This window comes from Cohaesibacter haloalkalitolerans (genome assembly GCF_003574655.1).
GTDB lineage: Bacteria > Pseudomonadota > Alphaproteobacteria > Rhizobiales > Cohaesibacteraceae > Cohaesibacter > Cohaesibacter haloalkalitolerans.
Genome location: NZ_QNUM01000001.1, coordinates 749,415 through 862,175 on the forward strand (window position 1 = coordinate 749,415; position 112,761 = coordinate 862,175).

General features: G+C 58.6%; 106 protein-coding genes and 1 tRNA gene (2 of these 107 running past the window's edge). 49 read left to right on the top strand and 58 right to left on the bottom strand.

Annotated elements, in window-relative coordinates:
- The 5 genes from DSL70_RS03185 to gcvA form a co-directional block, all read right to left on the bottom strand.
- Positions 1-272: the beginning of an ABC transporter permease gene (locus DSL70_RS03185; protein ID WP_119306412.1), read on the bottom strand. 682 nt of this gene lie to the left of the window's left edge; only the first 272 of its 954 coding nucleotides appear in the window; it begins with the start codon at positions 270-272; the stop codon falls past the left edge of the window.
- Between the two features lie 97 nt (positions 273-369).
- On the bottom strand, positions 370-1,857 hold the full coding sequence (locus DSL70_RS03190) for an ABC transporter substrate-binding protein (RefSeq protein WP_119306413.1): 1,488 nt from the start codon (positions 1,855-1,857) through the stop codon (positions 370-372).
- Between the two features lie 304 nt (positions 1,858-2,161).
- On the bottom strand, positions 2,162-3,829 hold the full coding sequence (locus DSL70_RS03195) for a thiamine pyrophosphate-binding protein (protein WP_119306414.1): 1,668 nt from the start codon (positions 3,827-3,829) through the stop codon (positions 2,162-2,164).
- A gap of 184 nt (positions 3,830-4,013) precedes the next feature.
- Positions 4,014-5,201 carry an acyl-CoA dehydrogenase gene (locus DSL70_RS03200; RefSeq protein ID WP_119306415.1) on the bottom strand — a complete coding sequence of 396 codons (1,188 nt, stop codon included), beginning with the start codon at positions 5,199-5,201 and terminating at the stop codon, positions 4,014-4,016.
- Positions 5,202-5,381: 180 nt separating this feature from the next.
- On the bottom strand, positions 5,382-6,326 hold the full coding sequence (gcvA, locus tag DSL70_RS03205) for a transcriptional regulator GcvA (protein WP_119306416.1): 945 nt from the start codon (positions 6,324-6,326) through the stop codon (positions 5,382-5,384).
- Positions 6,327-6,575: 249 nt separating this feature from the next.
- On the opposite strand from gcvA, the gene dmpI reads away from it, so the two are divergent.
- The 5 genes from dmpI (at position 6,576) to ispG (ending at position 10,178) form a co-directional block, all read left to right on the top strand.
- On the top strand, positions 6,576-6,776 hold the full coding sequence (dmpI, locus tag DSL70_RS03210) for a 4-oxalocrotonate tautomerase DmpI (RefSeq protein ID WP_162916304.1): 201 nt from the start codon (positions 6,576-6,578) through the stop codon (positions 6,774-6,776).
- A gap of 127 nt (positions 6,777-6,903) precedes the next feature.
- Positions 6,904-7,245 carry a winged helix-turn-helix transcriptional regulator gene (locus DSL70_RS03215; protein WP_119306418.1) on the top strand — a complete coding sequence of 114 codons (342 nt, stop codon included), beginning with the start codon at positions 6,904-6,906 and terminating at the stop codon, positions 7,243-7,245.
- 197 nt (positions 7,246-7,442) lie between these two features.
- Positions 7,443-7,892, top strand: a complete 450-nt coding sequence (locus DSL70_RS03220; protein WP_119306419.1) for an Rrf2 family transcriptional regulator — start codon at positions 7,443-7,445, stop codon at positions 7,890-7,892.
- Between the two features lie 285 nt (positions 7,893-8,177).
- A complete protein-coding gene (locus DSL70_RS03225; protein WP_162916305.1) occupies positions 8,178-8,687 on the top strand; it encodes a Fur family transcriptional regulator in 510 nt (169 codons plus the stop codon).
- Positions 8,688-8,930: 243 nt separating this feature from the next.
- A complete protein-coding gene (gene ispG, locus DSL70_RS03230) occupies positions 8,931-10,178 on the top strand; it encodes a flavodoxin-dependent (E)-4-hydroxy-3-methylbut-2-enyl-diphosphate synthase (protein WP_119306606.1) in 1,248 nt (415 codons plus the stop codon).
- Positions 10,179-10,299: 121 nt separating this feature from the next.
- Here ispG and DSL70_RS03235 read toward each other — a convergent pair whose 3' ends face one another.
- From DSL70_RS03235 to DSL70_RS03245, 3 genes are all read right to left on the bottom strand, one after another.
- Positions 10,300-11,223, bottom strand: a complete 924-nt coding sequence (locus tag DSL70_RS03235; RefSeq protein ID WP_119306607.1) for a polyprenyl synthetase family protein — start codon at positions 11,221-11,223, stop codon at positions 10,300-10,302.
- A 335-nt stretch (positions 11,224-11,558) separates the two neighbouring features.
- Entirely contained in the window at positions 11,559-12,077 is a 519-nt protein-coding gene (gene ahpD, locus DSL70_RS03240) for an alkylhydroperoxidase, AhpD family (protein ID WP_119306421.1), read from the bottom strand.
- 187 nt (positions 12,078-12,264) lie between these two features.
- Complete coding sequence (locus DSL70_RS03245; protein WP_119306422.1) at positions 12,265-12,816, bottom strand: peroxiredoxin; 552 nt, start codon at positions 12,814-12,816, stop codon at positions 12,265-12,267.
- Between the two features lie 197 nt (positions 12,817-13,013).
- Between DSL70_RS03245 and DSL70_RS03250 the strand changes: the two genes are divergently transcribed.
- The 4 genes from DSL70_RS03250 to ggt all read left to right on the top strand — a co-directional run bounded on the left by DSL70_RS03250 (position 13,014) and on the right by ggt (position 16,790).
- On the top strand, positions 13,014-13,928 hold the full coding sequence (locus DSL70_RS03250) for a hydrogen peroxide-inducible genes activator (RefSeq protein ID WP_119306423.1): 915 nt from the start codon (positions 13,014-13,016) through the stop codon (positions 13,926-13,928).
- A 290-nt stretch (positions 13,929-14,218) separates the two neighbouring features.
- Positions 14,219-14,398, top strand: a complete 180-nt coding sequence (gene rpmF, locus DSL70_RS03255) for a 50S ribosomal protein L32 (RefSeq protein ID WP_119306424.1) — start codon at positions 14,219-14,221, stop codon at positions 14,396-14,398.
- Positions 14,399-14,723: 325 nt separating this feature from the next.
- Positions 14,724-15,143, top strand: coding sequence for a hypothetical protein (locus DSL70_RS03260; protein ID WP_119306425.1), 420 nt, complete (start codon positions 14,724-14,726; stop codon positions 15,141-15,143).
- 60 nt (positions 15,144-15,203) lie between these two features.
- Positions 15,204-16,790, top strand: a complete 1,587-nt coding sequence (gene ggt, locus DSL70_RS03265; RefSeq protein WP_119306426.1) for a gamma-glutamyltransferase — start codon at positions 15,204-15,206, stop codon at positions 16,788-16,790.
- 43 nt (positions 16,791-16,833) lie between these two features.
- Here the strand turns inward: ggt and DSL70_RS03270 are convergent, their stop codons facing one another.
- Positions 16,834-17,166, bottom strand: coding sequence for a hypothetical protein (locus DSL70_RS03270; protein ID WP_162916306.1), 333 nt, complete (start codon positions 17,164-17,166; stop codon positions 16,834-16,836).
- A gap of 317 nt (positions 17,167-17,483) precedes the next feature.
- Here DSL70_RS03270 and DSL70_RS03275 point away from each other — a divergent pair, with 317 nt between their 5' ends.
- Positions 17,484-19,226 carry an EAL domain-containing protein gene (locus DSL70_RS03275; RefSeq protein WP_119306428.1) on the top strand — a complete coding sequence of 581 codons (1,743 nt, stop codon included), beginning with the start codon at positions 17,484-17,486 and terminating at the stop codon, positions 19,224-19,226.
- 64 nt (positions 19,227-19,290) lie between these two features.
- Here the strand turns inward: DSL70_RS03275 and phaR are convergent, their stop codons facing one another.
- A complete protein-coding gene (gene phaR / locus DSL70_RS03280) occupies positions 19,291-19,866 on the bottom strand; it encodes a polyhydroxyalkanoate synthesis repressor PhaR (protein WP_119306429.1) in 576 nt (191 codons plus the stop codon).
- Between the two features lie 659 nt (positions 19,867-20,525).
- Here phaR and phbB point away from each other — a divergent pair.
- On the top strand, positions 20,526-21,254 hold the full coding sequence (gene phbB, locus DSL70_RS03285) for an acetoacetyl-CoA reductase (protein ID WP_119306430.1): 729 nt from the start codon (positions 20,526-20,528) through the stop codon (positions 21,252-21,254).
- A 145-nt stretch (positions 21,255-21,399) separates the two neighbouring features.
- A complete protein-coding gene (gene yddG, locus DSL70_RS03290) occupies positions 21,400-22,281 on the top strand; it encodes an aromatic amino acid exporter YddG (protein WP_119306431.1) in 882 nt (293 codons plus the stop codon).
- A gap of 32 nt (positions 22,282-22,313) precedes the next feature.
- Here yddG and DSL70_RS03295 read toward each other — a convergent pair whose 3' ends face one another.
- The 3 genes from DSL70_RS03295 to amaB all read right to left on the bottom strand — a co-directional run bounded on the left by DSL70_RS03295 (position 22,314) and on the right by amaB (position 25,630).
- Positions 22,314-23,120, bottom strand: coding sequence for a metal ABC transporter permease (locus DSL70_RS03295; protein WP_119306432.1), 807 nt, complete (start codon positions 23,118-23,120; stop codon positions 22,314-22,316).
- On the bottom strand, positions 23,110-23,943 hold the full coding sequence (locus DSL70_RS03300; protein WP_119306433.1) for an ATP-binding cassette domain-containing protein: 834 nt from the start codon (positions 23,941-23,943) through the stop codon (positions 23,110-23,112). The genes DSL70_RS03295 and DSL70_RS03300 overlap by 11 nt, the downstream gene beginning before the upstream one ends.
- Before the next feature lie 172 nt (positions 23,944-24,115).
- Positions 24,116-25,630 carry an L-piperidine-6-carboxylate dehydrogenase gene (gene amaB / locus DSL70_RS03305; RefSeq protein WP_119306434.1) on the bottom strand — a complete coding sequence of 505 codons (1,515 nt, stop codon included), beginning with the start codon at positions 25,628-25,630 and terminating at the stop codon, positions 24,116-24,118.
- A gap of 362 nt (positions 25,631-25,992) precedes the next feature.
- Between amaB and DSL70_RS03310 the strand changes: the two genes are divergently transcribed.
- Positions 25,993-26,484: an Lrp/AsnC family transcriptional regulator gene (locus DSL70_RS03310; RefSeq protein ID WP_119306608.1), complete on the top strand. Its 492-nt coding sequence runs from the start codon at positions 25,993-25,995 to the stop codon at positions 26,482-26,484.
- Positions 26,485-26,529: 45 nt separating this feature from the next.
- Here the strand turns inward: DSL70_RS03310 and gloB are convergent, their stop codons facing one another.
- On the bottom strand, positions 26,530-27,306 hold the full coding sequence (gloB, locus tag DSL70_RS03315) for a hydroxyacylglutathione hydrolase (protein WP_119306435.1): 777 nt from the start codon (positions 27,304-27,306) through the stop codon (positions 26,530-26,532).
- Positions 27,307-27,548: 242 nt separating this feature from the next.
- Between gloB and DSL70_RS03320 the strand changes: the two genes are divergently transcribed.
- The gene (locus DSL70_RS03320; RefSeq protein WP_119306609.1) at positions 27,549-28,337 is read left to right on the top strand and encodes a class I SAM-dependent methyltransferase; all 789 of its coding nucleotides are present in this window, start codon (positions 27,549-27,551) and stop codon (positions 28,335-28,337) included.
- Between the two features lie 68 nt (positions 28,338-28,405).
- On the opposite strand, the gene metW is transcribed toward DSL70_RS03320, so the two are convergent.
- Together metW and metX are read right to left on the bottom strand one after the other, a co-directional pair.
- On the bottom strand, positions 28,406-29,059 hold the full coding sequence (gene metW / locus DSL70_RS03325; RefSeq protein WP_119306436.1) for a methionine biosynthesis protein MetW: 654 nt from the start codon (positions 29,057-29,059) through the stop codon (positions 28,406-28,408).
- Entirely contained in the window at positions 29,056-30,291 is a 1,236-nt protein-coding gene (gene metX / locus DSL70_RS03330) for a homoserine O-acetyltransferase MetX (RefSeq protein WP_119306437.1), read from the bottom strand. The genes metW and metX overlap by 4 nt, the downstream gene beginning before the upstream one ends.
- Positions 30,292-30,569: 278 nt before the next feature.
- Between metX and DSL70_RS03335 the strand changes: the two genes are divergently transcribed.
- The 3 genes from DSL70_RS03335 (at position 30,570) to DSL70_RS03345 (ending at position 33,683) form a co-directional block, all read left to right on the top strand.
- On the top strand, positions 30,570-31,415 hold the full coding sequence (locus DSL70_RS03335) for a chorismate mutase (RefSeq protein WP_162916307.1): 846 nt from the start codon (positions 30,570-30,572) through the stop codon (positions 31,413-31,415).
- 178 nt (positions 31,416-31,593) lie between these two features.
- Positions 31,594-32,703: a histidinol-phosphate transaminase gene (hisC, locus tag DSL70_RS03340; RefSeq protein ID WP_119306439.1), complete on the top strand. Its 1,110-nt coding sequence runs from the start codon at positions 31,594-31,596 to the stop codon at positions 32,701-32,703.
- A 5-nt stretch (positions 32,704-32,708) separates the two neighbouring features.
- Entirely contained in the window at positions 32,709-33,683 is a 975-nt protein-coding gene (locus DSL70_RS03345) for a prephenate/arogenate dehydrogenase family protein (protein ID WP_119306440.1), read from the top strand.
- A gap of 46 nt (positions 33,684-33,729) precedes the next feature.
- Here DSL70_RS03345 and DSL70_RS03350 read toward each other — a convergent pair whose 3' ends face one another.
- The gene (locus DSL70_RS03350; protein ID WP_162916308.1) at positions 33,730-34,719 is read right to left on the bottom strand and encodes a DUF2125 domain-containing protein; all 990 of its coding nucleotides are present in this window, start codon (positions 34,717-34,719) and stop codon (positions 33,730-33,732) included.
- A 207-nt stretch (positions 34,720-34,926) separates the two neighbouring features.
- Here DSL70_RS03350 and DSL70_RS03355 point away from each other — a divergent pair, with 207 nt between their 5' ends.
- Positions 34,927-35,466 (top strand): gamma-glutamylcyclotransferase, encoded by a 540-nt coding sequence (locus DSL70_RS03355; protein WP_119306442.1) that lies wholly within the window; start codon positions 34,927-34,929, stop codon positions 35,464-35,466.
- Between the two features lie 68 nt (positions 35,467-35,534).
- On the opposite strand, the gene DSL70_RS03360 is transcribed toward DSL70_RS03355, so the two are convergent.
- From DSL70_RS03360 to ftsE, 5 genes are all read right to left on the bottom strand, one after another.
- Positions 35,535-35,897, bottom strand: coding sequence for a hypothetical protein (locus tag DSL70_RS03360; protein ID WP_119306443.1), 363 nt, complete (start codon positions 35,895-35,897; stop codon positions 35,535-35,537).
- A gap of 120 nt (positions 35,898-36,017) precedes the next feature.
- The gene (locus DSL70_RS03365) at positions 36,018-36,779 is read right to left on the bottom strand and encodes a lysophospholipid acyltransferase family protein (RefSeq protein ID WP_119306444.1); all 762 of its coding nucleotides are present in this window, start codon (positions 36,777-36,779) and stop codon (positions 36,018-36,020) included.
- A gap of 220 nt (positions 36,780-36,999) precedes the next feature.
- On the bottom strand, positions 37,000-37,617 hold the full coding sequence (locus tag DSL70_RS03370; RefSeq protein WP_162916309.1) for a YdcF family protein: 618 nt from the start codon (positions 37,615-37,617) through the stop codon (positions 37,000-37,002).
- A gap of 125 nt (positions 37,618-37,742) precedes the next feature.
- Entirely contained in the window at positions 37,743-38,951 is a 1,209-nt protein-coding gene (locus DSL70_RS03375) for a cell division protein FtsX (RefSeq protein WP_245418077.1), read from the bottom strand.
- A gap of 13 nt (positions 38,952-38,964) precedes the next feature.
- Positions 38,965-39,624: a cell division ATP-binding protein FtsE gene (gene ftsE, locus DSL70_RS03380; RefSeq protein WP_119306446.1), complete on the bottom strand. Its 660-nt coding sequence runs from the start codon at positions 39,622-39,624 to the stop codon at positions 38,965-38,967.
- 237 nt (positions 39,625-39,861) lie between these two features.
- Here ftsE and DSL70_RS03385 point away from each other — a divergent pair, with 237 nt between their 5' ends.
- From DSL70_RS03385 to DSL70_RS03395, 3 genes are all read left to right on the top strand, one after another.
- On the top strand, positions 39,862-41,199 hold the full coding sequence (locus tag DSL70_RS03385) for an MJ0042-type zinc finger domain-containing protein (RefSeq protein WP_119306447.1): 1,338 nt from the start codon (positions 39,862-39,864) through the stop codon (positions 41,197-41,199).
- A 55-nt stretch (positions 41,200-41,254) separates the two neighbouring features.
- Entirely contained in the window at positions 41,255-41,779 is a 525-nt protein-coding gene (gene hpt / locus DSL70_RS03390) for a hypoxanthine phosphoribosyltransferase (RefSeq protein ID WP_119306448.1), read from the top strand.
- A gap of 219 nt (positions 41,780-41,998) precedes the next feature.
- Positions 41,999-42,409, top strand: coding sequence for a response regulator (locus tag DSL70_RS03395; protein WP_119306449.1), 411 nt, complete (start codon positions 41,999-42,001; stop codon positions 42,407-42,409).
- 85 nt (positions 42,410-42,494) lie between these two features.
- Here DSL70_RS03395 and lysA read toward each other — a convergent pair whose 3' ends face one another.
- The 3 genes from lysA to argH all read right to left on the bottom strand — a co-directional run bounded on the left by lysA (position 42,495) and on the right by argH (position 45,647).
- Positions 42,495-43,766, bottom strand: coding sequence for a diaminopimelate decarboxylase (gene lysA, locus DSL70_RS03400; protein ID WP_119306450.1), 1,272 nt, complete (start codon positions 43,764-43,766; stop codon positions 42,495-42,497).
- Positions 43,767-43,880: 114 nt separating this feature from the next.
- Positions 43,881-44,129: an LPS translocon maturation chaperone LptM gene (lptM, locus tag DSL70_RS03405; RefSeq protein ID WP_119306451.1), complete on the bottom strand. Its 249-nt coding sequence runs from the start codon at positions 44,127-44,129 to the stop codon at positions 43,881-43,883.
- A gap of 117 nt (positions 44,130-44,246) precedes the next feature.
- Complete coding sequence (gene argH, locus DSL70_RS03410) at positions 44,247-45,647, bottom strand: argininosuccinate lyase (RefSeq protein ID WP_119306452.1); 1,401 nt, start codon at positions 45,645-45,647, stop codon at positions 44,247-44,249.
- Positions 45,648-45,806: 159 nt separating this feature from the next.
- Here argH and tlpA point away from each other — a divergent pair, with 159 nt between their 5' ends.
- Positions 45,807-46,421 carry a thiol:disulfide interchange protein TlpA gene (tlpA, locus tag DSL70_RS03415; RefSeq protein ID WP_245418078.1) on the top strand — a complete coding sequence of 205 codons (615 nt, stop codon included), beginning with the start codon at positions 45,807-45,809 and terminating at the stop codon, positions 46,419-46,421.
- Positions 46,422-46,492: 71 nt separating this feature from the next.
- Here the strand turns inward: tlpA and DSL70_RS03420 are convergent, their stop codons facing one another.
- The 12 genes from DSL70_RS03420 to DSL70_RS03475 form a co-directional block, all read right to left on the bottom strand.
- On the bottom strand, positions 46,493-46,699 hold the full coding sequence (locus tag DSL70_RS03420) for a hypothetical protein (protein WP_119306453.1): 207 nt from the start codon (positions 46,697-46,699) through the stop codon (positions 46,493-46,495).
- A gap of 219 nt (positions 46,700-46,918) precedes the next feature.
- Positions 46,919-47,797: a 3-hydroxybutyryl-CoA dehydrogenase gene (locus tag DSL70_RS03425; RefSeq protein ID WP_119306454.1), complete on the bottom strand. Its 879-nt coding sequence runs from the start codon at positions 47,795-47,797 to the stop codon at positions 46,919-46,921.
- A 349-nt stretch (positions 47,798-48,146) separates the two neighbouring features.
- On the bottom strand, positions 48,147-49,076 hold the full coding sequence (locus tag DSL70_RS03430) for an electron transfer flavoprotein subunit alpha/FixB family protein (protein ID WP_119306455.1): 930 nt from the start codon (positions 49,074-49,076) through the stop codon (positions 48,147-48,149).
- 21 nt (positions 49,077-49,097) lie between these two features.
- Positions 49,098-49,847 carry an electron transfer flavoprotein subunit beta/FixA family protein gene (locus tag DSL70_RS03435; RefSeq protein WP_119306456.1) on the bottom strand — a complete coding sequence of 250 codons (750 nt, stop codon included), beginning with the start codon at positions 49,845-49,847 and terminating at the stop codon, positions 49,098-49,100.
- A gap of 353 nt (positions 49,848-50,200) precedes the next feature.
- Positions 50,201-50,890, bottom strand: a complete 690-nt coding sequence (locus DSL70_RS03440; RefSeq protein WP_119306457.1) for a rhomboid family intramembrane serine protease — start codon at positions 50,888-50,890, stop codon at positions 50,201-50,203.
- Positions 50,891-50,944: 54 nt separating this feature from the next.
- Complete coding sequence (locus DSL70_RS03445; protein ID WP_119306458.1) at positions 50,945-51,523, bottom strand: cob(I)yrinic acid a,c-diamide adenosyltransferase; 579 nt, start codon at positions 51,521-51,523, stop codon at positions 50,945-50,947.
- A gap of 227 nt (positions 51,524-51,750) precedes the next feature.
- On the bottom strand, positions 51,751-52,326 hold the full coding sequence (locus tag DSL70_RS03450; RefSeq protein ID WP_162916310.1) for an acyloxyacyl hydrolase: 576 nt from the start codon (positions 52,324-52,326) through the stop codon (positions 51,751-51,753).
- A 157-nt stretch (positions 52,327-52,483) separates the two neighbouring features.
- Complete coding sequence (locus DSL70_RS03455) at positions 52,484-52,672, bottom strand: twin transmembrane helix small protein (protein WP_119306460.1); 189 nt, start codon at positions 52,670-52,672, stop codon at positions 52,484-52,486.
- A gap of 143 nt (positions 52,673-52,815) precedes the next feature.
- A complete protein-coding gene (locus DSL70_RS03460; RefSeq protein ID WP_119306461.1) occupies positions 52,816-53,646 on the bottom strand; it encodes an SDR family oxidoreductase in 831 nt (276 codons plus the stop codon).
- Positions 53,647-53,707: 61 nt separating this feature from the next.
- Positions 53,708-54,256: a VOC family protein gene (locus DSL70_RS03465; RefSeq protein ID WP_119306462.1), complete on the bottom strand. Its 549-nt coding sequence runs from the start codon at positions 54,254-54,256 to the stop codon at positions 53,708-53,710.
- 225 nt (positions 54,257-54,481) lie between these two features.
- Positions 54,482-56,167 (bottom strand): acyl-CoA dehydrogenase family protein, encoded by a 1,686-nt coding sequence (locus tag DSL70_RS03470; RefSeq protein ID WP_425359329.1) that lies wholly within the window; start codon positions 56,165-56,167, stop codon positions 54,482-54,484.
- 212 nt (positions 56,168-56,379) lie between these two features.
- Complete coding sequence (locus DSL70_RS03475) at positions 56,380-57,264, bottom strand: DMT family transporter (RefSeq protein WP_119306463.1); 885 nt, start codon at positions 57,262-57,264, stop codon at positions 56,380-56,382.
- Between the two features lie 265 nt (positions 57,265-57,529).
- Between DSL70_RS03475 and DSL70_RS03480 the strand changes: the two genes are divergently transcribed.
- Complete coding sequence (locus DSL70_RS03480; protein WP_119306464.1) at positions 57,530-58,441, top strand: YihY/virulence factor BrkB family protein; 912 nt, start codon at positions 57,530-57,532, stop codon at positions 58,439-58,441.
- 116 nt (positions 58,442-58,557) lie between these two features.
- Here DSL70_RS03480 and ccrA read toward each other — a convergent pair whose 3' ends face one another.
- Positions 58,558-59,844, bottom strand: a complete 1,287-nt coding sequence (gene ccrA / locus DSL70_RS03485; RefSeq protein ID WP_119306465.1) for a crotonyl-CoA carboxylase/reductase — start codon at positions 59,842-59,844, stop codon at positions 58,558-58,560.
- Between the two features lie 381 nt (positions 59,845-60,225).
- Between ccrA and DSL70_RS03490 the strand changes: the two genes are divergently transcribed.
- A complete protein-coding gene (locus DSL70_RS03490; protein ID WP_119306466.1) occupies positions 60,226-62,214 on the top strand; it encodes a protein meaA in 1,989 nt (662 codons plus the stop codon).
- Between the two features lie 57 nt (positions 62,215-62,271).
- Here DSL70_RS03490 and DSL70_RS03495 read toward each other — a convergent pair whose 3' ends face one another.
- Positions 62,272-63,312 carry a hybrid sensor histidine kinase/response regulator gene (locus DSL70_RS03495; protein ID WP_162916311.1) on the bottom strand — a complete coding sequence of 347 codons (1,041 nt, stop codon included), beginning with the start codon at positions 63,310-63,312 and terminating at the stop codon, positions 62,272-62,274.
- A gap of 280 nt (positions 63,313-63,592) precedes the next feature.
- Between DSL70_RS03495 and DSL70_RS03500 the strand changes: the two genes are divergently transcribed.
- Positions 63,593-64,549, top strand: coding sequence for an AEC family transporter (locus tag DSL70_RS03500; protein ID WP_119306468.1), 957 nt, complete (start codon positions 63,593-63,595; stop codon positions 64,547-64,549).
- Here DSL70_RS03500 and gluQRS read toward each other — a convergent pair.
- Complete coding sequence (gene gluQRS / locus DSL70_RS03505; RefSeq protein ID WP_119306469.1) at positions 64,536-65,450, bottom strand: tRNA glutamyl-Q(34) synthetase GluQRS; 915 nt, start codon at positions 65,448-65,450, stop codon at positions 64,536-64,538. The genes DSL70_RS03500 and gluQRS overlap by 14 nt on opposite strands.
- A 98-nt stretch (positions 65,451-65,548) precedes the next feature.
- On the opposite strand from gluQRS, the gene DSL70_RS03510 reads away from it, so the two are divergent.
- Entirely contained in the window at positions 65,549-66,190 is a 642-nt protein-coding gene (locus DSL70_RS03510) for a DNA-3-methyladenine glycosylase family protein (RefSeq protein WP_119306613.1), read from the top strand.
- Positions 66,191-66,227: 37 nt separating this feature from the next.
- Here DSL70_RS03510 and DSL70_RS03515 read toward each other — a convergent pair whose 3' ends face one another.
- Positions 66,228-66,812, bottom strand: coding sequence for a disulfide bond formation protein B (locus DSL70_RS03515; RefSeq protein ID WP_119306470.1), 585 nt, complete (start codon positions 66,810-66,812; stop codon positions 66,228-66,230).
- Positions 66,813-66,936: 124 nt separating this feature from the next.
- Complete coding sequence (locus tag DSL70_RS03520) at positions 66,937-67,518, bottom strand: YqaA family protein (protein WP_119306471.1); 582 nt, start codon at positions 67,516-67,518, stop codon at positions 66,937-66,939.
- 253 nt (positions 67,519-67,771) lie between these two features.
- Between DSL70_RS03520 and DSL70_RS03525 the strand changes: the two genes are divergently transcribed.
- The 5 genes from DSL70_RS03525 to DSL70_RS03540 all read left to right on the top strand — a co-directional run bounded on the left by DSL70_RS03525 (position 67,772) and on the right by DSL70_RS03540 (position 70,733).
- Positions 67,772-67,858, top strand: a tRNA-Leu gene (locus DSL70_RS03525).
- Between the two features lie 115 nt (positions 67,859-67,973).
- The gene (locus DSL70_RS03530; protein ID WP_162916312.1) at positions 67,974-68,582 is read left to right on the top strand and encodes a HutD/Ves family protein; all 609 of its coding nucleotides are present in this window, start codon (positions 67,974-67,976) and stop codon (positions 68,580-68,582) included.
- An 8-nt stretch (positions 68,583-68,590) separates the two neighbouring features.
- On the top strand, positions 68,591-68,773 hold the full coding sequence (locus tag DSL70_RS22860; RefSeq protein WP_425359335.1) for a transposase: 183 nt from the start codon (positions 68,591-68,593) through the stop codon (positions 68,771-68,773).
- Between the two features lie 276 nt (positions 68,774-69,049).
- Positions 69,050-70,321, top strand: a complete 1,272-nt coding sequence (locus tag DSL70_RS03535) for an ATP-binding response regulator (protein WP_119306473.1) — start codon at positions 69,050-69,052, stop codon at positions 70,319-70,321.
- Complete coding sequence (locus DSL70_RS03540) at positions 70,308-70,733, top strand: response regulator (RefSeq protein ID WP_119306474.1); 426 nt, start codon at positions 70,308-70,310, stop codon at positions 70,731-70,733. The genes DSL70_RS03535 and DSL70_RS03540 overlap by 14 nt, the downstream gene beginning before the upstream one ends.
- Before the next feature lie 42 nt (positions 70,734-70,775).
- Here DSL70_RS03540 and DSL70_RS03545 read toward each other — a convergent pair whose 3' ends face one another.
- Positions 70,776-75,434 carry a CheR family methyltransferase gene (locus DSL70_RS03545; RefSeq protein ID WP_119306475.1) on the bottom strand — a complete coding sequence of 1,553 codons (4,659 nt, stop codon included), beginning with the start codon at positions 75,432-75,434 and terminating at the stop codon, positions 70,776-70,778.
- Positions 75,435-75,735: 301 nt separating this feature from the next.
- Here DSL70_RS03545 and DSL70_RS03550 point away from each other — a divergent pair, with 301 nt between their 5' ends.
- Positions 75,736-76,476, top strand: a complete 741-nt coding sequence (locus DSL70_RS03550; protein ID WP_119306476.1) for a phytochrome family protein — start codon at positions 75,736-75,738, stop codon at positions 76,474-76,476.
- Positions 76,477-76,568: 92 nt separating this feature from the next.
- On the top strand, positions 76,569-77,714 hold the full coding sequence (locus tag DSL70_RS03555; protein ID WP_162916313.1) for a response regulator: 1,146 nt from the start codon (positions 76,569-76,571) through the stop codon (positions 77,712-77,714).
- A gap of 73 nt (positions 77,715-77,787) precedes the next feature.
- Here the strand turns inward: DSL70_RS03555 and DSL70_RS03560 are convergent, their stop codons facing one another.
- Positions 77,788-79,647, bottom strand: a complete 1,860-nt coding sequence (locus DSL70_RS03560; RefSeq protein WP_119306478.1) for a [FeFe] hydrogenase, group A — start codon at positions 79,645-79,647, stop codon at positions 77,788-77,790.
- A gap of 3 nt (positions 79,648-79,650) precedes the next feature.
- Positions 79,651-81,648 (bottom strand): FAD-dependent oxidoreductase, encoded by a 1,998-nt coding sequence (locus DSL70_RS03565; protein WP_119306479.1) that lies wholly within the window; start codon positions 81,646-81,648, stop codon positions 79,651-79,653.
- Positions 81,649-82,194: 546 nt separating this feature from the next.
- On the opposite strand from DSL70_RS03565, the gene DSL70_RS03570 reads away from it, so the two are divergent.
- Genes DSL70_RS03570 through DSL70_RS03580 form a run of 3 tightly spaced genes read left to right on the top strand, consistent with a single transcriptional unit; the run spans position 82,195 to position 84,740 of the window.
- Positions 82,195-83,208, top strand: coding sequence for an ABC transporter substrate-binding protein (locus DSL70_RS03570; RefSeq protein WP_245418079.1), 1,014 nt, complete (start codon positions 82,195-82,197; stop codon positions 83,206-83,208).
- Positions 83,209-83,260: 52 nt separating this feature from the next.
- Positions 83,261-84,022, top strand: a complete 762-nt coding sequence (locus DSL70_RS03575; RefSeq protein WP_119306480.1) for an ABC transporter permease — start codon at positions 83,261-83,263, stop codon at positions 84,020-84,022.
- Positions 84,009-84,740 carry an ABC transporter ATP-binding protein gene (locus tag DSL70_RS03580; RefSeq protein ID WP_162916314.1) on the top strand — a complete coding sequence of 244 codons (732 nt, stop codon included), beginning with the start codon at positions 84,009-84,011 and terminating at the stop codon, positions 84,738-84,740. The genes DSL70_RS03575 and DSL70_RS03580 overlap by 14 nt, the downstream gene beginning before the upstream one ends.
- Here the strand turns inward: DSL70_RS03580 and DSL70_RS03585 are convergent.
- Positions 84,724-85,491 (bottom strand): sulfite exporter TauE/SafE family protein, encoded by a 768-nt coding sequence (locus tag DSL70_RS03585; RefSeq protein WP_245418080.1) that lies wholly within the window; start codon positions 85,489-85,491, stop codon positions 84,724-84,726. The two genes, DSL70_RS03580 and DSL70_RS03585, sit on opposite strands and share 17 nt — an antisense overlap.
- Positions 85,492-85,604: 113 nt before the next feature.
- Positions 85,605-86,771 carry a M20 aminoacylase family protein gene (locus tag DSL70_RS03590; RefSeq protein WP_119306482.1) on the bottom strand — a complete coding sequence of 389 codons (1,167 nt, stop codon included), beginning with the start codon at positions 86,769-86,771 and terminating at the stop codon, positions 85,605-85,607.
- Between the two features lie 380 nt (positions 86,772-87,151).
- On the opposite strand from DSL70_RS03590, the gene DSL70_RS03595 reads away from it, so the two are divergent.
- Positions 87,152-88,399, top strand: coding sequence for a D-alanyl-D-alanine carboxypeptidase family protein (locus tag DSL70_RS03595; protein ID WP_162916315.1), 1,248 nt, complete (start codon positions 87,152-87,154; stop codon positions 88,397-88,399).
- Positions 88,400-88,426: 27 nt separating this feature from the next.
- Here the strand turns inward: DSL70_RS03595 and DSL70_RS03600 are convergent, their stop codons facing one another.
- Positions 88,427-88,687, bottom strand: coding sequence for a sulfurtransferase TusA family protein (locus DSL70_RS03600; RefSeq protein ID WP_245418081.1), 261 nt, complete (start codon positions 88,685-88,687; stop codon positions 88,427-88,429).
- A gap of 125 nt (positions 88,688-88,812) precedes the next feature.
- Between DSL70_RS03600 and DSL70_RS03605 the strand changes: the two genes are divergently transcribed.
- On the top strand, positions 88,813-89,358 hold the full coding sequence (locus DSL70_RS03605) for a DUF924 family protein (RefSeq protein ID WP_119306485.1): 546 nt from the start codon (positions 88,813-88,815) through the stop codon (positions 89,356-89,358).
- A 271-nt stretch (positions 89,359-89,629) separates the two neighbouring features.
- Complete coding sequence (locus DSL70_RS03610) at positions 89,630-90,697, top strand: GNAT family N-acetyltransferase (RefSeq protein ID WP_162916316.1); 1,068 nt, start codon at positions 89,630-89,632, stop codon at positions 90,695-90,697.
- Here DSL70_RS03610 and DSL70_RS03615 read toward each other — a convergent pair.
- The gene (locus DSL70_RS03615; protein ID WP_162916317.1) at positions 90,664-91,239 is read right to left on the bottom strand and encodes a CAP domain-containing protein; all 576 of its coding nucleotides are present in this window, start codon (positions 91,237-91,239) and stop codon (positions 90,664-90,666) included. The genes DSL70_RS03610 and DSL70_RS03615 overlap by 34 nt on opposite strands.
- Positions 91,223-93,766 (bottom strand): DUF3772 domain-containing protein, encoded by a 2,544-nt coding sequence (locus DSL70_RS03620; protein ID WP_162916318.1) that lies wholly within the window; start codon positions 93,764-93,766, stop codon positions 91,223-91,225. Before DSL70_RS03620 ends, DSL70_RS03615 begins: the two co-directional genes overlap by 17 nt.
- Before the next feature lie 214 nt (positions 93,767-93,980).
- Between DSL70_RS03620 and ppk2 the strand changes: the two genes are divergently transcribed.
- Entirely contained in the window at positions 93,981-94,832 is an 852-nt protein-coding gene (gene ppk2 / locus DSL70_RS03630) for a polyphosphate kinase 2 (protein WP_119306490.1), read from the top strand.
- Between the two features lie 84 nt (positions 94,833-94,916).
- Here ppk2 and DSL70_RS03635 read toward each other — a convergent pair whose 3' ends face one another.
- A complete protein-coding gene (locus DSL70_RS03635; RefSeq protein WP_119306491.1) occupies positions 94,917-95,924 on the bottom strand; it encodes a zinc ABC transporter substrate-binding protein in 1,008 nt (335 codons plus the stop codon).
- Positions 95,925-96,343: 419 nt separating this feature from the next.
- Here DSL70_RS03635 and DSL70_RS03640 point away from each other — a divergent pair, with 419 nt between their 5' ends.
- Positions 96,344-97,807, top strand: a complete 1,464-nt coding sequence (locus tag DSL70_RS03640; RefSeq protein ID WP_162916319.1) for a methyl-accepting chemotaxis protein — start codon at positions 96,344-96,346, stop codon at positions 97,805-97,807.
- A 170-nt stretch (positions 97,808-97,977) separates the two neighbouring features.
- Here DSL70_RS03640 and DSL70_RS03645 read toward each other — a convergent pair whose 3' ends face one another.
- The 4 genes from DSL70_RS03645 to DSL70_RS03660 form a co-directional block, all read right to left on the bottom strand.
- On the bottom strand, positions 97,978-99,168 hold the full coding sequence (locus tag DSL70_RS03645; RefSeq protein WP_119306493.1) for a L,D-transpeptidase family protein: 1,191 nt from the start codon (positions 99,166-99,168) through the stop codon (positions 97,978-97,980).
- Positions 99,169-99,604: 436 nt separating this feature from the next.
- A complete protein-coding gene (locus DSL70_RS03650; protein ID WP_119306494.1) occupies positions 99,605-100,558 on the bottom strand; it encodes an acetyl-CoA carboxylase carboxyltransferase subunit alpha in 954 nt (317 codons plus the stop codon).
- Positions 100,559-100,833: 275 nt separating this feature from the next.
- Positions 100,834-101,787, bottom strand: a complete 954-nt coding sequence (locus tag DSL70_RS03655; protein WP_119306495.1) for a site-specific tyrosine recombinase XerD — start codon at positions 101,785-101,787, stop codon at positions 100,834-100,836.
- Positions 101,788-101,847: 60 nt separating this feature from the next.
- Entirely contained in the window at positions 101,848-101,988 is a 141-nt protein-coding gene (locus DSL70_RS03660; protein ID WP_119306496.1) for a histidine kinase, read from the bottom strand.
- A 229-nt stretch (positions 101,989-102,217) separates the two neighbouring features.
- On the opposite strand from DSL70_RS03660, the gene DSL70_RS03665 reads away from it, so the two are divergent.
- The 3 genes from DSL70_RS03665 (at position 102,218) to DSL70_RS03675 (ending at position 105,293) form a co-directional block, all read left to right on the top strand.
- Positions 102,218-102,808, top strand: coding sequence for a shikimate kinase (locus tag DSL70_RS03665; RefSeq protein WP_119306497.1), 591 nt, complete (start codon positions 102,218-102,220; stop codon positions 102,806-102,808).
- Positions 102,809-102,915: 107 nt separating this feature from the next.
- Complete coding sequence (gene aroB / locus DSL70_RS03670) at positions 102,916-104,031, top strand: 3-dehydroquinate synthase (protein ID WP_119306498.1); 1,116 nt, start codon at positions 102,916-102,918, stop codon at positions 104,029-104,031.
- Complete coding sequence (locus DSL70_RS03675) at positions 104,031-105,293, top strand: HlyC/CorC family transporter (RefSeq protein ID WP_119306499.1); 1,263 nt, start codon at positions 104,031-104,033, stop codon at positions 105,291-105,293. The genes aroB and DSL70_RS03675 overlap by 1 nt, the downstream gene beginning before the upstream one ends.
- Positions 105,294-105,377: 84 nt before the next feature.
- Here the strand turns inward: DSL70_RS03675 and DSL70_RS03680 are convergent, their stop codons facing one another.
- The gene (locus DSL70_RS03680; RefSeq protein ID WP_119306500.1) at positions 105,378-105,638 is read right to left on the bottom strand and encodes a BolA family protein; all 261 of its coding nucleotides are present in this window, start codon (positions 105,636-105,638) and stop codon (positions 105,378-105,380) included.
- Between the two features lie 297 nt (positions 105,639-105,935).
- Between DSL70_RS03680 and DSL70_RS03685 the strand changes: the two genes are divergently transcribed.
- The 4 genes from DSL70_RS03685 to DSL70_RS03705 all read left to right on the top strand — a co-directional run bounded on the left by DSL70_RS03685 (position 105,936) and on the right by DSL70_RS03705 (position 110,819).
- Positions 105,936-106,565, top strand: a complete 630-nt coding sequence (locus DSL70_RS03685) for a J domain-containing protein (protein ID WP_119306501.1) — start codon at positions 105,936-105,938, stop codon at positions 106,563-106,565.
- A gap of 264 nt (positions 106,566-106,829) precedes the next feature.
- Complete coding sequence (gene cobS / locus DSL70_RS03695) at positions 106,830-107,816, top strand: cobaltochelatase subunit CobS (protein WP_119306503.1); 987 nt, start codon at positions 106,830-106,832, stop codon at positions 107,814-107,816.
- A 48-nt stretch (positions 107,817-107,864) separates the two neighbouring features.
- Positions 107,865-109,757: a cobaltochelatase subunit CobT gene (gene cobT / locus DSL70_RS03700; protein WP_119306504.1), complete on the top strand. Its 1,893-nt coding sequence runs from the start codon at positions 107,865-107,867 to the stop codon at positions 109,755-109,757.
- A 93-nt stretch (positions 109,758-109,850) separates the two neighbouring features.
- Positions 109,851-110,819: an esterase-like activity of phytase family protein gene (locus tag DSL70_RS03705; protein WP_162916320.1), complete on the top strand. Its 969-nt coding sequence runs from the start codon at positions 109,851-109,853 to the stop codon at positions 110,817-110,819.
- A gap of 137 nt (positions 110,820-110,956) precedes the next feature.
- Here the strand turns inward: DSL70_RS03705 and DSL70_RS03710 are convergent, their stop codons facing one another.
- On the bottom strand, positions 110,957-111,592 hold the full coding sequence (locus DSL70_RS03710; protein ID WP_119306506.1) for a queuosine precursor transporter: 636 nt from the start codon (positions 111,590-111,592) through the stop codon (positions 110,957-110,959).
- Positions 111,593-111,720: 128 nt separating this feature from the next.
- Positions 111,721-112,011, bottom strand: coding sequence for a 50S ribosomal protein L28 (rpmB, locus tag DSL70_RS03715; protein WP_119306507.1), 291 nt, complete (start codon positions 112,009-112,011; stop codon positions 111,721-111,723).
- A 529-nt stretch (positions 112,012-112,540) separates the two neighbouring features.
- Here rpmB and DSL70_RS03720 point away from each other — a divergent pair.
- Positions 112,541-112,761, top strand: the start of a protein-coding gene (locus DSL70_RS03720; protein WP_162916321.1) for a DUF3108 domain-containing protein. Its footprint extends 625 nt past the window's final position; the window shows 221 of its 846 coding nt (coding positions 1-221); its start codon is at positions 112,541-112,543; the stop codon falls past the right edge of the window.

Genomic DNA, 112,761 nt, shown 5'->3' on the forward strand with positions numbered 1-112,761 from the left:
ATCAGTTCGGTCACCGGCACCGAATAGGTGTAGCTGACCCCGAAATCGCCCTGCAGCATGCCGACGATCCAGTGCCAATAACGGGTGACGAGGGGTAGATTGAGGCCCAGCTGTTCACGCAGGGCGGCCAGCGTGTCTGTCTGTGCATTGATGCCGAGGATCAGTTGAGCCGGATCACCGGGCAGGATCTCCATGACCGAAAAGATGAAAAGCGAAGCAGCCGCAAGCGTTACACAAAGGGAAGCAAAGCGGCGCAGGGAGTAGATGATCATGGCAATGGGCTGCTATCTGCCGGGCATGGTAATGCGAAAAAGGGTATGGCAGAGAGCATCTGCCATACCCGCAGGTCTTTTAAACCGAATTCACCGGTTAGTCCATCCATTCTACGGCAGTCAGGTCATTGGCCTGAATGGGGGCATTTGCCCACAGGCCCTTGATCTTGGCGTTCCAGACGCCGGTCTTGGCGAGCTGGAACAGGAAGCCGTTGACCGCATCGCCATTGAGCTTCTTCTGGGCCTGATGCAGCAGTTCCGTGCGTTCGGCATCATCTGCCGTCGCGTTGAGCTTTGCGATGATGGCGTTGAACTCTTCGTTCTTGTAGTTAAAGTAATAATCGTCGCGGGCATAGATGCCGATGTCCATCGGCTCGGTGTGCGAAATGATGGTCAGATCATAGTCCTTGCCCTTGAAGACATTGCTCAGCCACTGGGCCCATTCGACGTTGATCAGTTCAAGCTCGATGCCAACCTTCTTCAGGTCCGAGGCGATGATCAGGCCCGAGCGACGGGCATAGTCGGTTGGTGGCAGAAACAGGCGGGCCTTGAAGCCGTTTTCCAGCCCGGCTTCCTTGAGCAGCGCCTTGGCCTTTTCCGGATTGTAGTCATAGACATGGGACAGGTCGAGATAGGCCGGATTGTGGGGCGCGAAGTGGGAGCCGATGAGGGTGCCGTAGCCGAACATGGCGCCATCGATCAGCGACTGGCGGTCGATGGCATAGGCCAGCGCCTTGCGGACGCGGATGTCGTCAAACGGTTTGACGCCATTGTTGGTGGCCAGAATGGTTTCCCCTTCGGTGGTGCCGATGACAACCTTGAAGCGCGGGTCATTCTCGAACTGGGGCAGCATTTCCGGTGCCGGGAAGATCGGGAAGGCGTCCACATCGCCAGCCATCAGGGCGGCAAGGCTGGCTGCCGCGTCGGCAACGATCTTGAAGGTCGCCTTTTCCAGTTTTGCAGGGGTTCCCCAATAGTCCGGGTTCCTCACGAGGGTGATGGAATCGCCCTTGACCCACTTGTCGAGCTTGAACGGGCCGGTGCCGACCGGTTTGCTCTTGTTGGTGTCTGCGCTCTCGGGGGCAACCATGACGGCGTCGCCCCAACCAAGATTGAACAGCATGGCACCGGTCGGGCGCTTCAGCGTCATCTCGACGGTGTATTTGTCCTTGGCGGTGACGCTATCGATCGGCTCGAACAGGGCCTTCTGGGCGTTGACGGAGTTTTCGCCACGGGCGCGGTCGAGCGAGAAGACCACGTCCTCCGCATCAAAATCGCTGCCATCGTGGAACTTGACGCCCTGATGCAGCTTGAAGTCATAGGTCAGGCCGTCGGCCGAGATGGTCCAGCTTTCCGCCAGCGCGGGCTGAACCGAGCCATTTTCGTCGATGCGCGTCAGGCCTTCGAAAATGTTGGCGTAGGTGATCTCGTCAATGGCCGCAGCGGCACCTGCCGTCGGGTCCAGATGCGGGGGTTCGAGGCGAACACCCAGAATGATGTCGTTGCGTGCAGCTTGTGCGCCTGCCGTCATGAGCGTTGCCGCCATCGACAGGGCCAGAGCCCATTTGGTTGCTGATTTCATCATGTTTGATTATCTCCGACCGTCTTCTTCTCTGGTCCGGTTGGCTCTGTTGGCCGTTCCGGCTGGCTTCTTTACGGATCGTCGAGCCATCGGCTGAAAGCTCGCTGATCGCTCCCCCCTTTTGTTGCGGCGCTTTATGGCACAGCATGCGGCCAGAGGCAGCCATGACTTCCGTCGCATTCGGTTGTTCCGAAATGTCGTCAGAGACTGATAGCACAAAAAAGGGGACACAGTGGCCCCCTTTTTCGCAAAAATCGTGTCTTGTGGCCTCTCACAGGTCTGCGATGGGCCAACACCTGACCAAAAGTCAGCTTTTGGTGCGGAAATCCGTGATGGTTTTCACCGGCGTCAAAGCCTCGGGATCGGTGATGATCTCGATGAGCGCCGGACCGTTATGCGCCATCATGCGGGCAAAGGCTGCCGGGAACTCATCCGTCTTGAGGACCTTTTCCGCGTGGCCGCCCATTGCCGCCGCCATGGCCGCAAAGTCCGGGTTGCGAAGGGCCGTGCCAGAGATGCGGGTCGGATATTCGCGTTCCTGATGCATGCGGATGGTGCCATACATGGAGTTGTTGACGACAATCACCTTGATGGGCGCGCCTTCCTGTGCGGCGGTGGCAAATTCCTGACAGGTCATCTGGAAACAGCCGTCACCGGCAAAACAGATGGCGGGGCGGGCAGGATCCTGAATGGCTGCTGCCACCACGGCAGGCATGCCATAGCCCATGGAGCCGGAGGTGGGGGCCAGTTGGGTGCGCCAGCCACGATATTTGATGAAGCGGTGCAGCCAGATGGCATAGTTGCCTGCGCCGTTGGTGAAGACCGTATTGTCCGGCGTGTTGGCCTCCACATGCTTCATGATTTCGGCCATCTGGACGTCACCGGGCAACTTGCGCGCCGGAATGGCGCTGAAGGCCTGATAGCCCGCGTTGGCCTCCTTCACCCACGCACTGTCGCCGGTCTTGCGGATCCTGCCGAGAGCGCCGAGCATCAGGGCCATGGTTTCATGGCGGGCCGCAATGGCAAGGGCAGGCTGGTAGACGCGTCCCAGCTCTTCCGGATCGGCGTGGATGTGGATCAGCGTCTGGCTGGGAACAGGGGTCTTGATGAGGGTGTAGCCGGAGGTGGTCATTTCGCCAAGGCGAGCCCCCAGAACGATGAGGACGTCGCTCTGCTTGATCCGGGCCGCGAGGGCCGGGTCGATGCCGATGCCCACGTGACCGGCAAAGTTCGGGTGGGTGTTGGGGAAATAGTCCTGACAGCGGAAGGAGGTGCCGACGGGTATGCCATTCTGTTCGGCAAACAGGGTCACGGCCTGCCTGGCCTTCTCAGACCATCCGCCACCGCCGATGATCATGAACGGGCGCTCGGCTTCCGAGACCAAATCCTCCAGCTCGCGCATGGCTTCGGCTGACGGGGCGCTGTCCGCCGGTTTTGCCTTTGCAGGCAGAACCGCAGGCTTTTCAATCTCGGTGACCAGCATGTCTTCCGGCAGGGCCAGAACGACCGGGCCGGGTCGGCCGGAGAGGGCCGTGCGATAGGCGCGGGCGACATATTCGGGGATGCGGGCGGCGTCATCAATCTGGGCGACCCATTTGGCCATCTGGCCGAACATGCGGCGATAGTCGATCTCCTGAAAGGCCTCGCGTTCGATCTGGTCGCTGGCGACCTGACCGATGAACAAGATCATCGGGGTGGAATCCTGAAAGGCCACATGCACACCGGAGCTGGCGTTGGTGGCGCCAGGACCTCGGGTGACCATGCACAGGCCGACCTCGCCGGTCAGCTTGGCCCAGGCATCGGCCATCATCGAGGCGCCGCCTTCCTGACGGGCGTTGACGTAGCGAAGGGTCGGAGCGTCGTAGATGGCGTCAAGGACTGAAAGATAGCTTTCCCCCGGTACGCCGAAAATGGTTGAGGCACCCTGTTCTACGAGGCAGTCCACCAGAAGGGTTGCGCCTGTTGTCAGCGTCATGTCGCTGTCCTTTTCTCTTGATGAAACCGCCTTTGTGGCTCGATCGGATGGGAGCGGCGGTTATTGAAGGCTGTTGGTTGTTCTTGCAAAGCTGGCGTTAGATGTGTGGTCCGGCTGTCGCTGTGGCTGCCGGACCGTTGTTGTTTGAAGGATGCCTCTTGTCGGTCTCTCTGGCTTCTGAGGTCTAGAAAAAGGCCTGCAGGCCGGTCTGGGCGCGCCCGAGGATCAGGGCGTGAATGTCATGGGTTCCCTCATAGGTGTTCACGCTTTCCAGATTGACCATGTGGCGCATGATGTGAAACTCGTCGGAAATACCGTTGCCGCCATGCATGTCGCGAGCGGTGCGGGCGATGGCCAGCGCCTTGCCGGCGTTGTTGCGCTTGATCAGCGAGACATTCTCGACCGGGCAGTTGCCCTCATCCATCAGCCGCCCGACGCGCAGAGCCGCCTGCAAGCCAAGGGTGATCTCGGTCTGCATGTCGGCGAGCTTGAGCTGGACGAGCTGGGTCTGGGCCAGCGGGCGGCCGAACTGCTTGCGGTCGAGGGTATATTGGCGGGCTGCATGCCAACAGAATTCAGCCGCACCCAACACGCCCCAGGCGATGCCGTAGCGGGCCTTGTTGAGACAGCCGAACGGACCGGCAAGTCCCTCGGCATCGGGCAGCAGGTGGTCTTCGGGCACAAAGACATTGTCGAGCACGATTTCGCCGGTGGCCGAGCCCCTCAGGCTCATCTTGCCCTCGATCTTGGGGGCCGAAAAGCCCTTGGCGCTGGCGGAAACGATAAAGCCCTTGATCTTGCCGTCGTGGGCGTCTGACTTGGCCCAGACGATGGCGATGTCGGCGATCGGGGAATTGGTGATCCACATTTTGGCGCCAGTCAGCACATAGCCGCCGTCGACGCTCGTTGCGCGGGTGATCATCGAGCCGGGGTCGGAACCGTGGTCCGGTTCGGTGAGGCCGAAGCAGCCGATCAGCTCGCCGGTTGCCAGTTTGGGCAGATAGGTCTGTTTCTGCTCCTTCGTGCCATAGGCATGGATCGGGTGCATGACCAGCGAGGATTGTACCGACATGGCCGAGCGGTAGCCTGAATCGACGCGCTCGATTTCTCGCGCGATCAGACCGTAGGCGACATGGTTGACACCGGCGCAGCCATAGTCTTCCGAGATGGTGGGGCCGAGAAAGCCCTGTTCGCCCATTTCCTGCATGATGGCGATATCGAAGCGCTCATGCCGGTTGGCCTCAAGCACACGCGGCATCAGCCGGTCATCGCAAAAGGCGCGTGCCGCATCCATGATCATGCGTTCTTCGTCGCTCAGTTGCTGGCGAAAAAGAAAGGGATCATCCCAGGTAAAAGCCGGTTTCGCGCCCATGGGCCATTGCTCCTCTGCTGTCTGTCAGACGGAAAGTGTGTCCGTCGTCAAGGCAGGCGTCAATTGCAGCAATAGTAGTTGTGGCCGGGGGGCGCTGGAAGCGATGATATTTCAAACGGTCATGAGATTTGTTTATAGGCGGGGAGGGTGGCAAGCCCTCCGCTTCACGGGGGAATCAGCCTAGTCCGGCTGTTTGGCGGCGGCTGCCAGCAGCTGGTTATTCATCTTCTTCTTGGTGCTCAGGGCCTCGCGCATCACCCATGTGCGGAAGGTTTGCAAGTTGGGGCTGGCGCGCTTGGACTGCGGATAGACGAAATAGTAGTCGCCGTTGGACGGGGTCAACTGATCATCAAGCTGGACCAGTTCGCCGCTTGCCAGCTCTTCCTCGGCCAGAAGCCGTGGCAGCACTGCAATGCCCATCTTGGAGGCAGCGGCACGGATGACCATGTGAAAATGCTCAAAGCGTGGTCCGACATGGGGATTGGGGTGGTGCAGGCCCTTCTGGCTGAACCAGTGCGACCAGAGCGACGGACGGGAGGTGGCCTGCAACAGCGGATGGCGCAACAGCAGTTCCTGCAGCCCGACTTCCTTCAGCTCGCCCAGAAGATTGGGGTGGGCCATGGGCACCACATATTCGGGCATCATCTCGTCAGTCAGCGCGTTGGGCCAGGCGCCTTCGCCGAAATGGAAGGCTGCGTCGATATCCAGACCGGCGAATTCGAACGGCTCGAGCTTGGTGACGATCTGGATGAGAATTTCGGGATGGGCCGTGGTGAATTTGGTCAGGCGCGGCACCAGCCAGCGGGCGCCAAGTGTTGGCAGACAGGCGATGGTCAACTCGCCGCCCTGGCCACGATAGGCCAGCAGCTCCAGCGTTGCCGTCTCGATATCCTGCAGCTTGGTGCGGATCTTGTGGGCATAGACGGCTCCGGCCTCGGTCAGCACGAGGCCCGTGCCGGTGCGTTCGAACAGACGCAGGCCGAGCAGATCCTCCATCGAGCGCATCTGGCGGGAGATGGCGCTCTGGGTGACCCCCAGCTCGCTGGCCGCCTTGGTGAAGCTGAGATGGCGGGCTGCAGCCTCGAAGGCGCGCAGAGCGGAAAGGGAGGGAAGATAATTCAGCATGGCATGCGGTTTGATTATGGTGTGATTGCAGTTTTTGTTGTTTCAAAAAGAGCTTTCCACCATTCCAGCGGAAAATCAAAGGAAAAATAGACTTTAGTCGCTGGGGTGTTTCCGGGTTCGGCTTTTCTGGCATGAAAAAATATCATGGTGGATTTTTCTTGCTACAGATTTGGTAGCGGTATATGGTGTGTTTGCTACAAAAAATGTAGCAAACACACCATATACCGCAATTTGACATTGGAGCTTGTCATGCCAGTCATCACCATGACGCTGGGTGCCGACCAGATCGACCAGAAGCAGAAAAATGAATTCATCAGCAGCGTGACCCAGTCCGCCGCCCGGATCACCAATATCCCCGAGCAATCCTTTATCGTCTTCATCGAACAGCTTGATCCGGACAATGTCGGCGTTGGCGGGCTCTCGCTCACTGAAAAGCGCAAGCTGGCCTAGGGCCGCAGGTTGACTTGCCACCCAAGCTATAGGGCGGGCAGAGTGCGGGCGTGGTGAGGAATGGGTTTTTCTTTTTGCCGCTTTGCTTTAGTGTTGGGCAACTGACAAGGCAAACAATGAGAGAACCATGGTAATACCACGCCCCGGAAAACCGGTTCGGGGCTCCCACAGCGGGGCCCCGGTCATGGCCGCATTCGATCTCCTTGGTCGCCGCTGGGCCATGGGGATCATCTGGCACCTCAATGAGGGGCCTGCGACCTTCAGGGCCTTGCAGGAGCAGTGCGAGACCATCTCTCCCTCCATCCTCAACAGTCGCATCAAGGATCTCTTCGAGGCAGGTCTCATTGACAAGACCCCGCAGGGCTATGCCCTGACGGCGCTCGGTGAGGATCTCTTCATGCTACTCAAGCCTCTTGCCGACTGGTCGTTCCGCTGGGCCGAAACGCTTTCGGACGAGGGCGAGGCGTGACTTTGGGGAGGGCGGATGAAGAAAATTGGTGCCGATGCATGATAAAGCCTGCATGGGTTCCTATATATCCTTCATCGGAAAGAGAATTGTGCGATTGTTTCCGGCGGTCGGGATTGAAGGCCGTAAGGAAAAGGGCTAGAAGTTTCCCTTAGACAAGCGGTACACTTCATGTGTGCCAACAGACAGGTGGTGAAATTATGAGACTGACCCAGCAGGCCAATTATTCTGTGCGCATCCTGATGTATTGCGCTGCAAAGAAAGATGAATTTGCCAAGGTCAGCGAAATCGCCCAGGTCTATGGGATTTCTGAATATCACCTGTTCAAGATCCTGCCGATTCTGGTGTCCAACGGTTTCATCACCACGCACCGTGGCCGCAACGGTGGTTTGAAGCTGGCCAAGGAGCCTGCTGAAATCACGCTGGGCCAGATCATTCGTGCCGCCGAAGAGAATTTTCATCTGGCAGACTGCTTTGATGAAGGCAGCTATGATTGTCCCCTGTTGTCGATGTGCGATTTCAATCAGGCACTGAATGATGCGCTGGAATCTTTCCTCAAGGCGCTCGACAAATATACGCTGGCAGACCTGACCGCCAAGGAAGGGGACATGCGCAGCCTGCTCAACATCGCCGAGATCCAGACCGCCTGACGGGTTTCTGCTGCTGTCCGATCACTCCCTCTTTGCCTGCCCTCCCGATGTGGTTGAGATGCCTTGCTGGCCAGTTGGGTCTTCGACGCCGGGTTTGCGATGAACTGCACAGGTCTTTCCCAAAGAGGGGTCGGTTCCGGGATTTCCGCACTTTTGGTGTGGCTTGGGGCATGGTACAGAAGATATGGCCACCGGTTCTCTCGAATCGAGGCAGGGCGGTGGTCAAATGAGCCCGGTGTTTGGTGGGAGAAGCTTTCACCTGCGGGACGAGACGAGGGAACCGCTATGATCGAACTGAGTGCGCATGACCACAGCTTCTGCATTGAACGTGTCCTCAGTGATGCCAAGGCCATCTGTGCGGAAAAGGGTGTGCGTCTGACCGATCAGCGTCAGTCTGTGCTGCGTATTCTGGCGGCAAGCCACGTACCGGCCAGCGCCTATGACATTCTCAATCAGCTCAACAAGGAGCGCAAGGAGAAGGGCGAGGCGATGCTGGCGCCTGTTTCCATCTACCGGGCGCTGGATTTTCTCCTGCAGCACGGCATCATCCACCGGATCGAGAGCCGCAACGCCTATGTTGCCTGTAACGAAAGCCCCAATGGTCACCACAGCCACGATGAGGCGACAATTTTCCTGCTCTGTGACCAGTGTGGCCGGGCGGCTGAGTTTCAGTCGAAAAGCCTTGGCGGGCTGATCGAGACCATCGCGAGCAAGGCCCGCTTCAGCCCCAATGCACCGGTCATGGAAATCCGTGGCCTTTGTGAAGAATGCCAGAAATTGCAAAATGATGCCTGACGGCGGCCGAGGACATGTGAAGGGCTGCCGGTGCTGTCTCACAGCTGCCTGATGCTTGAACTGGTTGGTCGTTGCCGGGTTTGCAATGTGTGCCGTCACCATTCCTTATCTTTGCCATCTTGCGCGCCATAGTGCAATTTGCCATATAAAAGTCAGCTTATCTGTCCCGCCGGTACCAGAGGCCCAGTCGTGGCCCGTCTGGCTCATCCGGAAAAGAGAGGATCCATGTCTCTTCTGTCGCCGATGTCTGTTCAAACGTCTCCGTTTCTGACCGCGCCACTGCCGCGCCGCATGACCCATGCGGTCAAGGTCGGGTCCGTCATCGTTGGTGGCGGACAACCGATCGTGGTGCAGTCCATGACCAATACGGATACGGCCGACGTGGACAGCACGGTGGCCCAGGTGGCCGCCCTTCACCGGGCAGGCTCCGAGCTGGTACGCATCACGGTGGACCGGGACGAGGCGGCAAAGGCCGTGCCCCATATCAAGGAACGCCTGTTGCGGCTTGGCATTGATGTACCACTGGTGGGAGACTTCCACTATATCGGCCACAAGCTGCTGAGCGAAAACCCGGCCTGTGCTGAAGCGCTCGACAAATATCGCATCAATCCGGGCAATGTGGGCTTCAAGGACAAGCGCGACAAGCAGTTTTCGACCCTTATCGAGCTGGCCAACCGCTATGACAAGCCGGTGCGGATCGGGGTCAACTGGGGCTCGCTGGATCAGGAGCTGTTGACCCGTCTGATGGATGAAAACTCGGTGAGCGCAACGCCGCTGCCCGCCCAGCAGGTCATGCATGAGGCGATCATCCAGTCCGCCCTTTTGTCTGCCGAACGGGCCGAAGAGCTGGGCATGGGGGCTGACAAGATCATTCTCTCGGCCAAGGTTTCGCAGGTGCAGGACCTGATTGCCGTCAACACCGAGTTGTCGCGCCGTTCCGATTATGCCTTGCATCTGGGGCTGACCGAGGCGGGCATGGGCACCAAGGGTATCGTGGCCTCGGCTGCGTCCATGGGGTTGGTGTTGCAGCAGGGCATTGGTGATACCATCCGTGTCTCGCTGACGCCGGAGCCGGGCGGCGACCGCACCCGCGAGGTGCAGGTGGCGCAAGAGCTGCTGCAATGCATGGGCTTCCGTTCGTTCATTCCCATCGTCGCTGCCTGCCCGGGTTGTGGCCGCACCACATCGACGGTGTTCCAGGAGCTGGCTCAGGCGATCCAGAATGACATTCGGGAAAATATGCCGGTCTGGCGTGAGAAATACCCCGGCGTCGAGGCGCTCAATGTTGCCGTGATGGGCTGTATCGTCAACGGGCCGGGCGAATCCAAACATGCCGATATTGGCATTTCCCTGCCCGGGACCGGTGAGTCGCCTTCAGCGCCGGTATTTGTGGACGGTGAAAAGGTGGCGACCCTGCGCGGAGCCAATATCGCCGAGGATTTCCACCAGATGGTGCTCGACTATATCGAGAAGCGCTTCGGTCAAGCCTAGGGGGTGAGGCGCTGGCCCCAGTCGCTGGCCCCAGTTGCTGGGCCAAGTTGCTGGTCGAGCCTTTGATCCGGTTTTCACTCTGTTTCTGGTTTCACGCCGAGGCCTGACCCTGTGCGTCTGATCAGCTCTTGCGTTCAGCGATAAAGCGGGCGGTTGCGGCGAGCGTTGCGGCCCGGTGGCCGAACGGGGCGAGCAGGGATTCGGCTTCCTCGATGAGGGTCTTCAGTTCAGCGCGGGTGGCCTCGATGCCGTGCAGGCTGACGAGTGTGGCTTTCTCTGCCTTCTGGTCCTTGCCCGCGGTCTTGCCCAACTGGGCTGAGGTGGCGGTTACATCCAGAAGATCATCTGCCAGCTGGAAGGCAAGGCCGATGATGGTGCCAAAGCGGGTGACCGCTGCGCGTTCCTTGGGGCTGGCCTCGGCCAGCATGGCCCCCGCCTCGCAGGCGAAGCGCAGAAGGGCCCCTGTTTTCATCTGTTCAAGCTGGCGGATTTCTCCCTCGGTGATGCTTTTGCCTTCAGAGGCGATGTCGAGGCACTGGCCTCCGGCCATGCCGCCGATACCGGCATTCTGGGCGAGGCCCCGGACGAGCTCTGCACGAACCTCAGCCTTGTAGTGGGTTTTCTCGTCGGCCATGATGTCGAAGGCGATGGTCAACAGGCTGTCGCCAGCCAGAATGGCCGTCGCTTCGTCAAAGGCCACATGCACCGTCGGCTTGCCGCGACGCAGGTCGTCGTCGTCCATGGCCGGAAGATCGTCATGGATCAGGCTGTAGCTGTGCACGCATTCCAGTGCGCAGGCGGCCCGCAGTACGCCGGGGTGTTCATAACTCAGCAATTTTGCCGTCTCGATCATCAGGAAGGGGCGAATGCGCTTGCCACCGTTCAGCACGCCATGACGCATGGCCGCAAGCAGCCGTGGCGGGCGATATTGCTCGGCACCTCTGGGGTCGTCGGACAGTAGCCGCTCCAGCTTCTGCGCCACCTCTTCGGCACAGGCCTTCAGACGTGTCTCGATCGTTTGCGGCTGTGCTGATGGTGACGACATCATGTGCTGAACCTTCTTGACCCTGTTGAACCACGCCGTCTCGCAGAAGCGAGCACAGGCGGCGGTCTTCTCATGCTATTGAAGCGGTTTTACCCGCTGCGCCATGCGAAAACAATAGTGGTACTGTGTCAACTTCTGTTGAGCTGGCGGAATGGCGTGACAGCCCGCCTGACGAGCCGTCTGGGAGAGCATAGCCCCATATGGCGAGGGCTGAAGGTCGTGCGCGCGGCTGTGCACAGTCAAAATGGTCTAGACATGAACCAGACATGAAAAAGCCCCGACAACGGGCGCGGTTTTCCGTTGTCGGGGCTGCTTGTCTGAGTGCCGATTGGAGATCAGGCGGCTTCCAGAGCAATGGCTGCAGACTGGATGATGGCAGCAAAGCGAATCGCAGTCTGGATCTGTTCGGAGGTCATGCCACCCTGACGCAGCACGGCTTCGTGGGAGTCGATGCACATGCCGCAGCCGTTGATGGCGGAAACGGCGAGGCTCCAGAGCTCGAAGTCGACCTTGTCAACGCCCGGACGGCCGATGAAATTCATGCGCAGCTTGGCCTGCAGGGAGGCATATTCCTTGTTGGAAGCCAGATGAACGAAACGGTAGTAGACGTTGTTCATGCCCATCATGGTGGCCGCGCCCTTGGCTGCTGTCATGGCTTCGGCGGAAAGCTTGTCGGCGGCTTCCGCGATGAAGGCTTCGCGGATGACCGGGTTGCGTGTGGCAATGGCGCAGGCGACCATCAGGCCGTATTTCTGCTGTTCGGAGAGGCTTTCGTCACCAGCGATGTTGGACAGGTTCAGTTTCACGTCCTTGGCAAATTCTGGCATCTGGGATTTGAGGCTGTCGATGGTCATTGCAATTGTCTTTCTGACTGAGGGTCGCTGTGGTCAGTTATCGGATCAGACAGCTTCGTCCCCGCGCCAGGTGCCATCGTCCAATGGCCGTCGCTGGTGGCTGTCTGTGGGCTGTGAAAGTGAGAGGGCCTGTCGGCAGGAAAGGGTGGGAGGGCCCGAAGGCCCGCCCGGAAATGCGTCCGGCCAATTAGCCGACCAGTGTTGCACCGCCGATTTCGCGGTTGCATGGGCACAGTTCGTCTGTCTGCAGTGCATCGAGAACACGCAGGGTGTCTTTCGGGTTGCGGCCAACGTTGAGGTTGGTTGCATAGACGTGCTGGATGGTGTTGTCCGGATCGACAACATAGGTGTAGCGGTAGGCTACGCCGTCCGGATGGCGGATGCCAAGGCCGTCGACCAGATCACCGCGGGTGTCGGCAAAGCTCCAGATCGGCAGCTTGTTGAGATCCGGATGATCGCGGCGCCATGCGAGCTTGACGAATTCGTTGTCGGTGGAACCGCCCATGACGACAGCGTCACGGTCTTCGAATTCTCCGTTCAGACGAGCGAATTCAGCGATTTCGGTCGGGCAGACAAAGGTGAAGTCTTTCGGGTAGAAGAAGATCACCTTCCATTTGCCTTCAAAGCTCTTTTCGGTAAGGGTTTCGAAGGCTTCCACGCCGTCTTCTACGATTTCGTTAAAGCCGGGCTTTACGCCGGTTACGGAAAATTCAGGAAGTTTATCACCAATGCCAAGCATGTTGTCTCTCCAATGTTTGGACCTCATGGGAGGAAGCCCAGTTTAGAATTATTCAAATTTCGTGAGCCCTTTGAACCATATTTTGGATAGAGGTGCAAACATCAAATTTCGAATTTGCCAATCGATTTTTTCGATCATAGTATATAAACGTATGCAATTTTCTCGAACTGGGGAACCGTCCTGCGCGGCCTGACACAATGACCATCCGGCCAACTCTTAGACAACTGCAGTATCTGTGCACTCTGGCTGAAAAGAAGTCCTTCCGTGAGGCGGCAAAGGCCTGCCTTGTTTCCCAATCCACGTTGAGTGCAGGGATCCGGCAACTGGAAGAGATTCTTCAGGTGACTGTTGTGGACAGGGAGAGCGACCGCTTTCGCCTGACCGTGCTCGGAAGCGAAATTCTTGAACGGGCGCAAGGACTTCTCAGGGACACCGATGACCTGATGGCTGTCGCCCAGCGCCACAACAGTCCGCTGGCTGGCCGTTTGCGCCTTGGGGTGATACCCTCGATCGGTCCCTTTCTTTTGCCCCGTGCCCTGCCGGGGCTGCGCAAGGATTTCCCCGAGCTCAAGCTCTATCTGCGCGAGGCATTGTCCCGCCAGTTGCTGGAGGATGTGAGGGCCGGTCGTCTGGATGCGGCGGTGCTGGCTCTGCCTTATCCGATCGAGGATTTTTCCAGCCTGAGCCTTGGCTATGATGGCTTTCGCGTCGCTTTGCCGCAGGACCATCCACTGGCTGCCCATGAAACTGTCTCGTCAGCGGCACTGCAGGATGAGGCGCTCATTCTGCTTGAAGACGGTCACTGCATTCGGGACCACATCCTCTCCTGTCTGGATCTGAGCAATGCAGCCCGGCGGTCGCGTGAGAGCGGGGCGGAGCATATCGAGGCAACCAGCCTCATTACCATCGTACAGATGGTCGCGAATGGCCTTGGTGTGACGCTGTTGCCCGAGATCGCCCTGCAGACCGGGCTTGTCGACGGGCTCGACATTGCTCTCCGTCCGTTGGCGGAACAGCCCGCCGAGCGGGAACTGGCCATCATCTGGCGCAAGAAGTCTGCCTTCGAACCCAACATCCGCCTGCTGGCCGCCCATCTGGCTGGTTTTGTGTGAAAGGAGGGGGGCGTTTTTACCAGCTCGCTTATCTGCACCTGATGGTGGCTGAGTGATGGTTGAGAGCGATTCTCGTGAAAAGGGGGTTGAATTTTCAACCGGTTGGGATAAGAAAAGTGGCAAGTGACGCAGTTTGATCAAAGAATCTCGTAAAAGCGGTCTTTTTTTGAAAGATTGCTCTGGTCAAGTGCGTTCCGGTTCTGTATAAGGCCCCCAATCTCTTACAGTAGAGTTGTACCCGCGAACGGGGCTTCCCCGATCTGCGGTTTATTGACGACGGAGTTTTGACCATGGCTGTGCCAAAAAGTAAAGTGACCCGTATGAAGCGTGGCTTCCGCCGCTCTGCGGACGCGCTCAAGCAGTCGGTCTATGTCGAAGACAAGGATTCTGGCGAACTGCGCCGTCCTCATCATATCGACCTGAAGACCGGCATGTATCGTGGTCGTCAGATTCTGGAGCCGAAAGACTAAGCCTTCACGGGCTGGTTTCTTCGCTTCATGACGATGAAATTTAAGAAAAGGTCGGACTTCGTCCGGCCTTTTTTTATGCGCATTTTCTGTGAAGGAGACGGGTTTTTTGCGTTGGCAAATCGGCACGCATGTCCGAAGATGACCCCGTTTCAAAATCTGGTCACAAGCCAAATCTATTGTCTGTCCGGCTACCTGAAGCCTGATCTGCTCACTTGATATTCAAAAGGCGACTGTCGGGCGGGCCTTGCTGTGGTCTTTGAGACCGGCGGCCTCTAGCCAGGTGAAATGTCTGCGCACCAAGCGCCTAGCCGCAGGGAGAACCGAAATGCTGTTCAATATTCCGCTCTTGATTGCGCCTCTGGCTGTCTACAATTTCTTTGCCTTCGGGCTGCTTGGTGGCTCGCTTGGTGACCCGTGGAGCGTGCCGATCATTACCATCGAGATGATATCGTCGGCCCGCTGGACCCTGACGCTGGGGGATGTGATGATTGTTGCAGCGCTGGTGCTGCTGTTCATCGAGATTCTCAAGGCGACCCGGACCGGGATCAACTCGATTGTCGATCACATCCTCTCCACCTTGCTGTTTATCGTCTATCTGGTCGAGTTCCTCTTGGTGCGGGAGACGGCGACGTCTGTGTTCTTCATCCTGATGGTCATTTCGCTGGTGGACGTGATTGCCGGATATTCGGTGACCATCAGCGGCGCGCGCCGCGACGTGACCTTCGGGCCGGGCACTCACGTCTGATCTTCCTGAACGCGGCAGCGCCATTCCATCATGGGCAAACAAACGGCAAGGAGACGTTCCATGCGCAATTTCCAGTTTCCGGGACGCTCTCCGGTCTATGCTGAACAGGGCGCTTGCGCCACGTCTCATCCGATTGCCAGCGCGGTGGCGCTTTCCATCCTCAAGCAGGGGGGCAATGCGGTCGATGCTGCGGTGGCCGCCAGCGCTGTGCTCGGTGTCGTCGAGCCGCACATGACCGGGATCGGCGGAGACTGTTTTACCATTGTCGCCGAGGCGGATGGACAGATCTTTGGCTACAACGGCTCCGGGCGGGCGGCGGCCGCCGCCAGGACCGAGTGGTTTCTTGAGCGTGGCATCACCCAAATTGCCGATGACAGCATCCATGCGGTGACGGTGCCGGGGGCTCTCAAATGCTGGGAGCATCTGGTCAGCACTCATGGACGGCTGGGGTTCGATGCGGTTCTGGCACCGGCTATCGATTATGCCCGACGTGGCGTGCTGACGACGCCGCGTGTGGCAACGGACTGGGCCGAACTCGCGGCGGATCTGCTGAAGGATCCGGGGGCCTGCCGTCACTATCTCATCGATGGCAGGGCACCCCGGGTTGGCGAGCGCTATTCCCTGCCGGCGCTGGGCGAGACCCTGCGCAAGGTTGCCGAAGGGGGGACGGATGCTTTCTACAAGGGAGAGATCGCGGCTGAAATTGCCAGTCTTGTCCAGAGTTATGGTGGTTTGCTGACCGAGGCGGATCTGGCTGGTGTCAGTTGTGATCCGGTAACGCCGGTGTTTGCATCCTATCGCGGGGTCAAGGTGGCGGAGCTGCCGCCAAACGGACAAGGGATCACGGCGCTTACGCTGTTGAAGATCCTCGAGCAATTCGACATGGCGGCGCTCGATCCGCATGGGGCCGAACGCCATCACCTGCAACTGGAGGCCGGGCGGCTGGCCTATGCCATGCGCGATGCCCATATTGCCTCGCCGGAGCATATGCAGGTCGACGTGGAGACCCTGGTGTCGGCGGCCTATGCCAGAAATCTGGCCGGCAGCATCTCGCCGGACAGGCGCAATGCGGCGTTGCCATCGGTTGTTCCGTCCCAATCTGACACAGTTTACTTAACAGTTGCCGACAGCGAAGGGCGGGCTGTTTCCTTTATCAACTCGGTCTATTGCGGCTTTGGTGCCCAGATCTGCACCGATAGGAGCGGGGTCTTGTTGCAGAACCGTGGAGCCTGTTTTGTGGTCGATCCTAGCCATCCCAACTGCATTGATGGCGGCAAGCGACCGCTGCACACCATCATTCCTGCCATGGCCATGAAGGATGGCAAGGTGTGGCTGTCGTTCGGCGTGATGGGAGGGGCCTATCAGGCGCAGGGCCACGCGCAGGTCATCGTCAACATGGTTGACTATGGCATGGACCCACAGGAGGCGCTCGATTGCGAGCGGCTGTTCTGGAATGAGGACGGGCAGATCGCTGCCGAACTGGGGCTGTCGGATCAGGCCTATGCGTCGCTGGCTGCCAAAGGGCATGTCATGCAACGGGCAAGAATGCCGCATGGCGGTGGTCAAGTGATTGAAATCATACGGGATGGCGGGGGCTATTGCGCGGCTTCCGATTCGCGCAAGGACGGGCTGGCTATCGGCTATTGAGCCTGCGCCAGCTGTGCCATTTCTACACAGGCCTTGATGAGCCTCATACCACGCTTCTCTGAACCGGCATGTCGGCAACGGCCTGTGGGCGACGGCGGGCCTGCCCATAGGCACGGGCTGCTTCGCGTGCGTTGCGCACGGCGCTGTAGCGACGCGGTATGCGATTGAACTCGCTGCTCAGGATCTGGGCCTGAATGTAGGCCTGCTGACTGGCTGCATATTGCAGGGCAGCGGGAACCGGGGCTGCGACGACTTGTGTTTCTGGCACATTTTCTATCCGCTGGGCCTGATCGCGCCCGTCGGTCAAAAGCAACTGGAAACGTGGCGTGGAACCCGCGGGACTGTAGTGTGCCGGTACGACTTTCAAGCCAGACATGATCGATGCCTTCCCTGTAATTGTCTCGTTTTGAGACAAAATTTTTGTTTTTTCTGTCTTACAGGGGAATTTTTGCAAGAAGCGGGCCAGTCGTTAAGACTCTGTTAAGAATTTGGGCGCGGTGGATGGCTTGCTTTGATGGCGTCAAGTTTGGCAAAAATTAACCATGTTGGCGCCAAACTGCGTCTGGGGCTTTCTGTTCGATTCCCGATGTGCTTGTCTCAGGCCGGGATGGACGGAACTGGTGGGATTCACTTACGAAGCAATGGCATGTCTGACGCGCTGTCAGTCATGAACAGGCAGAGAGGCTGTGCGGGTTGGAAACGTCATCTTCCCGATCGAAACCGGACATCAAGGCACGGGACATTCTGACGTCCATCGGCGAGGTGGTGTATGAATGGCAGGCGGCGACAGACCGTTTGCGCTGGAGCAACAATGCGTTTGACGTCCTCAAGACCGATATCCTCTCCGTTTTCCCCAATGGCAAGTCCTATACAGATCTGATCACCCCGGACACGTTGACCGGGCGCTACAAGGCCATTTTCGGCTCGGGCAAGAGCGACGACGGGCAGGGGGTGCCATTCGAGTGCATTTATTGTCTGGCGCCTCTGGGCTTTGAAAATGAGCTGCGCCTGTGGGTTGAGGAAAGCGGGCGCTGGTTTTCCGACGCCATGGGGCGGGCCGAACGGGTGCATGGCATCATCCGGGTGGTCGATGAACAGCAGCTCCGGGAGCAGCGGCTGCGCTTTCTTTCGCAGTTCGATGCCCTGACAGGGCTGTTCAACCGCTCGGTCTTTCTGGATCAGCTGTTGCAGACGATCGAGCAATGCCGGGATAAGGGCAAGGACGCCTGTTTCCTGATTGCCCATATCGACAATTTCCGTGTCGTCAACGAGGCCTATGGCTTCGAGGTGGCCGATCAGGTGATCTGCGAAGTGGCGCGGCGGATTTCGCGGCGCCTGCGCGATGGCGATCTGGTGGGGCGGATCTCCGGCACCAAGTTCGGCATTCTGATCAACCATTGCACCGAAAAGGAAATGACGGCGGCCGCGGAGCGTTTTCTCGATGCGGCGCGCGAGGAACTGATCATCACCGACGCAGGACCGGTGCATGTGACCCTGACGATGGGTGGTGTGCATCTGGGTGAGGCTGTTTCGGATCTGAGGCAGGCTGAGATCTGTGCGCTGGACGCGCTCGACCGGGCCAAGAGCCATTGCCGAGGCACCTTCCGGTCTTTCCACGCCAAGCCGTTTGCACTGGAAGAACGCCAGAAGAAAATCCAGATGGCCGATGAGGTGATCACGGCGCTCAACGAGCGACGGATCGAGCTGGCCTTCCAGCCGGTTGTCGAGGCCAAGACAGGTGCTGTTGCCTTCCATGAGGCGCTGGTGCGGGTGGAAGGGCGCGACGGTGAGACCATTCCTGCCAACAGTTTTGTTGAATTTGCCGAAACGCTCGGGCTTGCGGGGATGTTGGATCATCGGGTGCTGGAAATGGCGCTTGATCTGCTGTTTACCCATGAGCAGGCCCGGCTGTCGATCAATGTGTCCCCTGATGTCGGAGCCGACCGGGAATGGATCAACTATCTGACCGCCCGGCTGGTCAGCAACCCGGATGTGGCACGGCGGCTGGTCGTCGAGATTTCCGAGCGGGCCACCCTCGACAATCAGGAAACCGCAGAGCAGTTCGTCAGGGCGGTCAAGGAACTCGGCGTCAAGGTTGCCATTGATGACTTCGGCGCGGGATATACTTCATTCCAAAATCTGCAGAAGCTGGGGGCCGACATGGTCAAAATCGCCGGCTCGCTGATGCATGACATTGCTGAGAATGCCCAGAATCGTGCCATCGTGCGGATGTTTGCCGAGCTGGCGGACGAGCTGGGTTTCGAGGTGGTGGCCAAATGGGTGGTCAGCGCCGAGGTTGCCGATCTGTTGAAACCCCTGAAGATTTCCTATCTACAGGGCTTCCATTTTGGCGAACCGGTCAAGGACTTGCCCTGGCTACACGACGGATCACAGGCCAACAGCAAGAGAAAACCTGATTTTCCCACCAGCAACTAGATTGGCGTGACATTCGGACCGGGCAGGGCATTGTTGCCAGCCCTGTCCCCGAAAGCTTGTGTCTTCAGTTGCCGTTGCTGCGGTTGACCAGCTCGGAAATGGCTTTCTGCATGTCGGCAATCTGGTCTTTCAGCACTTCCAGTTCGCTCGGCTTGGCCGGTTCCGGCTCCTTCTTGCGCTTGGGGGGAGGCGAGCCGAAGGGCATGAACATCTTCATGGCGTTTTCAAAGATTTCGGAGTTGCGCCGGACCTGTTCTTCCATGGCTTCCATGGCCGAATCACCGAAGGACTCGGCCATCTTCTTGCGCAGGTTTTCCTGATCCTTGGCGAGATTCTGCATGGTGAAGTCAAGGTAGCTCGGCACCAGATTCTGCATGGAATCGCCATAGAAACGGATGAGCTGTCTGAGGAAGGCGATGGGCAGCAGGTTCTGCCCCTTGTTCTCATGTTCGAAAATGATTTGCGTCAGGACGGAGCGGGTGATGTCCTCGCCGCTCTTGGCGTCATAGACCACGAAATCCTCTTCTGCCTTGACCATCTCCGAGAGGTCTTCCAGCGTCACATAGGTGCTGGTGCCGGTGTTGTACAATCTGCGGTTCGCATATTTCTTGATGACAGTTTGATCCGCTTGTTTTGTCATGGTTACAAGGCCTCGTATAAATGAGCATAGTTGCAGTCGGGCCAGAGCTGTTGCTGCTGGAACGCTGTTTGCTGTTGGCTATAACTTACTGGGTTCATGCTGCATTGCCAAGAGCTTGCTACCTATCCTTTTAGCAAGTGCAAAAGATTGCTCTGGCTAGTAATAAGGCCAGTATTAAGGCAAGTCTAATTTATAGGTCTTTCAGATTAGGCCCATGGCTTAATTGACTCCCTGCCTATTTCTAAACGATTTTCAGTGAACCAAATTCTTGTCGGGATCTGGCTTCAATAGCAATTTTGTTGCGCTGCAATAAGGGCCGGGGCGCCAATTCCGGTTCTGCGCTGCAAAATAGTTGGCGGGTGATACGGTCCGGGGGCAGAAGGCAAACGAGACCTTCCCCGCTCCGTCTGTTCGCAAGAAATTGACATCGTTGCAACGGGGTTTGTGCCGGCACGTGGATAACCATGCTGCCGAGGTGGACCAGAATGGACAGTAGAATGGCCGGGCAGCTTTCTGTGACCACAGAAGAACAACATGGGACAGACCTGCTGCTCTGCTCAGGGTGACATCTGGTCACCGGCAAATGAGATCCGAGGTGGAGGAACCGGTCCGATCCAGAGAGGGGGACGGACATCGGTTTTATAGAGGGGAGAGAGAGCATGTCCAAGGTTGCAGTCGTAACGGGCGGGACAAGAGGAATAGGCGAGGCAATCTGCATCGCCCTGAAGGAGGCTGGTTTCTTTGTTGCTGCCAACTATGGTGGCAATGACGAAAGTGCGCGGGCTTTCACCGAACGCACCGGCATCAAGGCCTACAAGTGGGATGTCGGCAATTTCGAGGCCTGTCAGGCTGGCCTCAAGCAGGTCGAGCAGGATCTGGGGATCATCGACATCGTGGTCAACAACGCCGGTATCACGCGGGACAGCATGCTGCACAAGATGGAGCTGGACCAGTGGCACGAGGTCATCAATGTCAACCTCAACTCGATGTATTACATGACCAAGCCAATCATCGACGAGATGCGGGCACGGGGCCATGGGCGGATCATCAATATCTCGTCGATCAATGGTCAGAAGGGGCAGATGGGCCAGACCAACTATTCGGCGGCCAAGGCCGGGGTCATCGGCTTCACCAAGGCGCTGGCCCAGGAAGTGGCCCGCAAGGGGATTACGGTCAACTGCATCTGCCCGGGCTACATCGATACGGACATGGTGTCTGCGGTGCCGGAAAAGGTGCTGGAGAGCATTGTGGCCAACATCCCGGTCGGTCGGCTGGGGCAGGCTGAAGAAATTGCAGCCATGGTTGCCTTCCTGGCATCCGAGCAGGCGGCCTTCATTACCGGCTCGGTGATGACGATCAACGGCGGTCAGTATATCGCGAATGGCTAAATTTTAGCCATTGCCTAAAAATCGTTTGATAACAAGCTGCAGGAGCTTTTCTTCTGCAGCATTTTTGTTTTTGCTGTGGCGTTCGCCAAGGGAACAAGCCAAAACGGCGTCTCGCCAACACGACTTCAAGCATATCGGAGCTTTCATGTCCCCCCGCCTCATTGCAACGTTGATCGGCTTTTCCGCCATCCTGATGTGGTCGCTTCTTGCTGTCTTCACGGTGTGGAGCGGAACGGTGCCGCCGTTCCAGCTGACCGCCCTGTCGTTTGTGGTCGGCGGACTGGTGGGGCTTTTGAGCTGGATCCGTCGCCCCGGAGCTATCCGGGCGCTGCGGCAGCCGTGGCCGGTCTGGTGCCTGGGGGTGCTGGGTATTTTCGGCTACCATGCCGCCTATTACTTTGCCCTGCGCATGGCACCGCCAGTGGAGGCGGGTCTGGTGAACTATCTCTGGCCGCTGCTGATTGTGGTCTTTTCATCATTCCTGCCCGGGGAGCGGCTGCGCTGGTTCCACGCCGGGGGCGCGCTGCTCGGTCTGGCCGGTGCAGTGCTGGTGGTCTCCAAGGGGCGGTCGATTTCGATTGAGCCGCAATACCTCACCGGCTATGCCGCCGCGCTGTTTGCCGCGCTGGTGTGGTCGAGCTATTCGGTGCTGTCGCGGCGCTTTGCCAATGTGCCGACCGACATTGTCGTCGGCTTCTGCTTTGTCGCTGCGGCTTTGAGTGGTGTGGCGCATCTGCTGTTCGAGACGACGGTCTGGCCGGATACGCCGCTGCAATGGCTGGCGACCATCGGGTTGGGGCTTGGGCCAGCGGGCGGAGCCTTCTATGTCTGGGACTATGGTGTCAAGCATGGTGACATTCAGGTGCTGGGGGCGTCAGCCTATGCTGCTCCGCTGCTCTCCACGGGGCTGCTGATCCTTGCCGGTATCTCCGATTTCACCGTGATCATCGGCGCGGCAGCGCTGCTGATCACCTGTGGTGCCGTGCTGGCCTCCAAGGACATGCTGTTCGGCGGCAAGAAAGGCTGATCGGCTCCCCGGCTGACCGGGGAGCGCATGGCTCATCGCGTGCGCAGGGCGCGTGCCAGTGGGGCCACTGCCAGCGACAGCAGGAACAGCAGAAATGCCCCCAGAACGATGGACGGGCCAGGGTTTGAATCCCACAGCAGCGACATGTTCAGCCCCAGAATGGCCGCAAGACAGGCCATGAAGGCCGCCAGAATGGCCATAGCTTCCGGGCTGCGGGCAAACTGTCTGGCGCTGGCGGCCGGGATGATCAGCAGCGATGTGATGAGCAGGGCGCCAATCAGCTTCATGGCCACTGCGATGACCAGTGCAATCAAGAGGATGAACACCAGATTGGCCCGCCGTGTCGGCAGGCCCTCGGCCGATGCAATGTCGTTGCTGACGGTGGCGGCCAGCAGGCTCTGCCAGTGCAGCAGCAACAGGCCAAGCACGACAACGCCGCCGCCCCAGATAAGCGCCAGATCGCCGCGGGTGATTGACAGGATGTCGCCGAACAGCAGGGTCATGACATCGACCCGCAGCCATGCCATGAAGCCGAGTGAAATGAGACCGATGGACAGGGAGGCGTGGGAAAGGATGCCGAGCAGGGTATCGCTTGACAGCCGGTCCAGCTTTTCAAGGCCGTAGAGCGCCAGCGCAATGGCGATGGAAATGGCAAATACCCCCCAGAAGGGCAGCAGGTCCATCATCAGGCTGAGCGCGATGCCAAGCAGAGCTGCGTGAGACATGGTTTCGCCGAAATAGGCCATGCGGCGCCAGACGATGAAGCAGCCAAGCGGGCCTGACACCAGGGCAATGCCGATGCCGCCGAGCAGGGCGCGCATGAAAAAGTCATCGAGCATGGTGGTGTCCTTCGTGATCTTCGTGATGGTGATGATCAGCGGTGCAGCTATGGGGCTCCCCGCCTGCAGTGGCTGCGAGAGGCGCTGACTCTTCTTGGTCGACATCATGGAAATGGCCGTGCCGGTGGCCGTAAGGAGCCATCGTCTGCAGGCCGCGCGTGCCGAACAGGCGCTGATAGTCAGGGCTTTGCTCGACGACGGTCGGCTGTCCGGAGCAGCACACATGGGTGTTGAGGCAGATGACCCGGTTGGAGGCGCGCATCACCATATGCAGGTCATGGGAGACCAGCAGGATGCCGCAGTTGTATTTGTTGCGGATGGTTTCGATGAGCTGGTAGAGGGCGATCTCGCCCAGATAGTCCACGCCCTGCACCGGTTCGTCGAGCACCATCAGCTCGGGTTTGCGGATGATGGCGCGGGCCAGCAGCACGCGCTGCATCTCGCCGCCGGAAAGGGAGTGGATATTGTCGTTGATCTTGTGCGCCACACCGGTTTCACCGAGAGCGGCGATGATCCGGTCGTGGGAATAGCGGCCGGTCAGTTGCATCAGCCGCTTGACTGTCAGGGGCAGGGTCCTGTCGATGACCAGCTTTTGCGGCACATAGCCCAGATTGAGCTTTTTCTTGCGCTTGACGGTTCCGGAGGCGATCGGCAGCAGCCCCAGAAGGGCCTTCAGCAGGGTCGTCTTGCCACCGCCGTTGGGGCCGATGATCGTTACAATTTCATTTGCACTCACCGAAACGGAGACGTTGTCCAGCAAGGTCTTGCCGTCAGCGCGGACCGATATGTCGGTTCCAGCGAGTAGGGGGTCGGAATGAGTCACGAGCGTTCAATCTTGACTGATAATGGGTCGATGCGGGGATGTTACATTATAACATATAATGCAAAGTGCAAGCGTTGCGAGACACATAACACAAAAAAGGGCCGCGAGCGGCCCTTTTCTGGTATTCCTGATATTGGCTTGCGGCAATGGGGTAGCCGCAGGTTTTCAACGATCAGACGTCGAAGGAAACACCCTGTGCCAGCGGCAGCGCCGTGGAGTAGTTGACGGTGTTGGTTGCACGACGCATATAGCCTTTCCATGCGTCGGAGCCGGATTCGCGGCCACCGCCGGTTTCCTTTTCGCCGCCGAAGGCGCCGCCGATTTCAGCGCCGGACGGCCCGATGTTGACGTTGCAGATGCCGCAATCGGATCCAGCTGCGCTCATGAACAGTTCGGCTTCGCGCATATTCAGTGTGAAGATGCAGGAAGACAGGCCTTGCGGCACTTCGTTGTGCAGCTTGATGGCTTCCTCGAAGGTCTTGTAGGTCATGACATAGAGGATCGGGGCAAAGGTTTCGGTCTTGACCACATCGCTCTGACCCGGCATTTCGGCAATGGCCGGACGGACATAGAAGCCGCCATCAAAGCCGTCGACTGCTACGCGTTCGCCGCCGGTGACGGAGCCGCCCTGTGCCTTGGCCTTGGAGAGGGCATCCTGCATCATCGTGAAGGCGGCTTCATCAATCAACGGACCAACCAGCGTGCCAGCTTCCAGCGGGGTGCCGACTGGCAGGGTGCCATAGGCCTTTTTCAACTGCGGGACCAGCTTGTCGACAATGCTCTCATGGACGATGAGACGGCGCAGCGAGGTGCAGCGCTGACCGGCGGTGCCAACAGCAGAGAAGCAGATGGCGCGAACGGCCATGTCAAGGTCGGCGCTTGGTGCCACGACCATGGCATTGTTGCCGCCCAGTTCCAGAATGGAGCGACCGAAACGGGCTGCAACGCGCGGGCCCACTGCCTTGCCCATGCGGGTGGAGCCGGTGGCCGAGATGATCGGTACGAGCGGATTGTCGACCAGCGCCTCACCGGTGGCCGGGCCGCCAATGATAACCTGGCTGAGGTTGGCCGGAGCGGCCTCGAAGCTGTCGGTGACGCTCTTCAGGATCGCTTCGCAGGCAAGGGCCGTCAGCGGGGTTTTCTCGGATGGTTTCCAGATCACGCTGTCGCCGCAGACAAGGGCCAGACATGTGTTCCAGGACCAGACGGCTACCGGGAAGTTGAAGGCGGAGATGACGCCGCAGACGCCCATCGGGTGCCAGGTTTCCATCATCCGGTGGCCGGGGCGTTCAGACGCGATGGTCTTGCCATAGAGCATACGGGACTGACCAACGGCGAAATCGCAGATGTCGATCATTTCCTGCACTTCGCCAAGGCCCTCGGAGAGGATCTTGCCAGCTTCGATGGAAACCAGACGGCCAAGGGCTTCCTTGTGCTTGCGCAGCTCGACACCCAACAGGCGCACCAGTTCGCCGCGGACCGGAGCCGGAACCGTGCGCCATGTGAGGAAAGCCGCATGGGCGGCGTCAACGGCCTTGTTCATGTCTTCGGCGGTCTGCTCGGCAACGGAGCCGATGACCGACCCGTCAATCGGGCTGGTGACCGTGATGGAACCGGCGAGTTTGGCGGTATCGACGCCCATGGCGTCAAGCAGGGTTTTTGCTTCTGCAGCAAGAGATGAGCTCATCTAGGGATCTCCGGGAGGTAGGGGTTCAGGTGGTTCAGCGGTGGGAGGAAAACTGTCCACCTTTAAAATGTTGATTTTGTTGATGAAAATTTGTATGTCGGCTATGAGTATAATGAGCCAGATGCTATAGAAACAGAGGGGTATCAGGGCTGTTGTGGCAAATTGACAGTTTTGTCGGGCAAGTTGCTGGAAATTTTGGGGAATGTGTCAATTTAACGGTGGCCCCTGAGGGAAAATCATGAATAAGTGAGCATATGATATATGGCTGGATGACAGCCTGTTCACAAGTGACTTTCGACAAGGCCGGACATTGGCCTGAAGACATGGTCCTCAAGATAGGGGCCTACTGGCAGGAGAGAGCGATGCGGCGTGCGCTAGATGATCTGGACAGAAAACTCATTCGCCTGCTGCAGGCTGATGCGCGTCTTTCCACGTCCGAGATTGGCCGCAAGCTCGATGTCGCCCGCTCAACTGTGCATGAGCGGATCGAACGGCTGAAGCGCGAAGGGGTGATTGATGGCTTCACGGTGTTGCTCAACAGCGATCCGATGGAAGCGCTCAACCGGGCCATCGTCTTTGTCGAGATCGACCCGAAACTGCAGGGGCCGATTGTCAAGAAGCTGGAAGACTATCCCGAGATCTCGTCCTGCTTCACAGTCAATGGGGCGTTCGATCTGTCGCTGATCGTCGAGATGCCGCAGCTGGAAGACCTCGATGCCCTGCTGGACGAGATTGGCGAAATCCAGGGGGTGGTGCGGACGATGACCAACATCATTCTGGCCAAGAAATTCGATCGCCGTCACACCCTGATCAACGAGACCGCCAAGAAGCTGTTTGGCAGCGAGCCTTTCTAGTCCAGTCTCGTGCGGGCGATGGGCCTGCACCGTGTCACTCCAAGGTCAGGCATTGTCCTTGCGGGTGCGGATTTCGGCGAAAACCTCCCAATCTTCGGCGCCAGACATGCCCAGCGAGGCCTTGACGTCCTCGTCGTTGGCTCGCAGGAAGCAGTTGGTGCTCAGTTCGTCCAGAATGCTGGTCGGTACGGTCGGCAGGCCCTTGGCGCGCAACTCCCCGATTTCCTCGACCCGCTGCCTGAGTACTTCATTGTCCGGCTCGATGGTGAGGCAGAAATTGCCATTGGCCTCGGTGTATTCATGGCCGCAGAAGACCGTGGTCTCGGGTGGCAGCTTGGCCAGCTTGTCGACGGAGAACCACATGTCTCTAAGCGTGCCCTCGAACACCCGGCCGCAGCCCATGGCAAACAGCGTGTCGCCGGTAAAGGCCAGCTGAGCGTTCGGCAGCCAGTAGCAGATATGATCGAGCGTGTGGCCCGGCGTGCCAAGCACGAAGACTTTCTGGGAGCCGAACTTGAAGCTGTCGCCATCGGACAGGGCCTCGTCGATATGGCCGATCTTTTCGACGCTTTCTGCTGGGCCGTAGACTTTGGCGCCCGTTTCGGCCTTGATGGTCGAGAGGCCTTCCACATGGTCATAATGGTGGTGGGTGATCAGGATATGCGTGAGGGTCCAGCCGGTTTCCTTCAGAGCTGATCTGATGGCGTTGGCTTCAGGTACGTCCACAAGAAACGTCAGATTGGCTTCGCTGTCATGGGCCAGTACAGCGTAATTGTCGGAACGGCAGGCAATGAGTTTTGTTTCAAGGGGTTGCTGCGGCATTGCTGAAGTCTCCGGTGATCGCATTCGCTGATATCATTGGCATTATTTACATGTTTTAAGCATGATTCCCAGAATTTAATCTCTATATAGGGGTCGGGGCTGCGGTCTCAACCGAACTGCGAACAGTTTGTGGCTTTTGTCGCTTGGAATTGGCGGGGCAAGATGCCACATTAGGGCCGCAAGGGTCTGCAAACCGGAGACCAACGATGGGAGCCCGCCCTTGGCGGGAGTGTCTGCTTTTCATGTTTCTTGATGTTCTAGACCTGAGAAATTTCTACGCCCAGCCGTTGGGGCGCGTCACTGCGCATCACGTCAACCAGCGGATCCGGGCGCTCTGGCCGAATGTCAAGGGACTGAGCGTGCTCGGGGTCGGCTATGCGCCACCCTATATCCGCAGCATGCGCACCAGCGCCGAGCGGACATTGGCCTTCATGCCTTCTCGTCAGGGGGCTGTCTACTGGCCCTCCACCGGGGCGTCACTGACGGCGCTGGTGGAAAGCAATGAACTGCCGCTGCCGGATGCCAGCATCGACCGGATCGTTCTGGTGCATATGCTGGAGCTGGTGGACAATCCGGCCGAGCATCTGCGCGAGATCTGGCGGGTGTTGACGCCCGGAGGCCGGCTGATGATCGTGGTGCCCAATCGCCGCGGGGTCTGGGCCCGGATGGAGCATTCGCCGTTCGCCTATGGGCGTCCCTTCTCCAAGCGACAGTTGACCCATCTGTTGCGCGATACCATGTTCACACCAACACAGTGGAATGACGGGCTCTATTTCGCGCCCTTCAAGCGTCAGCGCTTTCTGGGGTCGGCTCAGCTCTGGGAACGGATCGGTGCCCAATGCTGGCCAGCCTTTTCCGGTGTGCTGATTGTCGAGGCGACAAAGCTTCTGGCGCAGGGGCTGGTGAGCAAGGAGGTCAATATGGCCAAGACCAGCTTCCGGCCGGTTTTTCTGCCGGTGCCAAACCTGCCAGCGGCAGGGGGGCATTTCCCCACGCTCAATGCCTTTTCATCCCCTGAGGCCGATACCTGAGGGCCCGATATCTAAGGGATAGGGTTTTCCGTTGCGTCTATGGTCTTGCGCAGTTCCTTGGGCTTGCCTCAGTGCTTGCGGCTCAACAGAAAGATGGCCTGTTCGGCGAACAGGTTCCAGAACCACCATGGGGCGGAGAAGGAAATGCGCTCGCCGTTGCCCTGCAGCCCGTGGGCCTTTTCGATGTCGGCATCGACCTCCCGGCACAGATTGACGAAATCCCGAACCGTGCAGAAATGGATGTTCGGCGTGTCGTACCATGTGTAGGGCAGGTAGTCGTTGACCGGCATCGTGCCGTGCAGCAGGAGGTCGGTGCGGACCCGCCAGTGGCCGAAATTGGGGAAGGAGACGATTGCCTTGCGGCCGATGCGCAACAGGTGCTCCAGCACCAGCTTGGGGTTGCGGGTGGCCTGAATGGTCTGGCTGAGGATCACATAGTCGAAGCTGTCGTCGGGGTAATAGATCAGGTCTTCGTCGGCGTCGCCCTGAATGACCGAGAGCCCACGCGCGACGCCTTTGTTGACGCCCTTCTGGGACAGCTCGATCCCGCGGCCTTCCACTTGGCGGCTGTCGCGCAGCAGCTCAAGCAGAGCGCCATCGTCACTGCCCACGTCGAGGATCTTGGTGCCCGGCTCGATGAGATCGGCAACCAGCTCGAAGTCAATGCGGGTGTTGTCGGCGCGGCCGCCGACAATGAGCGGCTTCTTTTCTGATCTGCTCATGAGCGCTCGTCCTTTTTGGTATCCTGTGTCTCGGGCAGTCCGGCGCTGCGGTCGGCGGCATGCAGGAAGCCGTTGATCGCATCGAAGAATTCCGGTTCCTCAAGCAGGAAGGCATCATGGCCCTTGTCGCTGTCAATCTCGACAAAGCTCACTGAAGCGCCCGCTGCGTTGAGGGCATGGACGATGGTGCGGCTGGCTGTGGTGGGGAAGTGCCAGTCGGAGGTGAATGAGACCACGCAGAAGCGGGTCTTCGTCCCCATGAAGGCCTTGGCCAGCTGTCCGTCATAGTCTGCGGCCAGATCGAAATAGTCCATGGCCCGCGTGACATAGAGATAGGAGTTGGCGTCGAACCGGTCGACGAAGGTCATGCCCTGATGGTGCAGATAGCTCTCGATCTCGAACTCGGCATCGAAGGAAAAGGCCTTGTGGTCGCTGTTTTGCAGATTGCGCCCGAATTTGCTCTGCAGCGACTGTTCGGACATGTAGGTGACATGGGCCGCCATCCGCGCAACCGCGAGGCCCTTGCGCGGGGTGACGCCAAAATCGTGATAGCGCCCGCCATGCCAGTCCAGGTCTGCCATCACGGCCTGACGGCCCACTTCGTAGAAGGCGATATTCTGGGAGGAATGGTGCGAGGCGGTGGCAATCAGGATGGCCGATTTGACCCGCTCGGGATAGGCCGCTGCCCATTGCATGGCCTGCATGCCGCCCATGGAGCCGCCAATGACACTGAACAGCGTGTCGATGCCCAGATAATCCACCAGCATTGTCTGGGCGCGGACCATGTCGGCCACGGTAATCAGGGGCAGATCAAGGCCATAGCATTTGCCGGTGGCGGGGTTGATGGACGCCGGACCAGTGGAGCCGGAACAGCCGCCCAGCACATTCGAGCAGATGACATAGTAGCGGTCGGTATCGATCGGCTTGCCCGGACCAATCATCGTTGACCACCAGCCGGGCTTGCCCGTCACTGGGGACGGGGAGGCGGCATACTGGTCGCCGGTCAGCGCATGGAAGACGAGAATGGCGTTGGAGCGCTCTTCATTGAGGCTGCCATAGGTCTCGTAGGCGAGCGTGAAGGGGGTCAGTTCGCCGCCAGCATCCAGCTTGAGCGGCTTGTCCGGACCGAAGGTCACACTGCGACTGGAAGGCGTCAGCGCTTCCTCGGCTGCGCGCTCTTCCCGACTTTTCGCACCGGCATCCGGTTTGTTGCTGTCGGTCGGACTGTTCATGGGGCATTTTCTCCAAAGACGGACTGGTTTTTTAGTCTTGTGCAAAGTAGCTAGGGAGCATGGGGGTACAAGTCAAATCTTTTCTTTGCTTTTGTGGTGCCTCCCTTTTAAGGATACTATCCAGCCCATTGGCCAGCCCATTGGCCAGCCAATTGGATTTTATCCGATCAAGAGCGGCAAAAGCGCTGAATTCAGCCTGCTTTTACCGCCTCACGTTTCGCACCAGCCCGCCGTTTTTGTGCGCCTCGCAACGACAGAAAAATGAAGACAGGACGATCATGACCAAAGCCCCGATTGAGAGCAAGGAGAAGGACGAACCGACCCTGGACGAACTGCGGCAGCGCATTGACCGCATCGACGAGTCCATCCACCGGCATCTCATCGAGCGGAGCGAGATCGTTCAGGCTCTTATCGCCGTCAAACGGACGCACAAGCCCGGGGCTGCCTTTCGGCCCGGACGGGAAATGGACATGATGCGGCGGCTGGTCGGGCGCCATCGTGGCATTCTGCCGATCACCACCGTGGAGCATCTCTGGCGCGAGATCATTGCGACCTTCACCCATATGCAGGCCCCCTATGACGTGATCGTCGAGCCGGGCGTCGAGCTGCGCGATGTGGCCCGTTTCTATTTCGGTTTCACGGTCGGATTCAAGGATGCCAGCGATAGCGCCGGTGTTATCGAGCAGGTCCGACAGGCGGATGGTTCGGCGCTCGGGCTCATTCATAACCATGCGGAAGCCAAGAGTGCCTGGTGGGTCAATCTGTCCGAGGACGGGGTGCAGGTCATCGGGCGGCTGCCAGTGATCAAGCAACCGGGGCGTCCGGTCGATCTGGATGCGTTCGTGCTGTCAATGCCGCTGATGGACACCACGGTTCCGGACATGCGCCTTGTCGCCATCTGCGCTCCGCATGAAGAGGGCGTCGATGCGGCGGTTGCCGCGATGGGTGGTCAGATGATCTCAACGATCATGCAGGAGGGGCATTGTGAATGCCTCATCGCGGTTCCTTTCTCGGTGGCCGACGTCGAAGTCGAAAAGCTGACCCGTCTGCCGCACAACCCGATGGTCATTCGCGGCATTGTCGGGGGCTACTGGTCGCCCATTTCCCTGGTACCTGCCAAGTAGCCTGCCCGGAGGAATGGCGAATTCTTCTTGTTTGCCAAGATTCTCCGTTAAAACGCATGATTCTTCATGAATCTGGGCCTTTGCCGCAGTTGCCGGAGCTTTTTGCTTGAATGGGGTTCTGCCTTGGCTGTAAGACAGGCCCAGTGTAAAACCAGACTAATTTTTCAGGAGTGGTCAAATGTCCTCTTCCGGACAGCCTAAACGGCCTCAACCGCGTGATGGGCTTCTCGATATCCCGCTTTACGTTCCCGGCAAGGCCGAGATCGATGGCGCAGCGCCCATCCACAAATTGTCGTCCAACGAATCCCCTTTCGGCGCCAGCTCGAAGGCGATGGACGCTTTCCGTCAGATGACCGGCAATCTGGAGCTTTATCCGGATGGTGGCAGTGTCGTTCTGCGCGGTGTGATCGGTGAGGTCTATGGTCTCCATCCGGACCGCATCCTGTGTGGTGCCGGGTCGGACGAGGTGATCAGCCTATTGTGCTACACCTTCCTTGAGAAGGGCGACGAGGCGATCTACAGCGAATATGGTTTTGCTGTCTACCCGATTGCCATGCGGGCTGCCGGTGGCGTTCCTGTCATCGCCAAGGAACAGGACATGACGACGGATGTCGACGCCATTCTGGCTGCGGTGACCGACAAGACCAAGATGGTCTTTCTTGCCAACCCGAACAATCCGACCGGCACCTATATTCCGTCTTCGGAAGTGCGCCGCCTGCATGCAGGCCTGCCGCCGCACGTTCTGCTGGTGCTGGATGCCGCCTATTCGGAATTCGTCACCCGCAGCGATTACGAGGCTGGCGTCGAGCTGGCGTCGACCAGCGAGAATGTGGTCATGACGCGCACCTTCTCTAAGGTCTATGGCCTTGCCTCCCTGCGCCTTGGCTGGTGCTACGGACCGCAGGCCGTGATTGATGCGATGAACCGCATCCGTCCGCCGTTCAATATTTCCGGGGCGGCCCAGGCCGCCGGTGTTGCTGCGCTGCGCGATCAGGACTTCATCCGCAAGGCCGTCAAGCATAATGAAGAATGGCTGCCCAAGACCTCCGCCGCGCTGGAAGCGCTGGGGCTGAAGGTCACGCCGAGCGTGGGCAACTTCATTCTCATTCACTTCCCCGACACTCCGGGCAAGAGTGCCGTTGAGGCCGATGCCTATCTGCTGTCCAAGGGCTGCGTTCTGCGTCAGGTCGGGTCCTATGCCCTGCCGAATGCCTTGCGCATGACCATCGGCACGGCGGAAGCATGTGAAGCCGTGATCGGCCATCTAGCGGACTTCCTCAAAGGGTAAATTGGATGACAGAGTTTCTTTTCAAGCGCATGACCCTGATCGGGATCGGTCTTCTGGGGTCTTCCATTTCTTTGGCAGCGCGACAGAAGGGTCTGGTCGAGCATATCGCGGTCCATACGCGGTCTGCCGCTACCCTGGCGAGGGCGGAAGAGCTGGGCTTGGGAGACAGTTATCACAGCGATATGGCTGAGAGCGTCAAGGATGCCGATTTCGTGGTGGTCTGCACCCCGGTTGGCGTCTGCGAAACCGTGGCCAAGGTAATCGCTCCGCATCTCAAGGAAGGTGCCATCGTCACCGACGTTGGCTCTGTCAAGATGTCGATCATCCGTCAGATGCAGCCACATCTGCCCAAGACCGTGCATTTTGTTCCCGGTCATCCGATTGCCGGTACTGAAGAATCCGGCCCGGATGCCGGCTTTGCCGAGCTGTTCATCAACCGCTGGTGCATTCTGACCCCACCGGAAGGAACGGACCCAGCGGCGATCGAAAAGGTCAAGACCTTCTGGACGACGGTTGGCTCAAACGTGGAGCTGATGGATGCCCATCATCATGACAATGTGCTGGCCATCACCTCGCATCTGCCGCATCTGATCGCCTATAATATCGTCGGTACCGCATCGGATCTGGAAATGGTGACCAATTCCGAGGTCATCAAATATTCCGCCGGTGGTTTCCGTGACTTTACCCGTATTGCGGCGTCTGACCCGACCATGTGGCGGGACGTTTTCCTGCACAACAAGGAAGCGGCGCTGGAAATGCTGGGGCGCTTCACTGAAGATCTGACGGCATTGCAGCGGGCCATTCGCTGGGGGGACGGGGACGCGTTGTTCGATCTGTTCTCACGCACTCGCTCGATCCGCCGCAGCATCATTGATGCCGGTCAGGAAATTGCCGCATCGGACTTCGGTCGTCATCTCAAGGATGGCGAAACCCATGCGCCGGCACTCAACAGCGACGATCACGAACATACGGCCGGGTGAGCTGGCTGAGGCTGGCCCGTTGCGGGCGGACTTTCAAAATCGCTATCTAACGAATTGGAGGCAGGGTTCCCAGAGGCAGGAATCCTGCCTTTATCGCACCATTGGTCAGGGTGATCTTGACTTCTGAGCCGACCATATCTCCGTCTTTCACCGGTTTGCCCATGAGCTGGAGACCGGTCAGCGGGCCGTTGAAGCCATCACGTTTGGCCGTCAGCTCGCTCTTGATGCGGGCGGTATCGATGGTGGGGTTGAGAATGCGCAGCATGAGGGTGCCGTTGGCAAGGCCAGCCTGACTGAAGGCGATGTCGCCTCTCAGCCTGAGGGTCTTCTGGCCGATCTTCATCCAGCCGTCGATGTCCCTGATCCTGCCCGACTGCTGCAGCCACAGCCCGGTCGGGTTGCGGCGATCACGCATCAGGGCGTTGAGCCCGTCAACGGCGGTGAATGTCATTTCGCCATTGAGGATGGGAATCTGGTCGATCGATAGCTCACTGGCCTTCAAGGTCATGTCCAGATCGCCGCCAGCTTCAGGATTTGGGCTGGCATCCACAGACAGGGCGTCGGCCCGGATGGCGCCGAAGGATGGGCCGAATGCGGTGTTGCTGGCACTGAGTGTGGCATCTTCTGCGCTGAAGGAAACGGCCCTGACAATGTCGGGCGGGGTGAGCATCACCGATCCGAGGATGCGACTGCCGGTTACTTCGATGCTCTGTCCGAGCATGGCCTGCTCGATATGCAATGGTGCGCTGGTTTCCACCGATGCCCGATCCGGCGCGTTGAGTTGCCAGTAGACCTGCACGGGGCCACCGCTGATCTGCCAGCCGGAGTCCGGGTCCCTGATGGCATAGGACGAGCAGTCAAGGGCGAGCCGGACCGGATAGCCGCCCAGTGCCCGGTCGCCACAGGTCATCACGCGTTGGCCATTGACCTCGCGGGCGACGATGCGATCGACCAGCTGTTGCGTGGTGGTATAGCTGAAATACCAGAAGGCAGACCAGCCTGCGAACAGCAGGGCACAGATGAGTACTAGCCCCAAGAGCAACCGTCTGGAGCCGCTTTTCGTCTTTGGCCTGTCCGTTCTCTGAGATGACATTGCTGGCATTTGGCGCTCGTTCTGTTGCAAATCACGACCGGGATTGATATTCCCTTTCCCTTGTTGCGTCATCTTATGGCGCAATCATGGCGTTTGAAACCACTGATGCGCCTTTTATGCGTTTTGGACAATAGGATGGAGGCAAACCGGATGCGGGATCTGTGGGTCTTTGGATATGGGTCACTGATGTGGCGCCCGGGGTTCGACTTCGAGGAATCCTATATCGGAACCCTTGATGGCTATCATCGCGCCCTGTGTGTCTATTCCCATGTCCACAGGGGTACGCCGGAGAGGCCCGGGCTGGTGATGGGGCTGAGCGAAGGCGGGCACTGTCAGGGCATGGTGTTCCGGGTCGCTGCAGAACAGCGCGATAACGTGATCGCCTATCTGCGCGAGCGCGAGCAGGTCACCTCGGTTTATCTGGAGGAATTCGTGCCGGTTGTCATCGCCTCGGTGATGGCCGGTGGCCAGTCGCGGACGGTTGAGGCTATCACCTATGTTGCCGACACGACGCATCGGCAATATGCGGGCATGCTTTCCATTGAGGAACAGGTGCGCATTGTCTCGCAAGGCCATGGTCAGGCCGGGCCCAATATCGACTATGTGCTCAACACGGTGGATCACCTGCGCGACATTCACATCGAAGACAGGGCATTGTTCGATCTGGCGGATCAATTGCGGCAGGGCTGATGGTCGGCCGCGCCTTCACCCGCTGTCGTCTGACGCTTCGGGGGCGGGCATGATATGGTGAGCAAGGCTCAGGCTCTCAGAAGACAGGTTTCCTTGCCTGCATCCCGCGACAGGTCGGTAATGACCTGTTGCCGCTCCCGCTTACTGCCAGCCAGCAGATGCACATAGACCGTCAGATTCTCGATCTCGGCAGGGGCGATATCCTTGAAGGCGTTGGGAGACAGATCAGAAATCTCGCCGATCCATTTCAACTGGGTCGGCGTGTCGCCATTGGCTTCCGTTGCCAGAAGCAGGATGCATTGTTCGAAGCTGGAGATGTCATCCGGGGCAATCTGGCTGAAAATATAGCGCGCGCCGCTCTCGCTCTGCCAGTAGCAGAAACGGTTGCGCAGACTGTCGTCAGCAAATTTTCCAAAGGCGCCCAGTGGCATTGCCAATCCCCAATTGTCGAGTCTTGATAGGAACAAAACTAGAACATTTTCATTTGAAATGCAACTTGTTCCTTAACCACATTATGTAGTGCGATTCTTGGAAAATACAATATTTAGAATCTAGATCTTGATATCTGCCGGGGGAGGGAGCGTGTCGCTGGCAGCGCGTGCTTCGGAAATCAGCCGATTTGAATTGGATTCGATCGTTTCACTAAGTTGTTCGAAAAACGCTCTCATTTCCATTCCGGGCTCAATTGGCGGCAGAATCTCGATGATGATCTTGCCGGAGCGGCGAATCACGCTGCCCTTGGGCCAGAACAGGCCGGTGTTGAGCGCCACCGGATAGCAGGGCACCTTGAGGGCGTGGTAGATGTGGCTGATACCGAATTTGTAGGCCGGTTCCGTGTCGGGCCGTCGGCGGGTGCCTTCGGGAAAGATGATCAGCTGGCGATTGTTGTTGGTCATCTTCTTGCGGGCTTCCTTGAGCATGTCGCGCAGGGCCTTGAGCCCGGCACTGCGGTCAATGGGAATCATGTCGGTCTTCAGAAGAGCCCAGCCAAACAGCGGATAGCGCAGCAGCTCGCGCTTCAGGATGAACAGCGGGTCGTCTACCAGTGGCACGAGGGCAAAGGTTTCAAACGCGCTCATATGCTTGGCAGCAAGAATGATGCTCTGTCCCTTCGGCAGTAGGTCCAACCCACGGACTTCGTAGCTTCCGCCGACGATCACGGTGAACAGCCGGGCGCAGACATGAGCCCAGACGCCGGCGAGCCGGACGAGATAGCGACGGGGCAACGGATAGGTGGCGATGGAAAGGATCAGCATGAGTGCTGTCGCCAGATAGAAGGCGATGTTGAAGAGCATGGAGCGGATAATCAGCATCTTGGTCTTGTTTCGCGTCTCGAAGTGCCGGGCCGGTCTTTCCAGTTGCAGAGATCGGCTGGCACGCAGTTGCCATCAGTAACATGGGCGCCCGGCGGGGTATCGCGAGGGCGGCCATTCTGGGTCATTTATCAATGAATTCCCCGGTACTGTCCAGTGGCATCATTGGCGCGGGCGGGAGAGGGAAGATGCACCTTCGGCTAGACTGTTCTGTGCAGCCTCATGTTTCCGGCCCTGTCGGGACGGGCGCAGGGGCGCGGCGGTGACTCAGGAGGCGTTCCGTGGTGCCATGCAGCACCGAGGCGAGCAGCTTGAAATATTCCTTGGTCAGCAGATGCAGCGTGTTCCAGTTGGACAGGCGCGAGAGCAGGGGCTTGTCCGCTGGCCCGGCGACCAGATCGCTCTGGAAGTCCACCTCGGGGGCAGCCCTGCGCATTTCCAGCAGAGTGCGGGGCATGTGATAGGCGCTGGTGACGATGATCAGGCTCTTGAAGGCATTTTCCCTTGCCCAGAGTGCCGTCTGGGTGGCGTTGGCAACGGTGTTGAGCGCTTCCCGGTCGAGATCGACACAGCAATTGATGACGTCATCGGGCAGGTCGAAGCGGGCGAACATCGTCCGGTCGGTGTTCCTGTAGTGGACGCCGGAAATCAGCAGCTTGTGCCCCTTGCCTTCCTTGAGAAGCTGGATGGCCCGTTCCAGCCGACCAGCCCCGCCAGTAACCACCACGATGGCATCGGCATTGCGCGGTGTGGTCTCGTGGGCGGTCAGGGAATAGCCCACGAAGAAGACCCAGCCTGCTGTCAGAACACACAGACCCAGAAGGGTCGCTAGGACCACAGCAAACAGCGCTCTTCCGAGAGCTGATCCTGGGGTGGTGTTACGAAGAGGCATTCCGGGTCCGCACAGTTTCTGTTTATTGGTCTTATCGACATTCGGGCGCCTGCTGTCGAGGCAAATTGCTCTTACGACAGCTTTTTCAACGTATTCATAACGGTCAATCTTGTCGTGATTGCGGTGAATACGGCAATCAGCACAATGAGGGCGAAGGTGCCAAGGTAGGCGTTGGTGCCCAGTTGTACGACGCCGAGCAGGGCCTGCATCTGGTCGAGAGCGGCCGAGCCTTCCTGTGCCCGCAACAACAGCTGGATGATGAGGAAGGAGATCACCGCCACGCCGCCACCGGCCAGAGCACCCTGAAAGCCGAGCGTGAAGAATTTGCGCTGGAACTCACCGGCAATGAACTTGTTGCTGGCGCCGACGAAATGCAGCACCTCGATGGTTTCCTTGTTGCCCGCCATCGCCGACCGGGTCGCGAAGACGACTGTCAGGACCGTTGCCGTGATCACCAGCAGCATGATGGTGAAGCCAATGAAGATCGCCGTCTCGGCCATCGATCGCAGCCGTTCCACCCAGAAGCGGTGGTTGTCGAGGATGGCGCCGGGCACCTGCTCCTGCAATGCCTTGCTGAGACTGTCGAAATCGACATTGGACGGATCATCGATGGTCAATTCGATGAGACGGGGCACCGGCAGATCGTCAAAGGTGATGTCGAGGCCAAGCCACGGTTCGAGCAATGCGTTGGATTCGCTGGAGGTGAGAGCGGTGGCGCTGGAAATGCCCCGGGTCTGGCGGGCGATGCCGATGGCCTTTGCCAGTTCCCCCTCCATGTCGACACCTTCGATCTGGCGGATCTGGATGGTCGCACCGCGGCTGATGTCCGATTGCCAGTCGCGCGTGGCATCGGAAATGATCGAAACGGCAGCCACAGTTAGGGCGGCAAGGAAGCTCATGATGGCGATCACCAGCACAAGGGCATGACCGGCGATGGTGCCCTTGGGCACGATCGGGCCGGGCTTCTTGTCGGAAAAGCTGAATTGCGGGGTCAGGCGACGAGGCGGTTTCAGTTTCTGGAACCGGCGGGACCGCGGCTTTTTCTTCTTGCCCTGCGGACTATCCGGCCTCATGGGCCGGGGGCCATCATTGGCACTCTCGGAGCCGTCTTGAGACATGGCAGTGAAGTCGGGGTCGGAGGCCCTGTTTCCGGCGTTCTGCTGCGGCTCGAAGGGTTCCTTGCCTACGGGGGAGAGATTGGGCCCGATGCGAGGCATGCCGGAAGGCATCGGAGCATGGATGCCATCGCTTCCATCGCGGTCTGTCGGATGTCTGGCCATGATCTTCTCCTTCCTAGTCGTAAATATAGAGGGCGCCATCGTTCAACACGATGCGGCGAGCCTCGATCTGGTCCATCAGGCCAGTATCGTGGGTGGCGATGACGATGGACGTGCCGGATCTGTGCAGCTCGACGAACAGGCGCAGCAGGCGGCGGGCAAGGATCGGGTCGACGTTACCGGTCGGCTCGTCCGCCAGCAGCAGCTTGGGGCGCGAAATCAGGGCACGGGCAATGGCGGCGCGCTGCTTCTCCCCGCCGGACATGACGGGGGGATAGACATGCATGCGATGGCCAAGGCCGACCCATTGCAACAGCTCGGCAACGTCTGTGCGATAGTTCTGTTCCGACAGGCCCTTGACCCGTAGCGGCAACGCCACATTCTCGAAGGTTGTCAGATGGTTGAGCAGGCGGAATTCCTGAAAGACAAAGCCGATCTGCCGGCGCAGTCGGGACAGTTCATCATGGTCGAGCCGGGCGGTATCCTTGCCGAAAACCTTGATCAGGCCGCGGTTCGGCTTGAGCGAAAGAAACATCAGCTTGAGCAGAGAAGTCTTGCCTGCCCCCGAAGGACCGGAGAGAAACTGGAAAGAGTTTGGCGGGATGTGAAAAGACACATCGCGCAACACTTCCTGCCCCATTCCGTAACGCAGACCAACATTCTCAAAGCGAATCAATGGTATCTTCCTTCCGGTCGTTCGTTTGCAGCTTGCATGATTTGGTGCCCCGATTCACCCGATTTATGAACAGTATGATTGATCTTTGAGCGGGGCTTGGCAAAGCCTTAATGGCTGATATCCTATGTTGTGGATGATTCGATGACTTTCAATGCCTGACCCGGTGTCGGGCTGCGCGTGACGCATGTCTTCGCGGGGTCCCCTTTTACAGCATTCTTTTGCAGCAATGAAGCGCCGATGAAGATAACCTGCCCAAACTGTGCGACAAGCTATCAGGTCCCCGATGATTATATCGGCGCCGAAGGGCGGTCTGTGCGCTGCTCCAGTTGCGGCAAGACCTGGCATGCGGAACCCCAGCCTGAACCGGAACCCCAGCGAAAACCGGAGCCAAAACCGGAGCCTGCAGCAGCTGAGCCTGATGCTGGCAAGGAACAGAGTCAGGATGACATCGACGCGCTGTTCGACAGTCCTTCCGGTGGTGGCAAGGAACAGAGTCAGGATGACATTGACGCGCTGTTCGACAGCCCTTCCGGCGGTGGCAAGGAACAGAGCCAGGATGATATCGACGCGCTGTTCGATAGCCCTTCCGGTGGTGGCAAGGAGCAGAGCCAGGACGATATCGACGCGCTGTTCGACAGTCCTTCCGGCGGTGGCAAGGAGCAGAGCCAGGACGATATCGACGCGCTGTTCGATAGCCCCTCCAGCGGTGGCAAGGAGCAGAGCCAGGACGATATTGACGCGCTGTTCGACAGCCCTTCCGGTGGTGGTGAGGAACAGAGTCAGGACGATATCGACGCCCTGTTTGATGCGCCAGCTCCGAAGTCAGACAGAAAGCCTGACAAGAAGGCGGATGCGCCGGACGCCGCTCCAAAACCAACATCAGACCCCGCATCGGACACTGCGTCAGGGGCGGGTGCCGCTGACATGGAGGCCGACAGCACAAAGGGCAATGCCTCCAGCCCCTTCGTCGTTACGGGCGATGGTGGAGAAGATTTCAAGTCGCCGGTCGTAGATCTTATTGACGCGGCTGCCTTTGAAGCGCAGAAGCAGGCTGCGCGGAGTTCCGACATCGAGACGAGTGCGCGCCGCAGGCAGCGCCGGAAGCGTTCTGGTGCGAAGAAGGGCAGCAGCGGGCCACGGCAGGGGTCTCTCAACAAGGAATGGATGATCGGTGGTGGCGCGCTGGCGGCGAGCCTGCTGATTATCGCCGGGCTGTTCAGCTCACCACACTACTGGGTCAAGCGCATACCGGATCTGGCGTCGCTCTATTCCCTGTTCGGGACAACAGTGAACACGGTCGGCGTTGATATCGACATGGTCGACGTCCGGCTTGAGCAGAAGGCGGGTTCGCCGGTGCTGTCCATCGAGACCGAACTGGTCAATTCGGGGACTGAACCTGTGATTCTTCCGTCTGTGGAGTTTTCCGTTCTTGGCAAGGAGCGTCTGGCGCTTTATTCATGGACCATCGGCCCGGATCATGTGGGTCTGGGGCCGGGAGAACGCAAGCAGATCACGACGTCGGTTGCTGCACCAGCACAGGCAAGATATCTCAAGCTTCGCGTGTTCAACGAATAGTCAGACCGGGCAAGGCTGCCAAGCGCCTTCGACCCGAAGGGAAGCCGGAAAATTCATGACTGATACCATCGAAGTCCTCTATGACGAGGCGACACTCGCCAGCCGCAATCAGGAACTGGCCAACGCCATCGCCAAAGCGGACTACAAGAATCTGCTCGTCATTGCAGTCTTGAAGGGGAGTTTCGTTTTCGCGGCAGATCTGTTGCGGGCGCTCTACCGGGCCGGGGTGCCGCTTGAGGTGGAATTCATGTCCTTGTCGAGCTATGGCTCCGGCACCAAGTCCTCCGGCAATGTGAAGGTGGTGCGTGACATCGAGGTGATCGTCAAGGGGCGCGATGTGCTGCTGGTTGACGACATTCTGGAGTCCGGACGCACGCTGGCCTTCGCCAAGAGCCTGTTGCAGGAGCGGGGCGCCAACCGCACCGATATCGCTGTTCTGCTTGATAAACCGGGCAAGCGGGTGGTCGATCTGAAGGCTGAATATGTCGGGTTTGAGTGCCCGGACAAGTTCGTCGTCGGCTATGGCATGGACAAGGCGCACTCCTATCGCGAGGTGCCATTTGTAGGCTATCTTGAATAAAATTTTACGTTTATATTTCAGCTGGTTAACGGTGCCCTACAAAACACAGGCATTTTTTGGCGACCCCGTTTTTGTCATCAAACTGATGTGAAAATTCGCCTTCCTGCTCAATTTTCATGCCCGCTTTCGCTTTTGGTAAACCTTTTGGCTGTCAAATGGGAGCTGCAAGATCGGCAAAAGATCTTGGTGTGATTAAAAAGAGTATCTGGGGGTAGGGTTATGGCCCGAATTCTTCTGACCGAAGATGACGACGGGGTCCGTATGTTTGTGCAACGGGCATTGATGATGGACGGACATGACGTCAAAACGGCCGAAGACGGTACGGATGCGCTGGACCTTCTGGTCGAGCATAAAGGGTCCTTTGATTTGCTCCTGACTGATATCCGCATGCCAGAGATGGATGGGATAGAACTGGCCAAGTCGGCCGCGGGCAGTTGGCCCGAAATGACAATTCTGATGATGACCGGTTATGCGGATCAGCGCGAACGTGGCGAGGGCCTTGCTACCATCGTGCATGATGTTGTCTCCAAACCGTTCTCGCTGGCCGAGATCCGCCGCGCTGTCAGGGAAGCCCTGTCTGGTGATGTTGCGCTCGGTCCCGTGTCGATGACACATGCGATGTATGGATAGGCCGGTTCGTCTGACAAGATGACCAAAGCAAAAGGGATGGCAATTGCCATCCCTTTGTTTTTGTGCGGTGGTTGCCGTGGAAGGCTCAGTCTTCCAGCCAGTCGGGCACGGTGTCCAGAGCGATGAGATCGTCATAGCTCTTGCGGGCGCGGATCACCTGCCACTTGTCGCCGCTGACCAGAACTTCTGGCACGAGCAGGCGGCTGTTGTAGGTGCAGGACTGCACGGCACCGTAGGCACCAGCCGACATGATGGCGATGAGGTCGCCGGAGTCCATTTTCGGCAACGGACGATCCTGGGCCAGAAAGTCGCCGGTTTCGCAAACCGGACCGACGATATCGACGGTGGAAACCGGGGTGTCGTAGGACGGTTCCCGAACGGGCAGGGCGTCATGCCAGGCTTCATAGAGGGTTGGCCGGATGAGGTCGTTCATGGCACCGTCAACGATGACGAAGGTCTTGCCCTCGCCTTCCTTGCGATAGATGACCTCGGTTACCAGCACACCGGCGTTGCCTGCAATCAGGCGGCCGGGCTCGTAATAGACCTTGCAGTCAAGATTTTTGACGTGCTTCTTGACCATCTCGGCATAGTCGCGCGGCAGCGGCGGCGGGGTTTGCGTCGTCTGGTAGGGAATGCCCAGACCGCCACCCAGATCCACATGGTCGATGGCGATGCCGTCTTCGCGCAGCTGGGTGACCAGCTCCTCAAGACGGGCAAAGGCCATATCGAATGGCTCAAGATGGGTGATCTGGCTGCCGATATGCATGTCGATGCCGGTCACCTTGATGCCCGGAAGGCTCTGGGCATGCTTGTAGACTGCGCGGGCGCGCTTCCATGGAATGCCGAACTTGTTCTCCGACTTGCCAGTGGCGATCTTGGCGTGGGTCTTGGCGTCGACGTCCGGGTTGATCCGGAGGGAAATCCGCGCTTCCTTGCCGAGCTCGGTGGCGATGCGGCTCAGATGCTCCAGTTCCGGTTCGGATTCGACGTTGAAGCAGAGAATGTCCTGTTCCAGAGCAAAGGTCAACTCGTGGCGGGTCTTGCCAACGCCGGAGAAAAGGATCTTCGAGGCAGGAATGCCAGCGGCCAGCGCCCGGCGCATTTCACCTTCGGAGACAACGTCAGCACCAGCCCCAAGACGGGCCAGAACCTTCAGTACCGCCTGATTGGAGTTGGCCTTCATGGCATAGCAAAGCAGGGAATCGACATCACCGAATGCCTGGGAGAACACCTTGTAGTGACGCTCCAGTGTTGCCGTGGAGTAGACATAGAACGGGGTGCCGACCTCTTTGGCGATCTCCGTGAGGGGAACGCCTTCAGCATGCATGACGCCGTCGACATAATCGAAATAGTGCATGACGATCTCTTCTATTCGGCCTCAGACGCTCCGACAGCGGTGACGGATGGGGCCGAGGAATGGGGGCAGGGCCTCTAAGGCCTGTCAATCGGGAAAGAGCTTCAGAGCATTGCTTCAGAGCAGGGGATCAAGGATGAAGCCGTCATCGGGTTTCTTGGTCGGCGTCGCTTCTTTGGTCGCGCCGTCCATGGTGCCTTCACCGGCAACTGGATCGTTGATCTCTGTCTGAGCATTGGTGTTGGGTGAGGGAGGTTTGAGCGGGCCGCGCACGCCGCAGGCGCTGAGACTCGCCATCATGGCCAGTGCGATAAGGCCTGTCGCGGTGGTTTTGACGACGGATTTTGAAAACATGTCATGAGCCATCGCTGGATATCCCTTTTCTTCGCATGGTACAGATGGTGGCACCAACAACAGCGCCATCGGGCTCGTCATCGGGCTGGCCGGTTCAGGTTTTGGACCGGCCTTGTGCCCTTTTGTTGACTATTGCTTGGCTGCTTTTTCTTTTTCAAGCTTTTTCAGCCAGCTCTTTGCCTGTTTTTTGACATTGACCGGTGCCGTGCCGCCATAACAGGTGCGGCTGCGGACCGATTTGTCAACTGACAGCACCGAGAAGACGTCCTCGGTGATGGTCGGCTCGACCGTCTGCATGTCTTCAAGGCTCAGCTTGTGCAGCTCGATGCTGCGCTCGGCGGCCATGGCGACGAGGCTGCCGGTGACATGGTGGGCGTTGCGGAACGGCATGCCCAGCGTGCGCACGAGCCAGTCGGCCAGATCGGTGGCGGTGGAATAGCCCGAGCCTGCGGCCTTCTTCAGTTCCTTGAGGTTCGGCTCGAGGTCCTTGACCATGCCGGTCATGGCCGCGATGCAGAGCGACAGGTTCTGCAGGGCGTCAAACACCTGCTCCTTGTCTTCCTGCATGTCCTTGGAATAGGCCAGCGGCAGACCCTTCATGACGATCAGCAGGGCATTGAGATCGCCGATGATGCGGCCTGATTTTGCGCGCACCAGCTCGGCGGCATCGGGGTTGCGCTTTTGCGGCATGATCGACGAGCCGGTGGAGAATTTGTCGGAAAGCTTGACGAAGCGGAACTGGGCCGAGGACCAGATGACCAGCTCTTCGGCAAAGCGGGACAGATGCATGGCGCAGATGGAGGCCGACGACAGGGCTTCCAGCGCGAAGTCGCGGTCAGAGACGCCATCGAGCGAGTTGGCCGTCGGGCGGTCGAAGCCGAGCGCCTTGGCTGTCATGTGACGATCGATCGGGAAGGAGGTGCCGGCAAGAGCGGCTGAGCCGAGCGGGCACTCGTTCATGCGCTGACGGGCATCCTGAACCCGGCCACGGTCGCGGGCGAGCATTTCCACATAAGCCATCATGTGATGACCGAAGGTTACCGGCTGGGCACTCTGCAAATGGGTGAAGCCGGGCATGACGGCGCTGGCGAACTCGTCTGCCTTGGCGACAAAGGCAAGCTGCAGTTCGAGAAGCTGGACGTCGAGGGTGTCGAGGGTGTCGCGCACCCAGAGGCGGAAATCGGTGGCCACCTGGTCATTGCGCGAACGGGCCGTGTGCAGGCGACCGGCCTTCGGGCCGATGAGATCGGCAAGGCGGCTTTCCACATTCATATGAATGTCTTCCAGCGCACGCGAAAAAGTGAAGCTGCCCGCCTCAATTTCTCCCTTGATTGTGTCTAGACCATCTTCGATGGCTTTGGCATCATCAGCAGCAACAATGCCCTGGGCGGCGAGCATGCGCACATGCGCCTTGGATCCGGCAATGTCCTGGGAATAGAGTTTTTGGTCGAAACCGATGGAAGCATTGATTTCTTCCATAATGGCGTCCGGTCCTTCGGAGAAGCGGCCGCCCCACATTTTATTGCTCATGATGCTTAGTCCATTGATCAGATCGGTAAGTCGTGCTGCTTTATGCCATAACAAGTCTGGGCTGTCAGCGCCTTTACTTAGAAAATGCCGACCACTCCCGATCAGGAGTGATGATTTATCGCACCTGTAGGACAAATGACATCGGAAGGGAAAAGATTTATGTCGTCGTTCACTGCCTCTTTCAGGGTTTTCAGCTCTGCTCTGTCGCTTCTGATGCTTGGCCTTGCCGCTTTGCCTGCGGTTGCAGCAGAAGCCTGCCCAGAGGCCAGTGATAAGATCACGGCCATCGATCCGCTGATCAAGGGGAATGTGGCGGCGTTGCAGACCAAGGGCCATCCGGTGGACTTCAACGCTCTCGCCTTCAAGCGCGAGGATGGCAGCGCGGTGTCGCTTTCAGATTTCAAGGGCAAGACGCTGCTTCTCAACATCTGGGCGACCTGGTGCGCGCCCTGCCGTCAGGAAATGCCGGACCTGGATGAACTGCAGGCGACCCTCGGCGGCGATGACTTCGAGGTGGTAACTGTCAATCTTGACCGCAAGGCACCGGGCAAGCCGCGCGCTTTCTTCGACGAGATCGGCATCAAGCATCTGACGCTCTATTACGATGAAAAGATGGAAATCTTCCCGGCCCTGCGCTCAAAGGGCATGGCGTTCGGCATGCCGTCTACCGTGCTGATCGACAAGGATGGCTGTTCGCTGGCGCATATGGCAGGTCCTGCAGCCTGGGCGTCTGACGAGGCGAAGGCACTCGTGAGTGCGGCGATCGGGGATTAACCCCTCTGATGCAGGCGCGGAAAACATCCTGCGCCGGATGCTGCGAGCATGACTGTGGTTGTGTGGTGGAATTAGGCCTTGATGTCGACGGACTGGCCCATTCCAGCCGGAGCTGCGCCGTCATTCTGCATGCTTTTCTGGACAAGTGTGTCAAGCATGTTGGCCATGTTGCTGTCGGCGTTATGGGCCATTTTCATCAGGGTCGAGCCCAGATCCATGCTTGTCTGGGCAGCATTGGTGTAGGCCACGGCGGCACCAAGTGAAGCGACGTTGGACATGGATGCTTTCTCCCCACAACAGGTTCTGGTTTCCCAAAGATCCGTTCATTGTGCAGCCGTTTGTTTAAGGCAGGGTTAAGCTGGCGTTAAAAACATGTCTCCTGATATTTTATTGTGTCTCCGTGTGTCTGTTTTGCCGGATGCATCGGGCCAAAGAAAAAGCCGATCCCATGGTGTGATCGGCTTTCTGAATGGTGGTCGCGGTTGCTATCTGCCTGATCAGCGGGTCGGGATCGGAACCTCGCCGCGATAATCGTAGAAGCCGCGATGGGTCTTGCGACCGAGCCAGCCAGCTTCGACATATTTGACCAGCAAGGGGCAGGGGCGGTATTTGCTGTCCGCCAGACCATCGTAGAGCACCTGCATGATGGAGAGGCAGGTATCCAGCCCGATGAAATCGGCCAGTTCCAGCGGCCCCATCGGATGGTTGGCCCCAAGGCGCATGGCGGTGTCGATGGCATCCACGGTGCCGACCCCTTCATAAAGGGTGTAGATGGCCTCGTTGATCATTGGCAGCAGAATGCGGTTGACCATGAAGGCCGGAAAGTCCTCGGAGACGGCAACCGTTTTGCCAAGGCTCTCGACAAATCGCTCCGATTCCCGAAAGGTCTTCTCGTCCGTCGCAATGCCCCGTACCAGCTCGATCAGCTTCATGACCGGTACCGGCCGCATGAAATGCATGCCGATGAACTGTTCGGCCCTGTCGGTGGCGGCGGCCAGACGGGTGATCGAATAGGAGGAGCTGTTGGAAGCGATCAACGCTTCGGGCTTCAGGAAGGGCGTGACGGCGGACAGGACCTTGCGTTTGGTCTCCTCATGTTCCGTGACGGCTTCGATGACCAGATCGACATCGGACATGGTCTGCAGATCAAGGGTTGGTGTAATTCTCGACAGGGCGGCCTGTTTCTGCCCCTCGGAAATCCGCCCCTTGGCGATCTGGCGGTCCAGATTACCTGCAATTTCGGCGATGGCCAGATCCAGTCTTTCCTGATTGATATCGTTCAGAAGCACATCATAACCGGACAGGCCGCAGACATGGGCGATACCACTGCCCATCTGTCCTGCCCCAATAATCCCGACCTTCTTGATTTCAGACATTTCCCTGTTCACCGACTGCTTTGGTATGGTCCCTGCTCAAAGGCCTTGTGGCGGATGATTTTACCACAGAGCAGCCTTTTTTGTATCCATGGAAGTTTGGCAGATTGTTGAATGCTTCGCAAATGCAAATAAACGGGAAGAATGGGCGCAGGAAGATCAGAACACACCTCTATTGGTAAAGTTCGATCAAAGTCTGAGGCGAGGGCCTGTCAGATGGGGATAAATGGGCATCTGACCCCGGCGGCAGAGATGGTGCGGGCTGCTGCAAAGAAAAATCCCGCACCGGGTGGCGCGGGATTGGATGGTTCAGGCAAGCGGGAGCTCTCCGCTTGAAATTGGGCAGGGTGGCTCAGAGCGCCTTTTCCAGCTCGGGCAGGATGTCGAACAGATCGCCGACGATGCCATAGTCGGCAACCTGGAAGATCGGGGCTTCCTCATCCTTGTTGATGGCAACGATGACCTTGGAGTCCTTCATGCCAGCCAGATGCTGAATGGCACCGGAAATGCCAGCCGCAATATAGAGTTCCGGGGCGACGACCTTGCCGGTCTGGCCGACCTGGAGGTCGTTCGGGGCATAGCCTGCGTCAACGGCGGCACGGGAGGCTCCGATGGCTGCGCTCAGCTTGTCGGCAACCGGGGTCAGCATGGCGTTGAATTGCTCTTCGGAGGCGAGGCCTCGGCCACCGGCGATGATCACGCGGGCGCTGGCCAGTTCCGGACGATTGGAGGTGGACAGTTCTTCGCTGACATAGGTGGTCGTTGCCGGGGCATCCGCTGCCGCAATGGTTTCGATGGCGGCGGAGCCGTCAGCGCCTGCTGCTGCGAAGTTGGCGGTGCGCACCGTCAGAACCTTCTTGCTGTCGGCGGTCTTGACCGTCTGGATAGCGTTGCCAGCGTAGGTCGGGCGCTCGAAGGTATCGGCGGCGATGATCTTGGTCACTTCGGACAGCTGCATGACGTCGAGCAGGGCGGCCACGCGTGGCATGAAGTTTTTGCCGACGGATGTGGCCGGGGCAACGATGGCGTCATAGCCGCCTGCGATGGCAACAACCTGCGCAGACAGGGCTTCGGCAATGTTGTGGCCGAGGGCGTCGCTCTCGGCAACCAGAACCTTGGCAACGCCGCTCAGCTTTGCAGCTTCCTCGGCAGCCTTGGCGCAGTCCTTGCCAGCAACGAGAATGTCCACGGCACCACCCAGCTCGAGGGCTGCGGTCAGGGCCTTGGCGGTTGCATCATTCAGGGCCGCATTGTTGTGTTCGGCAATCAGTAGGGTTGTCATAGTCTATCTCCTCACTCTGCCTTACAGCACACCGGCTTCGTTTTTCAGTTTGTCGACCAGTTCGGCGACGCTTTCAACCTTGATGCCTGCCTTGCGGGCTTCCGGTTCAGCGGTTGAGAGCACCTGAAGGCGTGGTGCGATGTCAACGCCAAAATCTGCGGCTTCCCTTGTGTCCAGCGGCTTTTTCTTGGCCTTCATGATGTTCGGCAGGGAGGCGTAGCGTGGCTCGTTGAGGCGCAGGTCGGCGGTCATCACGGCAGGCAGCTTGACGTCGACATTCTGCAGGCCGCCGTCGATTTCGCGGGTGACCCTGGCGACATCGCCCTCGACCTTGATGCAGGAGGCAAAGGCGCCCTGACCCCAACCGAGCAGGGCAGACAGCATCTGGCCGGTCTGGTTGGCGTCGTCATCGATGGCCTGTTTGCCAAGGATTACCATGCCGGGCTTTTCTTCCTCGACAATGGCCTTGAGCAGCTTGGCCACGCCAAGTGGTTCGACGGTTTCGTCGGTCTTGACCAGGATGGCGCGGTCGGCCCCCATGGCGAGGCCCGTGCGCAGGGTTTCCTGCGCCTGCTGCACGCCGATCGACACAACAACGATCTCGCTGGCAACGCCTGCTTCCTTGAGGCGGACTGCCTCCTCAACCGCGATTTCATCAAACGGGTTCATGGACATTTTGACATTGGCCAGATCAACACCGGAACCATCGGCCTTGACGCGGATCTTGACGTTGTAATCTACAACCCGTTTGACGGGTACGAGGATCTTCATGGATTGATTCTCCCATGTGAACCGGCTTTGCCGGCTCAATTGACTTGAGCGTTGTGCAGGGGAGCCGGCTTTGGCTCATTCGAGCATCTGAAGTCTTCATGCCCCGTTTGCCGCCCCTGCTGTTGAAGGCCCGCCCGATCATCACCCGTCTCCTCAACCACGAGGAAATGCCAGGGTCTGATCACAGCTGTTCTGCAACTGACTGGATTTGGAAAAGACCATCCAATATCAGTTGCCTAAGTGAAGTTGTTCCTGATCGGGGAGGACGGTAATGGCAGCTTTTGGGCCTGTCAACAATCCGTCCGTCTGAGAAGCATGAGTTTCTGTCATGGCTCTGCTACGTTTGGGTAATTTCACGTAGCGCGCTGGAAAAGAGGTACCGATTTTCGCTTCATGAAGGGGATAAGAATGGCCCCGGTCACTGCCCCGCCGACATGGGCCCACCAGGCGACGGTGACCTCTGTGCTGGTGAGGGAATTGAAAAGCTGCAACAGCAGCCACGCCCCGAGGCAATAGATGGCCGGGATCGGCAGGGGAATACGGCCGAGAATCAGAATCCACACCCGGACATCCGGATGCAGCAGAAGATAGGCGGCGATAATGCCTGCCGTTGCGCCGGACGCGCCGATCAGCGGGACGGGAGAGCCCCAGTTGGCCAGCGCATGAGCCAGCGCGGCCCCGGCGGCGCAGAGGCAATAGAACAGCAGATAGCGGACATGTCCCATAGCATCCTCGATATTGTCGCCGAACACCCACAGGAAGGCCATGTTGCCGATGAGATGCATCCAGCCGCCATGCAGGAAGGCATAGGTGATCAGATCGGTCCATTCGAAGGCATCCGTGGTGGCGACCAGACCGGACGTGGAGGGCAGCAACTGGCTGGGGATAAGGCCGTAGGTCATGGCAAAGCCCATGAACACCGGTCCCTCTTCGCCGCCGCCCGATATCAGAAAGGTCAGCAGGTTGAGGAGGATAAGTCCGAGCGTGACATATTGCCAGCGCACATAGTGAAGCTCGTTCCTGTCATGGAGTGGTATGAACATTGCCCCTCGGTCTCCCCGCTACTGATCGCTTGCTGATAACCCCTCGGTGGCTGCCTACCGGTTCTGTCCGGGAACCCAGAGAACGTCCGCGGTCCCCTTGTCGTTCGTCCAGCGGGCGGCGACAAAGAAGAAGTCGGACAGGCGGTTGAGATACTGGATGGCTTCCGGCGTCACCGGCTCGTTGTCGCTGGCGGCGAGGGCCGTCACCAGCCGTTCGGCACGACGGGAAACCGTGCGGGCATAATGCAGATAGGCCGAAGCGCGGGAGCCGCCGGGCAGGATGAAACTCCTGAGGGGCTGAAGGTCGGCATTCAGCTGGTCGATCTGCTGCTCAAGGCGTTTCACCTGGCTTTCGATGATGCGCAAGGGTTCATACTCAAGCGGTTCGCCCGAATCTGGGGTGCAAAGGTCCGCTCCCAGATCGAACAGGTCGTTCTGGATCTGGGACAGCATCTGGTCAAGCTCCGGGCAACCGGCCATTTCAAGGCGGGCAAGGCCGACAATGGAGTTGGTTTCATCCACCGTGCCATAGGCTTCCACACGCAAATCGTGCTTGGGGCGGCGTTCGCCGGTTCCCAGTGCTGTTGTGCCCTTGTCGCCGGTGCGGGTGTAGATCTTGTTGAGACGAACCATTGAAAAGTTTCCATTCTGGTCATGCCGCAGATGGCGATTCGGTCAATCGCCCTCATACGGTGAGCCGTTTCCGATGTCGGGGCATCCTTGAAAGCGTGCCGTCTGCTTATGTTATGCTGACTGGGCACAAAAAAATGCGCCTGATGTGATGTCAGACGCACTTTAAATGGTTCCTGATCAGATACAAGATGTCTGATTGTCCGCAGGGACAGACAGACGGCTGATCGTCAGAATTTGTAACCGACGCGGGCACCGACGTTGGTCAGGCCGTGGTTCCAGTTGCCAAGACCGGCATTGGAGCTGTGCTCGACGGTGACCATGAAGCGCATGCGATCATAATCGAAGCCGAGAGATGCGGTTTCGCGGAACAGGGCGCGAGTGCCGAGCGGCTCATGATCCGGGCTGGAGTTGCCCAGTTTGCCATCGTGAACCATGCCGCCGAAGCTGGCTTCGATGAACACAGGGCCGTAGACCGGGAACAGCCAGCTGAAGCCGCCGTAACCGTAGGAGGTCTTGCCATCGGTGTTAACAGAGGCACCAAGGTGCGGGCGCGGGGTAATGATGCGCTGCCAGAAGGTGGCGTCGTCGGAAAGATCACCAAACGCGTTGAACAGAACTTCAGCCTGCAGATCAACGCTGCCTTCCTCACGACGCGCAACGTCATGAGACATGACGCCCATGCGCAGTTCGCTCAGGAAGCCGAGGCTTCCGGGGGAGGAAAATCCGCTGTTATAATCGGCAGCGACAGCCGCGCCTGCGGAAACGGAAAGCAACAATGCGGAAACAAGAGCTGCATTTTTCATGCGAAACATCCAATACATAGGTATGGTTTCCCTATCTTTAGCTCAACCCTGCGGTCGATGCTATACGAAATTCCTTAATTTTTCCGCGAGATCCCGGTTCTCCTATGGCCGTGCCTTTTTAGTCACAGCCATAGCAGCAGGTTGTACCTAGTAGGTTCTATCGCATGACATAGAGCGCCAGCATGATCAGCAGGATGGCGACAAATTGCGCGATGATCCGCCAGCGCATCAGCGTCTGGGAGCGATTCGGGTTCTTGCCGCGCATCATGTTGACGAGGCCGAAGACAAGAACCAGTGCAACGATGATCAGGGCGATCGGTATGGCAAATTGCAATATGGCGGCCATGTGCTCCTCCCGGCAACGAGGCCTGCGGCAGAATGGCGCAGGTAGCCTGCGCCGAGACTATCAGCGCATGTGCTGCAGGGAAATGGCGAGAGTGCTGAACTTTGGTCGGGAGCACCTGCGGGATGTTGGCCGGGGTTGCCAGCTTAATCGCCATAGGAGCGCAGGAAGGCATCAAGCGCTCTGGTGGGCAGGAACCGGCGCATGGCATTCATGATGTAGGTCGGCACCGTGACCATGTAGCGCGGTTTGGGGTTGGCGGAATTCAGCGCTCTGTCGAGCTTCTTGTAGACCGCTTCAGGTGGCAGTTCGAACTGACCCGGGGCATCCGATTCCATCGCCTTGAGGCGTATTTTGTAGCGATCGCGGTAGACCGAGTTTTCGGTGTCGATGGTCTTGATGAAGTTGAGGCGGGCATTTTCCCGGAACTGACTGGTAATCGGGCCGGGCTCGATCATCGAGATGAAGATGTTGCTGCCGTGCATTTCCAGACGCATGGTATCTGTCAGGCCTTCCAGCGCATATTTGGAGGCGACATAGGCACCGCGGAACGCCAGTCCGGTGAGAGCCAGCACCGAGGAGCAATGGATGATGCGGCCATAGCCCTGTTTGCGCATCACAGGAATGATGTGACAGGTCAGATCGTGCCAGCCGAACAGGTTGGCTTCAAACTGGGCGCGCAGAATATCGGTTGGCAGGTCTTCCACCGCGCCAGCCTGACCATAGGCGCCGTTGTTGAACAGCGCATCCAGCGTGCCGCCGGTGTGGTTCAGCACCGCTTCAACGCAGGCCTTGATGGACTGCGGCTCGGTATAGTCCATGTAGATGGCTGTAACGCCTTCTGCTCTCAGCGCCTCCAGATCTTCCGTCTTGCGCGCTGTGGCAAAAACCTGCCAGCCCTCGGCATGGAGGCGGAGGGCGCAGTGGCGACCGATGCCTGATGAGCAGCCGGTGATGAGAATGGAGCGCTGGGTCATGGTGTCTTTCGCATTGAAATGTCAAAAATCGCTGATGATGTCGGGAAGCCCCGGCAGGTGGTTATCGTTTGCGTTGCGGCAACTGGCGGACCGATTCCGTTGCGAAGGGATGCTTCCAGTCCGGGTGCTTCTGTTCTTCCGCCTTCAGGGCCTGACGCCAGTTGCGAATGGCCCGGAGGGATGGAAGGCGCGGGATGTGGGCCAGCTCCCAATGGATGCCATTCAGCGGATCATTGAAGAAGGTCGCGTAATAGCCGGGCGCGTAGACGGGATATTCTGCCGGAGCTTCGGTCACGGGAATGGCGTTTGGAACGAGCACTTCCTTATGGAAGTCGTCAACCTCACGACGATTTTTGGCCCAGAGCGCAATGTGGTGAATACCCACGGGCCGGGCAGGGAAATCAACCTTGTCGCCGGTTTTGGCCGGTTGAATGCCGATATAGCTGTGCGGCATCGGGAAGCGCGCCATGTAATAGGTCGAGCGGTAGCCGACGTCCAGCGTCCAGAAGCTTTTATAGCCGAGCCAGCCAAATATTTGATCATAGAAGGCGATCGATTTTTCATAGTCGAGAACCGACAGTTCCACGTGATTGATGCCGCGCCAACGCATGCTCTTCTCCTTTTGGCTTAGTGCTGCGAGTTAAGCGCGCATGGGCCTTCATGATCAAGATCTTTCATCAGTTTGACCGTGTAGGCGTGACATGGATGTGAAAAAGGCAAGGCAGGAGGCGTGAAGAGGCGGACCAGCCGGATCGCAAATCAGTTATTTTGACAAGAAAGAGGGGAGGCGCGTGCCTCCCCTCTCCAGTCTTGGAAATTAGTGACGTCGCTCGCGTTATGTGCGGCTGTCAAGCAGGCGGCGGGCGATCACCTGAGCCTGAATCTCGCCTGCCCCTTCAAAGATGTTGAGCACGCGGGCGTCACACAGCACGCGGGAGATGGCATATTCCAGAGCAAAACCATTGCCGCCATGGATCTGCAGAGCATTGTCGGCAGCTGCCCATGCCACCCGGGCGCCCAACAGCTTGGCCATGCCAGCTTCCAGATCGCAGCGCTTGTCGTGATCCTTCTGGCGGGCGGAATAATAGGTGAGCTGGCGGGCGACCATGATTTCGGCGGCCATCATGGCCAGCTTGTCAATGACACGCGGGAAGTTGATCAGCGACTTGCCGAACTGCACTCGCTCCTGAGCGTAGCGCAACCCCAGATCCAGCGCGTTCTGGGCAACGCCGATGGCGCGGGCGGCGGTCTGGATGCGGGCAGCCTCGAAGGTCTGCATCAACTGCTTGAAGCCCTGTCCCTCTTCGCCACCAAGCAGATTTTCCTTGCCGACTGTAAAATTGTCGAAGGCGATGTCATATTCCTTCATGCCGCGATAGCCGAGAACCTCGATTTCGCCGCCGTCCATGCCTTCGGCCGGGAACGGGGTGTCGTCGTCACCGCGCGGCTTTTCAGCCAGCAGCATGGACAGGCCCTTGTAGCCTGGTTCCTTGGGATTGGTGCGCACCAGCAGGGTCATCAGGTCGGCTCGCACCGGATGGGTGATCCAGGTCTTGTTGCCGGTCACCTTGTAGGTGTCGCCGTCAAGAGTGGCGCGGGTCTTGAGGCTGGCAAGGTCGGAGCCTGTGTTCGGTTCGGTGAAGACGGCAGTGGGCAGAATTTCGCCGGAGGCGATAAGCGGTAGCCATTTTTCCTTCTGCTCCTCGGTGCCGCCGCACAGGATCAGTTCGGCTGCGATCTCGGAGCGAGTGCCCAGAGAGCCGACGCCAATGAAGGCGCGGGAGAGGGCTTCGGAGACGACGCACATGCTTTCCTTGCCAAGGCCCAACCCGCCGTATTCTTCCGGAATGGTCAGCCCGAAAACACCCATCTCTGCCATCTTGTCGATTACGTCCATCGGAATGTAGGCATCCTTGAGGTGCCATTCATGGGCGTAGGGCGTGACTTCGCTTTCGGCAAAGCGGCTCATTTCGTCGCGGAAGGCTTCCATGGTTTCGTCAAGGCCGGCGTCGCCAAAGGAAGCAGCCCCCTCGGCGGCTTCCATCAGCGCGACGAGGCGAGTGCGGATTTCCTTGGTGTTGCCTTCCGCCATCAGTCGGGTGACGGCCTCGCTGCGAGCCTGTTCGATGGCCCCGGCAGGCAGGGCGAAGGTGTCGAGACGAACAATCTCGCCCTGGGTCATCGGGATGCCTCCGAAGATCTGGGCCAGATATTCGGCAAAGGCAATGCGGGTGACGAGGGATTCCATTTCACCAAAGCGGCCCTCGGCGAACAGGCTTGTGCTGTAGCCGCTCATTTCCTTAAGCGCCTCGACATAGGTGGCAAACCAGGCAAGGCCGTGAGTCAGGCGCTGTTCGGCCTCGACAAGATCAGCCTTGACGCGCCCGTCGACAGACACCTTCTCAAAGACGCTTTCGACCATGCTCCCGAGCAGGGTTTCACATTGGGCGACGGCGGCATCCATGTCGGACATCAATGTGTCAGGGATGGCGATCGGTTGGGTCTCGATGATCAAGGACATGGTTTTCCCCCCTTTGATGGCAAGTTCAGAACCCGCCGGAGGCTGCCATTGTCCGGAGCACGGCGGGGGTGCTGGTGCTATCAGATTGTCTTCTATGTTGCAGTGCACAGTGAAGGGCAACCGCTCTCTTTGCAATAAGCCAAAGGAGTAAGGTGTGGGGGACGTTAGTCGGATATGTTGCAGTGCACAGGACTTTTGTCGCAAGCCTTGCGTCAGGCTTTGCGGCGACTGGCGAGGATGACGCCGAGAGCTGTGACAATCATGCCGAGCACCTGCAAAAGCGTGATCGGTTCGCCGAACAGCAGGTAGGAGATGGTCGCTGTCACCGCTGGTACAAGGTAGAACAGCGAAGCGGTGTTTGAGACGGCGCCCTTCTCGATTAGCCAGAGCAACAGGAAGATGGCGCCAATGGAGAGCACCAGCACCAGCCAGACCAGCGCGAAGATGAAATCCGGGCTCCAGATGATGGTCTGGGTTTCCGTGAACAGGCTGAGCCCGCCGCAGAAGAGGAGTGCGGCACAATATTGCCAGATGGTGGCGGTGCGCATGTCCAGATTGGCGGCAAAGCGCTTCTGGTAGACGGTGCCGAACGAAATGCTGATCACGGCAACAAGAGAAACAAGGATCTGGATCGGGGTCACGGAGAAGGTGCCGCCGGAGAGGCGTGGTAGCAGCACCATGCAGATGCCAACAAGGCCCAGCACAAAGCCGATGACATGGTTGCGCGTGATGCGTTCGCTGAGCAGAAGATGGGCAAAGAAGGCGGTCAGCACCGGCTGCAGGCCGGTCATCAGCGCAAACAGGCCCGCAGGCATGCCATCATCGATTGCCCAGAACACCCCTGTCAGATAGAGGCCGTGGATCATGAAACCTGAAACGAAGGCGTGGGCGCTCTGGCGGGGGTTTGGCCAGCGCACCTTCTGGATGAAGGTGATCGCCAGCAGCAGCGCCAGCACGGCGCCAAAGCGCATGCTGAGGAAGGTGAGTGGCTCCGAATAAGGCGCTCCCATGCGCGAGCCGACAAAGCCGGTTGACCAGAGAACGACGAACAGCAGCGGGGCCAGTCTTGAAAGGAGGTTGGCAGATCGGGAAAACATGGCGTTTCTCTGAAGGCTTTGGGCGGTCGCAAGGACCAGTTGGTGGGAGGAAGGTGTTAGGGCAGGACAATATGCTTTATCCTGTTGTTGCCAGAATGTCCATCGGTGGTCGTTCGTCGGGTTCCGGGGTTGCGCTGCTAGCCATGCCCGACTGAACGGGCTGACTGTTTCCCGGACACTGGCTTGATTGCATTTTTGCTTCAGTGGCCTATAAAGAGGACATGCGGCCTCGGGGCAGATCTTTGGACCTTTCGGAAAGCTGGAAATGACGCGTCTTTGGGAATGGGTATTGGTGCCGATCCGGATTTTCTGGCGGTTTTCAGACAATCACGGTTTTGCATTGGCCAGCAATATTGCCTTCTCGATGCTGCTCTCCATCTTTCCCTTCCTGTTGCTGCTGACCGGGGTTTCTGTCTGGATCGGTGGCGATGCTCTGGGTAAGGTCCTGCAGGATCTTCTGGTGCTGCTGTTGCCCGATTCGATTGCCGATATTCTGCAACCGGATGTCGATGCGGTGATTGCCGAGCGCGCCAGCAGCCTTTTGTCCATTTCCCTTGTGATCTTCCTCGTCACCCTCACATCGCTGGTAGAAAGCCTGCGTGAAGGGCTCAACCGCGCCTATGGCTATTATGAGCGGCGTTCGATCCTGTCGCGGCGGGCGATGGGGCTGCTGGCCATTCTCGGCGCCATGGTGGTGATGATCGTCGTGGCGGCGGCGCTGTTCTTTGCGCCGCTGGCGTGGAATGTACTCAAACCGCACTTTTTGTGGTTCGAGGATTTTCAGGCCACCTTCAACGTTGTCCGCTTTGGGGTGGCTATCCCCATTCTGATGTTGTTTCTGGTAGCCAGCCATCGCTGGTTGCCGATGCGGATGACCGAATGGGCGGATCTGTGGCCTGGCGCACTGGCGACGCTGCTGCTCTGGTGGATCACTGCCGAGGCCTATTCCTACTATCTCTCCCACTTTGCCCAATATGCCCGCGTCTATGCGGGTCTGGCCGGTGTCGTGGCGACCCTCATCTTCCTACAAATCATCTCGATGATCTATCTCTACGGGGCGGAGGTGAATGCCTGGATCATCCGCCTCAGACGGATGCAACGCAGCCAGATGACGAGGCCCTGCCCGGACGACAAAACGGCGATGCCGTCATCGGATGAGCCGACCAACGACCGCTGAGCCCCTGCTGTCAGGGTGAGGGAGCGGACCTGAGGCGGCATGAAAAAGCCGGGTTGTCCCGGCTTTTGTCTTTTTTTCCAACCTGTGTTCGATCTGATACGATTTTTCTGCGCGGCCTATTCGCCACGGCTTGCCAGAATGGCCTCTTCCAGCGTCCTCAGCCCGGTTCGGCTGGTGTTGACGAGGCAGGACATGTTGCCCGGCTGGTGCTTGTTGCCCAGCATCAGCTCGTGTGCATGCGGGATCTGGTCCCAGCTGAAGACATCGGACATGCACGGGTCGACCTGACGGTTGATGACCATCTGGTTGGCGGCCATGGCCTGCTTGAGGTGGGCAAAGTGAGAGCCCTGCACACGCTTCTGGTGCATCCAGAGATAACGGGCGTCCATGGTCAGGTTGAAGCCCGACGTGCCAGCGCAGATGACCACCATGCCGCCGCGCTTGACGACGAAGGTCGAGACAGGGATGGTCGCTTCGCCGGGATGCTCGAACACCATGTCGACATTCTTGCCCTTGCCCGTGATGTCCCAGATGGCCTTGCCGAACCTGCGCACTTCGTTGAACCATGTGGCATATTCGGGGGAGTTGACCTTGGGCAACTGGCCCCAACAGCTGAAGTCCTTGCGGTTGATGACGCCCTTGGCGCCCAGATTCATGACGAAATCGCGCTTGCTCTCATCGGAGATGACGCCGATGGCATTGGCTCCGGCTGCGGCGGCAATCTGCACACCGAACACGCCAAGGCCTCCCGAGGCTCCCCAGATCAGGACATTCTGACCCGGTTTCAGCTCGTGTGGCATGTGGCCGAACATCATGCGGTAGGCCGTGGCGAGGGTCAGCACGTAGCAGGCGCTTTCTTCCCACGTCAGATGTCTGGGGCGCGGCATCAACTGTTGGGCCTGCACCTTGGAAAACTGGGCAAAGGAGCCGTCCGGCGTCTCGTAGCCCCAGATGCGCTGGGTGGGCGAGAACATCGGGTCGCCGCCATTGCATTCCTCGTCGTCGCCGTCGTCCTGATTGCAATGGATGACAACCTCGTCGCCAACCTTCCAGTTGCGGACCTTCGACCCGACGGCCCAGACGATGCCGGAGGCGTCGGATCCGGCGATGTGGTAGGGTTGCTTGTGCACATCGAACACCGAGACCGGCTCACCAAGACCGGCCCAGATGCCGTTGTAGTTGACACCGGCGGCCATGTTCAGCACCAGCACCTCGTGGCTGTCCAGTTTCCAGGTGGGGACGACCTCGACCTGAAAGGATTTCGTCGGTGGGCCGTGGCGTTCGCGGCGGATCGTCCAGGCAACCATTTCCTTTGGCACATGGCCCAGAGGCGGTATCTCGCCAATCTCGTACAGATCCTTTTTCTCGCCGGTCGTGCCCTGGGCAAGCAGTTCATCGGTCATTGATGCTCCTCCCGATCTCATCAGTTGTATGGCCAATGCTGCGGTGCAGCAAAATGGGTGGGAACTGTCGCATTCTATGGTGCGTATGCGAAACTATCCGAAATTATTTGGTCGGAAGATATAAGTCTTATTGCCAATTTGCATTTTGCGTGTGCGAAGAGAAACTCAGCCGCCAAGAGAGATACTCTCTCCCGGCGGCGGTTTGAGCAGGGCCGGTTGCGGGAGGCGAGAGGGAAAAAGCCGTAACACCTTGTCTCTATTGCGCTGTCCGGAGTGCTTGGACAGCCGGGAACAGGGGGAAGCTCCCTTGAGGGAAGGGAGCGGGAACGGCCTTTGCGGGAGGAGCGCAAGATGACGAGCGAAACAGCTGTAAACCAAAGTATGGAAGCTGCCGGTGTGAAAAAGTCTCCCTCCGGCAAGCCAAAGGATAGGCCGTGGATCTTTCGCACCTATGCGGGCCATTCCACGGCGCGGGCATCGAATGAGCTCTATAAGATGAATCTGGCCAAGGGGCAGACAGGCCTTTCGGTGGCCTTCGATCTGCCAACCCAGACCGGCTATGATCCGGACCATCCGTTGGCGCGGGGCGAGGTGGGCAAGGTCGGTGTGCCGATCGCCAACATCGGCGATATGCGCGAGCTGTTCGACCAGATTCCGCTTGAGCAGATGAACACCTCGATGACGATCAATGCGACGGCGGCTTGGCTCTTGGCACTCTACATCGCGGTGGCCGACGAGCAGGGCGCGGACCGGACCAAACTGGCCGGGACGACGCAGAATGACCTCATCAAGGAATATCTGTCGCGCGGCACCTATGTGTTCCCGCCCAAGCCGTCGCTGAAGCTGACCACCGATATCATCGGCTTCACCTACAGCCACATGCCGAAATTCAACCCGATGAATGTCTGCTCCTACCATTTGCAGGAAGCGGGTGCGACACCGGTGCAGGAACTGGCCTACGCGCTGTCGACGGCAATTGCCGTGCTCGATGCTGTCAAGGCCAGCAGTGTGCTGAGCGAGGAAGATTTCCCCGAGGCCGTGGGACGTATTTCCTTCTTTGTCAACGCCGGCATGCGCTTTGTGACCGAGATCTGCAAGATGCGCGCCTTTGCGGAGTTGTGGGACGAAATCTGTCATGAACGCTATGGCGTGGAAGAGGAGAAGTACCGCCGCTTCCGCTATGGAGTTCAGGTCAACTCGCTGGGACTCACCGAGCAGCAGCCGGAAAACAATGTCTATCGCATCCTCATCGAGATGCTGGCGGTGGTCCTGTCCAAGAATGCCCGTGCCCGTGCGGTGCAGCTGCCTGCATGGAATGAGGCGCTTGGCCTGCCACGTCCGTGGGATCAGCAGTGGTCCCTGCGCATGCAGCAGGTCATGGCGTTCGAGACCGACCTTCTGGAATATGGCGATCTGTTCGATGGCTCGTCGGTGATCGATGCCAAGGTGCGAGCACTGAAGGCCGAGGCGCGCGAGGAAATGGTGCGGATCGAGGAAATGGGCGGGGCGATCTCGGCCATTGAATCAAGCTACATGAAGCAGAAGCTGGTGGAATCCAACGCCAGACGCCTTGAGGGGATCGAGAGCGGCGAGCAGATCCTTGTCGGCGTCAACAAATATCAGGAAAGCGAGCCGTCGCCCCTATCCTCGGGCGAAGACAGTGGCATCCTGACCGTCGATCCGGCAGTAGAAGAGGAAGCCATCGCCAAGATCAAGGCATGGCGCGAGTCCCGTGATGCGCTGGCCGTCGAGGATGCCCTGACTGCCCTCAGCGAGGCCGCCAAGGCCGGGGCCAACATCATGGAACCATCGATTGCCTGCGCCAAGGCCGGGGTGACCACCGGTGAGTGGGCGGCGGTATTGCGCGAAGTGTTTGGCGAATACCGTGCCCCAACCGGGGTCGGCAAGGCGGCGCGTATCGATAGCGATGATCTCACCGATGTCCGCGCGGCGGTCAATGCTGCGTCCGAAAAGCTGGGGCGGCGGCTGAAGATTCTTGTCGGCAAGCCTGGTCTTGATGGTCACTCCAATGGGGCCGAACAGATCGCCGTCAGGGCGCGGGATGCGGGCATGGAGGTGGTCTATCAGGGTATCCGCCTGACGCCTGAGCAGATTGTCAACACTGCGCTGGAAGAGGGCGTCCATGTGGTGGGCCTGTCGATCCTTTCCGGATCGCATCTGGCGCTGGTGGGTGACGTGATGAAGCTGATGAAGGAAGCCGAGCTGGACGATGTGCCGGTGGTCGTCGGTGGCATCATTCCGCCCGCTGATGAAGCGCAACTCAAAGGGTATGGCGTTGCGGCGGTCTATACGCCGAAGAATTTCCAGATCAACGAGATCATGAAGAATATCGCCGAACTCGTGGCGTGATGGCGTTTGATGGTTGACGAAAGAGCAGGGCCCGACGGGATCGGGCCCTTTTCGCGTTCAGGCGGGCAATTCTTCCGCAAGGGCCCCTTCGATGAGCGTATAAAGCTCTTTGGGCTGGATCGGTCTGCGGATCCAGTCGCGGAACGGAGCGATGTCCTTCGGGGGCTCGTCGGCGGAAATGGCAAAGACCGGCAGGGCTGCAAACCCCGGTATTGCCTTGACGCGGTCCAGCAGGTCCCAGCCGCTCATGTCTTCCATATGGATGTCGAAAATGGCGAGGTCCAGAGGCGTTTCGGCCAGCAGAGCCAGCGCTTCAGCCCCCGTCTGGGCCGCGACCGGCAGATAGCCCAGCGCCTTGAGCAATTCACCAAGGATCAGCAGATTGGTCCTGTTGTCATCAACGATCAGGATCGTTGCGCCATCATGGTGTGGGTGCTCTTCCTCCGGCTGACCGATGCTCCCGGTAGGGAGGCCCTTTTTCTCGTTACGGCTCTCGATCGGTAGCCGGATGTCAAAGCGGGCACCGTGCGGATGGTTGGCTGTCGCGGTTATGTTGCCGCCGAGACCGGAGAGAATGTGGCGGGCGCTCCAGAGGCCCAACCCCTTGCCGTCGACTGCGTCGTGGCCTGCACCGCGATGGTAGGGTTCAAACAGCAGGTCGGGGGTGTCGCTGCCAAAGCCCGGCCCGGTATCGCACAGGCTGAGGAGCAGCATGGAGGGTTCGGAGCCGTGTCGCTCCATGGCGGTGTTGAGCGTTATCTCCGCTCCGGGCGCATATTTGAGTGCGTTGTCGAGCAGCAGCATCAATGTCCGGTGTAGATAGACCGGTGCCGGGGCTGGCGGGTTCGTCGCTTCAAGCGCCGGATCAACTGACAGCGAAAACCGGGTTCCATGGGCGTTGGCAAGCACACCTGCCAGACCTTCGAATTCGGAAAGCCAACGAACAAGGCTGATCTCATCCTGCTGCGAAGGCTTGTGAATCTCCGAGCCGCCCTCGACCATGGCCATGGCATTGCTGGCCGCGAAATGCAGTGCATCAATGAGCGCGGCCGTCTTGTCCGGATCCGATGAGGCTCTGATCAGGTCGGTCAGAGACACGATCGCGCTCAGATGTGTGCGCAAATCGTGACGAAAGCTGTCCGTTTTTTGATTTTTTGTATCGGTATTCAGGCTGTTTCTTGTCATAATCTATGCTATAGGCACACACTGTTGTTCATTAGAGTGCGGGCATGTGTCTTATGATGCCCTGTATTCTATACAGGTTCCAACACTATTTTCCTCAACCCGCTTGTCATTTCGGTCTAGGCCCGTTTGTCGCGGGGCTTTCTGTTCGTCCCGGACATCATCTCTTCTGATCCCTTCCTTCCGGAGCTTCTATATGCTCGATATTTTTAATATTGTCTTTCCCATCTTTGCCCTGATTGCCATCGGCTATGGCCTGATCTTCTCCGGGCTTATCCCGCGGGAGGCGGGTGCGGCCCTTTCGAAGTTCGTCTTCACCGTGCCATTGCCGTTGACCATGTTCCGGTCTCTGGCAACCGCCAATCTTTCAGAGCAGGCCCCCTGGTCCCTGTGGGGTGCCTTTTTCCTTTGCCTGTTTGTCATGTTCGGTCTTGGCATGCTGGTCACACGCATCCTTTTTGGGAGGGAAGGGAGCGTGTTGGCCGTTGCGGGGATTTCGGCGGGCTTTTCCAATCTGGTGCTGCTGGGCATTCCGGTCATTTCCTCGGTGTTCGGGCAGGACAAGCTCGTGCCACTGGTCATGCTGCTGACAATCCATCTGCCGATCATGACGCTGCTCAGCTCGATCATGGTCGAGATCTACGCCCGCGAACCGGGGCAGGCGCTCGATTTCGGTGCCATCCTGCTGAAGGTTGGCAAGGGGCTGATGCGCAACGCGATCATCATCGGCATTCTGGCCGGTGGGGTCTGGGGCTTCCTTGGCCTGCCGATCCCGCATCTGGCGTCTGCGGTCATCGACCGGATTGTGCCGATCACCGTGCCTCTGGCGCTGATGGCCATGGGCATGAGCATGCGGGAATACGGGTTGCAGGGCGACATCCTCAATGGTCTGGCGCTGGCGATCATCAAGACGATGGCCTTTCCGGCGATGTTCTATCTCGTCACGGCCACCATTCTGCCGCTGCCCAATGAGTGGATCGCCGTGATCCTTCTGGGTGCTGCCAGCCCGACGGGCGTCAATGCCTATCTGCTGGCCAGCCATTTCGGCGTCGGGCACCGGCTGTCAGCCAACGCGATTTCCCTGTCGGTGCTGGTCTCGCTGGCGACCCTGCCGTTCTGGATCTCGGTGGCCCATTCGATCATGGGGCAATAGCGGCCGGTTCTTTCGATGTGAAGGCTTCAAGATCGGCGTCGCTCCAGCGGATCAGGCTTCTGATCTGGTTCGGGGTGACGCCGTCTTGCCTCAGTGCCTTCAGGCTGAGGCTCTGGCGGGATTTGGACAGCTTCTGCCCGCCAATATCGGTCAGCAGCCGGTGATGATGATAGACCGGCGCGGGCAGGCCCAACATGGTCTGCAGCAGACGGTGCAGGCTGGTCGCCGCGTAAAGATCCTGACCACGAACAATGTGCGTGATCCCTTGGGTGGCATCATCGATTACCACCGACAGATGGTAGCTGGTCGGGCAGTCCTTGCGCGCCAGAATGACATCGCCCCAGACTGCTGGCATGGCGTCGATGCTGGCGCAACGCGGATAAAACGGCGAGAGCGGGCCGTTCTCCTGCCAGATGAGGGGGGCGGTGTGCTGTTGTCGGGCTTTCTGCATGTCAACCCGCCATGCCACATCTCCCTTGTCGCTTTCCTTTTCCGACAGCATTGCGCGCGGATAGAGAAATGCGCCGTCCGGATCGCGGGGCCAGTCCTTGCCGGTTTTGTTCTGCCAGTTGGTAACGGCGGTTTGGATGTCCTTGCGGCTCGCAGTTGAAGGATAGACGAACCCCTGCTGCTTCAGGGCTTCAAGCTGTCCGGCATAAACGGCAAAGCGGCCTGATTGCCGCATGACCGGTTCTTCCCAGCGGATGCCGAGCCAGTCAAGATCATCCAGCATCTGCGCAATTTTATCGTCGGTGCAGCGGATCGTGTCGATATCCTCGATGCGCAGCAGGAAGCTGCCTCCGATCCGTCTTGCCGCCTCGAAATTGAGGAGGGCTGACAGGGCATGACCCAGATGCAGGGCGCCGTTGGGGCTAGGGGCAAAGCGGAAGGTCGGTTGCATGGGGCAGTAAGAGGTCCGGCTGGTGTTGCGCCCTGCATTGATAGCCTCTAGATGTGAGGTTCGTCCAGCAATTTGGCTGGAGGAAAGGGAGAGCCTTGTTGACCTGTTTGCATAGTCAGAAAGACCTTGATGCCTCGCTCGCGCGGCTCGTTGCGCTCGACCCGCGCCTTGCCGGGCTGGTGGCCCCCTGCGGGGCGATTGCCTTGCGGCGGCAGCCGGCAGGGCTTGAGGGGTTGTTGCAGATCATTCTGGCGCAGCAGGTTTCCGTGGCGTCGGCGCGAGCCATCTGGCAAAAATTTACCGACCGGTTCCCTCGCTGCGATACCCGTCTGCTGATGGAGGCCAGCGAAGAGGATTTGCGTGCCTGCACCCTTTCCCGCCCGAAGATCCGCACAGTGATGCGGATCATGGCTACGATCAGGGACGGATTTGACCTTGATGGTCTGGCTGACGAAGAGCCGGAGGCTATCCGCCGCGCCCTCATTGCGCTCCATGGTGTTGGTCCGTGGACTGCGGATGTCTATTTGCTGTTCTGCCTTGGGCGGGCCGATGTGTTTCCTGCTGGCGATCTTGCCCTGCAGGTGGCTGTTGCCGATGCTTTGGGGCTTGATGGTCGTCCTTCAGAAAAGCAGCTGGCTGCTATGGCTGAGGAGCATTGGGCGCCGGAGCGCGGCGCGGCGGCGCATTTGTTCTGGGCGCACTATCGGGTCATGAAAAAAGGGCGCGAAGGCATTCTCTAGCCTTCACGCCCGAAAGGATCATTGTGGCCGGTTGGGGTCAGTCGCGGTCCTTGTGGATGGCCTGCATCCAGGTGCCGAGGAAAGGCAGACGGGAGAACAGTGGGGCCAGCGCGTTTTTGGACAGGAAGGCACCGCAGAGCGCAATGATGACCTCGATGGAGGACAGAACCGCATTCCAGCCGCCGAACGACAGGCCGAGGATACGCAGCTGGGCTACATCGCAGCTTACGAGCTTGGTGGTGCGCAATTGTGCCAGAAGGTTGGAGGCATCCTTGGTGATCGGCACGGTGTTGGCACAATCATTCGGGCCAAGCCAGAATTCCCATTCCGCGCCAGCCTGATAGACCCCCACGCTCGCGCCATAGAGCAGAACCCCTGCCAGCACGATGAAGGCCACGCGAATGACAACCGGCGGCAGATTGCGCCAGACCAGCAGCAGGGTGGCCAGTGTGAGCGGGATCAGCGAATAATGCACGTGGCGCTGGATGTAGCACAGCTGGCAGGGCTGATAGCCGCCGATATGCTCAAAGCCCAGCGAGCAGGCAGAAATGAAGAGGGCTCCCAGAACAAGAAGTGTTGCTGCCAGAGCTTGCGGTTTGCCGATCGGGGCTGTCAGTTTCATGGATTTGGTCTTTCGGATAGGATCTTGTTCTGTGTCGTTATAGACGAACCATGACCAAATTTTGTCAATGGCCCTGCATGCTGCAAATCGTCCCAATTCCGAGCGGGAAGGATCTGTGGCACGCCTACAACAGATATTTGACTGCGGCAAACCCGCCGACCAGTAGAAGCATCATCAGGGTGAATACGAGGCCAAGGCGCCTTTCGATGAAATCGCGAATGGGAGGGCCAAGCCAGTAGAGCAGGGCGGCCAACACGAAGAAGCGCAGACCACGGGCCACAATGGACGCGGCCATGAAGACCGGCAGCGACAGGCCCGTTGCGCCAGAGGCGATGGTGATCACCTTGTAAGGGAACGGAGTCAGGCCCGCGATGAGGACGATCCAGACGCCCCAGTCGTTGTAGCGCTCGGTGAACGAGGCGAACTTGTCGGCATAGCCGTAGAAGGCAAGGATGGGCTCGGCGACTTGTGTGAACAGCAGCGCGCCAATGGTGTAGCCCAACAACCCGCCAACCACCGAGGCAATGGTGCAGATGGCGCCATAGAACCAGGCCTTTTCCTTTTTGGCGATGACCATCGGCACCAGCAGGGTATCTGGCGGGATCGGGAAAACCGAGCTTTCGACGAAGGAAACACCGGCCAGTGCCCAGGTGGCGCGACGGCTGCTGGCCAGCCCCATTGTCCAGTCATAGAGTTTGCGAAGCATGGGATTTCCCTTGCGCTGGTTGAAGATGCGAACCGGTCTTGTTTGTGGTCCAACACGCTTGCATGCGGATCTTGCCGTTGTTTTGCGAATACCTTGCGTGTTCGGCCTATATATGGGGGCAGATGGCTCCCTTTTTCCAGACCGGTCTATATCGGAAGCACGGAATGGCTGTCAATTCGTGTTGAATATGGAAGTTTTATGGCGGTTATGAGTTGACGGGGAAGATTTCTCTTCTATATTCGGCCCACACGATGCCCCTGTGGCGGAACTGGTAGACGCGACGGATTCAAAATCCGTTTCCTTCACCGGAGTGCCCGTTCGAGTCGGGCCAGGGGCACCACTTTTCCTTTTTTCGCAGACGCTGAGGAATGATCCGGACACGGATGTCATTTTCCTCGCCGATGCGCTCTTCTAGAGCGCGATCTGCGTCTGCATGGCATTCTGGGGAACTGAGCATGAAGCTGCTTTCTGCCGCAGGGCATCGGTGCATGCCTTGGAAGAACGGCAAGGGAGAGACGGTGGAAATCGCCATCTCACCGGAAGGTGCCGCGCTTTCCGAGTTCGACTGGCGGCTTTCCATGGCATCCGTCACGGAGCCAGGGCCCTTTTCACCCTTTCCGGGCATCGCGCGTGTGCTTGCCATCGTATCGGGTGGTGGTTTGCAGCTCACCCTGTCCGGGCGAGACGTCCGGGTGGAGCGGCATGGTCAGGCCATTGCCTTCTCGGGGACAGAGACGGTTACCAGCGTTCCTTTCGACGGGCCTGTCCGTGATCTGAACCTGATGGTGCGCGAAGGCCGCTATCTGGCCGGTATCGAGCGCTTGCCGGGAGAGGGTAGCCAGACTCTGGCAGTTGCTGAAGGTGTCACCTTCATTGTCGCCCTCTCATCCTGCCGTGTCATCCATGAAAACACGGTCTTGCCACTTGAGCCCCTTGATGCCCTGCGTCTGGACCCCGGCGATCCGCAAGTGAGGCTCGAGGGGGACGGGGGGCACTACGAGGTCCTTGTGGCCCGGGTCAGTGAGGCTTCTTTGCCAATGACGGATTTGCCAGAGGCAAACTGAAGCGTGCCATTGCCGGGCATGGCAACGGGAAAACCCAGATCATCAAGCCTCCCGACACCGCAGAAGGATTTCAGCGGTTCCCAAGCCGATGGGTGGTTGAACGGACATTTGCATGGCTGGCCGACCTGCGGCTGTCCGCGTGTAACAGGCCTGACCAGTTATATATTGGCGCCGGTCATCTGAGCGTTTGATTCCTCAGGATGATGAAGCCAGCTCCAGCGAATGGCGAATTGTGGGGCCGGTTGCGCCTGTTTGCAATCATGGGTGGATTTTCTGGGCTCGGTTTGTGGCTGCTTCTGGTCGATTCTGTTCAATAATCTCTTTAGATTCAAGTCGATACAGCCATAATGAGTATTTGATTGCAAATTCTGATTGTGTTAATTTTTGGTTAATTTCTAGAATGATTCGAAAACTTGTCTTTTCTTTTGTTTCTCGTGGTGGGCAGTGCTGCAAGCAGGAGCCGAGCTATGCACCTAGACGGATTGGAGCGGGGAAGCGAAACATCGCCTGAAAGCCTGCCGGAAGACTTTTCACTGGAGCTATTGCACGAACAGTCCCTGCCGCCGGAGAGACATCTTCAGGTCCTGGTCATCGAGGATGACGAAGCCGATTTCCTCATCACCCGAAAATCTCTTAATTATCTGGACAGCTATAATGTCGACATAGATTGGGCCACTTCGGTGTCCGATGCGGTCATCAAGGCCAGAAGCAAGCATTATGACTTGGTTCTGGTGGATTTCTGGCTTGGCATGGAAACCGGCGTGCCGGCGATCAATGCCTTCGGGGGTGGGGCGCCCGGTACCATCGTCATACTGCTGACAGGGATGCCCGGGGAGGACGTGCAGAAGATTGCCCTCAAGGCGGGGGCTCGCCATTGCATCAACAAGAGCCAACTGACGCCCGTCCTGCTGGAAGCGACCATAAGAAGTGCCCGCCATACCCAGCGGCTGGAACAGCAGTTGCAGCAGACGATAGCCAATCTCAAGAAGGCCAATGAAGCCAAGGATCGCTTCTATGCGCATATGGGACACGATCTCAGGACACCGCTCAATGCCATTCTGGGCTATTCGGAAATGATCCTGGGCAACAGTCTCGGCCTTGATGTGCCGGACCAGTATCAGGTCTTTGCCAGCAAGATCCACGCCGGTGGTCTGCATCTTCTCGAGGTCATCAACAATCTGATGCTGCAGAATGGCAACGCACTGGAGTCCATCAGGAAACAGGTTGAAGAGATCCGGTTGGACGATGTGGTGGGCAAGGCGCTGGAGCTGGTGCAGTTCTTCGCCGCCGACAAGGGCATCGAATTGGCCGTGCATGGGGCTGGCCGTCCGGTCCATGCGCGATGCCATCGCTCGTTGATGACGCAGGCGCTTGTCAATCTCCTGTCCAACGCCATCAAATACACGCCGACAGGCGGCAGGGTGGAGGTATCGCTTTCAGGCAACGCGCAGCAAAGCGTCATCACCGTCAGCGACAACGGAGTGGGGATGGCGGCGGCGGACATCGAGCTTGCCCGCAAGCCTTACGGGCGTGTCGATCTGCCACCCGAACTGGCTCAGGAAGGCACCGGGCTGGGACTGCCGATTGTGGAACGCATCCTTTCGGGACATGGTGGCCATGTCGAGATTGACAGCGAGCCCGGCAAGGGAACGCGCGTCAGTCTGCATCTGCCCGGATTGTCGTCACCGGGTGCCGCCAGCACCATGAATAGAGAAGTGACCAGATTTGAAAGCCAATGAAGAGAGCGAAACCACGCTGTTGCTGGTGGAAGATGATCAGGCCGATGTGTTTCTGGTCAAGCGGGCGCTGTCCAAGCATGGGGGAGCGATCCGGGTTCAGGTGGCGCGCGATGGCATGGAGGCGTTGGAGATGCTGCGCGGGGGGGAGGTGCCGCGGCCTTATGTGATCTTGTCCGATCTCAACATGCCGGGCATGTCCGGCTATGAATTTCTCGATGAAATCCGCTCTGACAAGGACCTCAGTGACAGCATCATCTTTGTCATCTCCAGCTCCGATCTGCCCGAAGACGTGACCCTCGCCTATCAGCATTTCGCCTCTGGCTATATCGTCAAGGAAATGGACCCTCCCAGGATGATGCGCTCCATGAACCTGCTGTTCGATTTTTGTGAAATCATCCGGCTGCCCGGTTAGGGCAGTGATCAGCAAGGACGGTGTGTGCCCTTGCTGGCGGGGTCAACTGACCGCCGATTTCTTCGGCCAGGTGAAGCAGAAGGTGGTGCCGGGCTGCCTTGCCGGGTCAGAGATGATGGTGAAGGTCCCGCCGAGGGATTCGATTGCCTTCTTGACCAGCGCCAGCCCCATGCCGTTGCCGGGAATCTTGTCCTTGCGTTCCAGCTTTCTGAACGGCAACAGGATCTTGCTGTGATGTCGTGGGTCAATTCCAGGGCCGTCGTCGATCACCGCAAAGCGCCATGTCTTTCCGAGATCCTCCTGGGTGATCCGGACCGTGCCCTGATCCTTGTCGTGGTATTTGATCGCGTTTTCGACCAGATTACGGAACACCAGCATCAGGGGCGCCCGGAAGGTATGGATGGTGTCGACCAGCAGATCAACCTCCATCTGGATATCCCGGTTCTTGTCGATGATGGCGAACATGTTTCGGAGGCTGGTTGCCAGATCGAGCTCTTCGGCCTCCTGCAGATTGGATCCGGCCTTGGAATAATCGGACAAGTCGGATATCAGGCTGCCAAGATGCGATATCTGGAATTTCAGCCGATCGATATGCTCCTGAATCTCGTCCTTGGCGCTGACCTCCAGATCTTCCTCGATCCATGTCGCCGTGTGCTGGATGGCCCGCAAGGGGCCGGCCAGATCATGGCTGATGATATGGGTGAACTGGTTGAGATTGTCGTTGATGATCTTCAGTTCCTGATTGTGGGCTTCCAGCTCCTTTTCCGCCCTGATCCTGCCGGACACATCGGCCAGAACGGTGCGCGTCTGCTCGATACCCTTGTTGTCGGCAACGATGACGGTCGACATTTCGACATCGATGACGTCGCCGTTCTTCTTGCGCATCTGGAACAGGATATTGTCAGCCTGCTTGGTCCGGGTCGCCTCGGGAATGACGACCTCATAGGCGTAGCGGGTTGAGGCTTCGGTCATGAATTCTTCCCAGTGATGGCCGATGACTTCCTCGCGCTCGTAGCCAAGCGAGGTCAGCCACTTCTGATTGGCCTCCACGATGGTGCCGTCCTTGTCGAGGGAATGCATGATGACCGGGGTCTCCATGTAAAGCTTGCGGAAGCGTTCTTCCTCCTCCATGAACAGATTATTGAGCAGCTCGAGCTTTTCCTGCTGATCCCTGCGAAACAGTTCATAGCCGATCCAGTCGGAAATCCTGTCAACGATGGGCTGATAGGTCTCCAGATGGAACCTGCTGACCGGATATTTGGAGGCAAACATGATCGCGCCGATGGTGGCATTGTTGCTGATGATCGGGGAGCCGATGATTGATACAAAGCCATAGGCGCGCAGGATCTGGGCGTTGTCCTTGACGCAGTCCATCATGTTGCCGCTGCAGGACATCACCCCACCCTCGCCAAGCAGATTGCCACATTCATCGCAAGGGGTGCCGAAGGCCTGGCGCAGGGCAATGTCGGTATCGTCGAGCCCGATCATCTGCTTGACGATGAACCGCTGGTTCGCAAAGCTCAGCTTCAGGGCGGCCGGCAGATGGGAAACCTCGCAGACGCGTTTCAGAATGAGCCTTATCTTGTCATCGAGATCAAGGCTGCTGTCGGCGGCGATATGGTTGAAGTCAACCATCATCTTTTCGCGTTCGACGCTTTCGGTCACGTTGTGAATGACGGTCTGGATCTCGATGGTGTGGTCTGCTTCATCCCTGACCAGACTGAACTGGCACAACAGCCACCTGTTGGTGCTGCCGGGCAGCTCGCAGGACCACTCGGTCTTGCCTTCCTTCTGCAGATCCCGAATGGCATGCAAAAGGCCTTCTCTCTGTGAGCCGATGAACAGGTCATGAAAGAAGGTCCGGGTGATCGTTCCCGGCTCGATGTTGAAGAAGGACATGAAGGCGGTGTTGGCGAAGGTGATGGCATAATCGGGCTTGAAACGGCAGACCAGATCGCTTTGCAGGTCGACGACCGCCTTGTAGAATTCCCGCTCCTTGTTTGCTTGCTCCTTTGCCCGCTTGAGGGCGTCGATCTCGAAAATGGTGATCACCGCGCCACTGACCTGCTCCTGCTCTGTCCTGTAAGGGAGCACGGTGATGAGATGGGCTACGCCGTCGCACTCCACTTCGAGACTGCGCTGTCTGCCGCTCTTGATCGTGTCCACAATGTCATCGTAAAAGCCTTCGCCATTGAAGCGGCAGGTGACATGACTTATCGGGCGGCCAATGTCGTGCGGAACCAGATTGAAGGCTTTGGTCGAGGCCGGAGTAAAGCGTCTGATTTTGGCGGTCTTGTCGAGGAAGATCGTGCCGATTTCGGTGCTGAGCAGCAGGTTTTCCATGTCGTCGGTCAATTCGGTCAGTTCAACGATCTTGCGCTGATGCTCGGCGCTGACGGTATAGAGCTCCTCGTTGACCGAATGGAGTTCCTCGTTGGTGCTCTGAAGCTCTTCGTTGGAGGCGGTCAGTTCCTCGTTTGTGGCCTGAAGCTCCTCGTTGCTGGTTTCCAGCTCCTCAATGGTCGTCTGAAGGCTTTCCTCGGTGGATTTCAACTCGTTTTCCAGCTCACGGATCCGCTGGGCATAGACCGTGTCGGCTTCGGGCGCTGGCGAGATGTAGGACAGGATTTCCTGATCCGGAAATTTCTCTTCTCGCTCTTCGAGGATGATGAGCAGGAAGGTGCTGCGGATTTCGATATCCACGATCTTGGAAATACGGACGGTCAGGCGGATCTTGTCGCCACTGAGGTCTTCGATCCGCACGGCCCGTTCGAATTCCACCTCATGGCCGATGGACAGGGCGCGTTCGATCCCGGCATTGATCACCAGCCTCAGGTCCTTGACGACCATGTCGGAAAGGCGATTGCTGAACAGGCCCTTGCGCACGTGAAGGAATTTCTCGGCATGTCCGAATACATGAACCAGTTCCCCGTTTTCGCTGATCAGGAAGCCCGTCGGAGCATAGCGTTCCAGAAGCCGGTCGTAGGCGCCATAAAGCGCCTGCCGGGCGAGGCGTTCCTTCCGCGTTGCCTCAAGGCTTTGGGATCGGGTGTCCCTGAGGGACAGCCCTTCTGCGGCATCATCCCGGACGCGGGAAGAGGACGGCAGCAGAAAGGCCTGCTCATGCAGGCGTGTGTTGCGTTTTTTCTGGAAGATCCGCCAGCGCTTGTCCAGAGTGATGAATTCCATGTCGAGATTGCCCACCGTCTCGCTTGACCCGAGAAACAGATAGCCGTTCTTTCGCAAGGAGAAATGGAACAACGAGAGGACCTTGCGCTGCGCCTGATCGTTGAAATAGATCAGCAGATTGCGACAGGAGATGATGTCGATCTTGGTGAAGGGCGGGTCCTTGAGCAGGTTCTGCGTTGAAAAGACGACGTGTCTTCTAAGACTCTTTCTGACCTTGTAGCGACCGTCGGAGACCTCGAAATAGGTGGCAAGGATCTTTTCCGGAATCTGGCTGACGCTTTCGGCGCTGTAGCTGCCAGCGGCTGCGAACTCAAGTGAGCGGAAGTGGATGTCCGTTGCGAATATCTTCAGATTGGGAGCGACGCCCATTTCCTTTGCCAGCTCACAAATGAGGATTGCGATCGAATAGGCTTCCTCGCCTGTTGCGCACCCCGGCACCCAGAGCCTGAGTTGCCGGTCCGGGGCCATCAGCCCGACGAGGTCGGGCAGCACCTTGGTCTTGAGAATTTCGAAGGCACCCTTGTCGCGGAAGAATTCGGTCACTCCGATCAGCAGATCGCAATAGAGCGTGTCCATCTCTTCCTTGTCGGAACCCAGAGTGTCGCAATAGTCATCAAGGCTTGAGAGGCGTTTGAGCAGGGCTCGTCGCTGGATCCGGCGGTGGATGGTGGCCTGTTTGTATTGGCTGAAATCGGTGCCATATGCCTTTTGCAGGATGGTCAGGATACGGGCTTCGGGGTCGCTTTCCTCAACGATATCCCTCTCCTGCAGCGGCATGCCGGTGCCGGCAAGGATTGCCTCTAGAATGTCGGGCATATCGGCGACCTTTGCAGAGAAGGCAGAGGCGATCGTTTCAATGACCTTGCGCGGCATGGAATCGAACTTGGCGGTGGCCGGGTCCTGTGCAATGACGACGCCGCCATGGTGGATGATCTGCTGGCTGCCGCGGGTGCCGTCCGAACCGGTGCCGGACAGAACGATCCCGATGGCCTGTTCTCCCTCCTCATGGGCCAGAGAAGAGAAGAAGGCATCAATCGGCAGGCTCAGCATGTCGTTGTCCGGATAGGCGGTCGCCTTCAGTCGTCCATCCTTTATCGAAAGCTCCGTGCGGGGCGGGTTGAGATAGATGACATTGGGCTCGATGGTCATCTCGTCTTCAGCATGGACGATGCGCATTTTCGTGTGGCGCGCGATCAGCTGGTCCATCATCGACTGGAAGTTGGGAGAAAGATGTTGGATGATGACAAAGGCCAGACCGGGGGGGATCGGCATCGCTTCGAACAATTGTTCGATGGGCTCCAGACTGCCGGCAGATGCGCCAATGGCAACAATGCGGACAGAGGTCTCTGCGGTCTTTTGTGTTGCAGCTACCGTTGATCTGTCAGGCTTTTGCCCCTTTGGTCGCGACGCCTTGGCGGAAGGCTTGCCTGTGCGCTTTGCCACCCGCCGGGACCTGGCCGGTTTTGCTGCTCCCGATGGAGAGGAGACTGAGCGTTCAGCATCCTTACTCATGGTCAATCCTCCCCCAAGGAATGAAAGCGGTTGGAACCGTTCTGTTGTGCCCGGACAATAAATGAAGCTGCGTCGAAATTGTTCTGGACGAGTTCTAATTGTTTGGTTTTATATATTGTTATCCGAAACTTAGGGTAGAGATTAACATTTTATTCATTCTGGGGAAACGGTCTTTGCGTTGGGCGAAGCTGCCATGTTGACAAGATGCCGTAGCGCGGCGTCAGGTGTTCTTTTGACTGTGGTTCGTTCTTGACGAAGGCGTGTTTTGCCCTCCATCCTGCTTTGGGGATGAGGGGGAGACATGAGCGAAAACAATGAGGGCGATCTGGCGCCCGATGCCGAGAGCAAAGGGGTGGCGTGCCCCGAGGCTGGAGATCTGGGGGCAGGGGGACTGCGCCGCAAATCGGCCTATGAGATCAGCCGCAGGGTGGCGCATGATGTCAAGGCACCGATCCGGCAAATCGCGCAGCTGTTGGATATTCTGGCAACGGAGCAGGCCGATCGGCTTGATGACGACGCCATCACCATGCTGGATCTGGTCCGCAGTCGCGCCCGGCATCTGGGGGATGTCACGGATGCGGTGCGGGCCTATTCCGATGCCATCTGCAAGCCGATGTCCATGCAATCCGTTGATCTTGGAGCTCTTCTGCGGCGGCAGATAGAATCACTCCAATGTGGAAGCGGCCGGTTCGAAAGCGCCGAGCCGGTGGCTGTCATGGCTGACGAGCCGCTTCTGGCGCAGTTTTTCAAGAGGTTTTTTTCTCTCAAGCCATTTGCCTTTACAGACAACAGGCAGGTCGACCTCATCATTTCGATCATCTGCGGTCAGAGTGATTGCCGGAAGCTGGTAATTGAAATTTCGCCTTGCCAGTTTGAACTTACGACAAAACTGGATCTGTTCGAGCTTGAACAGTTCAACGGCGATACGCTCTATGGTCTTCTTGCCAGCCATGAATGTTTCGAGATCGCCCGGCGATTCGCATGGCAGGTTCATCTTGAACCCGGCACCGGGGGCAGTGCCCGCCTTACTATTTGTTTGTGATTTACGCATTTTTAACTATCCTTTTCTGACGCAGAATAACTGATCGTGGGGGCTTTCAGATGTGCGCTGCCTGGATGAACCATTCTGATGGAATGGCAAATGAGCTCAAGCGGGTGACACAGGTCGCCGCGCCGGACATTCATCTTTCCTGCCTGCTTCTTGATGATGACCCGATCGACCGCCGCTATGTGCAATGGTTGTTGGGGCGGCTCAGTGGCTTTCAGCTTGATGTCGAGATCGCTTCCACCCTCAAGGAGGCCGCCGCCCTTTGCGCCCAAAAGCAGTATGACCTCTATCTTCTGGATTTCTGGATGGGGGAGGAAACCTCCCTCTCACTGGTCTCGTCCTTGAGAGCGGACGGGCCGGACGGCAGGACCATCGTTGTCATGTCGTCGCTTGACGACAGCACGTTTCAGGACATCAGCATGAAAGCGGGGGCTGATCTGTTCCTGGCCAAGCAGGACCTCTCCTCCGGAACGCTTGAGCGGATGCTGCCGACCATCGCCCAGATTGCTTCCAAGACCCGGCTGGAGCATCGCCAGAAACAGCTGGATGCGGACATGATCAGCCGGTGGCTCCGGCATATCAGCGGGCGGCTGGACAGCTCGCACGGCTTTGCCGTGCTTGCCCTGTCGGCCCTCAGGGGGCAAAGGGGCGGGGAGGCCGAAAGCCTGATCGCCGATGCGCTTGAGCAGATTTCAGCCCTCAGGAACGAGATCAATTTCATCGGGGTCGGCCTGTCTGTGCTAAAGAAGGAAAGCGAGATTGATCTGAGACCGTTTGATGTCAGCGCCCTGTTGACGGATGTGGTCGATGAATGTCGCTTCGAAGCGGAGCAATTCGGCAAGAGGCTCAGCTTTTGCGAACATGTGGCCGACTCGATCATCCTGAGCGATGAGGGATTGCTGAGGGAACTGGTCTTCGTGCTGTTGCGCGGTGCGCTGCGCTACTCGGACGTCAATTCCGATATTGCCGTCAGCTATGAGCTGGGGGTGGAGTTTCTCGAGATCTTCATTTCCGAATTCGGATCAGACGAGGAAGCCGATTTCGAGACCAAGGCTCTGGACGCGCCCGGCGCCATCAATCTGGCTGACCTGTTCGGGGCTGAACGCGCTGGCAATCTGCTGGTGGCCGAGCATCTGCTTCAACATCTGGGGGGCAGCTGGAAGGTCGGCCATTGCGGCTCGAATCTCGAGATTACCTGCAGCATTCCGCTCAATTACGACCTGATGCACTAGGCGGACGATCGGATGGAAGAAGGCCTCCGGATGTTGCCATCCGGAGGCCTTCTGTTCTGTCTGCTGCCCCTTGCTAGTAGAGTACTGAGCTCATCGACAGGCTGTCCCAGATCTCCTTGACCGTGTGCTTGAGTTCGCGGCGGCGGTCCTCATAATGGGTGTGCAGCAGATGATGGGCCTTCTCCGAGTTGGGCGCTTCGAGGAAATCCCGATAGAGGGCCTGAACCTGCTCGTTCTTGTGAGACTGGCGCACGTTGGTCTTGCGGTCCACATTGTAGATTGTCTCGCGCCGTGCCATGGCAAGAGGCAGATAAGCCTTCTTGGAGCGTAGCGAGCCGCCGCCATCGACGCAGCCACCGGGGCAGGCCATGACCTCGATGAAGTCGTAGTCGGCTTCTCCCGACCGGATCATCTCGACCAGCTTGCGCGTGTCGCCAAGGCCATGGACCATGGCCACTTTCACTTCGCCGATCGGGTCGCCCAGATCGACTGTTGCTTCACGGATGCCTTCGAAACCGCGCAACTGGGTCAGCTCGATCCTGTCAAGCTCCTTGCCGTTGACCACTGCATAGATGGTGCGCACGGCGGCCTCCATGACGCCGCCCGTGGTGCCGAAAATGGCAGCTGCGCCGGAATATTCGCTCATGTAGGGATTGTCAAAGCTCGATGGCTTGATGGTCTTGAGATCGATCCCCTCCCGCCGGAGCAGGCGGGCGAACTCCCGCGTGGTGAGCACCACATCCGTATCCCGCTCGCCGAGCGTTGCCAGCTGGGGCCGGGCGGCCTCGTCCTTCTTGGCGATGCACGGCATGATCGAGATGACGCGAATGCGGTCTGCCGCGATATCCTGTTTCTCCGGCAGATAGGTCTTGGCAATCGTCGAAAGCACCTGCTGGGGTGACTTGGTCGAGGACAACAGCGGCAGGATATCGGGATAGTGGGTTTCGGCAAAGTTGATCCAGGCCGGGCAGCAGGAGGTGAAGGTCGGTTTGCGGCCTTCCTTGAGGCGCCCGAGCAGCTCGGTGCCCTCCTCCATGATCACCACATCGGCAGCGAAATTGGTGTCGAGCACGATGTCGACGCCGATCTTGCGGCAGGCGGCGATCACATGGCCCTCGACATTGGTGCCGGCGGGCATGCCGAATTCCTCGCCAAAGGCAACGCGCACGGCGGGAGCAAACTGCACCACGGTGATGATGTCCGGATCGCAGATATAATCAAGCGCCCGGTCGGTTTCATCCCGTTCTCCCAGCGCTCCTGTCGGGCAGACCAGAACACACTGTCCGCAGGAAACACAGATGTTGCTCAGTGGGTCATGGCCATCGCGCAGGGCGACAACGCGGTTGTTGCCGGTGCCTTCGATGACGAGGGCATCGATGCCCTGATGATCGCGGCAGATGGCAACGCAACGCTGGCAGCGGATGCAGCGGCGCATGTCGCGGACCATGGCGGTCGAGGCCTCATCCACCGGTCGGCTTTCTGCCAGAGCCCGGTCAAAGAAACGGTTCTCCTTGAGGCCGACATATTGGGCGACATCCTGCAGTTCGCAGTCGCCGTGGCGAATGCACGTGGCGCAGTCCTGCAGATGGTCGGCCATCAGCAGCTCGACCTGCAGCCGCTGCATGTTGCGGGCCTTCTTGCTGCGGGTCTCGACCGTCATGCCCTCCCGCACCGGTGTGTTGCAGGAGGTGACGATCTGGGCTCCGTCGTGGCCCGAATGGGTGATTTCGACCAGACAGACACGGCAGGTGCCCGGGGTGTGGTCGATGTCGTCCAGCTCGCACAGGGTCGGGATGTAGATGTCGTAACGACGGGCACAGGACAGGATGGTCTCGTTCGGGAAGGCCATGCAGGTCTTGTTGTTGATCTGGAGCTTGATGGTTGCCTCGGCAGGGTCGCGTCCGGCGTGGCTGATCGGCTCAATGGTGCACATGGCTCAGGCCGCTCCTTCGGGGATGGAATGCTTGGTGATCACGGAATAGAGGCGATAGCAGCGCATGCAGCGTTGGGCCTCCTTATAGGCATCTGCCAGACTGATGGTCTGTTCCACCTCTCCGAACATCGTCTTGCGCAATTCCGGGTCAAGCGCCGGATTGTGCACCCGGTAGCCGTTGCGCACCGGGGTTTCGACCGCATCGCTGGCGAGAAAGGCGTTTTCGTTGATCAGCTCGCGCATGCGGGAGCGCTTGAAGAAGCGCGGTGTGCCGAACTGGATCCAGTCGTCGATGCTGCGCGCCGCCTTGAGCCCTGCCGACATGGCATAGATGAGGGTCGAGGGGCCGGTGACGCAGTCACCACCGGCAAAGACGCCGGGGCGGGAGGTTGTGAGGGACTTGTCCGCTTCCACGCATTTCCACTTGTTGAAGTCAATGCCTTCCTCGGCGATGGTTTCCTGATTTTCCACCTGCTGGCCGATGGCAGCTATGACTGTCGAGCAGGGCATGATGTGTTCAGTGCCGTGGATCGGGCGGACGCTGCGGCGGCCGCTTTCGTCCGGCTCGGTTTCTTCCATCTCGACAAGCTCGACCCCGGTGATCCTGCCATTCTCGGAGATGATCCGGATCGGGGTGCAGAGGGTGTGGAAGTCGATGTCTTCCTTCTCGGCCTCTTCCACCTCTTCGGTGTCGGCGGGCATGGCCTCGCGGGTGCGGCGATAGATGAGATGGGCCTTGGTCGCCCCGAGGCGCACGGCAGAGCGGACACAGTCCATGGCGACGTTGCCGCCGCCGACAACCACGACGTCGCCCTTCAGCTGGAAGGTGTCGATGCCGTCGACATGGTCGTGGACCTTGAGCAGGAAGTCGATGCCGGTGAAATAACCCTCGCGGACCTTCTCCTCATCACGGACGCCGAGCATGGTGCCTTCCTGGCAGCCGAGCCCGAGGAAGATGGCCTTGTAGCCGCGCTGGAACAGATCGTCGATGGTAAAGTCGGTGCCGAGCTGCTGGCCAAACAGGAAGCGGCCGCCGAGGTCGACGATGATGTCGGTTTCCATCGCCAGAGTATCCTTTGGCAGGCGATAGTTCGGGATGCCGATCTGGGCCATGCCGCCCGCCTTGTCCTGCTTCTCGAAGACATCGACGTGATAGCCGTGCAGCAACAGGTGATAAGCGCAGGAGATACCTGCCGGTCCGGCACCGATGACCGCGACCTTCATGCCATCGGCGAGGGGCTTCTGGATCATTTCGCGGGTGAACTTGAGGGCATGAGGCCCCTTCTGCTGGTCGGCAACAAAGCGCTTGAGGGTCTTGATGCCCACCGCTTCATCAACGAACTTGCGGCGGCAGGCCTGTTCGCAATAGCGCACGCAAACCCGACCACAGGTCGCCGCCATGGGATATTTCTGCAGCAGAACGCCGAGCGAATTCTCTGGCTTGCCGTCGCGGATATAGTCGATGTAGCGCGGCACATTGACCTTCGACGGACAGGCCTCGATGCAGGGGGCAGTCATGTAGGCCATGCCGTGCTGGGCGCGGATGGGCAAATGGTTGGCCACCTCCTTCTCGATCTGCTCACGGAAATTGCGAATGACTTCCAGCAGGGCGACACAGCAGGTCTGCCCCAGACCGCAAAGGGAAGTCTCCTTCATCTGCTCGCCCAGCATCTCGATGTCGTCAAAGTCGAGTGGCGTGTCGAGACCCCGGCGCATCTTGTCAAGCGCATCGCGGATCAACACTGTGCCCATGCGGCAGGGGGTGCAGGCCCCACAGGACTGCTCAGCGGCCTTGCTCATGTAGTGAAACAGGCCGTCAACCAGACTGACGGTTTCATCGAAGACGAAGAACCCCCTGTCGGCAAAGAAGGCCCGCACGGCGTTGCCTTCATCGAATTCGTCGAAATTTCTGAGTGCGGACAGAGGGGTGTCTTTGCCAGGCAGATTGCGCCTCGCATCATGAACAACCCCGTCCCAAACGCCATACACCACGTGTGCCACAGTGACCCCCGTCGCTTGAATAAACCAACGTTAACTGCAAGGCGCCGTTTCAGGTCGCGGGTCGATTGTCTTCAGATTGTCCCGATACTGACTTGGAGCCTTCCTCTAAGATCCACCCATTTGGACAATGCCTGTTGTTGTTTTGCTTCATGTTCAGGCAGGAGCGGAGAAAAATCTTGCGGCAAATCAAACTGGTGCATGGTTTGCGTATAATCGGAAAATGCGCGTGAATTAATTCATTTCGCAAATTTTACGACACGGTTTTGTTGTAATTTCTGGAAGTATTAAAATGTGGTGAAACTTAAACAGGTTAGAGTGCTGTTGAGAGCTCTTCAAAACTGATAATGCTCAAGAATAGAAGCAGGAAATGGACTTTCCTGCTTGAGTTGGCTTGTGATTAATACTTTAGTATTGCTCGTCGTTTGATGTGTTGACTATGGTCCTTTGGGCTCAGTTTTTATAATTTTCCTCGAAAGATATTCAGCTGCCGCGAAAATGATGGTGTTGTTAAGCGGAGTTGTCATGCGTCAATCGGAAGGTCGTAAGATGTCCCATTCATCACAGTCATCTTTGGATCGTCGTGCCATGCTGCGGTGGGGTGCCGGGGCGGCGCTGGCCGGTGCATTCGGAGGGCTTGGCGGTATCGGGGCTAGTGCCAGCGACAGCGGGCTTGTCCTCTGGGGTATTCCAGCTTCGCCGTCTGCGGTCTTTGCCCGTGCGGCGCTGTCTTCAACCCTAGCAAAGGCTGCGCCGGGTGTCCGCTTCGACGTCTGGAAGAGCACCGACCAGATGCGGGCCGGGATCGCATCCGGTGACTTCAAGATGTTTGCCACGTCCACCTATGCGGCTGCCAACTTCTTCAATCGCGGGGCGGGAACCGTGATGGTCAACGTGGTCACATGGGGTGTGCTCTATGTGATGGCGCGAGACGAGAGTATCCATAGGATTGAGGATCTGGCAGGCAAACGGGTGTTGCTGTCGAACAAGAATGAAGCGCCCGATCTGCTGTTTCGTCTGGTACTCAAATGGTCTGGACTGGACCCGGACAAGGATGTGACGCTCGACTATGTCGGCTCGCCGGGGGAAGCCGTGCCGCTTTATCTGGCCGGGCGAGGGGATGTGGCGGTGTTGCATGAACCCTCGTCCACCGCAGCCCTGTTTCGTGCAAAGAAGGCGGGCGTGCCGCTTTATCGGGCGATCGACATCACCGAGGTCTATGGTGCCCATACCGGCCGAGGCCCGCGCATTCCGCAGGTCGGGCTGGCGGTCAATCCTGCCTTTCTGGAAGAAAAGCCGGAGGTTGTCCGGGCTGTGCACGAAGCCTGCGTTGAGGCCGGGCAATGGACGATGGCCAACTGGGACGAAGCTGGCAAGCTGGCCGCCCAGTCACTACCGTTGCCCGCGCCGGTTATTGCCAAGTCCCTGCCTTTCGTGCATCTCGATGTGCTATCGGCCAAAGAGGCGCAGGCTGACATTGAGCTGTATTTCGAGCATCTGATGAGCCTTGATCCGGGGATTGTCGGCGGGCGGAAACCGACTTCAGACTTTTACTGGGGGTAGTGTGGGCAAGACCGATCAGCGCAGAACACAACGGGGAAAAAGGGGCAGGGGGATGCGTCGCGCCCTGCTGTTTGCGGCCGGGGTCGGGCTGATGCTGGTGCTCTGGCAGGCGGGCCATGTTGCCTATGGCTCTCTTGTTCTGCCCGGTGTTGGCGAAACTCTTGTCAAGCTTCAGCGGCTAATCGGGAGCGGTGAGGTTGGGGATGCGCTTCAGGCCACGGCCTTCAATGCGCTGACGGGCTGGTGCCTCAGCGTGCTGATTGGCGTTGTTGCCGGTGGGCTTGCGGGTCGGTTCGAGGAACTGCGCTTTCTGTTGCAGCCAGTGGCGATCATTCTTCTGGGCGTTCCGGCGATTGCATGGGTGGTGCTGGCGCTGTTGTGGTTCGGAGGCCGGTGGGCGGTGGTGTTCACTGTGGCGGTTGCCACGGCGCCGATGGTTTTTGCCGCCGCTGTTCAGGCTGTGCGAAGCCTTGACAGTGATCTGGCCAGAATGGCGCGGGCCTTCCGTGCTCCGCCCCGGGCGATGCTGTTCGATGTCTATGCCCCGCATATGCTGGGCTATCTCTATCCGGCCCTTGCGACCACGCTGGCGATGTCGTGGAAGGTGTCTATTATGGCTGAGCTGCTTTCCGGCTCCGGCGGCATTGGCGACGGGATCGCGGCTGCGCGGGCACGAGTCGATACGGCCGAGCTGCTGGCCTGGGTCGTGGTGGTGGTGGCTATCCTGATCATGCTGGACCAGCTGTTGTTGCGGCTGGTGCGTGAGCGGATGCATGTCTGGCGGCAAGAGGAGGAGGGCCATGGCGATGGATGACGCCCTGCTTGCGCTTTCCGGCGTTGGGTTTGCTTATGGCGAGCGAGTGGTGCTGTCGGGCATCGATCTCGCCTGTCGGCGCGGACAGGTGGTTGCCCTCATGGGGCCTTCCGGGGCTGGCAAGACAACGCTGCTGTCGCTGGTGCTTGGAGGCAATCAGCCCGCAGAGGGGAAGCTTGCCTGTCGGGCAGAGCGATTGTCCGAGATGTTTCAGGAACCGCGTCTGTTGCCATGGCGCAACGCTTTGGACAATGTTGCCTTCGCGCTCAAGGCACAACCCGTCTCGGGGCGCGAACGGGTGGCGAGGGCAGAGGCGATGCTGGATGCGGTGGGCCTGCCGAGGGCCAGTCACCGGCAGTTTCCCCATCAGCTCTCAGGCGGCATGCGGCAGCGGGTGTCACTGGCGCGGGCGCTGGTCATCGAGCCGGACCTGTTGCTGCTCGACGAACCGTTTGATGGTCTTGATGTTGCGCTGGTCAGGCAGATGCAAACCCTGCTGCTTTCCCGTGTCGCTGATCGGGGCATGGGCATCGTGATGGTGACCCACGATGCCCGACACGCCGCCGCGATGGCTGACCGGATTTGGGTGCTGTCAGAAGCCCCGGCTCGCATCGTGGCCTGCTTCGATGGGGCGAAAGACCGCTCCGGCCCATCCTGTCTGGCGCTGGCCGATCGGATCGAGCAGGCATTGCTCTCCGCTTCTAGAGGAAGCCCTTGAGGCCGCCAGCGAGCATGAGCAGGGCGAGGGCCGTGATGACGACCCGGAAGGCTTTGCGAAACAGCCCCTCATCCATGATGTGCAGCAGCTTGCTGCCGGTAAGAGTGCCCAGATAGCCGGACAGGATCATCGCACCAATGAGACCCAGCCAGTCGGTATAGACAAAGCCGATGAAGCCGAAGGCGATGATCTTCAGGCCGTGCGACAGGGTCATTGCAGTGGCGTGGGTGGCCACGACCTGTTTACGATCTGCAACCCGGCTGGATATCAGGGCTGCAATCAGCGGCCCTGTTGCGCCCACGAACATATTGGCAATCGCCGCTATCAACGCCCCGACGGTGACGATGCTGTCGCCTCTGGCGGCGAGCCGCGGGGTTGGCAGCCATGTGATGGTCAGCACGAACAGGGCAAGAATGATTTTCAGCACGGCATCAGGCAAGGCAACGACGATCTGCGAACCGATGATGGTTCCGACAACCGAGCCGACGAGCAATAGCCCGATCAGCCGCCATCTTATGTGGCTGCGCAAATGCCAGGCGCGTCCGGCGTTGGATCCCATCTGCACCGTTCCGTGCAGGGGAATGAGCGTGGTGACGGGGATGACCATGCCGAGTATGGCCAGAAGTGCCACCCCGCCGCCGATGCCGAAGGCCGCTGTGAAGGCCGATGTGCAATAACTGGCAAAGATCAGACCCCAGAGGGTGATCTCGTCGAGTTGGGTGTTGGCAAACAGGGGCAGGGCTTCGAGCAACGGCTATTGTCTCGTCTGTTGAGGGCACATGTTGATACGTCTTGATACGTCTCGATACGTCGGGGAGGGGCAAAAAAAGAGCCGGGCTTTGACCCGGCTCTCTGTGACTGTCATCAGGCGGGCAGCAACTCTTCAACCAGCTTGGCCCAGTAGGAGGCTCCGATCGGAATGATCTCGTCGTTGAAATCATACTCCGGATGGTGCAGTGGGGCCGAGTCGCCGTTGCCGATGAAGATGAAGGCACCCGGGCGCTCCTGCAGCATGAAGGAGAAGTCCTCTGCGCCCATGGTGGCGACGATATTGTCCTCGACCTTGTCCGCGCCCGAGATGGATTTGGCCACCTTGACTGCGATTTCTGTCTGGGCCGGATGGTTGACGGTCACCGGGTAGTCGCGCTTGTAGTCGAGGGTTGCCTTGGCGCCATAGACGGCCGCCGTGCCCTCGATGATTTCTCTGAGGCGCTTTTCGGCCATGTTGCGGGTTTCCGGATTGAGCGTGCGCACAGTGCCCTCGATGAGACCGGTTTGCGGGATCACGTTGTCGGTAAAGCCGGCTTCGACGTGGCACAGGGAAATGACGATGGAATCCTGTGGGTCGACATTGCGGCTTGCGATGGACTGCACCGCCTGAATGATGGCCGCGATCACCAACACCGTGTCGATGCACTCATGCGGTTTGGCAGCATGGCCGCCACTGCCTTCGACATTGATGTAAATGCGGTCGGCTGATGCCATCAAGGATCCCGGACGGGTGTGGAACGCGCCCAGTGGCACGTTTGGCCAGTTGTGCATGCCATAGACCTGCTCGATGTTCCAGCGATCCATCAGGCCGTCCTCGACCATGGCGCGGGCGCCGCCGCCACCTTCCTCGGCCGGCTGGAAGATGAGAACGACTTCACCATCAAAATTGCGGGTTTCCTGCAGATATTTGGCGGCTGCGAGCAGCATCGAGGTGTGGCCGTCATGGCCGCAGGCGTGCATTTTGCCCTCGACCTTGGAGGCATAGGGCTTGCCGGTTGCTTCGTGCAGCGGCAGGGCATCCATGTCCGCGCGCAGGCCGATGGTACGGCCCGATTTGTTGCTCTTGCCCTGAATGACGGCGACAACGCCCGATTTGCCAACACCTGAGGTGATGTTGGTGATGCCGTAGGATTTCAGTTCGGCAATGACTCGGGTGGTCGTCTTGTGGACGTCATACTGTAGCTCCGGATATTGGTGAAGGTCCTGGCGAACTTTCTGGATCTCGTTCTGAAATTCGGCAATTCGATTGATAATGGGCATTGGGTTGACCTTTGTCTTTCCGGAAGGCTTGTTCGGGCTTTGTCAATCAGTGATGATTTTGGTTTTGTGTCCGTGTGCGGCGCTATGAAGGACAGCTTCGCGCACAAGACTGACTGGGATGGGCACGGCTCTCGGGGGTGCCATGCAATGGGGCCAGATTAGTCAGATGGCCGGAGCGGGGCAAGGGCTTTTGTTGGAAATGGTGGCCTTCTTCGCAGGCTTTCTAAGGAAATGCACTGATCCTTTCCTGCATAGTGATTTGAGGTGTTTTTGGGGCTTTTGCTCTGGCCTTGTCTTGTTCGTGCCTTTATCTTGCGATAGAGATGAAACGCAGCCGCCCGTCCTATCATTGCCATTTCCTTTGGGAGTTTCAGTTCTTCATGAGTGACCTTATCGTCATCAGACGCCGGTATTCGCTTGCCCGACGTGCTGTTTTTCGGCCCCTTGTCACCACATTCCTGCTGGTGCTGGCCGTTGTTCAGGCGCAGGTCGCATGGGCCAATGCAAGCGGTGCGAAAGCGGCCTCCGGTCAGGCTCCGAAGCCAGAGCTGGAGCTTTCGCAGAATCCGATGCTGCTGATGGATGTGGCAACGGGCAATGTGCTCTATCAGAAGAACGCGAACCAGAAATGGTATCCGGCCTCGCTGACAAAGCTGATGACCGCCTATGTGATTTTCAGGGCAATTGAAACGGGCGAGATTTCCGAGGACAGCGTGCTCACCGTGTCCGAGCATGCGCTGTCCTATCCGCCTGCCAAGATGGGCCTGCCGGTTGGCACCAAGCTGACCGTTGGCAATGCGCTGCGCATGATGCTGGTCAAGTCGGCCAATGATATTGCCGCTGCGCTTGCCGAGCGGGTCGGTGGCAGCGAAGCGGGCTTTGCCGAGCGGATGAATGCGGAAGCCCAGCGGCTTGGCATGCATGCCTCGCATTTTGTCAACGCCAATGGCCTCTACGCCTCCGGCCACGTGTCCTCGGCTCGGGACATGGCTGTTGTGGCCCGGCAGATCCTGATCGAGTTTCCGCAATATAGGACCCTGTTCCAGATCCCGGCCATTCGTCATGGCAAGCGGGTTCTGCGCTCGTACAACACGCTGCTGGAGCATTTCCGTGGCGCCAATGGCATGAAGACCGGCTTTGTCTGTGCGTCCGGCTACAACATCGTCGGCGCTGCGACCCGCAACGGGCGGCAGTTGATGGCGGTGGTCATGGGGGCTCCAACCTCACAGATCCGGGCCGAGACGGCAGCCTTCCTGCTGACCGAGGGCTTTGAGCGTCAGGACATGCGGTCAGGTTCTGGTGTTCCGATCACGCAGGAAACAGCCTTCGGCCCCATCAGGTCGGTGGGGGACATGCGGTCTCAGGTTTGCCCCAACGGGCAGGTCAAGTGGACCCCGGAGGTCAAGTATAACGTCAGCTATCTGTCGCCGCGCTTCACGCTGATGGATCCAGTGCGAGTCTATGCCGGTGTTCGCTCCGTGGAGCAGCCGGTCATTCTGCCGCCATCGCTGCCGCATCTGCCGCAGTTTGCGCCGAAGGAAAAGGTTGCGGCCCAGCCAGTCCAGCCAGCCCAGCCGCAGAAGGGTGACGTCATCCGGCTTGCTCAGTTGCCGCGACCCAAGCCCTGACGTCCGCGCTTCGGGACGGGCGCGGGGTTAATCCTGCCCACTTCCCTTTTCAAGGATGAAGGACAGCCGGTCGCCGCACTGGCTGGCCTCGATCAGTCGATGCCCCTTCTGAGTGCAGAAGTGGGGAATGTCGATGGCGGCCATCGGATCAGTCGCCAGCACATGCAGTCGCGATCCCTCTGCCATGTTTGCCAATGCCTTTTGTGTGTGCAGCACCGGCAAGGGACATTTGAGGTCTGACAAATCCAGTTCCTGCATCGCGCCGCCTTTCCTGCCGCCCTGTGACATACCGCTCTCTTTTACCATTGAATGTGGCCCCCGAACGGGGTTCCTTGCTGGCGACTATATTTGTCTTCTGTTTTTCATTCAAATCAGCAAGGATGCTACAACGTGTTTTTACATAGAATTGCGAGATGATGATGATTGCACCAAATGATGTTCTGGATTTCTGGTTTTCCGCTGACCCCAAACTCTGGTTTGCCAAGAACAATGCCTTTGACATGCGAATCCGGGTCGGGTTTGGCATGGCGCTGGAAGAGGCCCGGCAGGGGCGTCTTGATGACTGGCGCGAAACCTTCCGTGGCAAGCAGGCTCTGATCATTGTGCTCGATCAGTTCTCCCGCAATCTCTATCGCGGTATTCCTGATGCTTTCTCGCAGGATGCGGTTGCCCTTGCGCTGGCCCACGAGATGGTCCGGCAGCCCGAATGGGACAGCCTTTCTGGGCCCGAGCAGCAGTTTGCCGTCATGCCGATGATGCATTCCGAAGATCTGGCCGATCAGCAGAGCTGCCTCAGATGGATGGAGCAGACTGGCATAGAGGGGGCGATCAAGGCGGCACGGGAGCATCTCGACATCATCTACCGCTTTGGGCGCTTTCCGCATCGCAATGGGGTTCTGGGGCGGGAGTCCAGCGCCGAGGAACGGCAATTCCTGGCCGACGGTGGCTTTGCGGGGTGATCAATCCGGCAGGGTTGCGCCAGGTGCAGTTAACCATTTGTAGATGATTTTGTTTCGCATAGTGTATTTTTCGTATATGAAACTACTTAAATTGAGTGGGCCTGCGGGCTTGTCGCGGTGACGTTCCATGGTTCGGGATGTTTGCCTTTCGGAAACGGATTTATGCGAGACTGTCATTTCCCATTGGGCAACCGATTGCGCGAATGACATCTGCTTGCAGGGAACTGATCAGATGCTCCAGCAAACAAGGTTCATTCAGGAAAAGACCTGCTTGACTGATCGTTTTGATAATCCGTTTGTCGATGAACTGTTCATGCGCGCTGGCGAAGGTCGGATTTCCGCGTCAGGGCTCAAGGTTGTTCAGTCTGGCGGCTATCGGTTCCCTTATGAAAATCTCAGGGGCGCCAGTACGCTGGGTGCGCGCTCTGCCCGCTTCTGGGCGCATGGCTATGGTCCGGTTGGCGGCGCCTTCTGGGATCCGGATGGCTACCACCTGCGCAGTGAGGCCGACTTCCACGTCGGGCTCGACAAGCTGGCCGAGGCCTCTGACGCCCAGGTTCTGATCTGGCCCTATTTCCCGATGCAGGCCCGCGAATATGGCTGGCTGGAAAACTGGGTATCGTTGAGGCTGGGACGCAACACAGCCAAGGGCTTGATTCCGCGGACGCGCGAGCACACCAGAGCCTTTCTCAATTGCGAAAGCAGTGCAGTGGGCGAGGACGATGGTGGCTTGCAGCTCAGCCGCAACAAGCGAAAGACCACCGGACGGCAATGGCGTCGGCTGGAGGAATTGGGAAGCTTGCAATTTGAGTCAACGCGGGACGGGCTCGACCATAACGAGGCCATAGAGGCCTTTCTGCGCGTCGAGGCTTCCGGCTGGAAGGCCAACAGGGGAACGGCGCTGGCGGTCAATGCCGAACTCAATGCCTTTGCCCATGCGTTCCTGCCGGGCATGCTGGCCAATGGGCGGGCGCAGATCGACCTGATGGTGCTGGACGGCCGTTGCCTTTCGGGGCTGGTGACCTTCCATTGCGGACGGGGACTGTTCACCTGGAAGACCGGGATGGATGACGTCTACAAACGCTATTCGCCCGGAGTGCAGATCCTGCTTGAGGTCAGCCGTCAGGCGGTTTCCGACCCCGGTGTCGACTATATCGACAGCCTTGCCGACAGTGGCCATCCGGTGGCCGAACATATCTGGGCGGGCCGTCGCCAACTGGCAACGCTGTTTGTGCCGCTCACCGGATTGGGTCGGGTCGCGGCACAAGGGTTGTGTTCGGCCTATAGCACCAGAGATACGGCGCGCTACTGGGCGAAAAGGGCGCTTGGCCGGGTCTGAGACACGGGCTGCTGGAACTTCTGCTCGTCCGGCTTGGCCAGAATGAGCGACCAGAAGACCTTGTATTTCGCATCACCCCGGAACTGGGTGGCAATGCCCATCTGGGTTACCCCTTCCTTGAGCATGTTGGCATTGTGGCGACTGGAATCGCGCCAGCCGGAAAAGGCTTCGGCCAGCGTATAGTAACCGGCGCCGATATTCTCGGTGGCCAGTACCGGATCATAACCCGCCCGCTCGAGACGCTTGATGAGCGTGAGGTCCGGGGTCAGCGCATGGCTGACCTGAGCGGCCTTGGCCATGGCGTTCGCTTCTTCCTGTGCCGCGGCATTGAGCTTTGCATCAAGGGTCAGGGTCGAAAGACCGTGGCGCTTGCGATAGACGTTGAGCATGTTGAGCGCTTCCTGCGGATCAACACTCACGTTGCCCTTGCCAAGATTGGCATACATGGACGGGCTTCCGGGCCCCGGCCCCTCGGCGCAGCTTGCCAGCGCAGCGGCAAGAATCAGCGCGGCTATCGGGTAGAGACTAATTTTCGGCAGCATCGGCATCCCCATCAGATGAATTGTCAGAGGCGCTGTCTTCCACCTCGACTTCGTCCGCTTTAGGGCGCGATCTGGTTTTCCGCAGCTTTTTTCGCGGCTCCTCGGCGACTGGCTTGAATTCTTCAGGCACCGTGACCGAACGCACATGCACGTCCTGCTGCGGGAAGGGAATTTCGATCCTAGCATCCTTGAGCGCCTTGAATATGGCAAAGCGCAGATCGCTTTTGGCCGTCATCGAGTTGTTGACGTCCTGAACAAAACAGCGCAGCTCGAAGTCGAGCGATGATGCTCCGAAATCCATGAAATAGACCACCGGTGCCGGATAGCTGGTGACATAGCCATTGGCATCGGCCACGTCGAGCAGGATCTGGCGTACCTGTTCCGGATCTGCGTCATAGGACACTCCGACAGGAACGATGATCCGGCCCATGGAGCCGTTGTGCATCCAGTTCATGACCCGGTTGGAGATCAGCTCGGAGTTGGGCACGACAACCGTCGCCCGATCGAATGTCTCGATCTTGGTGGCGCGAACGGAGATCTTCTTGATATAGCCCTGATCGCTGCCAACAACCACCCAGTCGCCGGTCTTGATGGGGCGTTCCACCAGCAGGATGAGGCCGGAGACGAAGTTGTTGACGATGCTCTGGAGACCAAAGCCGATGCCGACCGAGAGGGCACCGGCAACGAGGGCGATATTCGACAGGTCAAGGCCCATGTAGGAAAAGGCGATCATCGCCGCGATGATCACACCCAGATAGCCAAGGCTGGTCTGGATGGAACTCTTGAGGCCCGAATCGAGGTTGGTGGCTGGCAGCCATCGCTGTTCGATCCAGCGTTCAACGCTCTTGAGCAGGACGATGGCGATGATGAACACCAGCAGCGCGCCAAGGATATTGACCGGCGAGATAGTGAGGTCACCCAGCTTGACGTTGAAGATCGCATTCTTGAGCGAGGACAGGAAGTCGGTCGATTCAACGCCCCATGGGGAGAAGATCAGCAGGGCGGCGCTGAGATAGAGCAACACACGGACGATGCCGTTCAACAGCACGCCAAGCTGGTTGACGGCGCTCGTCGAGACACCCATGGCCTTGGAAATGCGCTGCTTGGGGCCATCGGTCGAGCCCAGATATTCCAGCAGGAAGTTGTCGATCAGCGCGGACAGGATGCCCAACAGGCCCAGAATGACAAACAGGCGTCCCATCTGCTCGGCGACGAAGGCACCAAGCGAGACAAAGCCGAGGATGGGGGCGGCGCCAACAATCAGGCAGACGAGCCAGACGAGTGGTTGCAGGAGACGGATGAAGCGGGGCAGGGAGAAGCCGTTCTGAACCTCCTCGCTTTCCACCGGCGCTACCGACTGGTCGGGCTGAGCGGCGATCAGCAGGCGCAGGCCGATGAAGACGAGAACTGCGATCAGCACAGCCGCCACGCCATTGAGGAAGATGGTCGTTTCCAGCGGTGCGAACAGCAGTTCATCAACCTGATTGACCAGAGTTTCAACCATGAAAGTGACGATCAGGGCCAGGGCGACACTGAAGATCTTGCGGGCATCGCCGGTTTCAAGCTTGAGCAGCCGGTAGCTTGGCCGCCCCGGCGCCAGCAATACGCGGGCCAGCCCATAGGACAGGGAGCCGCTGAAAACAACGAACGACAGGTGGTCGAGCAACAGTTCGATGCGGCCGGGCAGCAGGTTGGCATTGCTCAGGATCAGCGTGATGGCCCAGAGGATGGCAACCGGAAAGATGGTGTAGACGAGGACGGCCCAACTGGCAAAATAGCTGCGTTGCAGGGCGGTGGGCGATTCCAGGCTTGCGAGCCGTGACAGGCCGACGAACAACAGGATGCGCAACGGGCCGAAAATCAAGAGGATGACAAACAGCAGCATCGCCAGCATCGACCAGATCTGGTCCGCCGCCTTGGTCGAGAGATAGCTCGCCCAGTCCGAGAGCAGGGTGAGGGTTACCTGCCATGTGGTGATCAGCCCTGCAAGACCCTTTACCCAGAGGGTCGGGTCGAGAATGGTGTTGCTGCGTTCGAGCAACTGGCTGGTGAAACGTTGCTGACGAGCGACCGTGATCCTGTTGCTGAGCTGTTCGGTGCGGACGATTGCGGAGGAGACGAGCTTGATCTGGGCATCCAGCTCGGAAAGCTGGGCCTGTAGTTCCTGACGCCGTTTGGCCAGTTCCTCGGTTTCCGGGTTGGCCTCTGTACCATCCTTCTGGTCTGCGGGCTTGAGCGTGTTGGCGCGGGCCTGGGTTTCCTGCAATTGCGGTTGCAGTTTGTCTTGCAGGTCCTTGGCCTCGGTGCCGATCTGTGTCAGGTCTGCCCTGAGGCTGGTATAGGTCTGGTCAGACAGGGTTTCCCGGTTCAGCGTCGCCTCGATCTGGTCGAGGCGAGCGATCATGGAATCGGTCTGATCTTTGGCGTCGCCGTTCTGGGCGTTGGCCATCGACAGGCCGCCAAGCAACAGGCAGAACACCAGATTGACGATGAAAAACAAATGGCGGACAGGTGTGAAGTGGGCCAAGGAGGCTTCCTCTCGCAAAAACGATTCAGTCAAGACCTGCAGAGCGATATGTCTTTTTGTCTAAAGGAAATCGAAGGTGAACTCAATCGCTTCGATCGTCCCCCAAACCATAGGCTAAATATGAAGGAAATATGGCGTTTTGGAACTTCATGGCTGGCGTCGGGGTTGTCTTGGCAGTAGGCTCGAGGGAATTGTGCATTTCAGAAGAGGTGGAATGAGTAGGATGACTTTGGAATTTGAACTGGATAACCCCGAGTTTCCCGAAAAACTCGCAAAGAAGGCGATGAAAAGCGGTGGGTATCCCTACAAGGACAAACTCAAGCGCAGCACCTATGAAGAAGAACTGGAAGCGCTGCAGGTCGAACTGGTCAAGGCTCAGGAATGGGTCAAGGAAACCGGTGAGCGTGTCGTCTGCCTGTTCGAGGGGCGCGATGCGGCTGGCAAGGGGGGCTGCATCAAGGTTCTCACGCAATATACCAATCCACGCAACGTGCGCTCCGTGGCTCTATCCAAACCCAGCGACGTGGAGCGCGGGCAATGGTACTTCCAGCGCTACGCCCAGCAGTTGCCGACCCGGGGCGAGATCGTGCTGTTCGACCGCTCGTGGTACAACCGCGCCGGGGTGGAACCCGTCATGGGCTTCAGCACGCCGGAGCAGACCGAGAAATTCCTCGTTGATGCGCCGCGGTTCGAGAAGATGGTGCGGGACAGCGGCACGCGGTTGTTCAAGTTCTGGCTCAATATCGGCCGGGAGATGCAGTGGAAGCGGTTCCATGATCGGCGTCACAGCCCGCTCAAGCACTGGAAGCTGTCGCCGATCGATCTGGAGGCGTTGGATAAATGGGATGCCTATACCGAGGCTCGCAATCGCATGCTGAAGGAAACGCACCAGCCGCATTCGCCCTGGATCGTCATCCGTTCCAATGACAAGCGCCGCGCCCGGATCAACATGATGCGCTATCTGCTCAATGAGCTGCCCTATCCCAAGAAGGATCAGTCGCTGCTTGAGCATATCGATCCGGAAATTCTCGGCTTCGGCTATGATTTCCTCAAGCATGAGGAATAGGCCGGGGTCAGGCCTGACAAAAGAAAAGCGGGTTCCAACACCCGCTTTTTTTGTCTGCTGTGGCTATCCGATGGCGTGCTGCCTCTATTGCAGGCACTCACGGATCTTGTCGGCATTGTAATGCATCAGGGCGTCATAGAGATCCGGTCCGAGCTGGAGATTGGTGCCCATAGGATCCATCTGGCCAATTTTGGTGTCCGTGTCTTCGATAAGGGTATCAAGAATCTTGTCGGAAAACTGCGGCTCAGCCATGATGCAGACCACGTTGAGGTCCTTAAGCTTGGCCCGGATCTCGCGGACACGGGCGACACCTGGTGAAACGCCCGGCTGCAGCATGACTGAACCGACAGCGGAGATACCAAAGCGGTTTTCGAAATAGTGATAGGCATCATGGAAAACGATGTAGGGCTTGTTCTTTATCGGTTCCAGATCCTTTTTGATGGTGTCCATCGAGGCGGTGAGCCTTGTTTGGAAGGTCTCGGCATTGGCCTGATATCTGGATGCGTTTTCCGGATCGATCGCGCTCAGATTTTCCGCAATGGCCTTGGCCATGGCGATGCCGTTGAGTGGGTCCAGCCAGATATGCGGATCGTGGCCCTCATGGCCCTCATGGTCATGATCGTCGTGCTCTTCATGATCCCCGTCTTGGTGGCCAGCGTCATGGTTTTCGTCATGGTCTTCGTCATGGTCATCATCGGCATGAACATGCTTTTCCCAGTTGCCGCCGGTTCTGACCGCTAGCTCTGTCAATCCTTCGATCTGGCTCAGGGTCAGGATGCGGGCCTTCGCGGGCAGTGTTTCAATCGGCTTTTCTAGACTTGGGGTCAGTGCTGCGCCAATCCAGACGATCAGATCCGCTTCCTGCAGGGCCTTTGCGTCGGAGGGCTGCAGCTTGGCAGTGTGTGGCGAGGTCGCCTGATCGATCAGCAGGCTCGGAGTGCCAACATCTTGCATGATGGCTGCCGTGATTGAATAGACCGGCGCGATGGAGGTTGCGACCTTTGGGGCTGCCTGTGCAGTCAGGCTGACGGACGCTGACAAGAGAGCGGCTGTTGATGCGATCTTGATGGCGCGGATGGTGCAATTGGACATGATGGAATTTTCGTGCCTTTTGGGGTGGGCTCATTGAGTGCATTCACGGCAGAACCATGAATATGTAATGTTATAACGTTACGATTAAGCCGCTTTCCCTGATGTGTCAAGCGGCAATTAGCCCTCATTTGTGGCATATTTAGGATAATTGTCAGTGAATTGAAGACCTTGCGGGTTAATAGACTATTTTGATCTTCCCTGTTTAATTTTCATTCAATGTAATATCTGATTATCAATGAGTAAAGAGGAGAGAAGTAAAGTCGAATAATTTTCGCCGTTAACCAGCAATTTTTACCAATGATTGGTGTTTTCTTACTTTGATTAAAATGTGAAATGAAATGTTCGATTTTCGAAAGGGGCGAGAGTTGTTTAATTTCGCGAGAGCCAGAATTACAACAGATGAAAAACAGGCAAACGCGGTGCTGCAGGAGGCAGCGCACAACCCGGATGACCTTGGCGAGGGTATGGGATCTGAGCCGGGACGCGGGCACACTGCCCGGCAATCGTCGGATCATGCAAATCTCGTCAGTATGGTCGGAGACCTCAACAATCTGGGGCAGGACATGGCCGATGTGGCGGGCGAGGTTGAGCTGATCAACGCGGAAACGGAAGCGTGTTTCCAGTCACTATCGCAGCTAGTTGCCGCGTCTGAAGAGGTGCAGGCGACCAACAACCAGATCCTGAAATCGGCCAGCCAGTCCTTTGCCATCGCCGAAAAGACCTCGGTCAATGTCGGGCGCAGCCGTCAGATGTCGGAAATGACTCTGGCACGGGTTGATGAACTGATGCAGGCGGTTTTGGGCATCAACAAACAGCTTCAGGGGTTGCAGGAGGCCTTTTCGTCGGTGCGGGATGTCGCCGGGGCGATTGATGCGATTGCCCGGCAGACCAACCTGCTGGCGCTCAATGCGACCATCGAGGCTGCTCGTGCAGGCGAAGCCGGCAAGGGCTTTGCGGTCGTTGCCTCCGAGGTGAAGGCGCTGGCCGGTCAGACGAGCAAGGCAACGGAGACCATCGGCGCAACGCTGAGCGATCTTGATAGCGAGGCCGAAGCCCTGATCCGCCTCAGCGATCAGGCCAGCAGTTTCATGGGAGAGGTCGAGCACAGCACCGCCGCCATGCAGGACGTGATTCAGGATCTGGATCAGGCCTTCGAGGCGATCCGCGAGGCATCGGCATCGATCGAAACGCAGGTCTCCGAAAACAACAGCTCTCTTGCCTCGCTCGTGGGGGATGTTGACGCCGTTCACAAGGCGTTTGACCTGACGCACACCGGCCTCGACAAGGCCAGTAAGCGTTTGCTGACGTCCGTTGGCAAGTCGGACAAGATGATCGCGTCTTCCTCGCTGGCTGGTGTTGAAACGGAAAACACCTTCTGCATTCAGTCGATCCAGCGGCTGGCTGGTGAAATCGGGCAGGCTTTTGAGGAGGAGGTGAGGGCCGGTCGCATTTCGCTGCGAGACCTGTTCGATTACAGCTACACGCCGGTTCCTGGTTCGAATCCGGAACAGGTGTTGGCCCCCTTCACTGACATGACCGACCGGGTGATGCCGCAGTTTCAGGAGCCGATTGTCGCTGAGAATGACATGGTGGTATTTGTCGCCGCCGTTGACAAGAATGGCTATCTGCCGACCCACAACAAGGCCTTTTCCAAACCACAGGGCAGTGACCCTGCCTGGAATGCTGCCAACTGCCGCAACCGCCGCATTTTCAATGACAGGGTCGGGTTGGTGGCCGGGCAGAATACCGAGCCGTTTTTGCTGCAGACCTATCGCCGCGACATGGGCGGTGGCAAATATGTGCTGATGAAGGATGTGTCGGCACCGATCTATGTGCAGGGGCGCCACTGGGGCGGCGTGCGCATGGGCTATCGGGTGGCGTGAGCGCAGGGGCATGGCCTTGCGGGCTTGTGGGCCGGTGCGCCAGTGGGGCCAAGTCGCATCAGATAATACATTCAGTAACAACAAAGGGTGAGCTGCGGCTCACCCTTTGTTCATTCCATGGGGTAATTCCCGATGGCGCATTTCCCATGCGGCTTGTAGCTGCTGACTGGCTACTGGCGCGCTTCTGGCAAGGTGGTCAGGGTGGTTTCATCGCTGGTGACGCTGGCCTGTTCTTGCTTCAACAGTGGCTTGAAGGGAGAGCTGATTGCGGAGCCCAGTTTGGAAAAGAAGCTGTTGGAGGCGGGAGCTCCGGCATTTTGAACCGGTGCCTGTGCGGCCTCCACAGGTGTTGCCGTCGGTGTTGGAGCTATTGCCTGTGCGGGAGCCGGTGTCTGGCGCGTGGTGGTTGGCGTGCCTTTCAGCAGTCCTGCGAGGAAGCCATCGGGATTCTTGCCCTCGGCGATGCGATCCTTGCGCTGCAGGATTTCCAGCTGCGCTTCAACCATGGTGTCGTTGGCTTTGGCGTCTGCCTTGGCCTTGGCCTGTTGCTGCTTGGTCAGGGCTTCGTTGAAGCGGACATTTTCCGTCGCACGCAGTTTCTCCAGAGACGCCATCAGGGTCGGGTCGAGCGTGTAGCTCGGGCAGGCCGCCGTGGCGTTGAAACTGCTGGCGCCCTGAGCGTCAAAGACATAGGTCCGGTTGCAGACGTCAACCTTGGGCGGAATGTGGGTGATCTGGAAATGGTCATAGCCATTCTTGAGATTCTGCCAGAAGGCGAAATCCTCTTTGCCACTTACCCGCGCCATGTTCTCCGGTGTCATCCGGAACGGAAAGGCGTGAACGGGAAAGGCGCGCTGTCCGCCGTCAAAGGCCTCGCGCCCAAGGGCATAGATCTCTGCGATCTGCTCGTCTTCCATGGCATAGCAGCCGCGGGAGGAGCAGGATCCGTGCACCATCAGGTGAGCCCCCGTCCGGCCATAGGAGCGATCGAACTTGTTGGGGTAGCCGATGTTGAAGGAGAGATAATAGCTCGAGTTCGGGTTCATCTGACCCGGCGTGATATCATAGAAGCCCTCGGGCGCCTGTCGGTCACCCTCTCTCTTCTTGGGGCCGATCTCGCCCGAGTAGGCGCAGATCGGATAGGTCTTGAGCAGGGCGTAGGTGCCGTCCTTGGTCTGCTTCCATGCTTCCAGAACCGACTCTTCCTTGAAGATCCGGATATAGAGCGGAGCCTTTTCAGTGGAACCGATTTTCTGGATCTGGTGCTTGAGCTTGATCGGAATCGGCTGGGATGCCTTGCCATCCTCGATCAGTTCCGGGTTGCACCCGGCAAGGGCCAGGCTGCCCAGGAGGGCGGCCATCAGAGCGACTTTACGGACTATGTGCTTGTTGTCTTCTCTCACGCAGAAACCCAGTTTCACTCTCAATTGCTCCATACTTGGCCGTTTTGCCATGTTGTCTGGCGTCACGCAAGGATCCGGGCGGTCACATGATCGGGAGCAGAGGGGATGGCCGCTTGATGGCGCGCCTTGGGGGCAGTGCCACAAACGGCTGCTCTCGACGATAAGGCACCTGATCCAGTCTCCCGCTTTTGCCCATCTTGCGGGCGTGTCAGCGGGGCGGCCCTCACTAAAAATTAACCAAAACAGATTGATAGATCGTTACCATCCCATGAAGCGTCAATCAGGCCAGAGTATGGCGTAGCGACAGGCCTTGCGCTTTTGTGAAGGTTGCAAACAGAAAAGGCGGCAGAGTCTCTGCCGCCGGAGCGTGTTTCGGGCCTTCAGGGCGCTTGCCTTACAGCTTGGAGCCGATGGCCAGGAATTTCTCGCGGCGCAGTTTGCGCACTTCGTCCTTGCTCATGCCATCAAATTCGGAAAGGCAGTCGGCAATCATGTTGCCGGCGCGCTTGATGACCTTGGCCTTGTCGCGGTGGGCTCCGCCGACAGGCTCGGAAATAATGCGGTCGATGATCTTGAAGTCCATCAGGTCCTGAGCGGTGATCTTCATGGTGGTGGCAGCATCTTCGGCGCGGGTGGAATCGCGCCACAGGATGGAGGCTGCCCCTTCCGGTGAAATCACGCTGTAAATGGAATGTTCCAGCATCAGCACGCGGTTTGCTGTGGCAATCGCGATGGCACCGCCCGAGCCGCCTTCACCAATGATGGTGGCAACATTTGGTGTGCCCAGCGCAAGGCAGGCGTCGGTCGAGCGGGCGATGGCTTCGGACTGGCCGCGCTCTTCTGCGCCGATGCCCGGATAGGCCCCGGCAGTATCGACAAAGGTGATGAGGGGTATGTTGAAGCGGTCTGCCAGCTCCATGATGCGGACGGCCTTGCGATAGCCTTCAGGCCGGGCCATGCCGAAGTTGTGGCGCAGGCGGCTTTCGGTGTCGCTGCCCTTTTCCTGTCCAATGACAGCCACGGGGCGGCCGTGGAAGCGACCGAAACCGGCTTGAATGGCTTCGTCTTCAGCAAATTTGCGGTCACCGGCCAGTGGGGTGAATTCCTCGATCAGGCCCGCAACATAATCCTTGAAATGGGGGCGGTCCGGGTGGCGGGCGATCTGCGTCTTGTGCCACGGGGTCAGGTTGGCATAGAGATCCTTGAGAGCGTTGTCCGCTTTGGTCTGCAAGCGTTTGATCTCGTCGCCCACATCGACGGCCTCGCCAGTCTGCTGCAGAACAAGCAGTTCCTGCACTTTGCCTTCAAGGTCGGCGACGGGTTTCTCGAATTCCAGATAACTATGCATAGCGGGTTTGATCCAACTTCTTTCCTATTGGTATCCACGGCACCTGACACTCCCTCTGTCTCCCGGCGCGAAAGCGCATTCGGGTGAGACAAGATCCGGCGGAGCGGGGCCATTTTTCATGCTTTCTTCAATGGAGAAAGCCCTGAACGATATGTCGCGGCCACGTTGGCCTTTTTTCGGTCCGGCTGTCAAGCAACAGACCGCCGTCGGTCTTTGCTTTGGGCCATTAACAACAACTATGATTAAGACAATGGCGGAAATAGGTCATGCCCATTTTAATCCGCATCGGGTTCGAAATCATCCGAGAGCGGATGGTGATGCTGGACCAGCTCGATCAGCCGCTCATCGAGAATGTGGGTATAGATCTGGGTTGTCGAAATGTCGCTATGGCCGAGCAGCTTCTGCACGGCGCGCAGGTTCGCGCCATTCTGCAACAGATGGCTGGCAAAGGCGTGGCGCAGCACGTGGGGGGAAACGGAACCGGCATCAAGTCCGACACCTGCAGCCAGTGCCTTCATTTCGCGGGCAAAGGCCTGACGGGTGTAATGCCCGTCCTCACCCGAAGAGGGGAACAGCCACGGCTGGGCGTTGAGCCCTTGCGGTAGCCCTGTGGCTTTCAGCATGGCGCGATAGCTGCGCATGGCTTCCTTGGCCCTGTCGGAAAGCGGCACCAGCCGCTCCTTGTTGCCCTTGCCGACAACGGACAGGAATTGCCCGTCCATATGGGCCGCAGAGGCGGGCAGGGTGACCAGTTCGGAGACGCGCAGGCCGGTTGCATAGAGCAGCTCCAGCAACACATAGAGCCGCATGGCCCGCACCTGGCGTTTCGGCGTCGGGCCTTCCAGCGAGGCATTGAAACGGGCGGCCTCGATCAGGCGGTCCACCTCCTGCACGGTCAGGATCTTGGGGAGCGGTCGCGCGCGCTTGGGGGCCTTGAGCGCTGTCGAGGGGTCGTCGGTGCGGTAGCCGTCGCGATAGAGGAAGCGGAACAGCTGGCGGATCGACGAAATCTTGCGGGCCACGCTGGAGGCGGCAAGTCCGCGTTCGGACAACTCGCCGATATAGGTGCGCAGATCCTCGGTGGCGCATGTCTCGAATTTCTCCGGCATGGTCTCGTTGAGATCTTCCAGATCCCGCTGATAGGCATCAAGCGTGTTGCCCGAGGCGCCTTTTTCGGCGCTCAGTGAATCCAGAAACAGATGAATGGCCTGATGGTTTGCCAGTGTCACGGTTGCAGCTCAATCCCTGTCGCAGGTCTTCCGATCGGTTAGGCTATCGGGTTTGGCGTGTCAGTTGATGGTTTTTGCCGGGATGCGGACGACCATCTCGCGCTGGGTCGGTTCGACGAAATTGGCCAGGGCAAATATCCCGCCCGCGACCAGTCCGCCAAGAACAAGAAGAAACACCAGCGCTTTGATCAGACTAGGCATTGAAGAATCCTTGATTGGGGTTTTCGGCAACGATCATCTGCCAACCTAGCATCAATATATTGTTAATGTCATTTGTTTGGCATCGCTTTCCAATTCATTTTGGCTCAATTGGGGACTGCGGCGGTCTGAACACATTGAATTTGAAATGGTTGCTTGACAGCTTTAACCTTTCCGGCGCAAACCTGACCCCGATTATCATCGGCACAGGATGGCAGGTTTCAGGATACACATGGCGGATACGGATACAGCTGAGAACAAGGAACGGGAAGCGCGGGTCGTGGCCGCCCTGGCGGGGCGCCCGATTGTGCTGGTCGGTCTTATGGGGGCTGGAAAGACAACCATCGGGCGGCGCCTTGCCAAGCGCCTGTCGATTCCGTTTCGTGATGCTGACCAAGAGATTGAAGCTGCCGCCAACATGACCATAGCGGAAATTTTCGAGCAACATGGGGAAGCGCATTTTCGCGATGGCGAGAAGCGCGTGATTGCCCGTCTGCTCGACGAGGGCGATCAGGTGATCGCCACCGGTGGAGGTGCCTGGATGAATGCCGAGACCCGCGAGTTGGTGGCTGAACGCGGCGTGTCTGTATGGCTGAAGGCCGAATTCGATGTGCTGATGGAGCGGGTCAGGCGCAGGTCTCACCGCCCCTTGCTGCGCGACCCTGATCCTGAAGGGGTGATGCGCCGGCTGATGGATGAGCGCTATCCCGTCTATGAAACCGCCGATGTCATGGTCCTCTCCAAGGAAGCGCCGCATGATCAGATTGTCACCTCGGTCATCGAGGCGATTGAGCAGTTCACCGGCATTGAAGGCGACAGCTGAGCGGAGGTCTGTGCATCTGTGCGCTGTGGCCGGTCGGGGTTTCTTTATTCGTGATGCGGGACTGTCCCTGTGATGCGACGGTCCTTGTGAGTCTTGGGAGCAAAATAATGAACAGTGTCAGTCATACGGTGCGCGTCGAGCTTGGAGACCGCAGCTACGATATCCTGATCGGGCGATCGATCCTGCCGGGTCTCGGTGACTATTTCAAGGAGCTGTTCCCGACCTCCCGGGCGATCATCATCACCGACAGCAATGTGGCGCGGCTGCATCTGGATACCGCTGAAACGTCGCTGGCCGAGGCGGGCATTGAATATCATGTCGTGGTCATGGAGCCGGGAGAGAAGAGCAAGAGCTACAAGGGGCTCATGAAGGCCTGTGATGCGGTGCTCGACAGCAAGCTGGAACGTGGCGATATCGTCGTCGCGCTTGGCGGTGGTGTCATCGGGGATCTGGCCGGATTTGTCGCCGGTATCATCCGCCGCGGCATGCGGTTCATTCAGGTGCCGACAACCCTGCTCTCGCAGGTGGACAGCTCGGTGGGTGGCAAGACCGGAATAAACACCAGCCACGGCAAGAATCTGGTCGGCCTGTTTAACCAGCCCCATCTGGTGCTTGCCGATACGGCGGTGCTGGATACCCTGACGCCGCGCGACTTCAAGGCCGGCTATGCGGAAGTGGCCAAATACGGGCTCATCAACCAGCCTGATTTCTTCGAATGGCTGGAAGCGCACTGGCAGGGCATTTTCGATGGTGGCCCGGAACGGGAGGAGGCGATTGCCCGCTCCTGTCAGGCCAAGGCTGATGTGGTGGCCGCCGACGAGAAGGAAGCCAACCAGCGGGCGCTGCTCAATCTGGGCCATACCTTCGGTCATGCACTGGAAGGCATGGCGGAATATGACGCAGCCCGGATCGTACACGGCGAAGGCGTGGCCATCGGCATGGTGCTGGCGCACGAGTTTTCAGCCCGGCTCGGTCTTTGCGATCCTGCCGTGACGGAGCGCGTTGTTGCCCACTTGCAAGCAGTGGGGTTGCCTACCCATATAAAGGACATTCCCGGGCAACTGCCGAAGGTCGATCTGCTGATGGACTATATCGCACAGGACAAGAAGGTGTCCCGGGGCAGTCTGAATTTTATTCTGACGCGCGGTCTGGGGCAATCCTTCGTGGAGAAGGGCGTTGAACCAGCCACCGTGCGGGCATTCCTTGAGGAGAAACTTGTCTGATGGCTACCGGTCTCTGGCTGATTGCGCTGGCTATATTGATTCTGATCCTGCTGTCGGGCTTCTTTTCCGGCTCCGAAACGGCGCTGACCGCGGCGTCCCGTGCACGCATGCACCAGAAGGAGAAGAACGGCGAGCCGGGAGCGCAGGCGGTCAACCAACTGCTGCAGATCAAGGAGCGGATGATCGGTTCGCTGTTGCTGGGCAACAATCTGGTCAATATTCTGGCGTCCGCGCTTGCCACAAGCCTGTTCATCCATCTGTTCGGGCAGACCGGTGTTGTCTATGCAACGCTGGTGATGACTGTTGTCGTGCTGGTCTTCGCCGAGGTCTTCCCCAAGACATGGGCGATTTCCGATCCGGACAATTTTGCCCTGCGGGTGGGGCCTTATGTTCATGTGCTCACCAAGGTGTTCGGACCGGCGATGGCCGCTGTGGAATGGCTGGTCAACCGGCTGATTTCCCTTCTTGGTATCAGCGCCAAGGACAATCCGGCCCAATCCGGACAGGATGAATTGCGCGGTGCCGTCGACCTTCTGCACATGGAAGGCAGCGTGGTGAAGGCGGACAGGGACCGGTTTGGCGGTCTGCTCGACCTTGCCGATCTGGACGTGTCGGACGTTATGGTCCACCGGACCAACGTCATGTCGATCAATCTGGACGACGGCCCGGAGTCAATTGTCGATCAGGTGCTGAAGAGCCCCTATACCCGCATTCCGCTCTGGCAGGGCGAGCAGGACAATTTCATCGGCATCCTGCATGCCAAGGATGTGTTGCGGGCGCTGGCCGAGGTGCGGGGTGAGGCCAAGGATCTGGACGTGGTGGCCGTTGCTTCCGAGCCGTGGTACATCCCCGATACGACAAGCCTCAAGGCCCAGCTCAATGCCTTCCTGAAGCGCAAGAGCCATTTTGCCCTCGTCGTGGACGAGTATGGCGAAGTGATGGGGTTGGTGACGCTGGAAGACATCATCGAAGAGATTGTGGGCGATATTGCCGACGAGCATGACATCGACGTCAAGGGCGTCCGCAAGGAGCCGGATGGTTCGGTGCTGGTGGATGGGGCCGTGCCGATCCGTGACCTCAACCGGGCGCTGGACTGGGAGCTGCCGGATGAAGAGGCAACGACGATTGCCGGCCTTGTCATTCATGAGGCACGCCAGATCCCCGAGCCGGGACAGGGCTTTACCTTCTACAATTTCCGCTTCCGGGTTCTGCGCAAGGAGCGCAACCGGATCACCTCGCTGAGGATAACGCCGGTGCAATAGGGTCCCTGGAGGGATCACTTTTGGTGATACCGATGCGGACGGATGCTGATGCTGGCAGGCCCCGGGTGGGGCCTTTCGGTTTCTTCAGGGCCTGATGGTTTCCAGTGCCAAAGCATGGATTGGACCTGCGAGCTCTTCTTTGATAATATCATGCACCATTCTGTGGGCCTGGACCCGGGAGAGATTGGCAAAGAGCGGGCTGGCAACGCGAACCCTGAAGTGGCTTTCCCCTTCAGGACGAGCATGCTCGTGGCCTATGTGAAGGTCTGATTCATCTATCACCTCTAACATTGTGGGCTGAAGGTGGATGTTCAATTTTTTCTCAATGTTCTGCTTGACGGTCATGGCTGGGAATGGTGAACTGTTGCACTTCCTGATTATGGGGTGATTTGGGTCTCTTTGTCTGATCTTATGCAAATGGGGTTCTTTTCCCGTTTCGCAATAGAATTCTGATTCAAATTATAGGTCTCACAGTTTGAGATCCTGTCATCCTTGACGGTTTCCTGAACGGCCCTCTGGTCGTTCACTCCCGGTTGCCTGTCAAAACAACGCCTTGGAGCGTTTCAGCGAGGGTCCGCCAGCGCAGATTGCTCCATAGATCATACACAAGATAAAACTAGCGTCCGGAGACAAGCTGAGTTCATGAACCTTGACTCGAAACTGTTCGACTCTATCCGTATCAAACCTGATGCAGACCGTCGCAAAAAGCAACAGCAAGAAGAAACTTGCGAATGGCCTGGGTGTGAAAGCAAGGGCGGCTGCAAGGCGCCCAAGCGCGGTTCGGGTGGTCGAGAATTCCATAATTTCTGTGAAACGCATGCTCGCGAGTTCAACAGAAACTACAACTATTTTACCGGCATGGACGACGAAACCGCCGATGCCGCCAAGGCCAGCACGGCCACCGGTGACCGTCCGACCTGGAAGATGGGCGTCAACGCATGGGGCAATGCAACCGATCAGGCCGGGGAGTCCATGGGCAAGAGCTGGGAGACCACCGGTTTCTCCGACGGCCGTGCCCAGCGTGCCGCCGAGCGGATGAAGCGCCGGTCCCGTCATCAGGGCCAGACCCGCAAGCTGCGCCCGCTTGAGGCAAAGGCCTTTGACACGCTCGGGCTGACGCTGCCTGCGTCGGCAGATGATGTCAAACGCGCCTACAAGCGGCTGCTGAAAGAGAACCACCCCGACCTCAACAAGGGGGATCGGGCGTGTGAGGAACGACTTCAGGACGTGATTGCCGCCTACAATACTCTCCGCGCTGGCGGCTATTGCTGATCGCCTTTTGCCGTCTGGCCCGGGTGGCCGGACGGTGCTCGCCCGTTTGCGGCCCATTTGCCGCTGCTGTCCTCTTTTTTTGGCAAGGTGGGCGCAAAGTGGCAATCTTTCCTTTCCTTTTCGGTCGTGTTTGTTCTAAGTTGCCCAACTGAACAGCTAGGCATTTCAAGAAGGTCCTCTGCGGGGTTTATCTCGACCTGTTTCGATCTCAACCCCTCCAGGTAAGACACCTCAGTCCAGAGTGGCCTCATCCAGAGCAGTGTTATGAATGATATGAGCAACGAGATTTCCAATTTGCCGGATACCGAGGTGTCTGTGCGTGACGTGTTTGGCATCGATATCGATCTGAAGGTTCCTGCCTACAGTGAAAGAAGCGATCATGTGCCTGATTTTGATCCCGATTATCTGTTTGACCGGGAGACCACGCTGGCGATTCTTGCAGGCTTTGCCCATAACCGCCGCGTGATGATTTCCGGCTATCACGGCACGGGCAAGTCGTCCCACATCGAGCAGGTCGCCGCACGCCTCAACTGGCCGTGTGTTCGCGTCAACCTCGACAGCCACATTTCCCGTATCGACCTGATCGGCAAGGACGCCATCGTCCTCAAGGATGGCAAGCAGATTACCGAGTTTCGCGACGGCATTCTGCCTTGGGCGCTGCAGAACAATGTGGCGCTGGTGTTCGACGAATATGATGCCGGCCGTCCTGACGTGATGTTCGTCATTCAGCGCGTGCTGGAAGTGGCCGGTCGTCTGACCTTGCTTGACCAGAACCGCGTCATTCGTCCGCATCCTGCCTTCCGCCTGTTCGCAACGGCCAACACGGTCGGGCTGGGTGATACCTCCGGGCTCTATCATGGTACGCAGCAGATCAACCAGGGCCAGATGGACCGCTGGTCGATTGTCACCACGCTCAACTATCTGCCGCATGACAATGAGGTCAATATCGTTCTGGCCAAGGTCAAGTCGCTGGTCGGCGAAGAGGGCAAGGATATCGCCAACAAGATGGTGCGCGTTGCCGATCTCACCCGTAATGCCTTCATGAATGGCGATCTTTCCACGGTCATGAGCCCGCGCTCCGTGATCACATGGGCAGAGAATGCCGAGATCTTCGGCAATCTGGGCTTTGCTTTCCGGGTGACCTTCCTTAACAAGTGCGACGAGCTGGAACAGCCTCTGGTGGCCGAATTCTACCAGCGCTGCTTTGGCGAAGAGCTGCCTGAATCCTCCCTGAATGTTGCCGTCAGCTAAGGGCTGCGGATACAGATCGATCAAGAGGGAACAAGCGGGAAATCAGGCATGTCGAGCAAGTCTTCATCCAAACTGGGCGGGTCAGGCGATCCTAACGAACGGTTCAAGCAGGCGGTGAGCGGTACGCTCCGCGCCATCGCCGGTCCGGTCGAACTGGATGTGCATTTTTCGGCAGACCGGCCGATGCTGGTCAACGGGCAGGCGCGCCTGCCTGAACCGCCCCGGGCGCTGACGAAAGAGAAGGCTGCCATCTTGCGTGGACAGGCCGACAGTCTGGCCATGCGGGTCGCCTGTCATGACCCACGGGTGCATGCACGCCATGCCCCTGACGGAGCACGGGCACGCAGCGTCTTCGACGCCGTCGAGCAGGCCCGCGTCGAGGCCATTGGCTCGCGCCAGATGACCGGTCTTGCCAACAATCTCAACGCCATGCTCGAAGACCGCTACAGTCGCTTTGTCAGTGGCGATTCTACCCGCGTGGAAGAAGCGCCGCTCGACCATGTGTTGTCCCTGATGGTCCGCGAAAAGCTGACCGGCGCCCCGATCCCCGCTTCGGCCCATTATCTGGTGGAGCAGTGGCGTGGCTGGGTGGAAGAGACCGCCGGTGACAGTCTGGATGCTCTTGGCGACGACATGCTTGATCAGGCCAAGTTTGCCCGCCATCTGCGCCGGGTGCTGGCTGATCTCGATGTCGCCGACGATATGGGCGGCGAGGTCGAAGAGAGCGAAGAGAATGCCGACGACACCGAAAACGGCGCAGAGGAGGATGCTGACAGCAACAACAGCTCCGAAGATGCCGAATCCGGTGATCAGCAGCAACAGCAGACCGAAGCCGGAGCTGATGAACTGGAAGGCGGCCAGTCGGAGACTGACGAACAGTCCAGTCAGGACATGGATCAGTTTGATGATCTGGATGGCGATGACGCTGGCGATTCCATCATGCCGCCCGAGCACGGCCGCAACGAACCGGACAAGGGCTATCGGGTGTTCACCCATGCCTATGACGAGGTGATTCACGCCGAAGAGCTGTGCGAACAGGCGGAACTGGACCGGTTGCGCGGGCATCTCGACAAGCAGTTGCAGAATATGCATCAGGTGGTGGCCCGTCTGGCCAACCGTCTTCAGCGTCGCCTGCTGGCCCAGCAGAATCGCGGCTGGGACTTCGACCTGGAAGAAGGCATGCTCGATACGGCGCGTTTGACCCGTGTTGTCACCGACCCGATGCGTCCACTCTCTTTCAAATGGGAGCAGGATACCGAATTCCGTGATACGGTCGTAACGCTGCTGCTGGACAACTCCGGCTCCATGCGCGGTCGTCCGATTTCCATCGCCGCTGTCTGTGCCGACATTCTGGCTCGCACGCTGGAGCGGTGCAATGTGAAGGTCGAGATTCTCGGCTTCACCACCAAGGCCTGGAAGGGTGGGCAGTCGCGCGAGGCGTGGCTGAAGGCTGACAAGCCAGCCAATCCGGGGCGCCTCAATGACCTCAGGCACATCATCTACAAGTCGGCCGACAGCCCGTGGCGGCGTTCGCGGCGCAATCTTGGCCTGATGATGCGGGAAGGGTTGCTCAAGGAAAATATCGACGGCGAGGCTCTGGATTGGGCACACAAGCGCCTGCTGATGCGCCCCGAACAGCGCAAGATCCTGATGATGATCTCCGATGGCGCACCGGTGGATGATTCCACCCTGTCCGTCAACGCAGGCACCTATCTGGAGAAGCATTTGCGCGAGGTGATCGACGAGATCGAGAACCGCTCTCCGGTCAATCTGCTGGCCATCGGTATCGGCCATGACGTCACCCGCTACTACAAGCGCGCCCTGACGATCATTGATGCCGAGGAGCTGGGTGGCGCCATGACCGAGAAGCTGGCCGAGCTGTTTGATGAAAAGGCTGTCAGAGAGCCGCGTGTCATGTCCCGCCGCCTGCGGAAGCGCTAAGGCATGGCTCAGCGACCGGTGTGCCGACGCTCAAGCAGACTGCTTCTGACAGTCTGCTTTTCCTTTATAGTGCTGTTGGCGGCAGTCCTTTCCATGTCTGGTCGTGCCGACCCGTTGGCCACGCTGCCCAAGTCCCCACCGCGATCGCTGCCGATTGATGTCTTTGCCGAGGTCATCCCTTCGCTTGGGCGGCTGGGCTCGGGCAAGGCGACCTATGGCAAGCTCGATTGGGTCGGCGGGCTGAAGCTCAGCAGCGATGCAGAGGCCTTTGGCGGTTTTTCCGGGCTGGTGTTTCTCGATGAGAGCCGCTTTCTGGCTGTCAGTGACCGGGGAACGGCTCTGTCTGCCAGTCTTCGGTTGCAAGATGGCAAGCCGACCGGTGTGTGGGATGCGTCGATGCGCAGCCTGCCGGGGATCGGGCCGGAGGTGGCTCAGTGGCGTCGGGATGCCGAAGGGCTGGCGATGCGCGATGGCAAGGTCTGCGTGAGCTTTGAGGGGGACACGCGGGTGGTCTGCTATGCGCTTGAGGGAGGCATGCCGGTGCGCATTGCCGAGCGCGTGCCACTTGATGCTTCCATCGATGCTGCCAATCGGGGAAACCGCGGGCTTGAGGCCATTGCCACCATTCCGGACACAGGTCCCTATGGTGGCGGTTTCGCGCTGCTTTCCGAGCTGCCGGTCAACGGCGAAGTGCTGGGCTGGATTGTCTGGGACGGGCGCAGCGAAGCCTTTCGGCTGCCGCAGTCCGATGGGCTGATGGTGAGCGACGCAGCTTTCACTGCGCGTGGTGACCTTATCATTCTGGAGCGGAATTTCTCGCTTCTTGGTGGGTTGGTGGTGCAGATCCGCCGGGTAAGGGCCGGGGACTTCAAGCCCGGTGTCATCAGGAATGCCGAGCTGCTGTTCCGGGCGAATCTCAGTGATGCCATCGACAATATGGAGGGGTTGGATATTCAGCCCCAGCCGGATGGCTCCAGTCTGATCAGCCTGATCTCTGACGACAATTTCAACTTCATCCAGAATACGCTGTTGCTGCAATTCCGCCTGCCTGCCGACCGGTAGGCGAGGGCGACAAAGCCGGTTGGGCTTGTCGCCAGACCACAAAGGAAGGCAGCGCAAGAACACAGCAAAAAGGCCGGACTGACATTCAGACCGGCCTTGCTCTATTCACTTTTGCTGATGTCGGATGGCCGCGCCTTTCAGGCTGGCATGACCAGAGCATCCTGACGGCTGAGCAGGGCCCGGTAAGGGGCCAGCATCAGCAGGGCAACAAACATCTTGCAGGAATAGTCGACGATGGCCCAGCTGACCCAGCGCGGTGCATCGATGATGCCGAGACTGAGGAGCGAAGCGCTTTCCGTCGGGAACAGGTCTGCCGACATGCCAAAGCCCGTGTCAATGAAGGCAAAGGACGCTGCAAAGCTGATGCCGAAGAAAATCACCGTATCCAGAACCGAGCCAAAGAAGCTGGACGCCAGAGGCGCTTTCCACCAGCTGTTGCGCCGCAGACGGTTGAAGACCGTGATGTCGAGCAGTTGGGCAACCAGGAAGGCGGAGCCGGAAGCGATGGCGATGCGCGGTGTGGACAGCCAGATCGAGATCAGAACGGCGATGGCAAAGCCTGCCGCGACGACGATGCGCGCATTCTTGGGGCCGCACTTGCGGTTGGTCAGGTCGGTGACCAGAAATGCCATAGGATAGGTAAAGGCGCCCCAGGTCAGCAGATCCTGAAGGCCGAATGGTTCAAACGGAAACTGAACCAGATAATTGGACGCCGCAACGACGCCGACCATGGCCAGCACAGCAAGGCCAAGGGTTTTACGAGTAGCAACCATATGTCACCCTCCTTCATGTTTGCCGCGGATGGGAGAATAGCCCAAAGCAGCGTTAATATGAAAACAGCGCCAAAGAGGCGCTGCTTCAAGACGATCAAGCAAGGTTTTCGGTCAGAACCGAAGCTGCATTAGGATACAGCAACCTGAGCCTTTTCAATTTTGCGTTTGATCAGCAGAGCGTTGTCTGACAGATCAGCTTCATTGGCTTTGGCCAAGAAGGCATCAAGGCCGCCACGATGTTCAACAGAACGCAAAGCGTGAGCGCTGACGCGCATCTTGAAACCAGTGCCGAGGGTTTCGCTCAGCAGAGTCACATTCACCAGGTTTGGCAGAAAGCGACGGCGGGTTCTGTTTTTTGCGTGGCTGACATTGTTACCGGACTGAACGCCTTTGCCGGTCAGTTCACAGCGACGTGCCATGGAAAATCCCTCACAAATTATTAGGACGCCAATGGCGCCCGCTCATTTTCTGTTCTGTGTTCAGCCGTATTGCCCTGAAGCAATCCGGCGGAAAGTCGCCCCGGTATAGTGATCCTTGCGACGCTCGTCAAGCATTTCCGGGAGCTTTCGCGTCATCTTTTCAAGATTCTGACTCATTTTCCGGATAAACCAGCATCTATCCATGCTTTTTGCAAGACTTGCCTGGTGTTTTTCTGTCAGTCATCGCAACCTGACTTGCGGCAGTGGGCCCCGATCGTTGCAAAATTGCTTCAATTTGCATCCATCGAGTGGTTATATGGGGGGCTATCGCAATTTGTTAACCATATTCAGCAAGAGTATGGAAACGATCTTCGACAGCAGGAGACCTGCATCCCGCCCTATTCACAGGGGGAAATGGCAGGCCCGACAGCAGGATCTGGTCGCTGGTGCCGGGGACGATTGGTTCAACAGGGCAGTTTGCTTTTGATTTTGGGGCGTTTGGGGAAAAACCATGCTTGATTGGATGTGCATGACCTCACATAGGAAAAGTGGTCCGCTTTCTGGCGGGCGTCGGTCCGGGCCGCTGCGCTCGGCTGCGTTGGGTGCTGCCTTGGGATTGCTATCCCTCGCTCCACAGGCACAGGCAACCGACATCGAGGCGAATTTCGGTATCACCGTCGCCGGGATCCCCGTTGGTTCTGGCACTGTGAGTGCCTCAGTCTCGGGACACAATTATTCAATCGATGCCTT

What these genes read in the sequence shown, in the direction of transcription:
- DSL70_RS03190 (WP_119306413.1), bottom strand. Translation starts at nt 1,857, where the DNA reads ATGATGAAATCAGCAACCAAATGGGCTCTGGCCCTGTCGATGGCGGCA.
- DSL70_RS03195 (WP_119306414.1), bottom strand. Translation starts at nt 3,829, where the DNA reads ATGACGCTGACAACAGGCGCAACCCTTCTGGTGGACTGCCTCGTAGAA.
- DSL70_RS03200 (WP_119306415.1), bottom strand. Translation starts at nt 5,201, where the DNA reads ATGGGCGCGAAACCGGCTTTTACCTGGGATGATCCCTTTCTTTTTCGC.
- gcvA (WP_119306416.1), bottom strand. Translation starts at nt 6,326, where the DNA reads ATGCTGAATTATCTTCCCTCCCTTTCCGCTCTGCGCGCCTTCGAGGCT.
- dmpI (WP_162916304.1), top strand. Translation starts at nt 6,576, where the DNA reads ATGCCAGTCATCACCATGACGCTGGGTGCCGACCAGATCGACCAGAAG.
- DSL70_RS03215 (WP_119306418.1), top strand. Translation starts at nt 6,904, where the DNA reads ATGGTAATACCACGCCCCGGAAAACCGGTTCGGGGCTCCCACAGCGGG.
- DSL70_RS03220 (WP_119306419.1), top strand. Translation starts at nt 7,443, where the DNA reads ATGAGACTGACCCAGCAGGCCAATTATTCTGTGCGCATCCTGATGTAT.
- DSL70_RS03225 (WP_162916305.1), top strand. Translation starts at nt 8,178, where the DNA reads ATGATCGAACTGAGTGCGCATGACCACAGCTTCTGCATTGAACGTGTC.
- ispG (WP_119306606.1), top strand. Translation starts at nt 8,931, where the DNA reads ATGTCTGTTCAAACGTCTCCGTTTCTGACCGCGCCACTGCCGCGCCGC.
- DSL70_RS03235 (WP_119306607.1), bottom strand. Translation starts at nt 11,223, where the DNA reads ATGTCGTCACCATCAGCACAGCCGCAAACGATCGAGACACGTCTGAAG.
- ahpD (WP_119306421.1), bottom strand. Translation starts at nt 12,077, where the DNA reads ATGACCATCGACAGCCTCAAATCCCAGATGCCAGAATTTGCCAAGGAC.
- DSL70_RS03245 (WP_119306422.1), bottom strand. Translation starts at nt 12,816, where the DNA reads ATGCTTGGCATTGGTGATAAACTTCCTGAATTTTCCGTAACCGGCGTA.
- DSL70_RS03250 (WP_119306423.1), top strand. Translation starts at nt 13,014, where the DNA reads ATGACCATCCGGCCAACTCTTAGACAACTGCAGTATCTGTGCACTCTG.
- rpmF (WP_119306424.1), top strand. Translation starts at nt 14,219, where the DNA reads ATGGCTGTGCCAAAAAGTAAAGTGACCCGTATGAAGCGTGGCTTCCGC.
- DSL70_RS03260 (WP_119306425.1), top strand. Translation starts at nt 14,724, where the DNA reads ATGCTGTTCAATATTCCGCTCTTGATTGCGCCTCTGGCTGTCTACAAT.
- ggt (WP_119306426.1), top strand. Translation starts at nt 15,204, where the DNA reads ATGCGCAATTTCCAGTTTCCGGGACGCTCTCCGGTCTATGCTGAACAG.
- DSL70_RS03270 (WP_162916306.1), bottom strand. Translation starts at nt 17,166, where the DNA reads ATGTCTGGCTTGAAAGTCGTACCGGCACACTACAGTCCCGCGGGTTCC.
- phaR (WP_119306429.1), bottom strand. Translation starts at nt 19,866, where the DNA reads ATGACAAAACAAGCGGATCAAACTGTCATCAAGAAATATGCGAACCGC.
- phbB (WP_119306430.1), top strand. Translation starts at nt 20,526, where the DNA reads ATGTCCAAGGTTGCAGTCGTAACGGGCGGGACAAGAGGAATAGGCGAG.
- yddG (WP_119306431.1), top strand. Translation starts at nt 21,400, where the DNA reads ATGTCCCCCCGCCTCATTGCAACGTTGATCGGCTTTTCCGCCATCCTG.
- DSL70_RS03295 (WP_119306432.1), bottom strand. Translation starts at nt 23,120, where the DNA reads ATGCTCGATGACTTTTTCATGCGCGCCCTGCTCGGCGGCATCGGCATT.
- amaB (WP_119306434.1), bottom strand. Translation starts at nt 25,630, where the DNA reads ATGAGCTCATCTCTTGCTGCAGAAGCAAAAACCCTGCTTGACGCCATG.
- DSL70_RS03310 (WP_119306608.1), top strand. Translation starts at nt 25,993, where the DNA reads ATGCGGCGTGCGCTAGATGATCTGGACAGAAAACTCATTCGCCTGCTG.
- gloB (WP_119306435.1), bottom strand. Translation starts at nt 27,306, where the DNA reads ATGCCGCAGCAACCCCTTGAAACAAAACTCATTGCCTGCCGTTCCGAC.
- DSL70_RS03320 (WP_119306609.1), top strand. Translation starts at nt 27,549, where the DNA reads ATGTTTCTTGATGTTCTAGACCTGAGAAATTTCTACGCCCAGCCGTTG.
- metW (WP_119306436.1), bottom strand. Translation starts at nt 29,059, where the DNA reads ATGAGCAGATCAGAAAAGAAGCCGCTCATTGTCGGCGGCCGCGCCGAC.
- metX (WP_119306437.1), bottom strand. Translation starts at nt 30,291, where the DNA reads ATGAACAGTCCGACCGACAGCAACAAACCGGATGCCGGTGCGAAAAGT.
- DSL70_RS03335 (WP_162916307.1), top strand. Translation starts at nt 30,570, where the DNA reads ATGACCAAAGCCCCGATTGAGAGCAAGGAGAAGGACGAACCGACCCTG.
- hisC (WP_119306439.1), top strand. Translation starts at nt 31,594, where the DNA reads ATGTCCTCTTCCGGACAGCCTAAACGGCCTCAACCGCGTGATGGGCTT.
- DSL70_RS03345 (WP_119306440.1), top strand. Translation starts at nt 32,709, where the DNA reads ATGACAGAGTTTCTTTTCAAGCGCATGACCCTGATCGGGATCGGTCTT.
- DSL70_RS03355 (WP_119306442.1), top strand. Translation starts at nt 34,927, where the DNA reads ATGCGGGATCTGTGGGTCTTTGGATATGGGTCACTGATGTGGCGCCCG.
- DSL70_RS03360 (WP_119306443.1), bottom strand. Translation starts at nt 35,897, where the DNA reads ATGCCACTGGGCGCCTTTGGAAAATTTGCTGACGACAGTCTGCGCAAC.
- DSL70_RS03365 (WP_119306444.1), bottom strand. Translation starts at nt 36,779, where the DNA reads ATGCTGATTATCCGCTCCATGCTCTTCAACATCGCCTTCTATCTGGCG.
- DSL70_RS03375 (WP_245418077.1), bottom strand. Translation starts at nt 38,951, where the DNA reads ATGGCCAGACATCCGACAGACCGCGATGGAAGCGATGGCATCCATGCT.
- DSL70_RS03385 (WP_119306447.1), top strand. Translation starts at nt 39,862, where the DNA reads ATGAAGATAACCTGCCCAAACTGTGCGACAAGCTATCAGGTCCCCGAT.
- hpt (WP_119306448.1), top strand. Translation starts at nt 41,255, where the DNA reads ATGACTGATACCATCGAAGTCCTCTATGACGAGGCGACACTCGCCAGC.
- DSL70_RS03395 (WP_119306449.1), top strand. Translation starts at nt 41,999, where the DNA reads ATGGCCCGAATTCTTCTGACCGAAGATGACGACGGGGTCCGTATGTTT.
- lysA (WP_119306450.1), bottom strand. Translation starts at nt 43,766, where the DNA reads ATGCACTATTTCGATTATGTCGACGGCGTCATGCATGCTGAAGGCGTT.
- lptM (WP_119306451.1), bottom strand. Translation starts at nt 44,129, where the DNA reads ATGGCTCATGACATGTTTTCAAAATCCGTCGTCAAAACCACCGCGACA.
- argH (WP_119306452.1), bottom strand. Translation starts at nt 45,647, where the DNA reads ATGAGCAATAAAATGTGGGGCGGCCGCTTCTCCGAAGGACCGGACGCC.
- tlpA (WP_245418078.1), top strand. Translation starts at nt 45,807, where the DNA reads ATGTCGTCGTTCACTGCCTCTTTCAGGGTTTTCAGCTCTGCTCTGTCG.
- DSL70_RS03420 (WP_119306453.1), bottom strand. Translation starts at nt 46,699, where the DNA reads ATGTCCAACGTCGCTTCACTTGGTGCCGCCGTGGCCTACACCAATGCT.
- DSL70_RS03425 (WP_119306454.1), bottom strand. Translation starts at nt 47,797, where the DNA reads ATGTCTGAAATCAAGAAGGTCGGGATTATTGGGGCAGGACAGATGGGC.
- DSL70_RS03430 (WP_119306455.1), bottom strand. Translation starts at nt 49,076, where the DNA reads ATGACAACCCTACTGATTGCCGAACACAACAATGCGGCCCTGAATGAT.
- DSL70_RS03435 (WP_119306456.1), bottom strand. Translation starts at nt 49,847, where the DNA reads ATGAAGATCCTCGTACCCGTCAAACGGGTTGTAGATTACAACGTCAAG.
- DSL70_RS03440 (WP_119306457.1), bottom strand. Translation starts at nt 50,890, where the DNA reads ATGTTCATACCACTCCATGACAGGAACGAGCTTCACTATGTGCGCTGG.
- DSL70_RS03445 (WP_119306458.1), bottom strand. Translation starts at nt 51,523, where the DNA reads ATGGTTCGTCTCAACAAGATCTACACCCGCACCGGCGACAAGGGCACA.
- DSL70_RS03450 (WP_162916310.1), bottom strand. Translation starts at nt 52,326, where the DNA reads ATGAAAAATGCAGCTCTTGTTTCCGCATTGTTGCTTTCCGTTTCCGCA.
- DSL70_RS03455 (WP_119306460.1), bottom strand. Translation starts at nt 52,672, where the DNA reads ATGGCCGCCATATTGCAATTTGCCATACCGATCGCCCTGATCATCGTT.
- DSL70_RS03460 (WP_119306461.1), bottom strand. Translation starts at nt 53,646, where the DNA reads ATGACCCAGCGCTCCATTCTCATCACCGGCTGCTCATCAGGCATCGGT.
- DSL70_RS03465 (WP_119306462.1), bottom strand. Translation starts at nt 54,256, where the DNA reads ATGCGTTGGCGCGGCATCAATCACGTGGAACTGTCGGTTCTCGACTAT.
- DSL70_RS03470 (WP_425359329.1), bottom strand. Translation starts at nt 56,167, where the DNA reads ATGTCCTTGATCATCGAGACCCAACCGATCGCCATCCCTGACACATTG.
- DSL70_RS03475 (WP_119306463.1), bottom strand. Translation starts at nt 57,264, where the DNA reads ATGTTTTCCCGATCTGCCAACCTCCTTTCAAGACTGGCCCCGCTGCTG.
- DSL70_RS03480 (WP_119306464.1), top strand. Translation starts at nt 57,530, where the DNA reads ATGACGCGTCTTTGGGAATGGGTATTGGTGCCGATCCGGATTTTCTGG.
- ccrA (WP_119306465.1), bottom strand. Translation starts at nt 59,844, where the DNA reads ATGACCGATGAACTGCTTGCCCAGGGCACGACCGGCGAGAAAAAGGAT.
- DSL70_RS03490 (WP_119306466.1), top strand. Translation starts at nt 60,226, where the DNA reads ATGGAAGCTGCCGGTGTGAAAAAGTCTCCCTCCGGCAAGCCAAAGGAT.
- DSL70_RS03500 (WP_119306468.1), top strand. Translation starts at nt 63,593, where the DNA reads ATGCTCGATATTTTTAATATTGTCTTTCCCATCTTTGCCCTGATTGCC.
- gluQRS (WP_119306469.1), bottom strand. Translation starts at nt 65,450, where the DNA reads ATGCAACCGACCTTCCGCTTTGCCCCTAGCCCCAACGGCGCCCTGCAT.
- DSL70_RS03515 (WP_119306470.1), bottom strand. Translation starts at nt 66,812, where the DNA reads ATGAAACTGACAGCCCCGATCGGCAAACCGCAAGCTCTGGCAGCAACA.
- DSL70_RS03520 (WP_119306471.1), bottom strand. Translation starts at nt 67,518, where the DNA reads ATGCTTCGCAAACTCTATGACTGGACAATGGGGCTGGCCAGCAGCCGT.
- DSL70_RS03530 (WP_162916312.1), top strand. Translation starts at nt 67,974, where the DNA reads ATGAAGCTGCTTTCTGCCGCAGGGCATCGGTGCATGCCTTGGAAGAAC.
- DSL70_RS03535 (WP_119306473.1), top strand. Translation starts at nt 69,050, where the DNA reads ATGCACCTAGACGGATTGGAGCGGGGAAGCGAAACATCGCCTGAAAGC.
- DSL70_RS03545 (WP_119306475.1), bottom strand. Translation starts at nt 75,434, where the DNA reads ATGAGTAAGGATGCTGAACGCTCAGTCTCCTCTCCATCGGGAGCAGCA.
- DSL70_RS03550 (WP_119306476.1), top strand. Translation starts at nt 75,736, where the DNA reads ATGAGCGAAAACAATGAGGGCGATCTGGCGCCCGATGCCGAGAGCAAA.
- DSL70_RS03555 (WP_162916313.1), top strand. Translation starts at nt 76,569, where the DNA reads ATGGCAAATGAGCTCAAGCGGGTGACACAGGTCGCCGCGCCGGACATT.
- DSL70_RS03560 (WP_119306478.1), bottom strand. Translation starts at nt 79,647, where the DNA reads ATGTGCACCATTGAGCCGATCAGCCACGCCGGACGCGACCCTGCCGAG.
- DSL70_RS03570 (WP_245418079.1), top strand. Translation starts at nt 82,195, where the DNA reads ATGTCCCATTCATCACAGTCATCTTTGGATCGTCGTGCCATGCTGCGG.
- DSL70_RS03575 (WP_119306480.1), top strand. Translation starts at nt 83,261, where the DNA reads ATGCGTCGCGCCCTGCTGTTTGCGGCCGGGGTCGGGCTGATGCTGGTG.
- DSL70_RS03580 (WP_162916314.1), top strand. Translation starts at nt 84,009, where the DNA reads ATGGCGATGGATGACGCCCTGCTTGCGCTTTCCGGCGTTGGGTTTGCT.
- DSL70_RS03590 (WP_119306482.1), bottom strand. Translation starts at nt 86,771, where the DNA reads ATGCCCATTATCAATCGAATTGCCGAATTTCAGAACGAGATCCAGAAA.
- DSL70_RS03595 (WP_162916315.1), top strand. Translation starts at nt 87,152, where the DNA reads ATGAGTGACCTTATCGTCATCAGACGCCGGTATTCGCTTGCCCGACGT.
- DSL70_RS03600 (WP_245418081.1), bottom strand. Translation starts at nt 88,687, where the DNA reads ATGTCACAGGGCGGCAGGAAAGGCGGCGCGATGCAGGAACTGGATTTG.
- DSL70_RS03605 (WP_119306485.1), top strand. Translation starts at nt 88,813, where the DNA reads ATGATGATGATTGCACCAAATGATGTTCTGGATTTCTGGTTTTCCGCT.
- DSL70_RS03615 (WP_162916317.1), bottom strand. Translation starts at nt 91,239, where the DNA reads ATGCTGCCGAAAATTAGTCTCTACCCGATAGCCGCGCTGATTCTTGCC.
- ppk2 (WP_119306490.1), top strand. Translation starts at nt 93,981, where the DNA reads ATGAGTAGGATGACTTTGGAATTTGAACTGGATAACCCCGAGTTTCCC.
- DSL70_RS03635 (WP_119306491.1), bottom strand. Translation starts at nt 95,924, where the DNA reads ATGTCCAATTGCACCATCCGCGCCATCAAGATCGCATCAACAGCCGCT.
- DSL70_RS03645 (WP_119306493.1), bottom strand. Translation starts at nt 99,168, where the DNA reads ATGGCCGCCCTCCTGGGCAGCCTGGCCCTTGCCGGGTGCAACCCGGAA.
- DSL70_RS03650 (WP_119306494.1), bottom strand. Translation starts at nt 100,558, where the DNA reads ATGCATAGTTATCTGGAATTCGAGAAACCCGTCGCCGACCTTGAAGGC.
- DSL70_RS03660 (WP_119306496.1), bottom strand. Translation starts at nt 101,988, where the DNA reads ATGCCTAGTCTGATCAAAGCGCTGGTGTTTCTTCTTGTTCTTGGCGGA.
- DSL70_RS03665 (WP_119306497.1), top strand. Translation starts at nt 102,218, where the DNA reads ATGGCGGATACGGATACAGCTGAGAACAAGGAACGGGAAGCGCGGGTC.
- aroB (WP_119306498.1), top strand. Translation starts at nt 102,916, where the DNA reads ATGAACAGTGTCAGTCATACGGTGCGCGTCGAGCTTGGAGACCGCAGC.
- DSL70_RS03675 (WP_119306499.1), top strand. Translation starts at nt 104,031, where the DNA reads ATGGCTACCGGTCTCTGGCTGATTGCGCTGGCTATATTGATTCTGATC.
- DSL70_RS03680 (WP_119306500.1), bottom strand. Translation starts at nt 105,638, where the DNA reads ATGACCGTCAAGCAGAACATTGAGAAAAAATTGAACATCCACCTTCAG.
- DSL70_RS03685 (WP_119306501.1), top strand. Translation starts at nt 105,936, where the DNA reads ATGAACCTTGACTCGAAACTGTTCGACTCTATCCGTATCAAACCTGAT.
- cobS (WP_119306503.1), top strand. Translation starts at nt 106,830, where the DNA reads ATGAATGATATGAGCAACGAGATTTCCAATTTGCCGGATACCGAGGTG.
- cobT (WP_119306504.1), top strand. Translation starts at nt 107,865, where the DNA reads ATGTCGAGCAAGTCTTCATCCAAACTGGGCGGGTCAGGCGATCCTAAC.
- DSL70_RS03705 (WP_162916320.1), top strand. Translation starts at nt 109,851, where the DNA reads ATGTCTGGTCGTGCCGACCCGTTGGCCACGCTGCCCAAGTCCCCACCG.
- DSL70_RS03710 (WP_119306506.1), bottom strand. Translation starts at nt 111,592, where the DNA reads ATGGTTGCTACTCGTAAAACCCTTGGCCTTGCTGTGCTGGCCATGGTC.
- rpmB (WP_119306507.1), bottom strand. Translation starts at nt 112,011, where the DNA reads ATGGCACGTCGCTGTGAACTGACCGGCAAAGGCGTTCAGTCCGGTAAC.